A 110,712-nucleotide genomic window follows, 5' to 3' on the forward strand; every position below is an offset into this window, starting at 1 on the left:
GAGCCCCAACTCCGGGTAGGTACCCGAGAGTTGGGGCTTTTTCGCGTTCACGGCACTGGCACAGGTCGGTCATGTGCACGACACTGCAACGCCATCGTGTCGTTCATGCTGCGTGCCAGCGTCGTGGCACATGGTCCTCAGACGCAGAAATCGACGTCGAGCTGTCACTGTGCTGGCCGGTACCGCCGTGCTCGTCACCGGCGCCGCTGTCGCTCTCGCGGCCGCCGGCGGGCAAGGCACCGCAGGACCCAAGGGCGACGGGACCGCCGTGACCCCCGTCGGCTACAAGGTCACCCCGGCCGGCCACCAGGTCCAGCTGGGCAATCTTCCCCTCAACGCCGTGCTCTCACCGGACCGGAGCATGCTCCTGGTGAGCAACGCCGGCCAGGGCACCCAGTCCCTCCAGGTGGTCGACCCGGCCGACTCGGAGGTCGTCCAGACCCTGTCGTACCCGAGCCCCCAGGCCGTCTTCACGGGGCTCGCCTTCAGCCCCGACGGGAAGCGCGCCTACGCCAGCGGTGGCGGACGCGAGATCATCCACACCTACGACGTGAGCGGTGGCCGCCTCACGGAGACCGCGCCGGTCAAGCTGCCGACGAAGAACCCCGACGGCAAAGCCGTGAACATGTACCCGGCCGGGATCGCGGTGACGCCCGACGGGAAGCGGCTGGTCGTCGCCGACCGGCTCGCGGACGCCGCCACCGTGGTGACACTCGCCGACGGATCCACGCAGACCGTGGCCGTGGGGCACGCGCCGTACGCCGTCGCCCTCGCCGAGAACGGGAGGACCGCCTTCGTCACCAACCAGGGCGGTGACACGGTCAGTGTCCTCGACATCGGCGGGGACAAGCCCGAGGTGCGGTCCGCCGTCAAGGTCGGCACGCACCCCAACGCCGTGGTCGCCGGCCCCGGCCAGGACACGCTGTACGTGGCCGACGGTGACAGCGACGAGGTGAGCGTCATCGACGTGCCCACCCGGAAGGTCACACGGACCCTCTCACTCGCGCCGTACCGGAACGCGCCCGTCGGCAGCAACCCTGACGCACTGGCCCTGTCCGAGGACGGGCGGCAGCTGTACGTCGCCAACGCCGGGAACAACGACATCGCCGTCATCGACCTGAAGCGCGGCCGGACGGCCGGGCTTATCCCCACCGCCTGGTACCCGACCGCCGTCGTACCGCTCGACGGCAAGCTGTACGTCACCAACGCCAAGGGGCTCGGCGCCGGGCCGAACAACGGGCCGGGCCACCCCGACCCCACCTCCACCGCGCCCCAGTCCCCGGACCAGTACTCGGGCTCGATGATGAAGGGCACCCTGTCGGCCATTCCACTGGACGGCGGGGACAGGCAGCTGCGGCGGTGGACACGGACCGTCGTCGCCAACAACGGGTTCGACGAAGGGAACAGCCCGCGGGCCGTCGGGGCCGTCGTACCCCGGCGGGTCGGGGAGCGGACCCCGATCAAGCACGTGATCTACGTCGTCAAGGAGAACCGGACCTACGACCAGGAGTTCGGCTCGCTGAAGAAGGGCAACGGGGACGCCTCCCTGAACCTGTTCGGGGACGAATCGGCGCCCAACGCCCGCGCGCTGCAGCGGCGGTTCGTCACGCTCGACAACTTCTACGCCGACGCCGAGGTCAGTGCGCAGGGCTGGAACTGGACCGTGGCCGCCAACTCCAACCCGTACAGCGAGCAGGGCTGGCCCGCGAACTACTCCGGCCGCAACCACAGCTACCCGTCCGAGAACGGGGACCCGGCGATCGCGCCCAACAGGGACCCCGACCACGCCTACCTCTGGCAGCGGCTCGACGACAAGGGCGTCTCCTTCCGTAACTACGGGTTCTACGTCAACGCCGACGCCAGTGGGCAGGCCGTCGCCGAGGACCCCGTGCTGAACGCCGGTACCGACCACGGCTTCGGGCCCTACAACCTCAGCTGTCCGGACTCGGCCGGTACCTTCCCGGCGCGGTCCAAGACGTGCGGGAGCCCGCGGATCGAGGAGTGGAAGAAGGAGTTCACCCAGTACGAGAAGGACGGGAACCTGCCCGCCTTCGAGATGGTGCGGCTGCCCAACGACCACACCTCCGGGACCAGGGCCGGCATGCCCACCCCGCAGGCCTACGTCGCCGACAACGACTGGGCGCTCGGACAGCTCGTGGACGCCGTCTCCCACTCACCGTTCTGGAAGTCGACCGCGATCTTCGTGACCGAGGACGACGCTCAGAACGGCCCGGACCACGTGGATGCGCACCGGACGATCTCGCAGGTCATCAGCCCGTACACGCAGACCGGCCGGGTGGACTCCACCTTCTACTCCACCGCCTCCATGGTGCGCACGATCGAGCTGCTGCTGGGCCTGCGGCCCATGACGCAGTTCGACGCGTACGCCACGCCCATGGTGAACTCCTTCACGGCGCGGCCCGACGACACCCCGTACGACGCGGTGAAACCGACGACCGATCTCACGGCTGTGAACACGGTCAACTCGCCGATGGCGGGTGTGTCGGCGCGACAGGACCTCACCAAGGAGGACCAGATCGACGAGCGGACCTTCAACGAGGCGATCTGGAAGAGTGTGCGCGGGGCGAAGAGCGTGATGCCGGCGCCCCGGCACGATCTGTACGGTGCCGTCCCCGACGACCAGGCCGCGGAACTGGAGGACGACGACTGACGGGAGCCGTCAGAACGTCACGTCGGCCGTGACCACCGTCCCGCCCCGGCGGCCGGGTGCCTTCTGCCACTGCCAGTACAGGTTGGTGTGGGCGATCACCTGCTCCGGGGCGGGCGCGCCGTACGCGCTCAGGTCCTCCGTGGTGTGGGCGTCGGCGACCAGCGTCGCGTCGTAGCCCCGCACGATCGCGCCGTGCAGCGTGGAGCGTATGCACGCGTCCGTCTGGGCGCCCGACACCACGAGCCGGCCCACCTTGTGCGCGGCCAGGACGGCTTCCAGTTCGGTGTCCTCGAAGGAGTCGCCGTACTGCTTGTGGACGAGGGGCTCGCCGTCGGTGCGGACCAGCTCGGGCACGTACTCCCAGGTGGCGCTGCCGAAGGGCAGCTCCTCGCTGGAGTGCTGCACCCAGATCACGGGGGCGCCGGCCGAGCGGGCTGCACCGAGCAGGGTGTTGATGTTGGCGATGACGCCGTCGCGGTGGTGCGCGGCGGCCATCACGCCGTTCTGGACGTCGATGATGACCAGCGCCGTCTTCGGGCGGTCGGGCAGTGTCGTCATGGCTCCAAATTAGGCGGTGGCACTGACAACGGGTGGTCTACGGTGGCCATATGACCAGCCTGACCAGCAACGACTACCTCGTCCGCGCCATACGTCCCGACGAGTGGGCGGCCGTGAAGGAGCTACGGCTCGACGCCCTCCGGGATCCCGTGGCGGACCTCGCCTTCCTGGAGACCTACGAGGACGCCGTGGCCAGGCCCGATTCCTTCTGGCAGGACCGGGCCGCCGACTCCGGCGCGGGGTCGCGGACGGCCCTGCAGTTCATCGCCGAGGCGCCGGACGGCACCTGGGCCGGCAGCGTCACGGTGCTGATGGAGGAGGCCGGGACGGAGGACTGGGCCGGCTCTCCGGTCGAGCGGCGGCAGGGGCACGTCGTCGGGGTGTTCGTCCGGCCGGAGCACCGCGGGAACGGGCTGATCGAGGCACTGTTCGAGGCCGGTGTGGAGTGGGCCTGGCAGCAGGGTGCCGAGCGCGTGCGGCTGGTCGTGCACGAGGACAACGTGCGGGCGCAGGGGGCCTACCGGAAGGTGGGGTTCGTGCCCAGCGGGGTCGTCGTGGCGTTCTCGAAGGACGATGCGGAGAAGGAGTTGGAGTTCGTCCTGGAGAGGTGAGGAAGCACGGGGGAGGCGCTGGGGAGGCGCTGAGGGAGCGGTGGGCGGGCCCGTCAGACCGGTAGCTCCTGGTGCGGCCAGCGGGAGCGGGCCTGTTCCCGGGAGCGGAGCAGGGCGAGCGTCGGCAGGCCCCGCTCCGCTCCGGTGGCCAGCAGGGACGGCAGCTCGGGGAACGGGGCGACGGCCGCGATGTCGTCCAGGACCAGGGTGAGTGGTGGGTCGAGCCGACCGGAGGATGACCGTTCGGCCATGCGCCGGCCGCGCTCGACCACGCTGGAGACGAGGGCCGTCAGGAGCGGCATCGCGCCCGGGTTGCTCCTGGGATCCTCGATGGATTCACCGACCACATAAAGCGTGCCCCCTTCGTGGACGAAGGAATCCAGGGTCAGCGCATCTGTTCGGTTTGGATTGCAGGCCTCGCGGACGTTGACGGTGAAGAGGGCGGAGAGTGCACGGCTCGTCAGCTCCTGCGCTATGTCGCGGCGTTCGGGGTGCGCGGTGAGCGCCGCCTCGAGTTCGCCGGCGGCGCCGGGCGCGGCCTTGGGGTGGGTGCGGAGGGTGCGTACGGCGTCCTGGATCTGGGTGCCCTGTGCCCAGCGGTGGACATGGCGGACCGTGCGGTTCTCCAGGGCGGCGGCGTGCAGGTAGCTGCGCAGGAGGGTGGTCGCCGTGTCGGCCACCGCCTGGTCGATCTTGGCGGTGGGCTGTACGGGGGTGAGGAGGGCCGTGGCCCGGTGCAGTGCCGTCTGTTTGTCCTCGCAGCCGCTGGTGGGGGACCAGTGGAGGCGGGCCGGGGTGTCGCAGAGGTGGCCGGGGTCGTAGAGGAGGGTGGGTCCCAGTTTGGCCCGGGTGTCCTTGGTCTCCGCCCAGAGGGCGGGGTTCGAGGTGACGAGGAGGAGGGGGCCTTCTGCGTCGCGTACGGCCTGGGTGGCGGCCGTTCGGCGGCTTTCCCTGGGGGCGACGAGGATCCTTTCCCACTCGCCCACCCGCTCACCGTCAGCGGGGAGAGTGCTCGCAGGGGTCTGTGCCGCCGGTTCCCGGAAGTGCTCCGTCGGCCGTGGTTCCCGTTCACCGCCGGCTGCGAGGGCGCCCGAAGGGGACTGCGCCGACGGCTGCGGCTGCGGCTGGGGCTGGGGCTGGGGTTCGCGGCGGGGGGCCGGGACCTCGTGCACCGGTGCGGGAGGTGCCGTCTGCGGGGCGGGGCCCGGCATTGGCTTCCCTGCGGTGCGGTCCGCTCTCAGCCGGTCCTTGCCCGCTCGCCAGCGGGCCACGACTCCCAGCAGGAACACGGCGAGCACGATCAGGATCATCAGCTGGCCGATGAGCAGGCCCCAGAACAGGCCCCAGCCGGACAGCTGGGCCGGCGGGGTGTCGGGCCAGGCGCCGGTGAGGTCGTGCGGTGCGCCGGCCAGGTGGCGCATGGCCAGGGGGGTACGGGTGAAGGTGACGCCCTCGGGCCAGGAGCCCTTGGAGAAGACGCCCGCCAGACCCGCGGCCGTCCACACCAGCAGGGTCATGCCGAGGAGGAAGGCGAGTATGCCGATCAGCAGGCCGTCGGGGATGCCGCCCTGGCCCTCCCGGCGGGCCTCACGGTGATCGCGTGCGTCCGGTCTCACCCGTTCCTCCCCTTACGCCACCGTCGACTCGGAGTCGCCCAGGTGCTGTTCCACGAACGCCGCCGCCCGCTGCTCCGCCTCCAGCTCGGCCGCGTGCAGGGCGTCCTCGGCCGCCAGGTCGCTGGAGGACTCGGTCATCGCGCGGTCGGTGAAGACCAGTGGCCGTTCCGTCTCCGTGACCAGGTGCTTGACCACCTGGACGTTGCCGTTGACGTCCCACACCGCGATGCCGGGCGTCAGCGTGGGGATGATCTCCACCGCCCACCTCGGCAGGCCCAGCACCCGTCCGGTCGCCCGTGCCTCGTCGGCCTTCTGGGCGTAGATCGTCCTGGTCGACGCCATCTTCAGGATGGCCGCCGCCTCCTTGGCCGCGGCTCCGTCGACCACGTCGGACAGATGGTGGACGACGGCGACGAAGGACAGACCGAGCCGTCGGCCGAACTTCAGCAGTCGCTGGAACAGCTGGGCCACGAAGGGGCTGTTGATGATGTGCCAGGCCTCCTCGACCAGGAAGATGCGCTTCTTCCGGTCGGGGCGGATCCAGGTGTGCTCCAGCCACACGCCGACGATCGCCATGAGGATGGGCATGGCGATGGAGTTGCGGTCGATGTGGGACAGGTCGAAGACGATGAGGGGCGCGTCGAGGTCGATGCCGACCGTGGTCGGGCCGTCGAACATGCCGCGCAGGTCACCGTCGACCAGCCGGTCGAGGACCAGGGCGACGTCCAGGCCCCAGGCGCGTACGTCGTCTATGGCGACGTTCATCGCCTCCGCCGACTCGGGCTCGGGATGCCGCAGTTGTTCCACGATGTCGGTGAGGACCGGCTGGCGGTCGACGATGGTCTCGTTGACGTACGAGTGGGCGACCTTCAGGGCGAAGCCGGACCGTTCGTCCAGGCCGTGTCCCATCGCGACCTCGATGATGGTCCGGAGCAGCGCGAGCTGGCCGGTGGTCGTGATCGCCGGGTCCAGGGGGTTGAGCCGGATCCCGTGGTCCAGGGCTGCCGTCGGGTCGAGCCGGATGGGCGTTATCCCCAGCTCCTGTGCGATGAGGTTCCATTCGCCGACCCCGTCCTCGCCCTGGGCGTCCAGGACGACGACCTGGCGGTCCTTGAAGCGCAGCTGGCGCAGGACGTACGTCTTCTCCAGCGCCGACTTCCCGTTGCCGGACTCGCCGAGGACCAGCCAGTGCGGTGCCGGAAGCTGCTGGCCGTACAGCTGGAACGGGTCGTAGATGTAGCCCTTCCCGGAGTACACCTCGCGGCCGATGATGACGCCGGAGTCGCCGAGGCCGGGCGCGGCCGTGGGCAGGTAGACGGCCTGGGCCTGGCCCGTGGAGGTGCGCACCGGCAGCCGGGTGGTCTCGACCTTCCCGAACAGGAAGGAGGTGAAGGCGTCGGTCAGGACGGACAGCGGATCCCGCATCGGTGAATCAGCCCCTACCTTCGGATGCCGGTGGCGAAGGGAAGTGTGTTCACGAAGGCGCGGTGGTGCTCTCGGTCGCACCACTCCAGCTTGAGGTACGACTTGCCGGCGGAGGCTCTTATCGTCCGCTTGTCGCGGGCGAGGGACTCTGGGGAACGGGAGGAGACGGTGATGTAGCCGACGAGGTTGACGCCCGCCGCGCCGCTGGCGAGGTCCTCGCCGCGCTGGTCGAGGCGGTTGTGGGCGGCGATGTCCCGGGGGTCGACGGTCCGGTTCATCTTGGCGGCGCGGGAGGCCTCGGCCTCGTCGTTGGTCTTCTCGGTCAGCATGCGTTCGATGGCTACCTCGGTGGGCTCGAGATCCATCGTCACGGCGACCGTTCGGATGACGTCCGGGGTGTGGACGAGGAGGGGCGCGAGGAAGTTCACGCCCACCGGGGTCATGGGCCACTCCTTCACCCATGCCGTCGCGTGGCACCAGGGGGCACGGGTGCCGGACTCCCGGGTCTTGGCCTGGAGGTAGGTGGGCTCCATGGCGTCCAGCTCGGCCGGCCAGGCGTTGCGCCGGGTCATCGCCTGGATGTGGTCGATCGGGTGGTCGGGGTCGTACATGGAGTGGATGAGGGACGCCAGCCGTCCTTGCCCCAGCGGCTGCCGTACGCGGATGTCGGCTTCCTGGAGCCGCGAGCAGATGTCGGTCAGCTCGCGGGCCATGACGACGGCGAGGCCCGCGTCCCGGTCGACCTTGCTGCCGTGGGCGCGGACGGCCCGGGCCATGGCGTGTGCCTCGGCGGCCAGTTCGCGGGTGTAGTGCATGCAGGCGACGAGGTAGGCGCGGTGCTGCTCGCTGCTGGTGGACACCATGGACTGCAGCTGGTCGTACGACTGCTGGAGCCAGTCCGGGGACCGCTCGTCGCCGCGCAGGGTGACGTCCTTGGCGTGCGCGTCCGGGTCGGCGGGGAGGGTACGGGCGAGCATCTGCAGCCGCGTCACGAAGCCGTCGCCGTTGGCGACGTGCTTGAGCAGCGTGCCGAAGCGGTCGACCAGCGCCTCCTGGTCCTCGGAGTCGCGCAGGCCGACGCCGGGGCCCTCGATCTCGATGGCGGCGGTCACCGTCTTGCGGTCGGCGTGCAGCAGTACGGCGATCTCGTCGGGCCCGAAGGGTGCGGCGAGCCAGGTGAGCCGTCCGATGCCGGGCGGTGGTCCGATCTCGATCTCGCGGCCGTCGAGGCGGGTCCCGGCCTCCATGGCACCGGAGCGGTAGACGGCCCCGTGCTTGAGGGTGCGCTTGTACGAGCGGTTGATCTCGAACCACCGGTAGAAGGTGCGGCGCTTGTACGGCACGTAGACCGCGGCCAGCGCGAGCAGCGGGAAGCCGGTGAGCAGCACGATCCGCAGGGACAGGACCGGGACGAGGAGGCCGCACATCATGCCGAGGAACGCGCCGGCGACGATCAGCGCGATCTCGCCGGACTCGCGGTTCCGGCCGATGATCGCGTTCGGCCGGGCGCGGCCGATCAGATACGTACGGCGGGGCGTGACCGGATGGGACAGGTGGGACTCGGTCGTCAACGCCCTTCACCTCCTGGGCGTGGGTTACGGGTGTTGCCGGCGTGCGGGGTGTTGACGGGGCTGGACGCCCGGGGCGCGGGCGTGGCGGAGGGGACGGCTCCGCCGGTGCCCCCGGTGGGGGTACGGCTGCTGTGGGCGGCGACGCCGCCGGTGACGGGGTTGGCCGGGCGCGGGGCGCTGCCGCCCTGCCCGCCCGCTCCCGCGCTGTCGGCGCGGGTGCTGTGGGTCTTGATGCCCTGGGCGACGAGGGTGGCGGGGGAGCTGATGACGGCGGCGGCCTTGCTCTCGGCGCCCTGCATGATGCGGTTGCTGCGGGAGCCGGCGATCTCGTCCCCGAAGCCGGGGACGAAGCGGTAGATCATCGCGCTGGCGAAGATGGCGAGCAGGATGATGGCGAGGCCGGAGACGACGGCGGAGAACGCGTCGGGGCCGTTGTCGCCGGACAGGGCTCCCGCGAGCCCGAGGACGATGACGATGACCGGCTTGACGAGGATGACGGCGATCATGATCCCCGCCCAGCGCCGGACGTGTCCCCACAGGTTCTTGTCGACCAGGCCGGCGTAGACGACGGTGCCGAGGAGGGCGCCGACGTAGAGCAGGGCGGCGCGGATGACCAGCTCCAGCCAGAGGATGCCGGCGGCGAGGATGCTGACCAGGGAGACGACGATCAGCATGATGGGGCCGCCGCCGATGTCGTTGCCCTTGCCCAGGGCGCCGGAGAAGGTGCCGAAGAAGGTGTCGGCCTGGTCGCCGGTGGCCTTGGCGAGGACGTCCGTGACGCCGTCCGTCGCCGACACGACCGTGTACAGGATCAGCGGGGTGAAGGCGGAGGCCAGCACGGTGAGCCAGAGGAAGCCGACGGCTTCCGAGATGGCGGTGGTGAGGGGGACGCCGCGGACGGCCCGCTTGGCGACGGCCAGGAGCCACAGCAGGAGCGTGAGGATCGTGGAGGCGGCGAAGACGATGGCGTACTGCTTGAGAAACGCCTGATTGGTGAAGTCGACACTGGCGGTCTCCTTCACGGCGTCACTGAGCTTCCCGATGGTCCACGACGCAGCGTCCGCACAGCCCTTGGCGAGGGAGGAGAGGGGGTCGAGGGTATCGGTGAGGGGGGTACGGGGGGCGACCCCGGAGGAACCGCCGGATCCGTTGCCGTCTTTTTCGCAGTACTGCTTTGCCGGACCGACGATGAGATCGCACTTGTCGGAAGAGGGCGAAGGAGTGGGTGCGGCGACAGCTCGTGCAGCCAGCAGGAAGAGGGCAGTCTGGAGAGCGCCGACAGTGGCGGTGACCTTGAGTACGCGGTGCGGGCTACCGTGCATAAGTGAAGCCTCCGTACTCCTCGACGGCCTTGGCCATCTGGTCGGCGCTGGATGCCTTGTCGTCACCGGGAACGGGCGCGGGACCGTCCTTCTGGGAGAAACTGTTGACCTTCCAGTCATCATTCGACCAACTCAACTGGAGGGTCATGGTGAACCAGTCGCTGGTGACGGGATTAGTCGAGTTGTCGCCGGCGGTGCCGAACACGCCGGTGCACCAGACCTCGACCGTGGCGGCGGTGTCCGAGTAACTGGTCGTCTTGGTACCGATCGGCGCAGTCCGCGAGACATAGGTGTGCCCGGGAGCCGCATTACCGTTGGCATCCAGGCCCAAGTTGCCGAGGAACTGCTTGTTGTAGGCCTTATTGAACTTCTCTGCCAACGCGGCTTGCTGGTGCGGTGCGAACACCTGGGCGACGATCTCGCTGCGCTGAGCCGGTTTGAGGATGTCGGCTGAGACCAGCACTACCGCGTAGTTCGCGGCAGCGCTCTGTGCCCCCTGTTCCGTGTGGGCGAAGCCCGACGGGATGCCTCCGGTCTTCGTCTCCACCGGGCGCGTCCCCGAGGCCGCCGTGGAGGACGTGTTCGGGCCGGAGTCCTTGGTGGTGGTGCTGTCGGCAGACGAATCGTCCCCCCGGTTCGCGAAGGCGATCGCGGCGATCAGGAGGACCACCACGCCCACCACGGTGACCAGGCTCCTGGACGAGGAGCGGTGGGGACGGCGGGGGGCGCCGCCGTAGGGGTCGGTGTCGGGCAGGCGGGTCCGGGTGTGCCCCGTGTCGCCGTAGTCGTCGTAGCCCTGCTCGTCTCCGGGACTCATGCCGCGTACGCCCCCTCCACCTCGTAGACATACGACGGTAGCCGTGCTGGTTCCCGCGCGGGCGCGGTGTGGTGACTCGACATCAGGGAAACGCAACCTCAGCCGGTGGGCACGACGGGTGGGTGGGGTGGAGGGGACAGCCGCAGCCGGGCGTGCCCGGGAGGGGGGTGGCTAGACCGCCATGCCGTACACGATGGTGAACAGGGTGCCGAGGGAGCCGATGATGAAGACTCCCGTGAGGCCGGCGATGATCAGGCCCTTGCCCTGTTCCGCGCTGAATGTGTCCCGCAGGGCCGTGGCGCCGATGCGCTGTTTGGCCGCGCCCCACACCGCGATGCCGAGACAGAGGAGGATGGCCACGGCCATGACCACCTCGATCATCACCTTGGCCTCGTTGCCCAGGCTGCCGAAGGGGCCCCAGTCCGGAGCGATCCCGCCGATGATGGTGTTGATGTCTCCCTTGTCGGCCGCAAAGAGCATGTAAGTCACCGCCCCTGGTGGGTAGTTCCGCGAGCGCCCCTGCGGTGTGCAGAGGTCAGGCCTCATTGTCGCCGACAACGTCGCCAACGTATGTCGACTTGACGTCATTGACTGGCGGGTTTCGTACGAATAGCTCGTACGGTGACTCTGTGTATCACGGCAGGTCACGCCGGGCAACGAGGTCAGACCGGAACCTGGCGTGTGGTTCTGTCGTTGGGCCTCTTTACGGCCGGGCACGGTTTCTGACGGCCGGTCGGGTGAGGCGTCGCGTCGATGTTCTCATGTGCGGGGGTGGGAAAGCGGACAAGGTCCTCGCCGCGCAGGCCGGCTGCGGCGTGGGGAAGTTGACGGGGGAGCGCCCGTGAGGGGCGGTCAGCGTGGACGCAGGCCGTGCAGGAGCAGGTGGACGTGTTCGTCCAGGCCGGCCAGGGCCTCCTCCGCGTCGAGCGCGCAGCCGGCGATGAGGGCGGCCAGGCCGTGCAGGCTCGCCGCGGCGACGGTGGTGATGCGCTCGGGGTCGCCCGGGACGATCTCGCCGCGCTCCTGGGCCTGCGTGATCATGCCCGTGAAGGAGCCGAGGGAGCGGTCGACGGCGGAGGCGAGCTGGGCGGAGCTGTCGGGGTCGTGCTTGCGCGCGAACATCAGCTCCAGCAGCTCGGGGTTCTCGACGGCGAAGCCGAGGTAGGCGCGGGCGAGGGCGGTCATCCGCTCCTCGAAGGTCCGGCCGGGCTCCCGGGTGGCGGCGGTCAGGGCCTGGTTCAGCCGCTCGTACCCGTCCAGTGCCAGCGCGTCGAGCAGTGCCTGCTTGTCCTTGAAGTGCCGGCCGGGTGCGGCGTGGCTGACGCCGGCGGCGCGGGCCAGTTCGCGCAGGGACAGCGCGCCCACGCCCTTCTCGCGCAGGGTGCGCTCGGCGCTCTTGAGGAGGGCGGTGCGCAGATCGCCGTGGTGGTACGGGCGGTTCGGGGACGGCTGGGCGGTCGAGGGCGACGGGGACGGGGACGGGCGCGGCATAGGAACCATGGTATCTGCATGTTGACGCCGTCAGCTTTGTTGTCATTGACAGCATTGTTGGCGATGTCTACATTCGGGGCATGACCGAGACGAGCGAAGCGCGCGGCAAGCGCGGCAAGTGGAATCCGACCGACCTCCCCGAGCTGACCGGACGTACGGTCGTGATCACCGGGGCCAACAGCGGCATCGGCTTCACCGCCGCCCAGGCGCTGGCCCGGGCCGGGGCGCACGTGGTGTTCGCCGTGCGCGACCTCGCGCGGGGCGGCGCAGCCGCGGCGAGGGCGGGCGGCAGCACCGAGGTGCGCCGGCTGGACCTGGCCGACCTGGACTCGGTGCGCGAGTTCGCCGCCGGCTGGGACCGCCCGCTGGACGTGCTGATCAACAACGCGGGCGTGATGATGCTGCCGGAGCAGCGGACGCGGCAGGGCTTCGAGATGCAGTTCGGCACGAACCATCTCGGGCACTTCGCCCTGACCAACCTGCTGTTGCCGCACATCGCGGACCGGGTGGTCACGGTCGCCTCCGGGCTGCACCGGGGCGGCGACGGAGTGATCCGGTTCGACGACGTGAACCTGCGCGGGCGCTACTCGCCGACCCGGGCCTACGCCCAGTCCAAGCTGGCCAACCTCCTGTTCACCCTGGAACTCCAGCGGCGGCTGACCGAGGCCGGCTCGTCCGTGCGCGCCCTGGCGGCCCACCCCGGCTACGCGGCCACCAACCTGCAGAGTCACGCCGGGAACCCGCTGGCCAGGGCGTTCATGGCCGTCGGCAACAAGCTCTTCGCCCAGGACGACAAGGCAGGCGCCCTGCCCACCCTCTACGCGGCGAGCCAGGACCTGCCCGGCGCGGCCTACGTCGGCCCCGACGGCCTCGGCGAGATGCGCGGCGCCCCGACCCTGGTCGGCCGCAGCGCAGCAGCGAGCGACCCGACGGCGGCCCGGCGCCTGTGGGCCCTCTCGGAAGAGCTGACGGGCGTGCAGTGGCCGCTCGCAGCGGGCGTCCGGTGACCGGAACGGCCGTGTCCGGCGGCCGAGGTTTCCCGGCGGGCTGATGCCGGCGTTCTGACGGCGGCGGGGGTTACCGGAGGGCTCACGGGTGTGCGGCCGGGCCGGCGGGGCACCGGGGATTCACAGGAGAATCTCAGTGAAGCCGGCCCGCGTTTCTCATCTTCGTGGGGCAGGGTGAGGCCTGATGAAGGGCTGGACGCGTATGTCGGTCACCTCGCGGCCCGCGTTGCTCGGTGGTGTGGTGCTGCTCGCGCTGACCTCCGCCTCCGTGGCCGCCGCCGACGACGGGCGGGGGCCGCTCGGGGTCACCGCGGACACCGTCGCCGGGCGGCGGAGCGTGCGCGTGGGTGCGCTGTTCGGCGCGGACCGGGCGGACCGGCCGGCCGGCGGGCACTTCTGCACCGCCTCCGTGGTGCACAGTTCCCGGGGCGATCTCATCGTCACCGCCGCGCACTGTGTGGACGGTGACGACGGCGATCTGGTGTTCGTGCCGGGCTACCGGGACGGGCGGGCGCCGTACGGGGTGTGGAAGGTGACGCGGCGGTTCCTGCCCGACGAGTGGACCGAGAGGCGGGACGAGGGCGGCGACCTCGCCTTCGCCGCCGTGGCCGAACGGGACGGCGAACGGCTGGAGGACGCCGTCGGGGCCAACCGGTTCGCGACCGGCGTGGCCACCGGCGCCACCGCGGTCACCGTCACCGGCTACCCCGACTCCCGAGAGGTGCCCATCAGCTGCACCGACAAGCCCACCCCGTACAGCCGTACCCAGCAGCGCATCGACTGCCCCGGCTTCACCGGCGGCACCAGCGGCAGCCCCTGGGTCAACGGCGACGGCCAGGTCGTCGGCGTCCTCGGCGGCCACGAACAGGGCGGTGCGACGGCCGACGTCTCCTACAGCGTGGTGCTGGGCGACGGGGCGGCGGAGCTGTACGAGCGTGCCGACGGGGAGACCTGACGGCTCGGTGGAGTGGCATCACATCCGTACTCCGGGTGACTATCGCGGCGTCATGTACTCCGGTTTCACCGTGAAATGACGCCACATCACCGAAAAGGCGTCTTGAACCGGTCCGGCATGGGGGAAAGTTGAACCGTGCGGAAGGTATGGGTGATCGGTGGGGCGGCCGTCGCGCTCGGGACGGGCTTCGTCATGCTGCTCGTCGTCGGGGTGTACATCGTGGCCGGGAACCTGGTCAACGGGGTGACCCAGGGCAGCCGGGGGCTCGCCAAGGGGGCCGTGCCGGCGGCCTACAAGCAGGTGGTGCAGCAGTGGGGCAACCTGTGCCCGGCGCTCAGCCCGGCCCTGCTCGCCGCCCAGCTCTACCAGGAGAGCGGCTGGAACCCGACCGTCGTCAGCCCGGCCGACGCCCGCGGGATCGCGCAGTTCATCCCGAGCACCTGGGCGACCCACGGCATCGACGGCAACGGGGACGGCAAGCGGGACATCTGGGATCCGGACGACGCGATCCCGTCGGCCGCTTCCTACGACTGCGAACTCGCCAAGTACGTCAAGGACGTTCCCGGCGACGTCTCCGACAACATGCTCGCCGCCTACAACGCCGGTGCCTACCGGGTCATCCGGTCGGGCGGTGTGCCCGCGATCAGCGAGACGCAGAACTACGTGCAGCGGATCCGCAGCCTGGAGAAGAGCTTCGCCGCTCCGGTCTCCCGGCTCGACCCCACCCGGCAGGCCGCCGGCGCCATCGCCTTCGCGCAGAGCAAGCTCGGCACCCCCTACCTGTGGGGCGGCGACGGCACCGCCGACCAGGGCGGACGCTTCGACTGCTCGGGTCTGACCAAGGCGGCGTACGAGAAGGTCGGGATCGGCCTGCCGCGCGTGGCCAACGATCAGTACAACGCCGGTCCGCACCCCTCGCGGGACCAGCTGCTCCCCGGTGACCTGGTGTTCTTCTCGGACGACCTGACGGACTCGCGGGCCATCCGGCACGTCGGGATCTACGTCGGCGGCGGGTACATGATCGACGCGCCGCGGAGCGGGGCCGTGATCCGGTTCGACCCCGTCGACACCCCGGACTACTTCGGCGCCACCCGGGTCACCGAAGATGGCGCAAAAGCGCTCCCCACCAAGGTCTGAACCATGCGTGAACCCCGGCCCTGAGCTGCGGTGATGAGTCTCTCTTCGATAACGTCTGCGTGATCATTCAGTGGAGAGTGGAACGTATTGAGGGTGGCTGTGCGTTCCTGTTGACGTAGCCGAGCGGACGTCAGTGCGGCAGTGCAGCGGAAGCGGATCTACGAACCACGGGGGGCAGGAGCGACGCACGACCGGTGCGTCCGGACCGACGACGAAGGGGCCGCAGCACCATGGCTGTACTCGCCGAATCCGGATCGAACCCCGACGTCGACCTGCTCTACGACATCAACGGCCTCGCCAAGGACGCCCCCGGCTGGTTCGACCGCGTCATGGAGTTCGTCGGTGAGTACGGCCTGCTGCTCGCGATGGTGCTGCTGATCCTGTGGTGCTGGTGGTCCGTGCGGCGCCGGGGCGGCGAGGACGCGGCGCCCTCGGTGGCCGCGCTGGTGTGGGCCCCGCTCGCGGCCGGCCTCGCGGTGCTGGTGAACGTGCCGATCCGCGGCTTCGTGCAGCGCCCCCGTCCCTTCGTGGATCACCAGGGCCTGGACGTCCTCGTCTCCGGCAAGACCGACTTCTCCTTCGTCAGTGACCACGCGACGATCACCATGGCCCTCGGTGTCGGGCTCTTCGTCGCCCACCGGAGGTTCGGCCTCGCCGGTATCGGCCTGGCCCTGCTGGAGGGCTTCTGCCGGGTCTACATGGGCGTGCACTACCCGACGGACGTGGTCGGCGGCTTCGCCCTCGGTACCGCGGTCGTACTGCTGCTGTCCCCGATGGCCATGGCGCTGCTCACCCCGCTGATGCGGGCCGTGGAGCGCTCGCCCCGGGCGGGCCGGATCGTCCGGCGCAGGGCGTCGGCGGACAGTGGCCGCGACGCCCGGCTGCCCAGCGCCCGCACCCCCGTGGAAGCCGAGGAGCGGGACCTGGCGGCGTAGCCCCGGCTACAGGCCCTGCCCGTAGGAGAAGAAGCGCTGCGGGTCGTACTGCTTCTTCACCTTGGCCAGCCGGGTCACCGCGTCCCCGAAGTACGCCTTCTTCCAGTCCTTCAGCGTCGGGTCCGTGTAGTTCTGGTACGCGGCACCGGAGGCGTACGGCTTCATCGCGTCGTGCGCCGAGGTCAGCCAGGACTGCGCGGTGCCGCCGGAGGACCCGGCGCCCCAGGAGGCGATGTACTGGGCCAGCATCCGCGAGCGGCGGTGGACGAACGCGGTCGCGGTCGGCGAGACCCGGTTGACCGCGCCGCCGAGCGCGGTGAACGCGATACTGCCCCCGCCGCCGCGCACCGCGGCGATCTGCTTCAGCACGGTCTGGATGCCGGCCGCGGACAGCGAGCGGTCGAAGAAGTCGGAGCGGGCCGCGTACGTCTCGCGGCCGAGCTTGCCCTGCGGGGAGCGGCCCGGGGTGGAGCCGGGCAGATGGCACTGGGCGTCGGTGGAGAAGGACGAGCAGCCGGCGTAGATCTCCATCGCCTGCTCGTAGCCCCGGCGGCGCAGGGTGACGGAGGCGGCGTTCGCGCCGGCCAGGTGGGCCAGGCGGTCCACGGCGTTCTGCAGCTCGCCGTAGGTGCCGAGGGAGAAGCAGGAGACGGAGACGGACGGGGTGCGGCCCGGGGAGCAGGACAGGTGCAGCGAGGACCAGATCTCGTCGGGCTGGCTCGGTCCCCACTCCTGCCAGGCCTTGAGCACCTTGGCGGCCTTGGACCACGGCCACGTCATGTAGGCGGTGGCGGCCTGGGGCGCGGCATGGGTCTTGAAGTGCAGTTCGGTGACGACACCGAAGTTGCCGTTGCCGGCGCCGCGCAGCGCCCAGAAGAGATCGGGGTGGTGGCTCGCGTCGGCGGTGACCTGGGTGCCGTCCGCCGTGATCAGCGTGGCCTGGGTGAGGCTGTCGCAGGTCAGGCCGTAGGCGCGGGAGACGACGCCGTGGCCGCCGCCGAGTACCAGGCCGGAGACGCCGACGGTGGGGCAGGAGCCCGCGGGTATGGTCACGCCCTTCGCGGCCAGCGCGCGGTAGACGTCGATCAGCTTGGAGCCGGCGCCGACGACCGCCTGCCCGCCGCTCACCCTGATCCGGTTCAGCTTGGACACGTCGACGATCAGGCGGTTGTCGCCCGAGGAGTAGCCCGCGTAGGAGTGGCCGCCGTTGCGTATGGACACCTTGATCCGGTGGGCGCGGGCGTACGCCAGGGTCGTGCGGATGTCGGCGGCGTGCGCGACGTAGGCCACCGCGGCGGGCTTCAGACCGTCGAAGCGGGTGTTGTACAGCTGGTGGGCGGTCTTCCAGGAGGCGTCGCCGGGCCGTACCAGCGTGCCGTCGAGATCGCGGTCGAGGGCCGCCCAGTTCGCGGCGGCGGCCGCGCTGGTGGTCTTCAGCGACGTAAGGGAGGATGAGCCCGTCGGCGTGCCGGAGTGCGCCGCCGCAGGGGAGGCAGAGCCCCCGCCCGCACCGCACGCGGTCAGTGCGGTCGTCGCCAGGGCGGCCGCGCCGCCCGAGATGAACGTACGCCGTTCCATGTCCGTCGCCTTTCCTCGGCTCTCCTGGAACGAGACGACGGCCCGCATCCGGGGGTTCCCCCGTTCGGGTGACAAACACTGAATACGAGCTTCTGTGACCCGCTTGTCGGAATCTCCACGTGCCCTCCCCGTAAGCATTCCGTGACCTCACCGGGCTGACGGCAGGGGTTCACCCCCCGTTCACTTCCGACCATCGGCGGCTTCACCTGTTCTGCCTAATTTCGGCCGTACACGGTGCGGAGTGCGGTCACGGATGCGCTCGCGCCGCCACTTACCTCGCACGCCGCCGACAGCGGCGGCTCCTGGAAGGAACTCCCGAAAGTGAAGCTTCAGCGCAAGAACCGGCTGCGCGCCCTCTCTCTCGGTGCTGTCGCCGTCTCCGGCGCCCTGGCCCTGACGGCGTGCGGCTCGGACGACAACGGCAGCGGCAACGCCACGGGCAAGCCCTCGAACGGAGCCAGCGCAGGCTCGATCAAGTGTGACGACGCCAAGGGTCAGCTGCTCGCCGACGGTTCCTCCGCGCAGAAGAACGCGATCGACGCCTGGGTCAAGGCCTTCTCCCAGGCCTGTGGCGTCCAGATCAACTACAAGGGTGGCGGCTCCGGCGCCGGTGTCACCGCGTTCACGCAGGGCCAGGTGGCCTTCGCCGGTTCCGACTCGGCGCTGAAGCCCGAAGAGGTCAAGGCCTCCCAGAAGGTCTGCAACGGCGGCCAGGGCATCGACCTCCCGATGGTCGGCGGCCCGATCGCCCTCGGTTACAACGTCCCGGGTGTCGACAACCTGGTCCTGGACGCCAAGACCATCGCCAAGATCTTCGACAGCAAGATCACCAAGTGGAACGACCCGGCGATCGCCGCGCTGAACAAGGGCGTGAAGCTCCCCGACCTGAAGATCCAGGCGTTCCACCGCTCGGACGAGTCCGGCACCACGGACAACTTCACCAAGTACCTGATCGCCACCACCCCGGACAACTGGAAGTACTCCGGCGGCAAGGCCTGGCAGGCCAAGGGCGGCCAGTCCGCTCCGCAGTCCGCGGGTGTGGCCCAGCAGGTCAAGCAGACCTCCGGCGCCATCGGTTACTTCGAGGTGTCCTACGTCAAGGACGGCATGAAGGCCGTCTCCATCGACACGGGTGCCAGCAAGCCGGTCGCCCCCAGCTCCGAGAGCGCCACCGCCGACATCGCCGCCGCGAAGGTCGTCGGCACCGGCAAGGACCTGTCCCTCCAGCTGGACTACAAGACCAAGGCCGAGGGTGCGTACCCGATCACCCTGGTCACCTACGAGATCGTGTGCGACAAGGGCAACAAGGCGGACACCCTGCCCGCCACCAAGGCCTTCCTTCGCTACATCGCCAGCGAGGACGGCCAGAAGGCCCTCCCGAGCATCGGCTACGCGCCCGTGCCCAACGAGATCATCGCCAAGGTCCGCACGACCATCGAGGGCCTGAGCTGACCTGATCCGTAAGTGCGGCCCGGTTCTCCGTGACACCGGGCCGCACCGTCCGGTGCACCGCCGCCACGAGCCCGGCCCCCTACGCGAGGGGCCACGGCTCCGCAGACCGGAGATCCCGATGGACATATCGACGACAACAGACGTTCCTCCCCCCACGCCACAGCCCACGGTCGCCCAGCGGAAGCGCAACGCCCGCGGTGCGACCCGTCCCGGTGACCGCATCTTCCTGGGTCTGACCCGCGGCTCCGGCATCCTGCTGCTGGTGATCATGGCCGCGATCGCGGCCTTCCTCACCTACCGTGCCATCCTCGCCATCAACAAGGACCACGGGAACTTCCTCACCACCTTCGAGTGGAACACCAACATCCTGCCGCCGACCTTCGGCATCGCGGTACTGGCCTTCGGCACGATCGTCTCCTCGGTCATCGCCATGGTCATCGCGGTCCCGATCGCCGTCGCGATCGCGCTGTTCATCACGCACTACGCACCGCGCCGCATGTCCGGCCCGGTCGCCTACGTGATCGACCTGCTCGCCGCCGTGCCGTCCATCGTGTACGGCCTGTGGGGCGCCCTCGTTCTCGTACCGCACATGAACGGCCTGTTCGGCTGGCTCAACGACTTCTTCGGCTGGACCGGGCTCTTCTCCTGGGACGAGGGCGCGCCGCGCTCGATGCTGACCGTCGGAATCCTGCTCGCGATCATGATCCTGCCGATCATCACCAACGTGAGCCGCGAGGTCTTCCGCCAGGTCCCGCAGATGCACGAGGAGGCGGCCCTGGCCCTCGGCGCCACGCGCTGGGAGGTCATCCGCATGTCGGTGCTGCCCTTCGGCCGCTCCGGCGTGATCTCCGCCTCCATGCTCGGCCTCGGCCGTGCGCTCGGCGAGACGATGGCCGTGGCCACCGTCCTCTCCCCGTCCTTCGACATCCAGGCCAGCCTGCTCAACCCGGGCGGCGGCACCTTCGCCCAGAACATCGCCAGCAAGTTCAGCGAGGCGAACGAGTTCGGCCGTGACGCGCTGATCGCCTCCGGTCTGATCCTGTTCGTCATCACGCTGCTGGTCAACGGCGCGGCCCGGCTGATCATCGCCCGCCGCGCGGAGTACTCGGGGGCCAACGCATGAGCACCGCAGCCGTGACCGACAAGCGCCCCAGCACCCTGCGTGCGGCCAGCCTGCCCAAGTGGACGCCGTGGGCGATCGCCGCGGGCTCCGTCGCCCTGGGCATCGGCATCAGCGCGGCCGCCGGCCTGAGCAGCAAGATCCAGTGGGGTCTGATCGCCGCGGTCCTGTTCGTCCTCGGTACGTACGGCATCGCCGCGCGCGTCGAGGGCCGCCGGCAGGCCAAGGACCGCGTCGCGACCAGCTTCGTCTGGGTCGCCTTCGTGGTCGCCGTGATCCCGCTGGTCTCCCTGATCTGGGTGACCATCGCACGCGGTGTGAAGGTCCTCGACGTCTACTTCCTGACCCACTCGATGGGCGTCGTCGCGGACACCGAGCCCGGCGGCGGCATCTACCACGCGATCATCGGCAGCCTGGAGCAGGTCGGCCTCGCCACCGCCATCGGCGCCCCGATCGGTGTGCTCACCGCGATCTACCTGGTCGAGTACGGCCGCGGCCGGCTCGCCAAGGCCGTCACGTTCTTCGTCGACGTCATGACGGGCATCCCCTCGATCGTCGCGGGCCTGTTCATCCTCAGCCTGATGCTCATCTTCGAGATGCAGCCGTTCGGCTTCGCCGGGTCGCTGGCCCTGGCCATCCTGATGATGCCGGTCGTCGTCCGCTCCACCGAGGAGATGCTCAAGCTCGTCCCGAACGAGCTGCGCGAGGCGTCCCTGGCGCTCGGTGTGCCGAAGTGGCGGACCATCCTGAAGGTGGTCCTGCCGACCTCCATCGGCGGTATCACGACGGGCATCATGCTGGCGGTCGCGCGTATCGCCGGTGAGACCGCGCCGGTGCTGCTGCTGGTGTTCGGCAACCCGTTCATCAACAACAACCCCTTCGAGGGCGCGCAGGCCTCGCTGCCGCTGTACATCTACCAGCAGTTCGCCAACAGCGCGGGCTCCGGTGCGGCGTACGACCGTGCATGGGCGGCGTCCCTCACGCTGATCGCCTTCGTGATGATCCTCAACCTCGTGGCCCGCGGCATCGCCCGCTGGAAGGCCCCGAAGACCGGTCGCTGAGGCGACTATTTCCGGCTCCGCCGGGCGGGGCCCCACAGCGACCGAGCTTGAATTTCTGGAAGTGAAGTAGACATGGCCAAGCGAATCGACGTAAGCGGTCTCACCGCCTACTACGGCTCCCACAAGGCGATCGAGGACATCTCGATGACCGTCGAGCCGCGCTCGGTGACGGCGTTCATCGGCCCCTCCGGCTGCGGCAAGTCGACGTTCCTGCGTACGCTGAACCGCATGCACGAGGTCACCCCGGGTGGCCGCGTCGAGGGCAAGGTGCTGCTGGACGACGAGGACCTGTACGGCGCCGGGGTCGACCCGGTCTCCGTCCGCCGCGAGGTGGGCATGGTCTTCCAGCGCCCGAACCCGTTCCCCACGATGTCGATCTTCGACAACGTGGCGGCGGGCCTGCGCCTGAACGGCAACTACCGCAAGAGCGAGCTGAACGACATCGTCGAGAAGTCGCTCAAGGGCGCGAACCTCTGGAACGAGGTCAAGGACCGTCTGAGCAAGCCGGGCTCCGGCCTCTCCGGTGGTCAGCAGCAGCGTCTGTGCATCGCCCGCGCGATCGCGGTCGAGCCGAAGGTGCTGCTCATGGACGAGCCCTGCTCCGCCCTGGACCCGATCTCCACCCTCGCCATCGAGGACCTGATCGGTGAGCTGAAGGAGCGCTTCACGATCGTCATCGTGACGCACAACATGCAGCAGGCGGCGCGTGTCTCGGACCGTACGGCCTTCTTCAACCTGGCCGCCGTCGGGCAGCCGGGCCGGCTGATCGAGATCGACGACACCGAGCGGATCTTCTCCAACCCGTCGGTCCAGGCCACGGAGGACTACATCTCGGGCCGCTTCGGCTGACGGACGCTGCCGCTTCGGCTGAGCCGACGTCGGTTTCAGCTGAGGTCGGTTGCATAGGACCCCTCGCGGTGCTGCATGGCGGTGCCACCGCGAGGATGCAAGAGGGCCCGCCCCTGGCTTCCGGGGGCGGGCCCATTGCGTTCTGCACCCACGTCGCCATGCCTTGCCCCACCCACCCGACTCGGTCGGCCGAGAGGCGCCCCCGGGGACCGGCCGTCCGGCACCGCCGGCCACCGCCGTCGCGGCCGAGCGCCGCCGCGGCGGAGAAAGGGGCGGGGCGGGTGGGGGGCCGGTGGAGGAAGGGCCGGCGGAGAGAGGCCCTTGGGGAGCGGGCCGCGGGTAGGGCCCGTGGGAGGGGGCGGGTGGGGATGTGGGTGTGCCCACCCTCTCGTCGGGGAGGGTGGGCGGGTGGGGGTGGTCAGAGGGCTACCAGTTTGATCACGGCGAAGGCTACGGCGGCGACCAGCGCTGCGGCCGGCATCGTGATGAACCAGCCGAGGACGATGTTCTTGGCGACGCCCCAGCGGACGGCGTTGAGCCGCTTGGTCGCGCCCACACCCATGATCGCCGAGGTGATGACGTGGGTCGTGGAGATCGGCGCCTTGAAGATGAACGCGGTCGTGAACATGATCGACGCACCGGTCGCCTCCGCGGCGAAGCCCTGCGGCGGGTCCAGCTCGATGATCTTGCGGCCCAGGGTGCGCATGATCCGCCAGCCACCGGCGTACGTGCCCAGCGACAGCATCACCGCACAGGCGATCTTGACCCAGACCGGGATCGGGTCGCCGAAGGTCTCATGGCCGGAGATGACCAGGGCCAGCACCACGACACCCATCGTCTTCTGGGCGTCCTGGAGACCGTGGCCGAGCGCCATGCCGGCCGCCGAGACGGTCTGGGCGATGCGGAAACCGCGCTTGGCCTTGTGCGGGTTGGACCGGCGGAACAGCCACATGATCGCCGTCATGACCAGGTAGCCGACGATCAGGCCCACGAACGGGGACACGAACATCGGGATGATGATCTTGTCGATGACCCCGTTCCAGAGCACGTCCGTGCCGCCCGCCAGCGCCGCACCCACCATGCCGCCGAACAAGGCGTGGGAGGAGGAGGACGGCAGGCCGAAGTACCAGGTGATCAGGTTCCAGACGATCGCGCCGACCAGCGCCGCGAACAGGATGCCCATGCCCGTGGAGCCCTTGGGCGTCTCGATCAGACCCTCACTGACCGTCTTGGCGACCCCGGAGCCGAGGAAGGCACCGGCCAGGTTCATGACCGCGGCCATGGCGAGGGCCGCCCGCGGGGTCAGCGCCCGCGTCGACACCGACGTCGCGATGGCGTTCGCCGAGTCGTGGAAACCGTTCGTGTACGTGAAGAAGAGCGCGACCGCGATGGTCACGACCAGGGCGAAGGTGTCCATCGACGCCTCAGGACTCCTTGACGGCGATGGTCTCCACCGTGTTCGCCACGTGCTCGAACGCGTCCGCCGCCTCTTCCAGGACGTCCACGATCTGCTTGAGCTTGAGCACCTCGATCGCGTCGTACTTGCCGTTGAAGAGGTGGGCCAGCAGCTTGCGGTGGATCTGGTCGGCCTGGTTCTCCAGGCGGTTGACCTCGATCCAGTACTCGGTGAGGTTGTCCAGGGTGCGCAGGTGGGGCATGGCCTCCGCGGTCAGCTCGGCCGCCCGTGCCAGCACCTCGATCTGCTGCTCGACGCCCTTCGGCAGCTCCTCGATGTTGTAGAGGACGACCAGGTCGACGGCCTCCTCCATGAAGTCCATGATGTCGTCGAGGGAGCTGGCGAGGGAGTAGATGTCCTCGCGGTCGAACGGCGTGATGAACGAGGAGTTCAGCTGGTGGAAGATCGCGTGCGTGGCGTCGTCACCTGCGTGTTCCGCGGCCCGCATACGCTCTGCGATCTCGGCCCGGGCAGACGCGTCCGCCCCGAGCAGTTCCATCAGGAGTTTCGAGCCCGTGACGATGTTGTCCGCGGATGCGGCGAACATGTCGTAGAAGCTCGTCTCCCTGGGGGTCAGACGAAAGCGCACGTGGGGTCCTCGGGGTGCTTCGGTTTCGGTCAGGCTGATGCTAGGCGCATCATCCGGCCACGGCTAATGGGCCGTCCCCCAGTGTCGCCCATCGGGCAGAGTGATCAGCACGGGGGCGTACCAAGGGCTCCTTACCCCGCAAAGTTGGTTACCATATACCCAGTAGGGGTATGTATCCCGGATTGTGTCCACAGCTCGTCCCGAGACGGAGGGCCGCGATGACGACGACCGAGGCCGGCGCCACGCACGGCTACCACAAGCAGAAGGACGAGCACCTCAAGCGGCTGCGCCGGATCGAGGGGCAGATCCGCGGGCTGCAGCGGATGGTCGAGGAAGACACCTACTGCATCGACATACTCACCCAGGTCTCCGCCTCCACCAAGGCCCTGCAGTCGTTCGCGCTGCAGCTGCTCGAGGAGCACCTGCGGCACTGCGTCGCGGACGCGGCGCTCAAGGGCGGGGACGAGATCGAGGCGAAGGTGGACGAGGCGACGAAGGCGATCGGCCGCCTGCTCCGCACCTGAGCCGGTCAGGCCGGATCCCGCTCCTCGGCCACCCGCAGCACCTCGTCGATGCTCTCCATGCTGAGCCGGTCCTCGGCCGCCGAGGCCGCGATGATCAGCTCCCCGCACAGCTCGATCTCGGCGAGGGCCACGTGGTCCTGTACCGCCGTCCCGCCGACCGGAGCCACCTGCCTCACCTCTTCTCTGCCGTCACCCACTTCCTAGAGTAGGGAGCGGCTACACACCGCGCATGGCACGGACGGGCTACTTACGGGGTGGCGTCCCGGACTAGTGCTCCGGCCGGTTTCCGGCGCCGCCGGCGCTGTCGTCGCCGGCGATCCGGCCCGCGTAGATGTCCCCGGGAGCCGGCAGCCGCACGTCGGCGGGGATGCCGAAGTCGTACAGCAGCATGGTCGAGGCGACCGCCACGGTGGCCTTCTGGTGGCCGTTGACGAAGCTGAAGCGCTGCCGGAGCTTGCGGAGGCGGCCCTCGTCGTCCAGGTAGGCGTCGAACGGGACCCGGGCCGTGGCGAACCCTTTCGCTGCCGCGGCCAGGGACTCCCTGGTGCCGGGGGCGGCGTACCGGGCCGCACGGGTCAGGTCGGCCGTGCCCCGGTAGTGCCGTACGGCCGTCCCGCCGACCTCGGTGCGGCCCACGAAGGTCGCCTCCCGCGTGCCGCGCAGCACCTCGGCCGCCGCGTACGGGTCGGTCGCGCCGCCGGTGACCAGATTGCCGTCGGACAGCGTCGCGGTGTCCACCCGTACCCACTTGTCGGCGGGCACGCCCGCGCCCCGGTTCTTCAGGTAGAGGGCGCCGGGAGCGAGGAGTTCGGTGATGGGCCGGTGCTCGGAGGTGCCGGCCGGGTCCTCGGGCAGTACCACGGTGAGCCGTCCGAGGCGGTGTCTGTAGTCGTAGACGCCCCTGCCGCGGATGGTGACGCGGGTGCCGCCCGTGGCCATCTCCATCGAGGTGCCGGCCTTGGACGTGCCGGCCTCGCGCAGCGCGTCCGCGGCCCGGTGCAGGGTACTCACGGGGTCGCCCCCGCCCTTCACGTCCTCGGCGGCGGCGCCGCTGCTCGAACAGCCCGTGGCACCCGTGCCGAGGCCGAGGAGGATGCCCATCGCGGCGACCGTTCCGCCTGCGCGCCTCTGCTGCCGCCGATCCATCGCCTGCCTACCCCCAGCCGGTGTGTCCGTCACGGGCCCTCGTCGTCCGGTTAAACGACGGGTGGGGGGTGCCGTCACGCGCCGCCGGGGTGGGCGGGAGCCGGCGGAACGCTTCGGCAGGGAGGTCGGTAACGTTGTCGGGGTGGCAGTCACCGCGGCACAGCAGGACGGGCCGGAGCCCGGCAGGGCGGGACAGGAGCCTGGCAGGGCCGGGCAGGAACACGGCGGGGGCGGGCAGCAGCCCGGCAGGGCCGGACAGGGACATCTGACGACGACAGACGAGCAGGGCCGCTTCTGCGTGGCCCGGTGCAGCTGCGGCTGGCGTGGCCCCGCCCGGCGGGCCCGCAGTCAGGCCCGCACGGACGCGGAGGGACACGGTGTGGCCCCGTGAGGGGCTCGGCCCTGCCGTTCAGTGCCGCCGCTCCATGCGGCCGGAGGGCCGGCCGAGGGCGTCCACCAGCTCCCGGTCGCGGAGCTGGGTGAGACGGGTGCGGGCCGCTGAGGGGGAGAGCCACAGGATGCGGTCCACTTCGGCGTTCGGCGTGAAGTGGCCGGAAACCGCCTGCGCCGCCCAGTACCGCACCTGCTTCGGGCGGCCATTGGCCGAATAGCGCACCGTCGGCAGTTCGCCGCCGGGCTCGGCCGTGTAGCCGGTCTCCTCGGCGACCTCGCGCAGCGCGCCGGCGAGCGCGTCCTCACCCCGTTTGAGCTTCCCCTTGGGGTGGGACCAGTCGTCGTACTTCGGCCGGTGGACCAGGCAGATCTCCAGTTCACCGGCGACCGGGGAGCGGCGCCACAGCACGCAGCCGGCCGCTTGGACCACGGTGTCGTCCACACCGCCTCCTCGTGGGTTCAGGGCGCGTTGACGATCTGCTTCTGCCAGGTCTGCTGGAACGCGAACCTGGCCGCCTCCACCTCGTGCCGCTGGTCGGCGTGGAGCACGCCGAGCGCGTACGCCGTCGCCGGGGCGATCCGGGGGGTGCGGGCCGCCTGCGCCGCGGCCGCTGCCGCCTCCGAGGCGTCCCGGTGCCGGTTCAGCGCCTGTCCCGCCGTCAGCAGCCGTACGTCCACGGGTGCATCGCCGTGCAGCACCTCCCGGGCGTACCGGTGCAGGCGCAGCAGCAGGCGGACCTGGTGCCAGGGGCCGTCCTGGGGGTGCGGGGCCGGGTCCGGGGACAGGCCGTGGACCAGCGCCTCCGCGTTGTAGGGGTGGCCGGCGACGACCAGGGGGAGCGCGGCGACGGCGTCCGTGAGGCGTTCCTCGGCCGCGGCGGCGAGCGGGCGCAGGGCGGTGGTGGGGGCGGCGGGGGTGAGCGGCACCTCGCTGGCGAGTACGGCCACCTTGTCGGCCACGGCGTGGAAGCGGGAGGAGCCGAGGGCCTGCAGTGCCGTGGAGTGGGCGCGGGTCCGGGCCAGCGTCAGCTGGCGTTCGAGCAGGGCGCCGGCCTTGGCCGCGCCCACGGTGAGGTTGCCGCGTTCCGGTGCCGCCGCGGGGTGGGACGGGCCGCCGGGGCTGTCGGCTGCCGTCTTCGCCGCGCCGGCCGCCGTTGCGCCGGCGCGGCTGCCCGCGGCCACGGCATCGACCGTCTGGGCCGGGAGCACCGCGGCGCCCGACAGCCGGTACAGCGCGAGGAGCAGTCGTTCCAGCCGGCCCTCGTACGAGTGCTCCAGGCCCAGGGTGCCGGACAGCCAGGCCAGTTCGGGCCGCATCTCCTCGGACCAGTCGGGGTCGAGGAGGGGCCGGAACGTGTGCAGGCTGCCGCTGATGCGGCGGGCCGAGCGGCGCAGGGCGCGGGCCGCGTCGACGGACTCCGCCGCGCCGTTGTCGCCCGCGCCGCCCGCGTAACCGCGTGCGGCGGCACCCCCGCCGTTGCCGCCGGTCTCCCGGTGCAGGCGCAGGGCGCGCAGGAACTCCGTCGCCTGGGCGCGCAGGTAGCGGGCGAGAGCGTCCCCGGTCACCTCCTCGGCCGTGGGGTCCGTCGGGTCAAGGTGTTGCTGTGCCACGCCGGCGCCTCCGGGCGTCTATGAGCATCTCCTGGACGTTGCGCAGGGGCTGGCCGTCCGCGTCGGTCGCGTGTCGTGTCCACTCGCCGTCGGGGCCGAGGTGCCAGGAGGAGGTGGTGTCGGACATACCGGTGTCCAGCAGCCGGTTGAGGGCTGCGCGGTGGCCGGGGTCGACGACCCGGACCAGGGCTTCTATCCGGCGGTCGAGGTTGCGGTGCATCATGTCGGCGCTGCCGATCCACACCTCGGGCTCGCCGCCGTTGCCGAAGGCGAAGACCCGGGAGTGCTCCAGGAAGCGGCCGAGTATCGAGCGGACCCGGATGTTCTCCGACAGACCCGCGACGCCCGGGCGGACGGCGCAGATGCCGCGCACCCAGATGTCGACCGGCACGCCGGCCTGGGAGGCCCGGTAGAGCGCGTCGATGACCGCCTCGTCCACCATCGAGTTGACCTTGATGCGGACGAACGCCGGGCGGCCCGCACGGTGGTGCTGGGCCTCCTTGTTGATCCGCGCGATCAGGCCGTCCCGCAGGGACTTGGGGGCGACGAGCAGCCTGCGGTACGTCTCGCGGCGCGAGTAGCCGGACAGGCGGTTGAACAGGTCGGACAGGTCCGCGCCGACCTGGGGGTCGGCGGTGAGCAGGCCGAGGTCCTCGTACAGGCGGGCCGTCTTCGGGTGGTAGTTGCCGGTGCCGACGTGGCTGTAGCGGCGCAGGGTCTCGCCCTCCTGGCGGACCACCAGGGACAGCTTGCAGTGCGTCTTCAGGCCGACCAGGCCGTAGACGACGTGGCAGCCGGCCTCCTCCAGCTTGCGCGCCCACTTGATGTTGGCGTGCTCGTCGAAGCGGGCCTTGATCTCGACCAGGACGAGGACCTGCTTGCCGGACTCGGCGGCGTCGATGAGCGCGTCGACTATCGGGGAGTCGCCGGAGGTCCGGTACAGGGTCTGCTTGATCGCGAGGACGTCCGGGTCGGCCGCCGCCTGCTCCAGGAACGCCTGCACGGAGGTGGAGAAGCTGTCGTACGGGTGGTGCAGCAGCACGTCCCGGGCGCGCAGGGCGGCGAAGATGTCGGGCGCGGAGGCCGACTCGACCTCGGCGAGGTCACGGTGGGTGCCGGCGATGAACTTCGGGTACTTCAGCTCCGGCCGGTCGAGGCTGTGGATGCGGAAGAGGCCGGTGAGGTCGAGCGGGCCGGGCAGCGGGTACACCTCGGCCTCGGAGATCTTCAGCTCGCGGACCAGCAGGTCCAGCACCTCACGGTCGATGGACTCCTCGACCTCCAGGCGTACCGGCGGGCCGAAGCGGCGCCGCATGAGTTCCTTCTCCAGGGCCTGCAGGAGGTTCTCGGCGTCGTCCTCCTCGACCTCCAGGTCCTCGTTGCGGGTGAGCCGGAAGGCGTGGTGCTCGAGCACCTCCATGCCCGGGAACAGCTCTTCCAGGTGCGCGGCGATGACGTCCTCGACGGGGACGTAGCGGCCGGGGCTGCTCTCCAGGAAGCGGGACAGCAGCGGGGGCACCTTCACGCGCGCGAAGTGCTTGTGGCCGCTGACCGGGTTGCGTACGACGACGGCCAGGTTCAGGGACAGGCCGGAGATGTACGGGAAGGGGTGCGCCGGGTCGACGGCCAGCGGGGTGAGGACCGGGAAGATCTGGTGCCGGAAGAGCGTGAAGAGCCGTGCCTGCTCCTTCTCGGTCAGCTCGTTCCAGCGGACCAGGTGGATGCCCTCCTCCGCGAGTGCGGGGGCGACGTCCTCGTGGTAGCAGGCGGCGTGCCTGGCCATCAGCTCGCGGGAGCGGGCCCAGATCATCTCCAGGACCTCGCGCGGCTGCAGGCCGGAGGCGGAGCGGGTGGCGACGCCGGTGGCGATGCGCCGCTTCAGACCGGCCACCCGGACCATGAAGAACTCGTCCAGGTTGCTGGCGAAGATCGCCAGGAAGTTGGCGCGCTCCAGCAGGGGCGTATCGGGGTCCTCGGCCAGCTCGAGCACGCGCTCGTTGAAGGCGAGCCAGCTGCGCTCCCGGTCGAGGAAGCGGCCCTGGGGCAGGAGGGTGCCGTCGGCCTGGGACTCCTCGTACGCGTCGAGGTCCGCGTCGATGTCGGGTTCCAGATCGGAGACGGCGGCGGCCACGGTGTGCGGACGGTGCGCGGCTATGGAGCCCACGGAGGGCTGCGGGTGCTGGACCTCGGCCTGGGTGTCTTGCTGACTCATGAACCCATTCTTCCGCGCCACGGGCGACACGGGCGCGTCGGAACGTGCGGGCGGGAGCGTCACGGCCCCGTTCCCCGCTGGCCCCTCGGGGGGTGGCGAAGGCTCTGGCACGGCGGGCTTCATTGGGCGAGCGTCGCAAGTCCGGCTGAATCAATGGTTACGGCGACATGACGTATGGGATAGCGGGGAGCGGCCCGAAAGGTTTGCGGAGGCGCGAACGCGCGGCGCGTACGGGAGCCAGGGGGCGGTCCGGCGCCCGTACGCGGCGTTCCGGAGCGAGGAGAGCGGGCCGGCGCCCGTACGCGGCGTTCCGGAGCAAGGAGGGCGGGTCGGCACCCCGTGCGCGGCGTCCCGGAGCCACGGGGGCGGTCCGGGCGTCCGTGCGCGGCGTCCGGTGACTCTGAGTGCCGGGTGCGGCGGCGGAAGAGGGGCGGCCGCCGAGGCGGCCCCCCTCGCGTGCGCGGAGGTCAGGTTTCGGTGCGGTACATCAGGTCCGTCTCGTGGACCGTGAAGCCCAGCCGCTCGTACACCGACACCGCGGCGCTGTTGTCCGCGTCGACGTAGAGCATCGCGGTCGGCAGCTGCTGGGCGGCCAGGTGGCGCAGCCCGACGGTGGTGAGCGCCTTGCCGAGCCCGCCGCCCTGCTCGCCGGGCCGCACCCCGAGGACGTACACCTCGCCGATCCCCTCCGCGGCGTGCACCTTGGTCCAGTGGAAGCCGATCAGCTCCCCGCGCCGCTCGGCCAGGAAGAACCCGGCCGGGTCGAACCACGGCTGGGCCTTGCGGTCGTCCAGGTCCCGCTGGGTCAGCGAGCCCTGCTCGGGGTGGTGGGCGAAGGCGGCGGCGTTCACCGCGAGCCAGGCCGCGTCGTCCTTGCCGGGCACGAAGGTGCGCACGGTCACCCCCTCCGCGAGCACCGGCTCGGGCAGCTCCAGGCCGGCCAACGGGCGGCGCATCTGGCGCAGTTCGCGGAACAGGGTCAGGCCGAGCACCTGGGCGAGGTGCCGGGCCGCGGGGTGTCCGCCGTGCGCCCACACCCGCAGCCGCTTGCCGGAGGCGGCCAGCAGGGCCGAGCCGAGCGCCCGGCCGTGCCCGTGCCCGCGGTGCGCGGGATGCACGACGAGTTCGGCGGCCGGCGCCTCCACCGGGTCGGTGTCCTCCAGCTGGGCGTAGCCGACGAGTTCGTCGTCGGCGGTCAGCAGCAGGTGCGAGACGCCCTCGCGGCTGCCCCCGCGCAGCTGGAGCCGGCCCTGCTCGGACACCGGCTGCTGCCCGTCGACCAGAGCGGCCTCGCCGAGCAGGCCCAGCACGGCCTCGGCCCGGTCCGGGGTGAGCGCGGAATGGGTCTCGATGGAGCGGGCGGGGAAGCCCCGTACGGTGTCGTCGCTGCTCATGCGTATGAGGGTACGGGTCGGCCGGGGTGAAGTCCCGGCACACCGGCCGCAAAGGAATCGGCAAAGGGAAACCAGGATGTAACCCTGAACCCCCTGTCGCGCTACGCGCGTTGACCCTAGGCTGCGCCGAGCCACCACAGCCGACCCACAGGGGGGTTCCCATGCCAGCCGCGCCCCGGCGCACCAGACGCCGTACCTACGGCCTCCTCTCCGCCGCCGCCGGTCTCGCCACCGCGGCGGCGCTGGCCAGCGCGCTCCCGGCGGACGCGCACGAGAGCCACCACCATCACCGTCCGGGCCGGTACCAGGACGTCCAGCTCCTCTCCTTCAACGACCTGCACGGCAACCTCGAGCCCCCGTCGGGTTCCTCCGGCCGGGTCACCGAACTCCAGCCGGACGGCACGACGAAGACGATCGACGCGGGCGGTGTCGAGTACCTCGCCACCCACCTGCGCCAGGCCCGCCAGGGCCACCCGTACTCCGTCACCGCGGCCGGCGGCGACATGGTCGGCGCCTCCCCGCTGCTGTCGGGCCTGTTCCACGACGAGCCCACCATCGAGGCGCTCAACAAGCTCGACCTCGACGTCACCTCGGTCGGCAACCACGAGTTCGACGAGGGCGCGCGGGAACTGGGCCGCCTGCAGAACGGCGGCTGCCACCCGAAGGACGGCTGCTACACGGACAAGAAGTTCAAGGGCGCCGACTTCCCGTACCTGGCGGCGAACGTCCTGGACGAGAAGACCGGCAGGCCGATCCTGAAGCCGTACTGGGTCTGGCAGAAGAAGGACGTCAAGATCGGTTTCATCGGCGTCACACTGGAGGGCACCCCGGGCGTCGTCTCCGCCGACGGCGTCAAGGGCCTGCAGTTCAAGGACGAGGTCGAGACGATCAACAAGTACGCCAAGGTGCTCCAGCGCCAGGGCGTGCGGTCGATCGTGGCCCTGATCCACGAGGGCGGCTTCCCGGCCTCCGGCGCCTACAACTACGACTGCGACTCCGCGGGCGCCGGCTCCGGCGTCTCAGGACCGATCGTGGACATCGCCAAGAACGTCACGCCGGCCGTCGACGCCCTCGTCACCGGCCACACCCACAGCGCGTACGTCTGCGACATCCCGGACCCGTCCGGCCGCCCCCGCATGGTCACCTCGGCCGCCTCCTTCGGCCGCCTCTACACCGACACCACGCTGACCTACGACCGCTACACCGGCGACATCGCCCGTACGGCCGTGAAGTCCGCGAACCGTGTGGTCACCCGGGACGTGCCCAAGGCGCAGGACATGACCGACCTGATCGGCCGGTGGAACACCCTGGCCGCCCCGATCGGCAACCGCCCCATCGGCTACATCTCCGCCGACGTCGGCAACACCGGCACCGAGTCCCCGATGGGCGACCTGATCGCCGACGCGCAGCTCGCCCACGGCCGTGAGCTGGACCCGCGGACCAGCCTGGCCCTGATGAACCCGGGCGGGGTCCGGGCCGGTCTCACCTACGCGGCCAAGGGCGCCGAGGGCGACGGCGTGGTCACCTACGCCGAGGGCTTCACGGTCCAGCCGTTCGCGAACACCGTGAACCTCCAGGACTTCACCGGTGCCCAGCTGATCCAGGTGCTCAAGGAGCAGGTGAGCGGTGCCAACGCGGCGGCCCCGAAGATCCTCCAGCCGTCCGCGAACCTCACCTACACCCTGGACCTCACCAAGTCCGGCGCGGACCGTGTGGTCACCGACTCCATCCGGCTGAACGGCGCCCCGGTCGACCCGGCGGCCACCTACCGCGTCGCCACCAACAGCTTCCTCGCGGGCGGCGGCGACGGCTTCCCGACCCTCGCGCAGGGCACGGGCGACCTGGTGGGCGCGGACGACCTGAGCGCCCTGGAGAAGTACCTGACGGCGAACTCGTCGGCCGCCTCTCCCCTCACCCCGCCGACGGCGAACCGGATCACGATCGTGCAGTAGAACCCGTGTGCCTGGGTGAAGGGCACCGTGACACCGGAACCGCCCCGGGAGCTTCTCCCGGGGCGGTTTCGTCGGTGACGGCTCAGCGGGAACTCCCGCGGACCGTGAACCGGTGCCCCGGTACCGGCTGCTGAGCGGATGTCAGCCGTGGGCGGCGGGGGTGCCGGGTTCGGTGTGCCCGGTCAGCAGGGTGGGCCAGTCCTGCTGGACGGACCACTCGCTGAAGGTGTGCCAGCCGACCTCGGGGTAGGACCGGCGCAGGCCGGCCACGTCGACGTCGAGACCGATGCCGGAGAAGTAGGCGAACATCGCCGCCAGGTCGGTGGAGTGCTTGCGGACGTACTCGAGGGGGACCTCCTGGTGGGTGACCGGGCGGCCGAGGGCGGCGGTGAGGACGGTCGCCTGCTGTGCGGGGGTGCACTCGTCGGACGCGATGTCGATGCGGAGGCCGGTGAACTCGTCCGGGCGCTGCAGGGCCAGCACGGCGAAGGCGCCGATGTCGGTGGCGGGGATGAGCGTGAGCGGGCAGTGGGCCGGCACGGGCCAGGCGAAGGTGCCCTCGCGCAGTCCGTCGAGGCTCCAGCCGGTGGCGAAGTTGTCCATGAAGGCCGCCGGGGCGATCACCGTCCATGGCAGGCCGGACGCGTACAGGTGCTGCTCGACCACCCACTTGCTCTCGTAGTGCGGGATGCCGGTGCCGCGGTCGGCGTGGGCGGCGGAGGTGAACACGACGTGGCTGAGGCGGGCGGCGGCCGCCGCGTCGAGGAGGGTCTTGCCCTGCCGGACCTCGGTGTCGGTGTCGGTGCCGAAGGGGGTGGTGACCGCGAAGAGGGCGTCGGCCCCGGCGAGGGCGGTGTCGAGCGAGGTGCGGTCGTCGAAGTCGGCGTGGCGGACCTCGGCGCCCAGGGCGCGCAGGGCGTCGGCGGCGGGCGAGGCGGGGTGGCGGGTGAGGGCGCGGACGTGGAGTCCGGCGGCCAGTGCGGCTCGGGCGGTGGCTCCGCCCTGGGCGCCGGTGGCGCCGGTGACGGCGATGGTGAGCATGGGAATCCCCCGGGTCGGTAGAATTGCTGTGCGATGCATTTGCTGCGTCGCACAGCAGAATAGGCCATAGTTCGCTGCGTCGCGCAGCAATTTTTGGAAGGGGAGCCCGTGACCGAGACCGACCGGGCCCGGCTGTACGAGGAGCTGGGCGTCGTATCCCGGCGTCACCTGGCCGCATACGTGCTGTTCAACCAGGCCGTCGCCGACCATCTGGGCCTGCATCCGACGGACGTGCAGTGCCTGAGCCTGATGACCGCCGAGCCGGAACCGCTCACCGTCAAGCAGATCGCGGACATGACCGGGCTCACCACGGGCTCGGCCACCCGGCTCGTGGACCGGCTGGAGCGCGGCGGCTACGTCACCCGTACGCCCGACCGGCAGGACCGCCGCCGGGTGCTCGTCACCCCGGTCCCGGAACGGGTCGCCCGGGTCGGCGCGGTGTGGGACGAGCTGGGACACGGCTGGCAGGCCATCCTGGAGGACCACACGGACGCCGAACTGAGGACGATCATCCAGCACATGCGCCGGGCGAGCGCCCTCAGCCACACCCAGATCGAGCGCCTGCGCACCATGCCCAGGCCCGACTGAGCGCCGGGGTCAGCCGGTGGGCGTCTCCGGCGGAGGTGTCGGGGCCCCCGGCAGGCGTACCGTCACCACCGTGCCGCCGCCCTCCGCCGGCGCCAGGGTGACCTCCCCGCCCGCCTGCTGGACCGTACGGGCCACGATCGACAGACCGAGACCCGAGCCGGGCAGGGCGCGCGCGCCGGGCGAGCGCCAGAAGCGGTCGAAGACGTGCGGGAGTTCGTCCGCGGGGATGCCGGGGCCGTGGTCGCGGACCGTCAGCACGCCCGCGGTCAGCTGTACCTCGACCGTGCCGCCCTCGGGACTGAACTTCACCGCGTTGTCCAGGATGTTGACGACCGCCCGCTCCAGTGCGGAGGGCTCCGCCCGGACGAACCAGGGCTCGAGGTCCGCGGTGATGGTCAGCTCCGGCCCGCGCAGGCGCGCCCGGCGCAGTGCCGCCTCGGCGGTGTCGTGGAACGCCACCACCTGTACCCGCTCGCCGCGCTGCCCCTCCGAGCGGGACAGCTCCTGCAGGTCACCGATCAGTGAGGACAGTTCCGACATCTGCGCCTTGACCGAGTCCAGCAGCGCCTTGCGGTCCGCCGGGGGCAGTGGCCGGCCCGTCTCCTCGCTGCGGGTGAGGAGTTCGATGTTGGTGCGCAGGGAGGTGAGGGGGGTACGCAGTTCGTGGCCCGCGTCCGCGATCAGTTGCTGCTGCAGCTCGCGGGAGCCGGCGAGTGCGGTGGTCATCGAGTTGAAGGACCGTGAGAGACGGGCCACCTCGTCCTCGCTGTCCTCCTCGACGGGGATGCGGATGCCCAGGTCCTCGGTCCGCGCCACGTGCTCGACGGCCTCCGTGAGCTTGTCGACCGGACGCAGTCCCGCACGGGCCACCGCGAGCCCCGCCGCTCCGGCGCCGACCACCCCGATGCCGGACACCAGGAGCAGGACCAGGGCGAGGTCCTTGAGGGTGTCGTGGGTGGCCTTCAGCGGTATGGCGACCTGCAGGGCCGTGTCGGGATAGAGCTGGGGCCGCACGCCGGGGCCCTGGGTGATCGTCAGGGGCTGGGTCAGCACCCGCACGCTGTTGCCCTCGGAGTCGACACCGTCGCGCAGGATGCCGTCGAACACCAGCTCGTCGCTCGTGTTCGCCCGGGTGATGACCGCGATGTCGGAGGGGGTGGTCTTCACCCGGCCCGCGGAGTCGGCCGACACACAGGCGGAGCCGTCCAGTCTCACCAGCTGGAGGTAGTAGTAGGTGCCGTGGGCGTGCAGGCCGCCGAGAACGGCGTTGTTGGGCTGCTGCGGGCAGCTGGCGAGCGCGGACGACACGTTCGCCTCCCGCTGCGGCTGCGTCGTCTTCTCCAGGTCCTTGTCGACCTGGTCGTACAGCTTGCGCTCCACGATGAACCAGCAGGTGACCGACACCGCCGCCACGGCGAAGGCCACCGCGGCCGCCACCAGCATCGCCAGCCGCGCCCTGATCGGCAGCGCCCGGTACCGGCGCGCCAGCCTCCTCACTCCACGCCGCCCTGGCGCAGGACGTACCCGACGCCCCGCACCGTGTGCACCAGGCGCGGCTCACCGCCGGCCTCGGTCTTGCGGCGCAGGTACATGACGTAGACGTCCAGCGAGTTGGAGGAGGGCTCGAAGTCGAAGCCCCACACCGCCTTCAGGATCTGTTCGCGGGTGAGCACCTGGCGCGGGTGTGCCATGAACATCTCCAGCAGGGTGAACTCCGTGCGGGTCAGCTCCACCTGCCGGCCGCCGCGGGTGACCTCCCGGGTGGCGAGGTCCATGCGCAGGTCGGCGAAGGTGAGCGCCTCGTCCTCCTGGGCCGCGGCGGACACGGCCGCCGCGTAGGAGCTGCGGCGCAGCAGCGCACGGATACGGGCGAAGAGTTCGTCGAGTTCGAAGGGCTTGACGAGGTAGTCGTCGGCGCCCGCGTCCAGGCCGGTGACCCGGTCGCCGACGGTGTCGCGGGCGGTGAGCATGAGGATCGGGATGGTGTCGCCGGTCCCCCGGATGCGGCGGGCCGCCGTCAGGCCGTCCATGCGCGGCATCTGGATGTCCAGCACCACCAGGTCCGGCCGGTAGACGGTGGCCTTCTCCAGCGCATCCGCCCCGTCGACGGCGACCTCGGTGTCGTACCCCTCGAAGGCGAGGCTGCGCTGCAGTGCCTCGCGTACGGCCGGCTCGTCGTCGACGATCAGGATGCGCTGGGTGTCGCGGTCACCTTCGGCGGGACTCATCGCTCGCGATTCCTCGGGGTGCGGGGTCGGTCGGGGTGTCTCTCAGCGTGCCACGTCCTGCGGGCCGGGAGGGGCACGCGGCCCGGTCAGGCCAGGACCGTGTTCAGGCGGTGCAGCGGCACCTTGCGGCGGTGCGGGCGGGCGGCGGAGGTGCGCAGCCCCATCAGCTGAGGGACCGGCGTCACGGCCGGCCGCGGGGCACGGGGTGCCGGGACGGGCACGTGCAGCTCGGAGACGATGGACAGGGCCAGGGTGATGCCGGCCGGACCGCGCTCGGTCATGCGGTGGGGGATGTGCTTGATCATGACCTGCTCCTTGCTGTCTGTACTGCGTGTGCTTGATGGGCTTGCTGTGCTTGGTGTGGCGCTTGGTGTGCTCGGGGTGCTTGGTGTGCTCGGGATGCTTGGTGTGGCGCTTGGTGTGCTCGGGGTGCTTGGTGTGGCGCTTGGTGTGCTCGCTGTGCTTGGCGTGCTCGGGGTGCTCGCCGTGCCGGACGCGCTGGACGTGCCGTCAGCTGCCGGAGCCCGCCCGGAGCTTGGCCAGGTCGGCCTTGACGGTGTCGACGGGGATGGCGAAGCCGAGGCCGATGCTGCCCGCCTCGGAGGACGAGGAGGACCGTGAACCCGACGAGTACATCGCGGAGTTGATGCCGATGACGCGACCGCCGGAGTCGATCAGGGCGCCGCCGGAGTTGCCCGGGTTCAGGGACGCGTCGGTCTGTATGGCCTTGTACGTGGTCGTGGACGAGCCGGTGTCGCCGTTGAACTCACGGCCGCCGAACTGGAACGGCCACTCCCCGTCGCCGCCCCGCCCCTGCCCCTGGCCCTCGTCGGTGGAGACGGTGACGTCCCGGTCCAGGGCGGAGACGATGCCGCTGGTGACGGTGCCGGTCAGGCCCTCGGGCGAGCCGATCGCGACGACCGTGTCCCCGACCTGGACGCTGCCGGAGTCACCGAGCGCCGCCGCCTTGAGACCCAAGGCGCCCTTGAGCCTGATCAGCGCGAGGTCCTTGGAGCTGTCGGTGCCGACCACCTCGGCGGTGTAGCTCTTGCCGTCACTGGTGCGCACCTTGATCGAGTCGGCGCCGGAGACTACGTGGTTGTTGGTGACGATCTCGCCGCCGGACGTGATGATCACTCCGGAGCCGGTGGAGGAGCCGTTCGCGAGCGTCGCGTTGACCTCCACCACGCTCGGGGCGACCGCGGCGGCGATCGCGGCGACGTCGCCCTTCTTGCTGGACGGCACCACCGGGGTGCTGCTGCCGGCGCTCGCGACGGTGTCCTTGCCGGCCAGCTCCTGGAAGGCGTAGGCCGTGCCGCCGCCGACCGCCGCCGCGACGATCGCGACCGCCGCGAGCAGGGCGACCGGACCCCGGGTGCGCTTCCGCTTGTGCGCGGCGGGCTCCATGGCCGGCTGGTACGGCGGCGGGGGCGGCCACTCGGGGTTCACGGGGGCTGAGTAGGAGTGCGGCTGCTCGTATGTGCCCTGGCTCTCGGTCATGACAAGAAGAGTTCCCCGCGACCATGAGAGCTTCCTGAGGGCTCCCTGAGAAGCCCGGCAGAACCTCGTTTGCCCGATATAAAGAGCCCTGCCGGGTCGGTCAGCCCACGCAGCCGCAGCTCGTGCGCAGCACCAGCCGGGACGGGAACGTCTTCAGCCGCTCGCGCCGGGACCCGGCGATCCGCAGCCCGTCGTCCAGCACCAGGTCGACCGCCGCCCGGGCCATCGCCGAGCGGTCGGAGGCGACCGTGGTCAGCGGCGGGTCGGCGAGCGCGGCTTCCTTGATGTCGTCGAACCCGGCCACCGCCAGCTGCCCGGGCACGTCGATGCGCAGCTCGCGCGCGGCCCGCAGCAGGCCGATCGCCTGGTCGTCGGTGGAGCAGAAGATCGCGGGCGGCCGGTTCGGGCCGGACAGGACGTCCAGGGCCACACGGTAGGCGTCGTAGCGGTTGTACGGCGCCTCGAACAGCCGGCCCTCGGTGGTCAGGCCCGCCTCGGCCATGGCCCGCTTCCAGCCCTCGACGTGGTCGGAGACCGGGTCGCCGACGGCCGGCGTGTCCGCCGTGCCGCCCATACAGGCGACGTAGTCGTAGCCGTGCTCCAGCAGGTGGCGCACCGCGAGCTGGGCGCCGCCCAGGTCGTCCGTCACCACGGCCACGTCGTCGATGGCCTCCGGGCGCTCGTGCAGCAGCACCACCCGGGCGTCCCAGGCGTCGATCTCGGCGGCGGCCAGGTCGTTCAGGGCGTGCGAGACGAGGATCAGGCCGGAAACCCGCATACCGAGGAAGGCGCGCAGATAGTGGACCTCGCGTTCACCGATGTAATCGGTGTTGCCGACGAGGACCATCTTTCCGCGCTCGGAGGCGGCCTGCTCGACCGCGTGCGCCATCTCGCCGAAGAAGGGCTGGCGGGCGTCCGGGATGATGAGGCCTATGAGGTCGGTGCGCCGCGAGGCCATCGCCTGGGCGACCCGGTCGGGCCGGTACCCCAGTTCCTTGATCGCGGCGAGGACACGCTCGCGCGTGGCCGGGGCGACCGGCCGGGGTCCGTTGTTGATGACATAACTGACGACGGCGGTGGAGGTCCCCGCCAGTCGTGCCACGTCATCCCGAGTCACCTTGGCCACGCGCGGAGTCTACGCGGATTGACCCTCTCCGGGCAGGGCGTATCACATCCCGGCTGTGCAACAGCAATGCCCTGGACGAGCGCCCCTCGTGCTCCGGCTACGCCTCGGCGTGCACTTCGGTGCCGGCCCGGACGGCTGTTGCGTCCGCATCTTCCGGCTTTGCCCGGCCCGCCTTGGCCTTGGCGTCCTCACCGGCCCGGTCACCCTTCTCGGGCGTAACGAATCGATAACCGACGTTCCGGACGGTCCCGATCAGCGACTCGTGCTCCGGTCCGAGCTTGGCCCGCAGCCGCCGTACGTGCACGTCGACCGTCCGGGTGCCGCCGAAGTAGTCGTAGCCCCACACCTCCTGCAGCAGCTGGGCCCGGGTGAAGACCCGGCCCGGGTGCTGAGCGAGGTATTTGAGCAGCTCGAACTCCTTGAAGGTCAGGTCCAGGACCCGGCCCTTGAGCTTGGCGGAGTAGGTGGCCTCGTCGACCGACAGATCGCCGTTGCGGATCTCCATCGGCGAGTCGTCCGCCACGATCTGCTGCCGGCCCATGGCGAGCCGCAGCCGGGCCTCGACCTCCGCGGGACCGGCGGTGTCGAGGAGGACGTCGTCGATGCCCCAGTCGGCGGTGACGGCGGCGAGGCCGCCCTCGGTGACGACGAGGATCAGCGGACAGCCGGGGCCGGTGGAGCGGAGCAGCTGGCACAGGCTGCGCACCTGGGGCAGGTCGCGGCGGCCGTCGACCAGGATGACGTCGGCACCCGGGGTGTCGACCAGGGCGGGTCCTTCCGCCGGGGCCACCCGCACGTTGTGCAGGAGCAGGCCGAGTGCGGGCAGCACCTCCGTGGAGGGCTGGAGGGCGTTGGTCAGGAGCAGCAGAGAACTCATACGTCTGGTTCCTCCTCGGTCCCTGCGAGGACGTGTGCGGTGCGGCACTGCTCTGCGATCCCGAAGGCCCCGTACACCCGCGGTCACCTGAGGTTTCCCGCTGTGTATACAACGCTTCCGAAAGCACAAAAGGACCCGGGGGCTACGTTGCCCGAGTCCTCTACCCAGCAGAATAGCCCACATGAGCAATCGTCCGGCGGGTCATGGGGCAGGTTCCACCGTTCGTCCGAATTCCGAGACAGGCAGACGGGGCTCTATCCGGACGTTCCTGCGCACTGCCGACGGAATTCCGGTCGATTCCGTATACGATCCGGGCCCCGCCGTATACGAAACCTTCCCGGACGCCTCTTCTTCCCCCTCACGTGACCTGGTGTTCGTGATCGCGCACGGCTTCACCGGGGACGTGGACCGGCCGCACGTACGACGGGTGAGCGCCGCCCTGCGCGGTCACGGCGCCGTCGTCACCTTCTCCTTCCGCGGCCACGGACGTTCCGGCGGCCGGTCCACGGTCGGTGACAAGGAGGTGCTGGACCTCGCCGCCGCCGTGGAGTGGGCCCGCGGCCTCGGGCACGCGCGCGTGGTGACCGTCGGCTTCTCGATGGGCGGCTCGGTGGTCCTGCGGCACGCGGCGCTGCACCCCGGCACGGTCGACGCGGTGGTCTCGGTCAGCGCCCCGGCCCGCTGGTACTACCGGGGCACGGCACCCATGCGCCGCCTGCACTGGCTGGTCACCCGCCCCGCGGGCCGCCTGGTCGGCCGCTACGGCCTGCGCACCCGCATCCACCACCGTGACTGGGACCCGGTCCCGCTCTCCCCGGCGGAAGCGGTCCCGAAGATCGCGCCCACCCCGTTGCTGATCGTGCACGGCGACCGTGACGGCTACTTCCCGCTCGACCACCCCCGGATGCTCGTCGCGGCGGCCGGTGACCACGCCGAACTCTGGGTCGAACCGGGCATGGGCCACGCGGAGAACGCGGCGGAGGACGCGCTGGTGGCCCGGATCGGGGACTGGGCCGTGTCGGCGGCGGGCTAGCCTGCCTCACACTGTCTTTAGTCTTTTCTTGTTTCTTGCCGTCGATTGAGGATTCAGATGCCCAAGGTCACGGTGCGCTACTGGGCCGCCGCCAAGGCCGCGGCCCGGGTCGCCGAGGAACCGTACGAGGCGGACACGCTGGCCGACGCGCTGGCCGCCGTGCGCGTGCGACACCCCGGCGAACTCACACGCGTACTGCTGCGATGCTCCTTCCTCGTCGACGGTGAACCCGTCGGGACCCGCGCGCATGAGACGGTACGGCTGGCCGAGGGCGGCACGGTCGAGGTGCTCCCGCCGTTCGCAGGAGGGTGAGCGATGACCGATCAGCCGTACCAGGGCGGCCCCTACGAGGGCTACGACCCGTACCAGCAGCAGTGGCCCGGGCAGGATCCGCAGTACGGGCAGCAGCCCGGCCAGGACCCGCACCTCACCCAGCAGTGGCAGGGCCAGACCTGGGAGACGCAGACGCACGCTCCGGTGCAGGCGGCGGAGACGGCGTATCTGCCCCGGCAGGAGCAGCCGTACCAGCAACAGCCGCACCAGCAACAGCAGCCGCACCAGCAACAGCAGCCGTACGGGCAGGAGCAGCCGTACGGCCAGCAGCCGTATCAGCAGCCGGATGGCCGGCAGCAGCCGTACGGGGAGCGGCCGTACGGGCAGCAGCAGCCGTATCAGCAGCCGGCGCACCAGGAGTCCGGGCACCAGCAGCCGGCGGCGTACCAGGGGGCAGCGGCGTACCAGCAGTCCCAGCAGTTCGCGGACCCGTACACGCCCGCACCGCAGGCGGAGCCGCACCACGAACCGCATCCCGCACCCGCACCGGCGGCGGCTGAACCGGCACCGGCGCCGGCACGGGCATCGTCGGCGGCTGAAGCAGGCGCAGGCGCCGCCGAGGGTGACGAGGATGGCCCCGCCTACGGCCCCGCCACCCTCGCCGGCAACGCGCGCATCACCGACGCCCAGCGGGCCCGCCTGGAAGGCCGCTCGCCGATCATCGAGCCCGGCATGCAGCCGGCGGCGCTCACCGCCCTGCTGGGCCTGCTCCTGGCCGCGGCGGCACCCGTCGCCTCGTACGCCCTAGCCGTTCCGCTGGTGCTGCTCCAGGCCGTGACGGCCGCGGGCTGGTTCCGGCTGAACGGCATGTGGCCCGCCCGTCAGGGCATCGCGCTGGCCTTCGCGGGCGCGCTGACCGCCGACGTTGCGGTCCTGGCGGCCGGGCGCGACCACGCCCTGGTGGCCATCCTCGGCGCGCTCGGCATCTGGGTGCTGCTCTCCCTCGTCCTCCAGCTGCGCTCGCACGCCTCGCCGGACGAGCGGATGTACGGCCTGATGGCGACCGTGGCCTCGGCGGCACTCGCGGTGCTGGCGACCGGGTACCTGGCCGCCGACCCGCACGCGGTCTCCGTCGGCGCGGCGGCGGTCGCGGTGGCGGTCCTGGCGCGCGCCCTGCCCCTGCCGACCCCGGCGTCGGTGGTGGTCGCCCTGCTGGCGGCGGCGGGCGCGGGCATCGCCGTGGGCGGGATGACCGGCTTCGGCTCGAAGGGGGCGCTGCTGGGCGGAGCCGCCGGGGTGTGCGCCCTGATCGGCCACCGGACGGCGAGCTACGACTACCCGTCCCGCTTCGTCCACTTCACAGCGGGCGTGGCCCTGCCCCTGTCGGCGGCGGCACCGGTGGTGTGGGCACTGGGCCGGGCGCTGGGCTGAGGCGCCGTCGGAGGGGGCCGTGAGCGCGGATGCCCTGCCTGCGCACGGCCACGGACGGCACCCTGGCTGTCTGCACGGGGCTGTGGATAGCGCACTGGCCGTCCGTACGGGCTGCGGGGCGCACTGGCTGTCCGTACGGGCCGTGGACGGCTCACCCCGGCTGCGGCTCCGTGCCTACGGCCCGGCCCGGGGGCTCACCTCGGGGGTGCAGTGGGCATGTGTTCGGTCTATCGGATCTGGTACTCCTCGTGCGGCGTCGCGCGCTCCCACACGGCATCGAACGCCGACGCGCACAACTTGGCCACTTCAGCACGCTCATCCAGCTCGGGGCCGGCCGAACCGCCCTCACCGGTGAAGTGATTCCACATGATCACGCGCCCGTCGAAGAGCCAGAAGTCGTTCCCCGGCAGCGCAATGTCCGACGCCTTGTGACGAGGGAGCCGGCGGACCAGCTCCCCGGCTGCCAGGTTCTGATACGTACAGGCGTGCTCGTAGCGGATGTACGGGCTCACCGGCTCCGACACGATGCGGGCACGGCGGAACACCACTCCTCGAGCCGTCGCGTCACGGACCCAGGTGTGGAAGTCGCTCCACCACGTGGCCGGGTCCGGGTCGGGCCGCCAGCCGGAACGCCACCGTTCGAACTCGGCAGCCTCTTCTCCGATGCCGTAGGAGTCGCGCATCTCCAGACGGACGGCTGTGTGGTGGGTAACGCCAAGTCGGTCTGCGACATCACACGCCTCCCTCAGCACGGGCACCATCCGGATGGGCAGCCGTACAACTGCTTCCGTCTCCGGGATCGGACATGTCTTCCGGCACTGCGTCCCGTTCGTGTTCGGTTCTTTCGCGATGAACGGTGGTGCCATGACTGTCTCCGACCTCCCGCCGGTGCCATGACGTTCCACGACGTTCCCCCGGCAGGCAGGGACGGTCAAGGGTGCATAGGAGTGGCAAGTCGGTGACGGTAGCCGCTCTCTCATGAGCCGAGCGGCCCCTCGCGCTTGACCCCGGTCACGAAGGCCGCCCAGGCGTCGGCGCGGAAGACGAGGGCTCCGCGGGTGGGGACCTTGCTGTCGCGGACGGGGACGAGGGCGGGGATGTTGTCGGCGACTTCGACGCAGTTGCCGCCGTCCGGGTTGCTATGGCTGCTCTTGCGCCAGTTCACGGTGCTCAGGTCGATGACTCGCACGGCACTGCCTCCTACAGCGGAAAGCCCAACGACGTCCGGGCCGGCACTCATCGCGGGGCCGCACCGGCCCGAGTCACGGCGGCACGCAGCTCGCGTACGCCGCTCACGCGCGGGTGCCGTTCGGCCAGTTCGTCGACGATGCCGCGGATCGCAGGCCGGTCGCGGACTTCGCCGGGGCTGGAACGGTAAGCGACCAGCAGGGCTTGCGCGGTCTGCTCGGGCCGCTGCCAGGCCCACCAGGCGCGCGCCATGTCGGTACTCATACGGGCTCTGCGCTCGGCTGTCGGGAACTGCTCCGGCCGAAGGTTCTTGCCTGCCTCCAGAGCGGCGCCTGCGTCGCCGAGTGCCCAGTGCACGCCGACCGCGTAAAGGTCGACGGTGGCCGGGGTGACGGCGAACAGGCGGCCGGGCGGCGCGGCGTGCGGTAGCTGACGGGCGGCGCGGCGGGCTTCTTCGGTCATGGCCAGGGCCTCGGCGCGCCGGCCGCCTCGGGCGGCGGTGTAGGCGAGGGTGCAGAGCAACTGGGCGTAGGCGGCAGTCACGGCGTCAGTGCGCAGACCGGTGGCTTCGAGGTCCGTCGTGGCCGCGGACATGAGGCGTTGGGCGGCGTCGTTCCGATCCTGGTGACGCAGGACGATGGCCAGCTCTCGGGTTGCCGCCGCGGCGACGAGCGGAGAGCCGGACACCTCGGCCCAGGTGCGCGCGCGGTCGGCGGTGAGCCGTGCGCGGTCGTAGGAACCGAGCTTGATCAAAACCGAGGAGGCGAGGCTGTACACGGTGGAGAGCCGGGCCTGGCCGAGGGTGTGGTGGGCGCGGGCGGCGGAGTGCGCGTCCGCGATGAGCCCGGGAAGTTCGGCGAGGAGCCGACCGTGAGCGCCCCGATCGTAGAGAGTGCGGGCAGCGGCCAAGCGGCCGTCCAACGGGCCGGCGCCGGCCGGGACGGGGGTGTAGGCAAGGGCCTCGTCCAGGCCCGCCAGCAAAGCGACCGGTCCGGCGGCCACCGTGGCGGTGAGCAGCGTACGGCGGCGCATGGGGTCCTCCTCGGCGTCACACGGACTGGCCGTCACTCTAGTGGCCATCGGGGCCGACGGGGCCGGTGGCGCCAGGGAAGTCACAAGGATGTGTCGCGGCATGCCGACTTCCAGGGCGGCGCGGTGCACCAGGGCCAGGTCGACGATGCGGATGCGCCGCTCCATCCGTGAGACGGTGGCAGGTGAGCAGCCGAGGCGGTCCCCGAGCGCGGCCAGTGTCCAGGAGTGGTGCCGGCGTCCGAGGCGGATGAGGGCGCCGGGACGCCGCTGGGCGGCTAACTCAAGCGCCTGCTTGCTGTTCCAGAGCGGGTCAACGGGCACCATGTCCCTCCCACACCGCACAACAGGGAACCTCAACGGTATGTGGATCGGGCGGACCGCGTCGAGACCGCTTGCACAACGTGCAAACACTCTTCGCGCAGAGCAAGTTGACCACTGATCGGTCGGCCGGGGCGGTGTGGTGGGTGCATCGCCCCGAACCGCGGGGCACCGTCCATCGGAGGCACCATGGCACCTACCGCCGTTCCACCTCTGCCTGCCACGGAGCCGGCAACCGGCCCCGTCCGCTCCGTGCGGGAGGTCGTACCGGCCGACCTGTGGGACAAGCAGGTCCGACTGCTCATGCGGGACTACCCGTACGACTCGCTCATGGCGGCCCGCGTGCTCGGCCAGGGATACGCCTACCTGCTGACCGCGATGAAACACCGGGGGGAGAAGCTGGGGCTGGCGCCCAGCACGCTCGTCGACATCGGTGTCCACACGATCATCCTGGACACAGTGACGTACGCCGAGCTGTGCCAACGCTACAACCAAGGCAAGTTCCTGCACCACGTGCCTGAGGTCGACTTCAAGAACGACGGCTCTGTGATGAAAACGGCGCACGTCGTCGCGGCCGACGGCTGGGAGGTCGACCTGCCGCTGTGGGCGGACGCGGCATCGTGCGGGCCCTGCCATCCTGGCAACGACTCGCACTGACCGGTCAATACGCTCCTGTGCGGGGGCACGAGCCGCTCGGTCGGGCCTCCGCACACGGTCGGATGAGATCTCCCTAATGCGGCACCGCCGCCGGGTCGTGCCCGCCAGGATGTGCGGGTGACCGCGATCCGAGACCTCTGGTACCACTATGGCCGCAGCCGCGCCGCCACGGACCGCGCTGTTCCCGAGGCGTTCTACTGGATCTGGACCCAGGACAGCGGCCCTGGGGCGGAGCTGCTGGGCGAGTTGTCCGGCCGGTGCGTGGGGGATCTCGGAGCCGGGGCGGCCCGGCACGCGGCGTATCTGGCCACCCGTCACCAGCCTGCCCAGGTCGTTGCCGTCGACGGATCGCCCGCTCAGTACGCGATGGCCACCGACTTGTACGGCCACCTCGCGCCGCGCCTGCGCATCGTCGCGTCCGATGCCGTTACCCACCTTCGAGCGATGGCCGCGACGTACGACGTCCTCTACAGCGTCTTCGGCGCGGTGGACTTCACCGACCCGCGCACCCTGTTGCCGGCGGCGGCGGCCGCACTGCGGCCCGGAGGGCGGCTGGTGTTCTCCACCCTTGCCCACTATCTCAACGGCATGCCTGCCGAGCCGGACGCAGTCGCCGCTCGCATTCCCACAAAGACACCGGATGGTCAGGCAGCCACGATGAACCGTTGGGTGCTCCAGGAACATGTGTGGACGAAGCTGCTCGATGAGGCCGGGTTCACGCGGATCACCGTGGACGTGCTGAACGCCACCACCGACGGGCCGCGCACAGCCGACACGCTGCTGCTGAGGGCGTACCGCGCTTAACCGAGCGGGCCCTCGCCCTTGACCCCGGTCACGAAGGCCGCCCAGGCGTCGGCGCGGAAGACGAGGGCTCCGCGGGTGGGGGCCTTGCTGTCGCGGACGGGGACGAGGGCGGGGATGTTGTCGGCGACTTCGACGCAGTTGCCGCCGTCCGAATTGCTGTAGCTGCTCTTGCGCCACTTCGCGGTGCTCAAGCCGATGGCTCGCACGGGACTTCCTCCAACATCCGCAGGATGAACTTCTGCGACTCGGCCGGGGGAAGGGCCAGGTCGCGCACCGCATCATATGTGCGGTGGAAACGCTCAACCTTGCTTGGTTCGTCGATCAGTTCACCGTGTACGTCGTTCTCCGCGTAAGCCACGGTACGGCCATCCAGCAGCCTGAGGAACATGACGTCGGTGCTGTCCAGGCCGTGCAACCCCGAGCCGAACGGCAGGACGTGCACAGTGATGTTCGGCTGCGCCGCAGCTTCCGCCAAGCGTTCCAGTTGCCCCCACCACTCCCGGTGATCGCGCAGCGAGTTCCGTAGAACCGCTTCGGACAGGAGGACACGGAACGGTGGTGGGTCATCCCCCTCCAGTACCTTCCGCCGTCCGGTGCGTGCTTCGACCTGCTGGTCCAGCTCTTCACCCTTGAGGCCGCCTGCAGCGAGCGCCTCGCGCGCATACCCGGCGGTCTGAAGAAGCCCTGGCGGCCTGCTCACGGAGTACTGCCACAGGCTGGTCGCCTCGGCTTCCAGCACCATGTATCGCCGGTACTGTTCCTTGAACTGCGTGGGGTCCGCCACCGCCAGCTCCCACAGCGTCACCAGCAACCCCGGCGTTCCGTAGAACTGATCCAGTGCCTGTACGACCTCGGGCCCGCCCAGTGTCTGCCCGCTCTCCAGCTTGCTGAACTGCGATGAGTCCCAGCCGACTTCCTTCGCCAGGTCCCGCAGGCTCAGTCCGCGTTCGCTCCTGAGACGCCGTAACTCCTCGGTGAACCGCGCCCTCGGCTCCTGACTCCGTCCCGTGATCACCAACCGCTGTGGCATTCCGCTCCCTGTTGAATTTGTTGAATTTGTTGAATTTGGCAGGCCTAGCGTTGAATTTGGGCCCCTCACCAGCCCAAACGCTCTTTCCGTGCGCCATGCTCGTAAGCGTACGAACACGCAGCGTAGTGCCACGTTCGCACTGTGTTCAGGTGTTCTTGGAAAGGAGCTGGCCCACGATGGCGACGACGTCGGAGTCCTATGAGCCCGGACGCCTTCTCTACGACCCCGCCACCGGCAAGGTCGGTGAGTACCGGGACCGGGCCGGGCCCTATGTGATGCTCCGGCCCGTCGGTGGGGGAGTGGAGTGGGAGGCCGACCCGGACGCGGTGCGTCCGGCGACGGACCGGGAGCGGATCGGTGCGACCGTACGGGCCGTCAATCACCGTGCCCGAGCGCTGCCGTCGTCGCCCCCGCCCCTGGACGACGTCGGCCGGCCGCCGCGTCCGGTGCCCGGATGCGCCGCCTGCCTGGAACTGGGGGAGCGGCGGGAGGCCGCGCGGGTGGCGTACGACCGCAGCGCCGAGACCGATGCGAACGTGCTGCTGCGGCAGCATCAGCGGAAGGAGCACCGCGCATGACGGCCATCGACGGTCTGCCGTACGAGGAGTGCAGGCGGAGGCAGGCGGAGCGCGATGTGCCACGGGGGCCGGCGGCAGAGCGTGATGCGCCACGGTGGCCGACGACTCCCTGGCCGGCCTACGCGCTTCCGCCGTTCCGGCACGGAGTACGAGGCGGGAGCGACGACGCCTCCGTGCCCGTCCCTCGCCCGGCGCCCACCGATCGTCCCGCCCGTCCGTCCGGGCGTCGTTCCTCCGGGCGTCGTTCCTCCGGGTGGCGAGGCGCAGGCGGTGTCGCCGTCAGCGGTGTACTCGCCGCCCTGTGTGTCGCCGCGCTGCTGGCGGCGGTCGTCGTGGCGGCCATTCGGACGCGTTGCTGACCGGCACCGCCGAGCGGCGCGGGCGATCGGCATTGCCTACCGGCACCGCCGGCCGGTACCGCCGAGCGGAGTGGGCGGCCGGCACCGGGGACAGCTGAAGGGCCGCATCCCCGATGGCGTCCAACCCAGGGGATACGGCCCTTCAGCTCGTCACTGAGCCCACTCGGCCCACTCGGCCCGTCGGGTCCGCCCGGCCCACTCGCCGGCTCGGACCACTCGGGGTGTCAGACCGCGATGGCGACCTCGGCCAGACCGCCCTGCTGGGCGACGACCGTGCGGTCGGCCGTGGCCCCGGGCACCAGGGCCCGGACGGTCCACGTGCCCTCGGCCGCGTAGAAGCGGAACTGGCCGGTCGCGGAGGTGGGGACCTCCGCCGTGAACTCACCGGTCGAGTCGAGGAGACGGACGTAGCCCGTCACCGGCTCGCCGTCGCGGGTCACCTGGCCCTGGATCGTGGTCTCACCGGGCTTGATCGTCGAGGCGTCCGGGCCGCCGGCCTTCGCTCCGCACATGCTGTTTCTCCAGAGGGGTCTGACCGGAAGGCCGGTCGGGATGGGTACCTGAGGGCTTACTTGTTGGCGCCGAGCTCGATCGGCACGCCGACGAGGGAGCCGTACTCGGTCCAGGAGCCGTCGTAGTTCTTGACGTTCTCCACGCCGAGCAGCTCGTGCAGCACGAACCAGGTCAGGGCCGAGCGCTCACCGATGCGGCAGTAGGCGATCGTGTCCTTGGCGAGGTCGACGCTCTCCTCGGCGTAGAGGGCCTTCAGCTCCTCGTCCGACTTGAACGTGCCGTCGTCGTTGGCGTTCTTCGACCACGGGATGTTGCGGGCGGTCGGGACGTGACCCGGGCGCTGCGACTGCTCCTGCGGCAGGTGGGCCGGGGCGAGCAGCTTGCCGGAGAACTCGTCGGGCGAGCGGACGTCGACCAGGTTCTGCGCGCCGATCGCGGCGACGACGTCGTCGCGGAAGGCGCGGATGGAGGTGTCCTGCGCCTTGGCCTTGTAGTCGGTCGTGGCGCGCTCGGGCACCTCGGTGCCGTCGACCAGCTCGCGGGCGTCCAGCTCCCACTTCTTGCGGCCGCCGTCGAGGAGCTTGACGTTCTCGTGGCCGTACAGCTTGAAGTACCAGTAGGCGTACGACGCGAACCAGTTGTTGTTGCCGCCGTAGAGGATCACCAGCGTGTCGTTGGCGATGCCCTTCTTCGACAGGAGCTTCTCGAAGCCCTCCTGGTCGATGAAGTCACGGCGGACCGGGTCCTGCAGGTCCTTGGTCCAGTCGATGCGGATCGCGTTCTTGATGTGGTTCTTCTCGTAGGCGGACGTGTCCTCGTCCACCTCGACGATCGCGATGGTCGGGTCGTCCAGGTGCTCCTGGAGCCAGTCGGCGTCGACCAGGACGTCGCTGCGGCTCATGCTCTTTCCTCCGGGGCAGTCGCGGCGGGGCGTGCGAGTAGAGAGGGGTGCGCGCTCGACAGCCGAGGGCGCACGGGTGCCCTTCCAGCAGGGCGGGGGTGAGACGCGGAAGTCGGGGACTTTCGCTCAGAAGGGGCGACAGAGCATGGCGGCAACGCGGCACAGGTCCACTGCCCGCCGCTTCGTGAGATCCGCCTGTCGCTTCATGGTGCCGATCGTAGGGACGTCCGGGCGAGCGTGTCACCGGCGTGTCATATGGCGAGATGCGATCGTCCGCATACCGGGATACGACAAGCGCCCGGGTGGCCGCCGTACGGCCTCCGGGCGCTTGTGCAGGTCAGCGAGTCTCCACTACGGACTCCATCGTCTCGCCTGTCGGACGTCCGGTGTCCAACGGCGGGCCGGCGACCCTCGCTATCCGGCCAGCTTGACGTCCGAACCCTTCACGGAGATCTCCACGCCGTCCGGGGCGGCCTGCACCTTGTCCAGCTTGATGCCGCCGGGCAGCTGGTCGATGGCCTGCTGGAAGTCGGTGATCTCCCGGATGCGGTTCTCGGCGATGGCGGTGGCACCCAGCTTGGGCAGCGAGTCCGCGTGCACCTCCACCTTGTCGTTCACCACGGCCACCGAACTGAGCACGGACACCGTCTGCTTGATCCCGAGGGAGGAGACGGTGCCCTCCACCTTCACCTTGATCTTGCCGTTGCCGCCGTCGGAGAGGCCGACGACCCGGGCGGTGATCCCCGGGGCCACCTCGGTCGGCTCGGACTTGGCGGTCTTCAGCAGCTCGGCGTAGGAGACCGTCGCGGTGCCGGTCGCGGTGGCCGCGGTGGCGGAGCTGTAATCGCCGGAAAACTCGACGCCCTTCATGTCGGCCTTCAGGTGGTCGACCCGGATGGTCTGGCCGGGCTTGCCGGTGGCCGCCTGGTAGTCCTCGATGCCGACCTCGACGTCGTCCAGGGAGCCGCCCGCGACCTGGGTGAGGAAGGGGAAGCCCTTGATGTCCACGTCCGGGGTGGCGGCCAGGTTCTCCGTGGCCTTCAGCTTGTCCGCGGCCTCGCCCTCCGCGAAGTGCACGGCGACCCGGTCCACGATCACGAAGAGCGCGCCCAGGATCACGACGACGATCAGGAGTATTCGCAGGGCGCGCATGTGGTGGTTCCCCCGGGTCTGTGGCGGTGTTCGGAATGCGGTGCGTCTACGCCACGGTAACTCTGCCCGCGCCGGGCGGCGGTGGATTGTGGATCAGTTGTGACAGGGCGCGCCCGTCCTACCCTTGACGTATGTACGCCCGGCGACGGCACGTCTACTTCGCCATGATGGGGGTCTGCATCGGCCTCTTCGTCCTGGCCTGGGGAGTGGTGCGCCTGTGGTCCGTGCCGGCGGCCGTCGGCATGTGCGTCGTGGCCATGGTCATCCCGCCGGTCGCGGCGATGATCGCCAATCGCCGGGGCCCGGACGACCGCTGGTGGGACGACCCCTCCGGGGACCCGCAGTCGGACGAGTGGTGGGACGAACTGGACGGCAAGAAGCGCCCCCGGCCGTAGGGCCGGGAGACGGCGGGGGCGGCCGGCCGGTGGCGGGGGTGGCCGGTGGCGGGGGCGGGGCGGCCGGTGGCTCAGTAGACGAGCGCCTGGGTGCCGTCCGCCAGGGCCTCCTGCACGAAGACCTGCGCGCCGGCGATCCGCACGCCCTCGATGACGTCCTTCTCGGTGATCTCGCGGCGGGCCGCGCACTGGGTGCACAGCGTGATCCGGCCCGCGGCGAGGACCGACTCGAGGAGGTCCGGCAGAGGGGCCGCATGGGGCAGTTCGAACTCGGCCGCCCGTCCCGGCAGCGCGAACCAGGACGACTCCCCGGTGAGCCAGAGGGAGACCTCCACCCCGCTGGCCACGGCCACCGCCGCCACCGTGAACGCCTGCGAGCAGCGCTCGGGGGCGTCCGCCCCGGCCGTCACCTTGATCACGAGCTTCTTCGCCATGACCGAATCGTAATCCGCTTGCCTACAACTCCATGCACATGCCATGAGTCTTCTGTGGAAGCGCGGATGAGGAAGCCGCGGTTCCTCTTCTCCTGGAGGGAGACCCTTGGAAGCGTCCGAGAGAACCGGGCCGGAGCCGGAGACGGCCGAGCCGGCGTCGGAGACGGCCGGGCCGGAGCAGGAGGCGTCGGGGCCGGAGCAGGAGGCGTCGGGGCCCGGGTCGGACACGGCCGAGCCCGAGTCGGAGACGGCCGAGCCCGGGTCGGAGACGGCCTCGCCCGGGCACGAGACGGCCTCGCCCGGGCACGAGACGGCCTCGCCCGGGCACGAGACGTCCAGGCCGGTGCGGCGGCGCCGTACGCCCCTGCTCCTGGCCGGTGCCGCCGTGCTCGGCCTGCTCTCCGGTACCTGCGCCGGCTACCTCGTGCAGGCCGGCCGTGAGCCCACCGCGCTGCCCCCGCTCTCTCAGCCGCGGCTCGCCCAGGCCGGGGGCGGGGCACCGGAGCACCTGTCCGCCGCACAGGACCGCAAGGTCAAGTTCGACGGCGACCTGCGCAGGCTCCTGCTGAAGAAGCCGAGTGACGCGCGCGAGGCACCGACCCGGTCCGGCGAGGACGGCTGGATAAGCCTGGCCCGGGTGGCGGAGGGCTACAACGACCCGGCAGGCGGTTACGCCTGGCAGCTCGGTTCCGAGTTCCGCCGCTCCGCCGCCGTCGGCTGGCGCGAGGGCGGCACCCGCACGGTCGGGATCCAGCTGCTCCAGTACCGGCAGGAGGAGGTGCTCGGCGCCCGGCACGTGGCCGAGGACGGCTACTTCTACGCCGCGGACGACGGCGACACCGACAGCTGGGCGATCCCCGGGACGGGCGATGGCACGGCGTACGTGCACCGCACGCCCGAGACCGCCTACGGCATGACCATGTACACGGCGGAGGCGTACGCGTGGCGCGGGGACGTGGCCATGGAGATATGGGTGACCGACACCGGGCCGATCCGCAAGAAGACGATCCTGGACCTGGCGAAGCGGCAGATGGAGCGGCTGTGACGACCGAGAGAACCGAGCACCCGGAAGCCCAGGCCCGTCCCCGCCGATCGCGCCGCCGTCCCGCCCTCGTGGCCGGCGGTGTGGCGCTGCTGCTCGCCGTCGGCGCGGGCGCCGGCTGGACCGCGGTCACCGTGCACGGCGCCGACCGCGACCCGGGCGCCGCCACCTGGCGGCTGGCGAAGCCCTCGGCGGGCAAGCCGGCCAAGGGCGGAGACGGGCTGAGCGCCATGCTGCTGCCCTACGGGGACGAATACGGGCGCGGCCCGGACCTGGACGAGTTCGGCTCCGACGCCGAGCTGTCCGGCCGGCAGGCCACGGCTCTGCGCCGGCGGTCGATGGCGGATCTGCCCCGCTCCCAGCGGCGGCTGCTGGAGCGCCGGCTCGACCGGAACCCGGTCAAGGGCATGGCGATGCGCAGCTATCTCAGTTCCGCGCAGTTCACCGAGGACGAGGCGGCCTCCGGCGAGGTGTTCGCCCTGGAGATCGTGCTGACGCGGATGGACCAGCGGTCCGTGCGCTCCATGACGGCCTACCAGCACGAGTTCGCCGAGGCCATGAAGATCTTCCGCAAGGGCCCGGCCGTCGAGGGGCACGAGAACACGGCCTGCTTCCTGCCGCCGACCGACTCGGGCGAGAAGCTCGACATGATGGTGTGCTCCGGGTACGTCGGGGACGTCCTGGTCAGCGCCACCGCCACCGCGGCCAAGCCGCTGGACAAGAAGGGCGTGGCGCAGATGGTCGCCGCCCAGCTCGACCGCATCAAGGACCCGGGGAAGGCCGTATGACCGAGCAGACACAGGCAGAGCGGCCGGTCCCGGAGCCGGCGGCGCCCGCGCTCCCGCCGCGGCCCGCGGGCCCCCCGCCCGCCCCGGACGCCGCGACTACGGCCGTCCCCGCCCCCGCCGTCGCCGCCGCGGCCGTCCCCGTCCCGGACACCGTCGCCGCGGCCGTCCCCGCCGCGGACACCGTCGCCGCGGCCGTCCCCGTCACGGAGAAGGACCGCAGGGCGTTGCGGACCGTCCTGCGGTGGACGGCCGCCGTGGCCGTCTTCGCCGTCGTCGGAGCGGGGACGGCGTACGGGATCACCGAGATGGACCGGACCGACCTGCCCGGTCTCGCCACCGCGTCCGACGGGCGCTGGGACTACCCCGAGCTGGTCAGGCCGCCGGTGCCGGCCGGCAGCCCGGGGCCGCTCGCGGCCGGGAACGGGGCCGGGGCGCACTACGCGGACCTGCGGGCCCTGCTGCTGCCCGCCCCCGAGGGCGCCACGGCGGACCCGGCGATGCGCGGCACCGACGGCTGGCTCGCCACGAAGGACTTCCTCGCCCAGTACACGGACGCGGACGACCGCCGCGAGCTGGGCCAGAAACTCACCGACTACGGTCTGCGGCACATCGCGGCCCGCGGCTGGACCACCGCCGACGGCACCCGCACCCGGATCCAGCTGCTCCAGTTCGGTACCGCCGCCGTCGCCGACGAGGTGCTCGACAACAACCTCATCAACGCCTCCGCCCCCAGGTACCCGGTGCGCGGTGCCGACTACTACGAGCTGGACGAGACGTTTCCGGTCAAGGCCCGGGCCGAGGACGTCACCCTCGTCCCGTACGCGGAGACCAAGCCGTACGGCGCCGGGCAGATCCGCCAGGCGTACTTCGCGGCCGGGGACACCGTCGCGGTGATCACCCTGTCCCGCAAGGGCGGGGTGAACGCCGTGCCGTTCCGGCAGACCGTCACCCTGCAGACCGAGCTGCTCAGCTGAGCCGACCTCGTCAGGAGGGCCGGGCCCGGGCCGCGTAAGCTGGGCTCCGGCTCTGTCGTCCGCCCCCTAGCTCTTCGAGCGGGGGGACCCCGACCCTCGCTCAAGGAGCACTCGTGGAGACCTTCTTCGAAATCCTGCTGGTCCTGGTCTGCGTCGGCGTCCTCGCCTTCGCCGGTCTGACCGTGAAGAAGCTGTACCAGGGCCAGCGCTGATCCACACCTAGGAAGTTCCGCAATGATCGAGATCCCGTCCGACCTGCACAAGGACCTCGTCCCGCTCGCCTTTCTGCTCGGCAAGTGGGCCGGCGCCGGCGTGCACGACTTCCCCGGCTCGGAGAAGTGCAACTTCGGGCAGGAGGTCACCTTCAGCCACGACGGCCGGGACTTCCTGGAGTACCACTCCCACACGTGGGTGCTGGACCAGGACGGCAACAAGGTCCGCCCGCTGGAGACGGAGTCCGGCTTCTGGCGGATCGACGCCGAGCGCAAGGTCGAGGCCACGATGACCCGCGACGACGGTGTCATCGAGATCTGGTACGGCCAGATGGCCGACAAGAAGCCGCAGATCGACCTGGTCACGGACGCCGTCGCCCGCACGCCCGCCTCGCCCCCGTACAGCGGCGGCAAGCGGCTGTACGGGTACGTGAAGAGCGACCTGATGTGGGTCGGCGAGAAGCAGACCGCCGAGGTCCCGCTGCGGCCCTACATGTCGGCCCAGCTGAAGAAGGTCGTCACCCCGGAGGACGTCGAGCGCTGGGCCAAGGCCCTGCCGGACGACATGCCGGACGACGGCATCGCCTTCTTCAAGTAGTTCTAGACTCGTCGGTGTGGTGAGCACCGACTGGAAGAGCGACCTCAGGCAGCGCGGCTACCGGCTGACGCCGCAGCGGCAGCTTGTCCTCGAAGCCGTGGACACCCTTGAGCACGCGACCCCCGACGACATCCTCGTGGAAGTGAGGAAGACGGCGTCGGGGGTCAACATTTCCACCGTCTACCGGACGCTGGAACTGCTGGAGGAGCTGGGCCTGGTCAGTCATGCCCACCTCGGCCACGGTGCACCGACCTACCACCTCGCCGACCGCCACCACCATCTGCACCTGGTGTGCCGGGACTGCCAGAACGTCATCGAGGCGGACGTGGAGGTGGCGGCCGACTTCACGGCGAAGCTGCGGCAGCAGTTCGGGTTCGACACCGACATGAAGCACTTCGCGATCTTCGGCCGCTGCCGGGACTGTTCGCTGAAGGGTTCAACTACCACGTCGTAGGCTTGCCGTATGAAGAGCCCACTGCTGTCCCTGCCCGGCGCCGTCCCCGGCGAGGGCGTGGACGAAGGTGTCGCCGCCCACTACGGCGACCTGTTCCGCGAGCAGCGCGCACTCGCCGACGGCACCGGTTTCGTCGACCTCTCGCACCGCGGTGTCGTCACCGTCACCGGCGAGGACCGGCTGAGCTGGCTGCACCTGCTGCTCACCCAGCACGTCAGCGACCTGCCCGCCGGCGAGGCCACCGAGGCCCTGATCCTCTCCGCGCACGGGCACATCGAGCACGCGCTGTACCTGGTGGACGACGGTACGACCGTCTGGGCACACGTGGAGCCCGGCACGCAGGACGCGCTGATCGCGTACCTGGAGTCGATGAAGTTCTTCTACCGGGTGGAGGTCGCCGACCGCACCGGCGACACCGCCGTGGTGCACCTGCCGGCCGGTTCGATCGCCGCCGTGCCCGAGGGCGTCGTCGTCCGCGAGACGGCGTACGGGCGCGATCTGTTCCTGCCGCGCGCCGGGTTGGAGGAGTTCGCCGCCGGGCACGGGCCCGCCGTCGGGCTCCTCGCCCACGAGGCGCTGCGGGTCGAGCACCACCGGCCGCGGCTCGGCTTCGAGACCGACCACCGGACCATCCCGCACGAGCTGGGCTGGATCGGCACGGCGGTGCACCTGCAGAAGGGCTGCTACCGGGGCCAGGAGACCGTGGCCCGGGTGCAGAACCTGGGCAAGCCGCCCCGTCGGCTGGTCTTCCTGCACCTGGACGGCAGCGAGGTCCACCTGCCGGCGGCCGGCACGGACGTCCGCCTCGCGGACGAGGGCCCGGAGGGCCGCAGGATCGGCTTCGTGACGACGTCCGTACGCCACCACGAGCTGGGCCCGGTCGCCCTCGCGCTGGTCAAGCGGAACGTACCCACCGACGCTCGCCTGGTGGCCGGGGAGACGGCCGCCGCTCAGGAAGTGGTCGTGGAGCCGTAGCCGTGGAGCCGTAGCGCCGTGGAAGGACGGGGGCGGGCGGCGGGCCTGCGGCGGCCGCGGGTCCGTCATGGCCGCCCGCGCGATTCCCCCGTCCGGCGCGGTTCCCCCGTCCGGCGGGGTTCCCCGTGTCCCTCACGGGGTGCCGGCGCGCCCTAGATCTCCAGCAGCACCGTGAACGGGCCGTCGTTCGTCAGGGACACCCGCATCTGTGCGCCGAAGCGGCCCGTCGCGACCGTCGCCCCCAGGCCCCTCAGCTGAGCCACCACCTCATCGACCAGCGGCTCCGCCACCGCACCCGGTGCCGCCGCATTCCAGGTCGGCCTGCGGCCCTTGCGCGCGTCGCCGTACAGCGTGAACTGGCTGATCACGAGGAGCGGGGCGGCGATGTCGCTGCACGACTTCTCGTCGTGCAGCATCCGGATCGACCACAGCTTGCGGGCCAGCTGGGCCGCCTTCTCCTTGGTGTCCTCGTGGGTCACCCCGACGAGGACGCACAGCCCCTCGCCCTCGATCGCGCCGACCGTCTCGCCGTCCACGACGACGCTCGCGCCGTCCACCCTCTGCACCACCGCACGCATGCGGACCATCATGCCGGGTGCCCGGCGCGCCGCCGCGGGGGGTCCATTATGGATCTCTTAACGCCCATCTGGGGCTGTTCGGGGGCACTCGGTCACATAGCGGCCGGTTGGGGTGGCACGATGCTCCCACACGCCGGTCGAGGGGACGGTCAGAAGCAGATGAGCACACCGAGTACCAGCGGGCGGCTGGGGACGCCGCAGACGTGCCGGCCGCCCGCGCAGCGCGCCGACGGCACGGCCGACCCCGCGCTGCCCGTCGAGCCTCCCGAGCCCGACCTGGCCCGGCTGAGCCTGCCCGAACTGCGTGTCCTGCGCCGTGACGCCCAGCGCGACGAGGCGGACCTCAGCTATGTGCGGCGGCTGCTGCAGGGCCGGATCGACATCCTGCGCGCGGAGCTGGGACGGCGCGGCCGGGCGTCGGTGCCGGCCCCGGCGGACGGCTCGGTGGTCGACCGGCTCCCGGAGATCCTCAAGGACGCCCCGGCCCGGCAGCGTTCCTCGGCCCGCCACGTCACCCTCGGCACCCCGCACAACGAGGAGTACGGTCAACTGGCCGCCGAGATGCTCGCCGAGGTCGAACTGTCCGACCTGAAGGCGCGCACGGACCCCGAACTGACCGCCGCCATGGGCCGGCTGGTCCGCTACGAACAGCAGGTCTCCCGATGCCGCCAGCGGCTGCAGCGCACGGCCGACGACTGCAGCGGGGAGATCGCGCGCCGGTACCGGGAGGGCGAGGCCCAGGTGGACGACCTGCTGCTGTGAGCGGCGGCCGGGGGCCCGGAAAATTGGACGACACGCAGGGTCCGTCCGCCTACCGTGGGCCTCATGACCGACGTCCGGATCCCCACCCATGACGAGTTCGAGGACTGGCAGCGCGCCCTCAACACCGGGTTCCTGAGACCGCCGGTCACCCAGCCGGAGCAGATCGAGGCCCGGCGCCGGCTGCCCGGCCGACGGCTGGGCGCCTTCGACGGTGGCCGGTGCGTGGCCACTCTGCGCTCCTTCGACCAGGAGCTGACCGCGGTCGGCGGCACCGCCGTGCCCGCGAACGCGATCTCCAACGTCACCGTGAGCCCGACGCACCGGCGCCGGGGCCTGCTGACCCGGATGATGGGCCAGGACCTCGCGGCGGCGAAGGAACGCGGCGACGTGGTGGCCACGCTGATCGCGGCCGAGTACCCGATCTACGGGCGGTACGGCTTCGGCCCGGCGACCTCGACCACCGAGTGGACGATCGACGTGCCCCGGGCCGGCCTGGACCCGCGCTGGTCCGGCCCCGGCGACGGCGGCCGGATCGACCTGGTGGACCCCGAGGACGTGCGCAAGTTCGGTCCCGAGCTGCACGAGCGGCTCCGTCGCGCGCAGCCGGGCGCGGTCAGCCGGGGCGAGCACTGGTGGCAGGCCAACACCGGAGCCCTCCGCCTGGGCGACTGGACCGAGCCGTTCTACGCCGTGTACCGGTCGGCCGGCGGCGAGGTCGAGGGCCTGGTGTCGTACGAGGCCGACGACAACTGGCAGGGCAAGCAGCCGCAGAACACCGCCGACGTCAACTGGCTGATCGGCACCACCCCGGCCGCCGAGCGCGCCCTGTGGTGGTACCTGTGCTCCATCGACTGGATCACGAAGGTCAAGTCCGGCTGGCGCGGCCCGTCCGACCTGCTGCCCCATCTGCTGCCCGACCCGCGCGCGGCCCGGGTCACCGAGCAGGCCGACTGGCTGTGGGTGCGGATCCTGGACGTCGTACGGGCCCTGGAGGCGCGGACGTACGACGGGGAAGGGACGCTGGTGCTCCAGGTCGTCGACGAGGGCGGTCTCACCGGGGGCCGGTTCCGGCTGGTGGCCTCGCCCGAGGGCGCGTCCTGCACCCCGGCCGGTGCCGCGGACGCCGATCTGACGCTGGAGGTGGGCGAGCTGGCCCGGCTGTGGCTCGGGGACGAGTCCGCGCTGCGGCTGGCCGCGCTCGGCCGGGTCCGGGAAGAACGAGAGGGCGCCGCCCGGAAGGCCGACGCCCTGTTCCGCTCGCCCGGGCGCCCGTGGTGCCCGGACCTCTTCTGAGGCTCCCTTCTCCCGTCGGGAGGCCGACTGTTCATCCGTAGCGAGCTGTTCAGTTGTGGCTGTGCGGTGTCGGTGTTCAGTTGTGGCTGTACCGGATGTTCAGTTGTGTCTGTGCGCTCCGGTGGCCGCCCCCAGCCCGGGCTCCCGGCTCCCCTCCGGAAGGGAACCCGGTCGGCCAACCACTGGAAAGCTCGACCATGTCAGGCAAGTTGGCTGCCAACTTCACTGTACTTATCTCCGCCGGGAAGCGTCTCATAACCAGCTGTCGGCGAACTGCCCTAAGTTGGCGGGAAGTTGTACGGTTCGACTGTGGACCCCGAGCACGTCTCCGCCAGTGGGCGGACGAGGCCCCAGCGGCACCGCTCGTCCCACCGTGAGATCGCCGACGAACTGCGCAGCCGGATCAGGTCCGGCGAGCTGCGGCCGGGACAGCGCATGCCCACGCAGGCCAAGCTGGCAGACGAGTTCGGGGTCGAACGCGCGGCCGTCCGCCAGGCCTTGCGCATCCTGCAGTCCGAGCGCCTGCTCACCGGCGTCTCCAAGGGCAGCCCCGCCACCGTGGCGGCGGAGCCGGGACGCCCCAGTCCGGCCGCCGGGCCCGCGGCACCGCCGCAGCCCACCATGGTGGGCCTGGCGCCGCGCATCGCGGCCGCCTTCGCCGCCCCGCACGTGCGGGTGGACGCGCTCTGCCTCACCTCCGTCTCGCTCACACTGGCGATGGGCGAGCCGCTCCGGCAGATCCACGCGGGACAGCTGGAACCGGCCAAGATCGAGGTCCGGGTGCTGCTGCCCAGCCGGAACATCGACCTCGCCTTCCCGGCGCCGGTGGACGCCGACGACGGGGGGCTGCTGCACCGGCGCTGGCTGGCCCAGCGCAACGCCCAGGGCCAGGTGCTGCGGCAGAACCTGCTGGCCCTGCGCACCACCCACGGCATCCACGTCCGGGTCTCCTTCCGGGCGCTGCCGTTCACCCCGCCGGTGAAGCTGTACCTGCTCAACGGGGCCGAGGCGCTGTTCGCGTACTACACGCTGGGCCGCCGGGAGCGGGAGATCGAGCACGAGCACGTCCAGCTGTACGACGCGGACGGCACCCGGTCCATGCTGTTCGCCTTCGAACAACGGGCCGGGCACCGGGACGAGGTGTTCGTGGAGCAGTCGCGCCTGTGGTTCGACGCGCTGTGGGAGACGATCAGTTCGGAGCTGGTGCTGACGCTATAGCGCGGGCCCGGCGAGCAGTACCGCCAGCAGGATCGCGCCGGCGGAGCTGACCGTGGGGTTCTTGGCCTTGACGCCGACGGTGAGCAGCAGCAGACCGACGATGCCGACGGCGCCGAAGCGCCACTGGACGAGCTGCTCGAAGCCGACGACGACGAGGGCGGAGAGGAGCGCGAGGACGGGCACGGACGTTCCCCCTTCGGTCTGCCAACTTGACCAAGTTGGCAACCAACTATGTTTAAGTTGTCCCCACTTGGCCATCGCTTACAAACAACTTTCGAACAACTCACGGTAGATGGACGAGGGTTGTAGCGTTTGGTCGTGACCCAGGAGAACGTGGCAGTGAACGGCAGCAGAAGGCTCAGCCCCCAGGAGATCGCCGACACCCTGCGCGGTCGCATCCGCAGCGGTGCCCTGAGGCCGGGGGAGCGCCTGCCCACCCAGGCCGAGCTGGCCGAGGAGTTCGGGGTGGAGCGCGGTGCCGTACGCCAGGCCCTGCGGGCACTCGCACAGGACGGACTGCTCAGCGGCGTCAGCAAGGGCAGCCCGCCGCGGATCGCCGAGCCGGCCTCCCCCGCGCACGACGAGCCCCAGCCGACGATGGTGGGCCTCGCACCCCGGCTGACCGAGGCGTTCTCCGCGGCGCACGTGCGTGTCGACGCGGCCTGCCTGACCGCGCAGTCCCTGATCCCCGCCCTCGGAGAGCCGCTCCGCCTCATCCACGAGGGCCGGATCCGCCCCGAGCGGATCGACGTACGGATCCTGCTGCCGTCCCGGGACATCAACCTGGCCTTCCCGGTCTCCGTGGACGCCCACGGCGACGACGACGCCGTGCACCAGCGCTGGCTGGCGATGCGCAACGCCCAGGGGCAGGTGCTCCAGTACAACCTCCAGGCCCTGCGCTCCACCCACGACATCGACGTGCACGTCACGTTCCGGGCGCTGCCGTTCACCCCGCCGGCGAAGCTGTACCTGCTCAACGGCGCGGAGGCGCTGTTCGCGTACTACATGGTCGCGCGCCGCGAGGAACCGACGGACAGCGGAACGCTCGAGATGTACGACACCCTCGGCTCCGAGTCCCTGCTGTTCTCCTTCGAGAAGCGGGCCGGGCGGCGCGACGCCGCGTTCGTGGAGCAGTCCCAGATGTGGTTCGACGCCCTCTGGGAAACCATCACCACGGACCTGACACTCTCCTAGTGACCTCAGAGACGACGACTGACACGACGACCGGTACGGCCGCACAGCTACGGGAACCGCTGCGCCGCGCCCGGGTGGTCCTCTGGGACTTCGACGGGCCCATCTGCCGGCTGTTCGCCCGGCACACGGCGGAACGGGTGGCGGCGGGGCTGGTGGAGTGGCTGGCCGGACGCGGGCTGCCCGGACTGCTCGACGACACCGAGCGCGAAGCGGTGGACCCGCACGTGGTGCTGCGTGCCGTGGACCGCCGGCACCCCGGCAGCGACCTCGTCGTCGAGCTGGAGGAACGTCTCACCAAGGAGGAACTGCGGGCCGCCGCCTCCGCGCTGCCCACCGCCTGGGCCGACCCGCTGATCCGCACCTGGACGGCCGTCGGCTCCCGCCTGGCCATCACCACCAACAACTCCCCCCGGGTGGTCCGCGCCTACCTCGACACCCGCGGCCTCACCTCCTGCTTCACCCCCCACATCTACGGCCGCACCACGGACCTGCACCTCCTCAAGCCCGACCCGTACTGCCTCAACCGGGCCCTCAGCGCGATGGGCACGGCACCCTCGGCCGCCTTGATGATCGGCGACTCCCCCTCCGACCTGGCCGCCGCACGCGAGGCCCGCGTGCCGTTCCTCGGCTACGCGCGTAACGAACGGAAGGCGAAGCTGCTGCGGGAGGCCGGAGCCGAACAGGTGGTCACCTCCCTGGAACCCCTGCTCCTGTCCCTCCGCCACCGCTGACGCCGCCCCCGCTGATCGCCGAGGTGTCCGAGCGCAGCGAGGTGACGCCGGACATCTGCACGCTGACCTCGCAGAGCGTGGACACCCGCGTCCACGCGCAGGCCGAACGCATCATGAAGGCCCTGCTGCGCGTCATCACCGAACGGCACACCGCCTCCCTGCGCAGCCGCGTCGTGTCGTGTCGTGGCGGTCTGGCACGGAGCCCGTCCGAAGAGGAGTACCGTGCTCCCACTTCTGCCTCCTTCGGCAGGGGCATGGTGAGAGAAACAGGAAATGCCACCCGAACCAGCTTCCCTTGCCCGACTGCACGCGGTCGAGGCGAGTGGTGACGAGAGTGCGGTCGAGGGACCGCTCCACGGCTACCACCACGAGACCTACGTGTTTCCGCTGTCCGACGCCATGGAGGACGAGCGGTCGGGGCGATGGAAATGCCGGGAACCGCGGGCCGACCTGCTCTGGTTCGACCGCCGCTGCTTCGCGTCCGAGGAGCAGCTGCTGCAGGCCCTCAGTGGGCTGATCCAGGGGATTCCCGACATCATCCAGGTGGGTGGAATCGGTCTGCAGCGCTTCATCGAAGGACATACGCTCGGCTACTTCCACCGATCGGGTGCCACCGTCCCCGATGTCTATCTCGGCCAGATCATGACTCTGTTCCGGCAGTTGGTCTCGGTCCGGCCCGACGCACTCGCGGCGGATCGGCGCTGCGAGCCGGACGACCGTCCCGAGGACGGCGACACCGACGGCTTCCTGGAGCGTCTCGTCCATTTCACCGAGCAGCGCGTCTATCTCGCGAACCAGCAGAGGTTCGCCGGACTGTTCGAGGACCTCGGGCTGGGAGCGGAGTCGTTCAGGTACCTGCGAAAGAACGTTTCCGGCCTCAGGGAACGGCCGTTCTGCCTGCTGCACGCCGATCTGCACCGCGAGAACTTCATCGTCGACGCCATGCGGCGTCTGTGGACGATCGACTGGGAGCTGGCGATGTTCGGCGACCCGCTGTACGACCTGGCGACCCACCTCCATCTGATGCGCTACCCCGCACGGCAGGTGCGTGCCGTCGTCCGGCACTGGTGCGAGACCGTCGAAGGGGTCAGGGCCGGCAGCGCCGGCGGCTGGGAGGGCGATCTGGGACGTCTGCTCGCCTACAAGAGGGCGCAGTCCGTCTTCACCGACGTGATCCGGACGGCCCTGCACCTGGACGCCGGTCCGGAGGTGGGCCGGCGGCAGATCGCCCCGGCCGCGTTCACGCTGCGCGGGATCCTGGCGGACGCCGCGCTGCCGCTCGGGCTCGACCCGGTGCCGGGAACCCGCAGGATCGCTTCGGCGCTGGTGCGCTGGTGCCGTGAGCAAGGGTCCGCGGCGGCGAGGCCCGCCGTGATTCCGACGGGGCCGAGCGGCGCCGGAGTCCGGTTCGGACGGGGGCGCTGACGTCCGTCGCGCACCGCCGCGGTGCGTAGGCTCGGCGCCATGGGTGAGATGGGGCTGCGCGAGCGCAAGAAGCAGCGGATGTACCAGGACGTGTCGGACATCGCCGTACGGATGTTCCTGGAGCGCGGCTTCGACGCGGTGTCGGTGGCGGAGGTCGCCGCCGCGGCCGGGATCTCCAAGCCGACCCTCTTCCGGTACTTCCCGGCCAAGGAGGACCTGGTCCTGCACCGGATCGCGGACCACGAGACGGAGGCCGCCCGGGTGGTCGCCGGGACGGCCGATCCGGTGGACGCGCTGCGCCGGAACTTCCTGGCCGGTCTGGAGCGGCGCGACCCGGTCACCGGCCTGAACGACCATCCCGACGTGCTCGCCTTCCACGCCCTGCTCTACGACACCCCCGCCCTGGTCGCACGGGCCCACGGGCATCTGGAGCGGCAGGAGGCCGCGCTCGCCGAGGCGCTCGGCGGGGGACTGGACGCGCGGCTGGCGGCCGGGCAGATCATCGCCGTGCAGCGCATCCTCGCCCTGGAGAACTGGCGGCGGATCGCGGCGGGGGAGCCGGTCGAGCGGGTCGCCCCGGACGCGGTGCGGTGGGCCGAGCGGGCGTTCCGGCAGCTGGCGGCGGGCCTGCCGGGGCTGGCGCCCCGGGGGCATGAGTGAAACTCGGTTAAAAACTTAACTCGGTCACATTATTGCCGTAGGCTTGCGGCATGACGTCACCCCACCCCGCCCTCACGGACACCCTCCACTCCGAGCGCGCCCACCACGACACCTGCCGTGCCGCCCTCGCCGCCATGGTCGAGGGTGCCGCCGAACAGGTCGTCATCGGCGAGGACGTCTCCGCCTCCGGCGCCGATGCCGAGGTCCTCGGACACCGGCTGCGCAGCCGGGCCAAGGCCATGCGCGAACTCCCGCCGGGCCCGCTGTTCTTCGGCCGCCTCGACTTCGGCGACGAGGAGCCCGGACACGGCGGGCAGCACTATCACGTCGGCCGGCTGCGGATCACCGAGGACCCGGCCGCCCCGCCCCTCGTGGTCGACTGGCGGGCCCCCGTCTCCCGCGCCTTCTACCAGGCGAGCGCCCTCGACCCGCAGGGCGTCGAGGTCCGGCGCCGGTTCGGCTGGGCGCCCGGCAGCCGGGGCGACTCCGCCGACCTCACCGGCCTGGAGGACGAGCACCTCGGCCGGGGCGAGTCACGGACCAGCGACATCGTGGCCCGCGAGATCGAGCGGCCGCGCGTCGGGCCCATGCGGGACATCGCCGCCACCATCCAGCCCGAGCAGGACGACCTCGTGCGCGCCGCCCTCACCGCGTCCGTGTGCGTGCAGGGCGCCCCCGGCACCGGCAAGACCGCCGTCGGCCTGCACCGCGCCGCGTACCTGCTCTACACCCACCCCAAGCGGCTCCAGCGCTCCGGCCTGCTCATCCTCGGCCCCAACCGCACCTTCCTGACCTACATCGCCGAGGTGCTGCCCGCCCTCGGCGAGACGGGCGTGCGCCAGTCCACCCTGCTGGAGGAGATCGCCCGCCACCCGGCCGCCGGCACCGACCCCGCCGCCACCGCCGCCGTCAAGCACGACCCGCGGATGGCCGAGGTGCTGCGCCGGGCGCTGTACGCGCGCGTGACCGTGGCCGGCGTGACCGATCTCGCCGTGCCCGACGGCTCCTACCGCTGGCGGGTGCCCGCCCGTGAACTAGCCGCCCTCGTCGAGGAGGTGCGCGCCGAGGAACCGCCGTACGCCGTCGGGCGGGAGCGCGTGCGCACCCGGGTGGTGCGGCTGCTGCGGGACCGGGCCGAGCGGCGCTCCGGGGTCCTGCCGGCCTCCTGGACGCGCCGGATCGAGCGGTGCCGGCCGCTGACCGAACAGCTCGACGCCGTCTGGCCCAGGGTCCGTCCCGAGGAGGTCCTCGCCGAACTCCTCACCGACCGCGCGGTGCTGGCCCGTGCGGCGGACGGGCTGCTGGACCCCGAGGAGGAGACCGCCCTGCCGTGGGCCCGCCCGCCGCGCTCGTACAAGTCGGCCCGCTGGTCGGCCGCCGACCTGGTCCTGCTCGACGAACTGGCCGGACTGATCGAACACCCCGAGGGTCACGGCCACATCGTCGTGGACGAGGCGCAGGACCTCTCCCCGATGGAGTGCCGGGCCATCGCCCGCCGGGCCGCGTTCGGCTCGCTGACCGTCCTCGGCGACCTCGCCCAGGGCACCACCCCGTGGGCCGCCCGCGACTGGTCCGTCCAGCTGCGCCACCTGGGCCGGCCGGACGCGGCCGTGGTGCCGCTCACCACCGGGTTCCGGGTGCCGGCGGCCGTCGTGGAGCTGGCCAACCGGCTGCTGGCCCGGCTCGACGTCGCCGTACCCGCCGCCACCTCCCTGCGTACGGACGGGGAGCTGACCCTGCGGCCGACCGAGGACGTGCCCGGCACCACCGTGGCCGCCGTACGGGACGCACTCGCCCGGGAGGGGTCGGTCGGCGTGATCGCGGCCGACGCGGACACGGACCGGGTGCGTGAGGCGCTCACCGCGGCCGGCATCGAGACGGCCGGGGCCGACGCGCTCGGCGCCCGGGTGACCGTCGTTCCCGCGAGCATGGTCAAGGGCCTGGAGTACGACCACGTCGTCGCCGTCGAACCGGCCGCCGTGGCCGAGGCGGAGGAACGGGGCGCCCACCGGCTGTACGTGGTGCTGACCCGGGCGGTGTCCCGGCTGGACGTGGTGCACTCCCGGCCGTTGCCGTTCTGACGGCGGCCCGCGCCGGGGAGATAGCGTGCGCACCATGACCACGACGAGCCGCCACCCGGCGCCGGGCACGGCTTCGCGGACCTCCCCACCACCGCGCTCGCCGATCTGCTCGGCCGGGAGCAGGTCATGGACATCGGGATACGGCCGTTGTGGGGGCCGGTGCCGCGCGTGGCGGGCCGGCGTTCACGGTGAGCTGCCCGCCCGGCGACAACCTCATGCTGCACGCCGCCGTCCACCGCGCCGAGCCCGGGCGGGCGGCCCGGGCCAGGCTGGCCGAGGAGGCCGCCGGGACCCTGGACGACTGGAGAAGGCGCACCGGGCGCGGATCGACGAGATCCTGCGGGCGGGCGGCTTCGAGGACAGACCGGCGCCGTCCAAGGAGGCCGGCTCCCACCCCCGCCGCCGACCTCGGCCCGTCCGCGGCCCGGGCGGGGGCGGACTCGCCGGCCTGCGGTCCACTGGCCCGCAGTCCCACGGGGGCCCGCGGTCCGCGGACGCGTAGTCCCAACCGGCTCGCGGTCCGCAGGACCCGTGGGGTCAACGGCGCTGTGCGGGGCTTCCGGACGGGGACAGGACGTACTCCGCCAGGTGTTCGCCGGTGAGCGTGGACCGGGCTTCGACCAGTTCGGCCGGCGTGCCCTCGAAGACGACGCGGCCGCCGTCGTGGCCCGCGCCGGGACCCAGGTCGATGATCCAGTCCGCGTGCGCCATGACCGCCTGGTGGTGCTCGATGACGATCACCGACTTGCCGGAGTCGACCAGCCGGTCGAGCAGGCCGAGCAGCTGCTCGACGTCGGCGAGGTGCAGACCGGTGGTCGGCTCGTCCAGGACGTAGACCCCGCCCTTGTCGGACATGTGCGTGGCCAGCTTCAGCCGCTGCCGCTCACCGCCGGACAGCGTGGTCAGCGGCTGGCCGAGCGTCAGGTAGCCGAGGCCGACGTCGGCCATGTTCCGCAGGATGCGGTGCGCGGCCGGGGTGCGCGCCTCGCCGCTGCCGAAGAACTCCTCCGCCTGGGTCACCGGCATCGCCAGCACCTCGCTGATGTCCCGGCCGCCGAGGTGGTACTCCAGCACCGAGGCGTCGAACCGCTTGCCCTCGCACTCCTCGCAGGTGGTGGCCACCCCGGCCATCATCGCCAGGTCGGTGTAGACGACCCCGGCGCCGTTGCAGGCGGGGCAGGCACCCTCGGAGTTGGCACTGAACAGGGCCGGCTTCACGCCGTTGGCCTTGGCGAACGCCTTGCGGATGGGCTCCAGCAGCCCGGTGTACGTCGCCGGGTTGCTGCGCCGCGAGCCGCGGATCGGCGCCTGGTCGACCGACACGACGCCCTCGCGGGCCGGGACCGAGCCGTGCACCAGCGAACTCTTGCCGGAGCCGGCGACACCGGTGACGACGACCAGCACGCCGAGCGGCACGTCCACGTCGACGCCCTGCAGGTTGTGGGCGGTCGCGCCGCGGATCTCCAGGGCTCCGGTCGGCTTGCGGACCGTCTCCTTCAGCGCGGCCCGGTCGTCCAGGTGGCGGCCGGTGAGCGTGTCGGCGGCGCGCAGCCCGGCGACGGTTCCCTCGAAGCAGACGGTGCCGCCCGCCGTACCGGCGCCGGGGCCGAGGTCCACCACGTGGTCGGCGATCGCGATGACCTCCGGCTTGTGCTCCACCACGAGCACCGTGTTGCCCTTGTCCCGCAGGCGGAGCAGCAGGTCGTTCATGCGCTGGATGTCGTGCGGGTGCAGACCGGTGGTCGGCTCGTCGAAGACGTAGGTGACGTCGGTGAGCGAGGAACCGAGGTGGCGGATCATCTTGGTGCGCTGGGCCTCGCCGCCGGAGAGGGTGCCGGCCGGCCGGTCCAGCGAGAGGTAGCCGAGGCCGATCTCCACGAAGGAGTCGAGGGTGTCGCCCAGCGAGGTGAGCAGCGGCGCCACCGACGGCTCGTCCAGGCCGCGCACCCACTCGGCGAGATCGCTGATCTGCATGGCGCAGGCGTCGGCGATGCTGATCCCCTCGATCTTCGAGGACCGGGCCGCGGCGCTGAGCCGGGTGCCGAGGCAGTCGGGGCAGGTCGTGAAGGTGACCGCGCGGTCCACGAACTCCCGGATGTGCGGCTGCATCGCCTCCCGGTCCTTGGCGAGCATCGACTTCTGGATCCGCGGGATCAGGCCCTCGTAGGTCATGTTGATGCCCGCGATCTTCATCCGGGTCGGCTCGCGGTACAGGAAGTCGTCCAGCTGCCGCTTGGTGAAGGTGCGGATCGGCTTGTCCGGGTCGAAGAGACCGGACTCGGTGTAGAGGCGGTAGTTCCAGCCGCCGGGCTTGTAGCCGGGGATGGTGAGCGCGCCCTCGGCGAGCGACCTGTCCTCGTCGTAGAGCTGCGTGAGGTCGATGTCGGTGACGGAGCCGCGGCCCTCGCAGCGCGGGCACATGCCGCCGGTGATGCTGAACTCGCGCCGTTCCTTCACGGCCTTCCCGGCGCGCTCCACGGTGACCGCGCCGGCCCCGCTGATCGAGGCGACGTTGAAGGAGAACGCCTTGGGCGAGCCGATGTGCGGGGTGCCGAGCCGGCTGAAGAGGATGCGCAGCATCGCGTTGGCGTCGGTGGCGGTACCGACCGTGGAGCGCGGGTCGGCGCCCATGCGCTGCTGGTCGACGATGATCGCGGTGGTCAGTCCGTCCAGCACGTCGACGTCGGGCCGTGCCAGCGTGGGCATGAAGCCCTGGACGAACGCGCTGTACGTCTCGTTGATCAGCCGCTGCGACTCCGCGGCGATGGTGTCGAACACCAGGGAGCTCTTGCCGGAACCGGAGACACCCGTGAACACCGTCAGCCGGCGCTTGGGGATCTCGACGCTGACGTTCCTGAGGTTGTTCTCGCGCGCCCCGTGCACGCGGATCAGCTCGTGGCTGTCGGCGGCGTGCGCAGCGCCCGCCGTCGCGTCCGTCCTCGTGGTGATGCTCATCGTCACTCCCGTCCGTGGAATCGCCCCCGCCACGCTAGCGGCGCCCACGGGGCCACCGCTTCTCGATTCCTGACCGGGCGCACGGCGGCGTTCAGTGCGGGATCACCCAGTCCGGCGCCCAGGTTCCGGCGGCGTCCTGGCCGGACACCGCGGCGCCGAGGTAGGCGCGGAGGGTGGCCAGCGCCGGGTGGGGGCTGTCGCGGCGCCAGAGGAGGGAGTGCGGGTAGACGGGCGTCGGGCCGGTCACCGGGATGCGGCGCAGGCCGTGACCGGCGGGCCAGCCGCCGGGGGCGCCTCCGGGCGGTATCCGGGGAAGCGTGTGCCCGCCCATGAAGGTGGCCAGGGACGGGGTGTCGGCGACGGTGTCGAGGAGTGCGTCGGAGCCGAAGTTGGGACCGGTCGCCTCGATGGTGAGGCCGAACTCGGCGACGAGGTCGTCGTAGTAGGCCGCCCACTCGGTGCCGGGGACGATGCCCGGCATCCAGATCCGGTGACCGACGAGGTCGGCGAGGCTCACCGACCGGGCGTCCGCCAGCGCGTGCGCGGGGCCGGTGAGAAGATCCAGCGGCTCGTCGAGCACCCGGGCGGCCACGATGTCCTCGGGGAAGGGCCGGCCCGGCGCGGCGACGGCCCGGAAGGTCGCGTCGATCTCGCCGGACCGGAGGGCGGCGACGGCAGTCTCGATGCCGAACAGCATCACCACGTCGAGTTCGATCTCGGGGTGCGCGCGGTGGAAACCGCGCATCAGGCCCGAGGCCGCACCGCGCGAGGCGATGATGTCGACGCGCAGCGGCCGGCGGCCGGGGCGGACGGAGGCGACCGCACGCTCGCTCACGCGCAGCAGCTCGCGCGCGTGGGGCAGGAAGGCCTGCCCGTCGATGGTCAGTTCGGCGCCGCGCGGGGTACGGGTGAACAGCCGCACGCCGAGGGTGCGCTCGAGCGTGGCGATGCGCTTGGAGACGGCCTGCTGGGTGACCGCCAGCTCGGCGGCGGCCTCCTGGAACTGTCCCGCGTCGGCTGCGGTGACGAAGGTCCGGACGGTGTCGAGGTCCATGACCCCCACGCTACGAGCCGCCCGGGCGGCGACCCGCGGACACACTTTTGCAAGCAGGGTGCTTGCAATTGTTAGCGCGGGTGGGGCAAGGTGGAGGCATGGCATCGCTGAACGTCGGCAATCTCGGTGAGTACCTGCGCGAGCAGCGGCGAAACGCCCAGCTGTCGCTGCGGCAGCTCGCCGACGCCGCCGGGGTGTCCAACCCGTACCTGAGCCAGATCGAGCGCGGGCTGCGCAAGCCCAGCGCGGAGGTGCTCCAGCAGGTCGCCAAGGCCCTGCGCATCTCCGCCGAGACGCTGTACGTCCGCGCCGGCATCCTCGACGCCGAGCGGGACATGGACGAGGTGGAGACCCGGGCGGTCATCCTCGCCGACCCGTCCCTCAACGAGCGGCAGAAGCAGGTGCTGCTGCAGATCTACGAGTCCTTCCGCAAGGAGAACGGATTCGGGGCCGGGGAGCCGGCCGGGTACGAGCAGGACGGGGTCGTGGGCCGGGAGACCGGCGACGGCAGCCGTACGGCCGGCGGAGGCGATGCCGCCGGAAGCGAAAGAGACGCCGGTCCACGGCGGACGGCCGGATAACGCCGGACCAGGGCTCCGGCCACCCACCGCGGACCACACCATCCCAGCCGAACGCGAATCCGATCCGGGAGGAACCCTCACCATGGCCATCACCGACGACCTGCGCAAGACTCTCAGCGACCCCACCCCGCTCTACTTCGCCGCCGGCACCGCCGACCTGGCGCTTCAGCAGGCCAAGAAGGTGCCGGCCCTGGTCGAGCAGCTGCGTGCCGAGGCCCCGGCCCGCATCGAGGCCGTGCGCAACACCGACCCGAAGGCCGTCCAGGAAAAGGCCGCCGCCCGCGCCAAGGAGGCGCAGGAGACGCTCCAGACCAAGGTCAACGAGTTCATCGGCGCCCTCGACGTCGACCTCAAGAAGCTCGGCGAGTCCGCCCAGGACCTCGCCCTGCGCGGTGTCGGCGTCGCCGCCGAGTACGCGGTCAAGGCCCGCGAGACCTACGAGAAGGTGGCCGAGCACGGCGAGCAGACCGTGAAGACCTGGCGCGGCGAGGCCGCCGAGGAGATCGAGGAACTGGCGATCGCCGTCGAGGGCAAGCCCGAGCCGGTCGAGGTCAGGGACGACGAGCAGAAGCCGGCCACGGCGAAGGCCGAGCCGGAGGCGGACAAGAAGCCCGCGGCGAAGAAGGCCCCGGCGCCCCGCAAGAGCACCACCGCGAAGAAGACCACCCCGCCGGCCAAGTGACGGTGACGGGCGAGACGCATCCGGGCCGGGCACCTTTGGGGTGTCCGGCCCGTTCTATGGGTACGGTGGCGGCGTATCCGGGATCGGTTTTCAACGGGCGGTGGGCAGCATGCTGATGTTGGGCTTCACGGGGTTCATGGGCATCTTGAAGATCGTTCTGATGGCCCTGGCCGCGTTCGGGCTGTTCGACGCAGCGTTCCGCCGCGAGGACGCCTTCCGCGCCGCCGACAAGCAGAACAAGGTCTTCTGGCTGATCATCCTCGGCATCGCGCTCGTGGTCAGCTGGCTGTTCTCGATCCTGTCCATCCTGCCGATCGCCGGCGCGGTCGCGAGCATCGTCTACATCGTGGACGTCCGCCCCGCGCTCCAGCAGGTCGGCGGCGGCCGCGGCTGGGGCCGCCGCCGCGGAAGCAGCAGCGACGGTCCGTACGGGCCGTACAAGGGGGGCCGCTAGCGGCAACCCGCCGTGGGGTGGTCGCGCCGGCGACGGCGGGACGCCCTACGGCGAGACGCCCTACGCCGTCCGGTCCAGCAGTACGACCGCCACGTCGTCCGTCAGCTCGCCCCCGTTGAGATCGCGGACCTCGCTCACCGCCGCCCGCAGCAGGTCCTCGCCCCGCAGCCCCTCCGAGAGCTGCCGGCGGATCATCTCCACCATGCCGTCCTGGCCGAGCCGGTCACCGCCCACGCCGACGCGGCCCTCGATCAGGCCGTCGGTGTAGAGCATCAGGCTCCACTCGGAGCCCAGCTCCACCTGCATCCGCGGCCAGCGGGCGCCGGGCAGCAGGCCCAGGGCGGGCCCGTTGTTGTCGTACGGCAGCAGCCGGGCGGGACGGCCGGGGCGGGCGATCAGCGGGGCCGGGTGACCCGCCAGGCACAGGCCCGCACGGCGCCCGTCCGGCGCGATGTCCACCGTGCACAGCGTCGCGAAGATCTCCTCGTCGGAACGCTCGTGCTCCAGCACCTGCTGCAGCGTGTTCAGCAGCTCGTCCCCGCACAGCCCGGCCAGGGTCAGTGCCCGCCATGCGATGCGCAGCTCCACGCCGAGCGCGGCCTCGTCCGGGCCGTGTCCGCAGACGTCACCGATCATGGCGTGCACGGTGCCGTCGGGGGTGCGTACGGCGTCGTAGAAGTCGCCGCCGAGCAGGGCCCGGGAACGGCCCGGGCGGTACCGGGCGGCGAAACGCAGCGCGGAGCCCTCCAGCAGCGGGGTCGGCAGCAGGCCGCGCTCCAGCCGGCGGTTCTCCTGCGCACGCAGCTTGCCCTCGGCGAGCCTCCGCTCGGCCGTGTCGGACCGTTTCCGCTCCACCGCGTAGCGGATGGCACGGCTGAGCAGCCGGCCGTCCAGTTCGTCCCGGAAGAGGTAGTCCTGGGCGCCGACGCGCACGGCTTCGGTGCCGCGCTCGGCGTCGCCGGAGGCGGTCAGCGCGAGCACGGCATGCCGGGGTGCGAGCCGGAGGACGTGCTTGAGCACGGCCAGCTCGTCGTCGGTGCCGCTGCCACCCGGCGCCGGGAGCGCCAGGTCCAGCAGGATGCAGTGGACGTCGTCGGTGAGCAGCCGCTCGGCCTCGGTGAGGTTGCGGGCGGTGCGGACGCGGATCGGCTTGCCGGCCGGGTCCAGCAGATCGGGCACGATCGGCGAGCCGGCCGGATCGTCCTCGATCAGCAGCAGGGTGAGAGCGGCGCCGGCGCCGTTCACGGTCGTGGGGTCGCGGTGGGCCTCTTCCTTGAGGGGACCGCCGACTGCGCGGGCGGCCTGCGCCTGACCACTCTCCACGGCCGGGATCGCTCTCTGCCGCGGTACGGGTACGGGCATCGTGTTGGGTTCCTTCCCTCCCCCCGAGGGCACGGGTGGCGTCGAGGGGTCTCGACCCACCGACCGGGACCATAGCGGCTACGACCGCCCCGATGGAATGGTGTGAGCCGCGTCGCTACGGATGCCGCCGCTGTCATATGCCGCGTTCCGTACCGCAGTTGGACAGGCCGCCGGTCCGGAGGGGATGACGAAGCTCACGTCCTGCGTGGGTTTGGGCGGTGGTTGGCCGTGCGGTGGGTCACATGACGCACGTCACCGGGCACATGGGCGGGCGCCACGGCCGACGGCGTGCGGGCGCCAGGCCCTCGGCGTGCGGGCGCCACGGCCCTCGGCGTGCGGGCGCCACGGCCCTCGGCGTGCGGGGCACCACGGCCCTCGGCGTGACGGGCGATCGTGCTCAGGCGTCCGGGCGTACGACACCCAGGATCGGCATCGAACCGGCGCCCGCGATCGTCACCGACCGCCCGGGGCGCGGGGCGTGGATGATCGCGCCGTCCCCGACGTACATCGCGACATGGCTGGCGTCACCGAAGTAGATGATGAGGTCGCCGGGGCGCATGTCCTTGATGTCGACGTGCTTGAGCTGCTTCCACTGCTCCTGCGAGGTGCGCGGCACGGGACGGCCGGCCGACGCCCAGGCCTGCGAGGTCAGGCCGGAGCAGTCGAAGGAGTCCGGTCCCTCGGCGCCCCACACGTACGGCTTGCCGAGCTGGGCGGAGGCGTACTTCACGGCCTTCTTGCCGCGTGCGGAGGCCTTGGCGTCGATGTCGTCGAGTACGCCGGTGTCCAGCCAGGCGGTCTGCGCCTTCTCGGCGGCCTCCCGCTCCAGCTGGGCGAGCCGCTCCTTCTCCTTCTTCTCCAGCCGGGACTCGAGCTTCTCGGCCGCGTCGATCTGTTCCTCGATCTTCTTCTTGGCGGCGGCCTTGGCCTTGCGGTTGGTCTCCAGTTTCTTCCACTGGGCGGACGCGTCGTCGGCGTACTGCTGCAACTCCTTTTGAGTGCGCGCCACTTCGTCGATCAGCTTCTTCGCCGCCTGCTGGCCCTGGAGCACCCGGCCGGCGCCGTCCAGGAACCGGCCCGGGTCGTCGCTGAGCAGGAACTGGGCGGTGGAGGACAGGCCGCCGGTGCGGTACTGGTCGCGGGCCGCGGCGCCCGCCTGGTCCTTGAGCTTCGTCAGCCGCTTCTGTCCCTGGACGATCTTCTTCGCCAGCTCCACGATCTCGGCGGACTGCTTCTTGCTCTTCTCCTCGGCCGCGTTGTAGGCGTCGGTGGCCACGGCCGCGTCGTGGTAGAGCTTGTCGAGCTTCTCGCGGACCTGTTCAAGGTCCTTGCCCGGGCCGGGAGTCGGCGAGGGGCTCGGTGTGCCGCCGGCCGTCGGCGCGGGCGTGGGCGCGGGGGCCGCGAACGCCGTGCCCGGTGCCGAGAGAACGGTCACCGCGCAGACCACGGTCAGGGCGGCCGTGAGCAGGCCGCGCTTGCCCGAACCCATACCACTTCCCCCAAACTGATTTACCGTCAGTAACTTACGATCGCCTGAGGGATCGTGCCACGGTCGCGTGCAAAGCGACAGAGGCCGTCGGAAACCGGAATTCCCCCCGCCGATCGCCGGTACGACGATGTCCGTGCCGATGTGACGAGCGACGCACGGAGATCGTTCCCTCCGGCGGGAAAGTCCGCGCGGCGCCGGTGGGTACACGGGACGACGCGCGCACCGACACGGGATGACCCGACCCCGCACGGACGGCTCGCACGCCGGCACGGACGGGCTCGCGCACCGGTGGGCGGCGGTCGGTGCACCCGGTGGGCGGCGGTCGGTGCACCCGGTGCGGCCCGGTCAGTGCACCGGCGCCAAAGCCTCCCAGGCCACGGTCACTTCGCCCTGCCGCCAGCGGGCCGGGCCGTCCGTCACCGGCCAGTCCGCCGTCAGGTCCCGTACCGCACGGAGCCAGCGCTGCCGGGCGCCGTAGGAGGCGTAGGGCGCGGCGGCGGCCCAGGCGCGGTCGAAGTCGCGGAGGAAGGCGTGCACCGGCTCGCCCGGGACGTTGCGGTGGATCAGTGCCTTCGGTAGACGTTCGGCGAGGTCGGAGGGGCGTTCCAGGGAGACCAGCCGGGTGGCGAAGGTGACCGTGCGGGGGCCCTCGGGGCCGAGCGCCACCCACACGTGCCGGCGGCCGATCTCGTCGCAGGTGCCTTCGACCAGCAGTCCGCCGCGCGAGCCGCCGCCGGCCGGGGCGAGCCGCGCGCACAGCCGCTCCCACACCGCGGCGACCTCGCCCTCGTCGTACTGGCGCAGCACATTGGCGGCCCGGACGAGCATCGGGCGGCCGGGCACGGGGATCTCGAAGCCGCCGTGCCGGAAGGTCAGCCCCTCGCGCTCGTACGGCGTGGCCGCCGCCACCCGTTCCGGTTCGATCTCGACGCCGACCACGCGCGTGCGGGGAGCGACGGTGCGCAGCCGGCCCAGCAGTTCGACGGCGGTCCAGGGCGCGGCGCCGTACCCGAGGTCGATCGCCAGCGGATCCGTGGCGCGCCGCAGCTCGGCGCCGTGCACGGCCGCGATCCAGCGGTCCATGCGGCGCAGCCGGTTGGGGTTGGTCGTCCCGCGTGTCACCGTTCCCACGACGGGGCTCCCCCCGGCCGAGCGGGGCCGGGAGCGGGGGAGGGGCGTCACGTGGGCCGGCATGCCTACGAGGGTAGGCGCCCCGGGCGGGCGGCCGCCGCCGGCAGGTGGGCCCCAGGGGCGGGGTCATGGTGGGGTTCCTGCCGGGTACACGCCGGTGACGAGCGGTTGAGCCAAATAAGGTAATGATTCGGTAAAGCACGGCGCAGGGGAATTGAGTTCGCCCCCGCCGCTGTTGTCCACCCTTGGAGGGCGAGGTGAACCCTCCGGCAGGCATGCCCGCACCAAGGAGGAACGCCACGTGAGCCAGTACGTCAGCAGGCTCGGGCGACGCTCCCCGTCGGTGGCCCCGCGGCTCTGGCCGCACCGCAGGCCCCGCCGGGTCGCCATGCTCTCCGTACACACCTCACCGCTCCACCAGCCCGGCACCGGTGACGCCGGCGGCATGAACGTCTACATCGTGGAGCTGGCCCAGCGGCTCGCCGCGATCAACATCGAGGTCGAGATCTTCACCCGGGCCACGGCCGGCGGACTGCCCGCCTGCGTGGAGCTGGCCCCCGGGGTGCTCGTCCGGCACATCGACGCCGGCCCCTACGAGGGCCTCGCCAAGGAGGAGCTGCCGGCCCAGCTGTGCGCCTTCACGCACGGCGTGATGCAGGCGTGGGCCGGCCACCGCCCCGGCCACTACGACCTCGTCCACTCCCACTACTGGCTCTCCGGCCACGTCGGCTGGCTCGCCGCCCAGCGCTGGGGCGTCCCCCTGGTGCACGCCATGCACACCATGGCCAAGGTCAAGAACGCCAACCTGGCCGACGGCGACACTCCCGAGCCCGCCGCCCGCGTCATCGGCGAGACCCAGATCGTGGCGGCCGCGGACCGGCTCGTCGCCAACACCGCCGAGGAGGCGGACGAGCTGGTCCGGCACTACGCGGCCGATCCCGCGAAGGTCGCCGTCGTCCACCCCGGCGTGAACCTGGAGCGGTTCCGCCCCTTCCCCGCGGGCGGCCCCGAGAACGCCACCGCCGGGGAGGCCAGGGCCGCCGCCCGGGCCCGCCTGGGCCTGCCGCAGGATGCCCTGATCCCGCTCTTCGCCGGCCGCATACAGCCCCTGAAGGCGCCGGACGTGCTGCTGCGGGCGGTGGCCGTCCTGCTGGACGAGCGCCCCGAGCTGCGGTCCCGCATCCTCGTGCCGGTCGTCGGCGGCCCCAGCGGCAGCGGACTGGCCAAGCCGGAGGGGCTGCAGAAGCTCGCGGCCCGGCTGGGCATCGCGGACGTGGTGCGGTTCCGTCCGCCGGTCGGCCAGGAGCAGCTGGCGGACTGGTTCCGGGCCGCGTCCGTCCTCGTCATGCCGTCGTACAGCGAGTCGTTCGGGCTGGTCGCGATAGAGGCGCAGGCGGCCGGGACCCCGGTGCTCGGGGCGTCGGTCGGCGGGCTGCCGGTGGCCGTGCGCGACGGCGAGACCGGCTTCCTCGTCCAGGGGCACGATCCGGCCGACTACGCGCGCGTGCTGCGCCGGTTCGCCGACGAGCCGTCCCTCGCCGCGCGCATGGGCGAGGCCGCGGCGCTGCACGCCCGGTCCTTCGGCTGGGACACGGCTGCCGCCGCCACCGCCGACGTCTACACGGCCGCGACCCAGTCCCACCGCCGTCGCGTACGCTCCCACCATGGGTGACGTCGAGAAGGCCGGGCAGGTCCTGGAGGGTGTCTTCGAGGACACCGAACTGGAGTGGGAGAGCCCCGAGTCCGGGACCTACGTGGTCAAGCTGCCCGGTGCGCGCAAGCTGTCCACGACGGTCTCCTTCCTCGTCGGCCGGCACTCCCTCTCGCTCAACGCCTTCGTCATCCGCCACCCCGACGAGAACGAGTCCGGCGTCCACCGCTGGCTGCTGGAGCGCAACCTGAAGCTGTACGGCGTGAGTTACGCCGTCGACCGGCTCGGCGACGTCTACGTCACCGCGCGCCTGCCCCTCGCCTCCGTCACCCCGGACGAGATCGACCGCTTGCTCGGCCAGGTCCTGGAAGCGGCCGACGGCGCCTTCAACACCCTTCTGGAGCTGGGCTTCGCCTCTTCGATCCGCAAGGAGTACGCCTGGCGGGTGGCTCGCGGCGAGTCCACGCGGAACCTGGACGCGTTCATGCACCTGATCGAACGCCCCGCGGACTGACGCGCATTTCTCTCGCACGACCCCTTTCCCGTTCCAGGGCCGCAATGGCATGCTCACCGCCAACGCATTCCTGAACACCGTTCATGCACATGAAAATATGCATGAACGTGCGAATGCATCACCTCGATCCGCGTGCCGTGGATCCGCGTGAACCGAAGGGGCGGGTGGACATGAGCAACGCGCACCTCAGCAGACGGACCCTCCTGGCGGGGGCCACCGCGGTGGCCCTGGGCGCCGCGACCGGCCCCGCCCGTGCCGCCGAACCGCCCGCCCTCTGGCGGGAGTTCACCCGCACCCCCTTCACCCACCCGCAGCTCCCGTTCATCGGCCGGGCGGGACTGCGGGCCGGCACCACCCGCTTCCCCCGCCCCCGTACCGTCGCCGACGTCACCGCGTACGGCGCCGTGGCCGACGGCACCACGGACTGCGCCCCCGCGGTCAACCGTGCCATCGCCGCCGCCGGAAGGGCCGGCGGTGGCACGGTCGTCATCCCGCCCGGCACCTACCGCATCGACGACGTCATCCGCGTCGGCGACCCGAACGTCGTCCTGCGCGGCGCCGGCAGCGGCCGTACCACCCTGTACGCGACGAAGAACCTCACCGAACTGATCGGCGTGTACGGCTCTCGCTACGGCGGCGACAAGTCCGTTCGGCGCCCGCCGGATCGGGCGTCGAGGGCCTCACCCTGGAGGCGGTGCAGACCCCGCAGGCCCCGCACCTGCTCGACAAGGGCCACAACGGGGCCGTCCTGCAGTGCGCCTACGACTGCTGGGTGGACGACGTCACCGTCCGGCACGTCGACAACGGCTTCGGCCTGGTCGCCGCCTCCGCCTGCACCCTGCGCCGCACCAGGGTCGCCGGGCGCGGCTCACACCACCCGTACTTCTGCCGCGAGGGCTCCCACGACAACCTGATCGAGGACTTCACGATCGAACAGCGCACCGTCCCCGCGGCCGCCGGCACCCAACTGCACGGCATCAACGTCGAAGGCCTGTCCTCCTACAACGTCTGGTCGCGCGGCGAGATGCAGATGGGCACCTTCGACAGCCACCGCGGCCTGCCCTTCGCGAACGTGCGCACCGACATCACCGTGAACAACAACGGCCGGCACGGCGGCGACGCCAGCGCGGGACCGCTGTTCGGCGCCCGCTTCACCCACTGGAACATCCGGGTCACCAACGGCCGGGCCGGCCTGATGAAGATCGACGGACTGGCCCCGTACTCGGCGACCGTGGGCCTGAACACGGTGACGGAGTTCGACCAGACCGACGTCCCCGACTTCCCCGGCGACCCGCACTCCCGCCTGGAGCTGTACGGCACCACGGACACCGTGCGCCCGCGCAACCTGTACGAGGCTCAGCGGGACCTGTTCCGGTAGCGCCCCGGGGTGATGCCGACCAGCTTCTTGAAGTGCCGGGTGAGATGGGCCTGGTCGCAGAACCCGGTCGCCGCCGCCACCTCGCCCGGTGGCAGTCCGTCCAGCAGCAGCCGCCGGGCGCGTCCGACCCGGCGGGACGTCAGGTACTGGTGCGGGGCGATGCCGTACGCGCCGCTGAACGCCCGTACCAGATGGGCGGGATGGGCGTGCAGCAGCCGGCCGGCCTCCGCCAGCGAGACGCCGTCGACCACCCGGGCGTCGAGCAACTCCCGCAGCCTGCGGGCGAGTACGGGGTCGGGGCACCGGCGCGGTGGTTCCGTGCGTCTCCGCAGATGGCCGTGGAGCCGCTCGGTGACGAGGGTCAGCCTGCTCTCCGCCTCCAGCTCGTCACCTGGCCGGGCGAGAGCGGAGTGCAGCTGTCCTACGCGCAGCCGGAGCACCGGATCCCGGAGATCGGGCGAGTCCACGGCCGGCCCGATGAACTCCTCGCCGAGCCGGCTGCCGTCCAGATAGACGACCCGCTTGCGGAAACCGCCCGGGGCGGCCGGGGAGCCGTTGTGCGGGACGTGCGGCGGCAGCAGCGACACGGTGTCCCGCGGGGTGCCGTGCTCCTGCCGGTCCAGGTCGTACCGCACCGCCCCGGCGTCCACGATCAGCAGGGTCCAGGCGTCGTGGACGTGCATCGGGTAGGCGTACTCCGTGAACCGGGCGTGGAAGACCTCCGTGACGCCCGGGATCCGCGGGCGCCACGCGCTGACTTCCCGACCGGCGGCCATGCGAAGAACGTACAAGACGCGGCCGGGCGCCGGTCGGCAGTCTCACCGCATGAACGAGTCCACGAGCCCCGAGCCCATCCGCTTCGACACGAAGATCGCCGTCCTGCTGCGCGAGGACCTGGAGCCCTGGCAGCGTCTGAACGTCACCGCGTTCCTGGTCAGCGGCCTGGGCGCACGGCTCCCCGAGGTGACCGGCGAGCCCTACGAGGATGCGGACGGGGTGGGCTACCTCCCGATGTTCCGGCAGCCGGTGCTGGTCTTCGAGGGCACCAAGGAGACCCTGAAGGCGGCCCACGGCAGGGCACTGAGCCGTGCCCTGCCGTGCGCGGTGTTCACCGCGGACCTGTTCGCCACGGGCAACGACCGCGACAACCGCGCGGCGGTCCGGGCCGTCCCGACGGCCGAGCTGGACCTGGTGGGGCTGGCGGTGTACGGCCCGCGGAACGGCGTGGACAAGGTCCTCAAGGGTGCCCGGATGCACCCGTGAGACCGTCTGACCGGGTGTCCGCGGCTCAGCCGAACATGCCGGGCACGTAGTCGCCGGCGGGCTGCTGCACGATGACGTTCGCGCGGTTGTAGGCGTTGATCAGCGCGATGAGGGCGATCAGGGCGGCGAGCTGCTCCTCGTCGTAGTGCTTGGCGGCGTTCGCCCACGCCTCGTCGGTGACCCCGCCGGCCGCGTCGGCGATCCGGGTGCCCTGCTCGGCCAGCTCCAGGGCGGCCCGCTCGGCCTCGGTGAACACCGTGGCCTCGCGCCAGGCCGCGACCAGGTGCAGTCGCGTGACGCTCTCGCCGGCCGCCGTGGCGTCCTTGGTGTGCATGTCGGTGCAGAACGCGCACCCGTTGATCTGGCTGGCGCGGATCTTCACCAGCTCCTGCGTGGCGGCCGGCAGGGTGGAGTCCGCGATCACCTTGCCGGCGGCGTTGAAGTGCTTGAAGAGCTTGCCGGTGAGGGGGTTGGTGAGGAGGTTCATCCGAGCGTCCATGGTTCCGGCTCCTGTCTGGTTGCCGCTGCTTCCACCTCATTGACGGCCGGGCCCGCCGATATGTGACACGGCTGGATGTGAGCCGCGTCACTGCGTCCGGTGGGCGCCGGCACCGCCTGACGGGACCGCCTCTGGCCGCCCGTGCTCCGATCCGACCGGACCTCCTCAGGCTACTCGCGCACCTGCCCCCTGGTTCCCGGTGCCGGCCTCGGCGCCCGCTGGGGCCGCTGCGGCTGCGACTGCGGACGGTGCCGGTGCCGGCGCTGATGTGGTCGCCGGCGCCGGTGCGGGGCTCTCCTGGGGCAGGTGCCGCATGAGCACCAGGTAGCCGGCCCCGGCGACCGTGCCCACCGCCGCGCACATGCCCCACAGCCACTCCGCGCCGAACCGGTCGATGACCGCGCCGGACATCAGCGGGGCGATCAGCGCGGCGACGGACCAGGAGAGGCTGTGCATGCCCTGGTAGCGCCCGCGGCCGTGGACCGGGGAGAGACGGACGACGAGGCCGGCCTGGGTGGGGGCGTTGACGATCTCGGCCAGGGTCCACACGCACACGGTGACCATGAAGACGCCGACGGAGCCGGCGAAGGCGGTGAGCCCGAACCCGTACCCGGCGACCAGCGAGGAGACGACCATCAGGGTGCGCGGGTCGCGGTGCTCGACGAACCGTGTGACAGGGATCTGCAGGGCCACGATCAGGACGCCGTTGACGGCGATGATCAGGCCGTAGTCGGCGGGCGAGAAACCGGCCCGGCCCATGGCCACCGGCAGTCCGACCGAGCCCTGCTGGAAGATCAGGGCGACGAGGAAGGAGAGCCCGACGACGGCCATGTAGCGGCCGTCGCGCAGCACGGTGACGAGGCTGACGTCGGCCTCCGTCTGCTTGGCCGGGGCCGTGGGACGGGACTCGGGCAGCTTGGCGAAGACGACGATCGCGCAGGCCAGGGTCATCCCCGCCTCGATCAGGAAGCCGGCGCGGTAGCTGACCTCGGCGATGAAACCGGCGGCCGTGGAGGAGACCGCGAAGCCGAGGTTGATGGCCCAGTAGTTGAGCGAGAAGGCGCGTACCCGGTCCTCAGGGCGGACGATGTCGGCCATCATCGCCTGCACCGCCGGCCGGGAGGCGTTGGAGGCCATGCCGACGAGGAAGGCGACGGCGGCGATGGCGACCGGGTCGGTCATGAAGCCGAGCAGGGCGACGGAGGCGGCCGTGGCGGTCTGGGCGAGGAGCAGGGTCGGCCGCCTGCCGAACCGGTCGGCCATCACCCCGCCGGCCAGCGCGGAGACGACCCCGCCGAGCCCGTGCACGGAGGCGACGAGACCGGCGTACGAGGCGGAGTAACCGCGGTCGAGCGTGAGGTAGAGGGCCATGAACGTGGCCACGAAGGCGCCGAGCCGGTTGACCAGCGTGCTGGTCCACAGCCACCAGAACTCGCGGGGGAGACCGGAGACGGACTCCCGGACGGCGCGTCTCACACCGGCTGACGACATCGAGAATCCCCCGCGACTGTAAGTGGCCCTAATGGAGGGCACAACTTACCGAGGTGGTGTCCGACGCCGCCACTGGATTAACAGGACACGTCAAGTGAACGGCTGTGGGTGGGTGCGGCTGTCCCACGACCCGAGCGCCCGGCACGGCCCCGTAGGCCCTTAGGTAGGCTCGAAGCCATGGCCGACGCACCGTACAAGCTGATCCTCCTCCGCCACGGCGAGAGCGAGTGGAACGCGAAGAACCTGTTCACCGGCTGGGTGGACGTGAACCTGAACGAGAAGGGCGAGAAGGAGGCAGTCCGCGGTGGCGAGCTTCTGAAGGACGCCGATCTCCTTCCCGACGTGGTCCACACGTCCCTCCAGAAGCGTGCGATCCGCACCGCCCAGCTCGCGCTGGAGTCCGCGGACCGCCACTGGATCCCGGTCCACCGCTCCTGGCGCCTGAACGAGCGCCACTACGGTGCCCTGCAGGGCAAGGACAAGGCGGCGACGCTCGCGGAGTTCGGCGAGGAGCAGTTCATGCTCTGGCGCCGCTCGTACGACACCCCGCCGCCCCCGCTGTCGGACGACTCGGAGTTCTCGCAGGCCCACGACGCGCGCTACGCGACGATCCCGCCGGAGCTGCGCCCGAAGACGGAGTGCCTGAAGGACGTCGTCTTCCGCATGCTCCCGTACTGGTACGACGCCATCGTCCCCGACCTCCTGACCGGCCGCACGGTCCTGGTCGCAGCCCACGGCAACAGCCTGCGTGCCCTGGTCAAGCACCTCGACGGCATCTCCGACGCGGACATCGCGGGCCTGAACATCCCGACGGGCATCCCGCTCTACTACGAGCTGGACGCCGACTTCAAGCCGGTCACCCCCGGCGGCAAGTACCTCGACCCCGAGGCGGCCGCAGCGGCGATCGAGGCGGTCAAGAACCAGGGCAAGAAGAAGTAGCCTTCGTGATCATGCCCCTGATCTGTGCTTTCGGTCCGGATCGGGGGCATTTTCACGGCCTGGGACCTCGTTCGGGAGCGCCCCGCGGCGCGTCGCCGCGGGGCGCCTTGTGGGTTTTAGTCGACCTGCTCCCCGTCGTACGTGCCGCCCTTGCAGTAGTTGCCCGACTCGTTGATCGCGGGCGTTCCGCCGCCCTGCTTGCACTGGGACGGGGTGACGTAGGACGGGGCGCCCTGTGCGGTGGCGGAGGCGGTGGCGGCGCCTGTGAGGCCGAGTCCGGCGAGGGCTGCCGTGGTGATGACGGCGGCGAGGGTTCGTCGAATGCGCATGTGGTTCCCCTTTCACGGATTGCCTCGGTGGGGGCACTAGCCAGCCTGATCTTCACCCATGTGGGTGGCACGTCAGGTTGCGCCATTCGGGTGAAAAATTGCCGTCGGTCACGAGGCGGGACCGAGGCCTGCCCGAGGCCTGCCTGCAGCCGTCGGCGGTCGGGCCGGCCGACGGCGTCCGCGTCGGTCAGCCGGTGTGGAGAGTGCCGGTGTAGACGTCCGTACGGTTCTGGGGTGTGCCGGAGTTGGTCTCGGTGAGCACCGCCCGTACTCCCTTGCCGTCTGCCACCAGGCCCTGGTAATCGCCGAGGAAGTAGCCCCCGGCGAACGGTGCCTGCAGCCAGTCGAAGACCCGCGAGATCCGTCGTTCGGTCCGGAGCTTCGGGTTTCCGTGCCGCAGCGTGGCCAGCTGGTAGGCGGTGGGCAGGGTGGTGGTGTTGCCGGGCTCGAGGAAGCGCAGGTCGTAGTACGTGAGCGCGACCGTGCCCCGCTCGGTGACCGCGATCGACGGTGAGAAGGCCGGAACGCCCTTGGGGCTGATCAGCTCCGGGGGTCCCCAGGTGCGTCCGCCGTCGGTGGACCGCACGAGCTGGACGGAGTCGAACTTTCCACCGGAGAAGTCCGAGCCCTCGTAGGCCATGTACAGCGTGCCTGTCTCGGGGTCGACGGCCGGGCTCGGCAGTGTGGTCCCGTCGCGCAGCAGTTTGGTGGGATCGTTCGGGTCGACCTCCGGTACGGAGGTGTCCCGGGCCACCGTGACCGGGGCGCTCCAGGTCTCTCCGGCGTCGGTCGAGGTGACCACTTCGTAGCGGGCTTCGGTGACGGTGCTCAGGTCGTCGGCGTAGGTGATCCGGTCGAAGAAGTCGTACAGGGTGCCGGTGCACCGGTCGACGACGATCAGATGGCCGATCGTCTGGGTGTTGGGCACGGCGCTGGTCTCGACGAACGGGCGGGCCTTGCTCCAGGTGCGTCCGCCGTCGCGGGTGAGGGAGATGTAGCCGGGGCCGTCGAGGGAGCCGGGGCCGGGCGGGTCGTTGTCGAGGCGGTTCCAGACCTGGTAGGCGGTTCCCTTGCGGATCGGGTCGGCGGTGAGTGTGGGCTTGTCGTTGAAGAACGGCTGCTCGTCGACGTGCGTGGTGGTGAGGTTCTGCCAAGTGCGGCCGCCGTCGCGGGACGTGACTGCGAGGAGGGCGCTGCGCGTGCTCTTCGTGAAGTCGATGCCCTCCCCGCCGGCGTAGACCGTGCCGTCCGGTCCGGTGCTGACCCAGGGGTCGGAGGCCCGTTCGTAGTCCGCGCCGCCGGGGGCGCACAGGCTGAACGGCAGCGTGCTCCGGTGGAAGGTGCGGCCGTCCGTGGTCCAGCCGGCCGCCAGGCCCCGGGCACCGCCGTCGTTCCAGCGGTCCTGCTGGAACACGGTGACCACGCGCTTGGGGTCGCGCGGATCGACGGACAGGTACGGCTCGACCTCGGTGGCCGGGTAGACGACGCTGTCGGGGGACCTCGCTCCGATGGTGCAGTTCGCGTACGGGTCGCCGTGGGACACCTTGACCAGTGGTGTGCCCTCGGGGTCCCGTACGGCCGCGGCGGGAGTCGTGCCGGTGACCGTGACGAGCAGGAGCGCGGCGGTGGTGACGGCGGTCAGGGGCAGGAAGACGCGCATGCGGGATCTCCTCCGGGCCTGTCGGCCGGGGTACGGGACCGCCGTCTCGGGGCGGCCTGGGGCGCGGAGGCATACCGGAACGCGAGGGGTGGGGCGACTCCGCTTGGTCCTTTTCGGCGTTGCAGCCGGTGCCCTTGATGGGCCGAACGACGGAGTCGTCTGATGGGCCGAGCGGCGGAGTCGTCTGATGGGCCGAGCGGCGGAGTCGTCCGACGGCCGAAGGACGGAGTCGTCCGATGGCCGAAGGACGGAGTCACCCCGGGGCCGTCGAGGAGCACGGCGGAGCCGGCCGGCGGGTGCAACGTGCCGGTCGGCTCCTTGGTCGTGCTGTTATGGCGCCGTCTGGTAGGTCCCCGGAGAGGGCCGTGGACCGCGTGCCGGCCGGCGGTGCCGGCCTTGGCTCAGCCGGGCTGGAGCGGGATCGCGATCAAGCGCAGCCGGGAGATCCGAGTCAATACAGCCGGGAGATGCGAACGACCTCGCCGGTCACTGTGTGACGACATGGCCGAGGCCGTTCAGGACGGCGGCGAGCGTGGTGTTCAGGACGGCACGCAGTCTCGAAGCGGTGAGGGCCTCGGCTTCGAGACGGACCGCGGGTCGGCGTCCACCGTCGAGAGGGCCGCGGGTCGGCGTCCACCGTCGAGAGGGCCGCGGGGGCGAGAGGGCCGCGGAGGCGAGAGGGTCCACCGCGTCGGGTGCACCGGCCGGACCGGCTGCCCAGCCGTGCACGGACCGGTCAGGTGATCGCCTGCGAGGTCCCGTCCGGCAGCGCGCAGGTTTCGCCGGCGTAGGGGCGTGCAACGATCTGTCCGCCGGCGGCCGTGCAGTCGTCTCTGGAGATGTTCGGAGACGAGGCGGCCCCGGCGCTGACAGTGCCGACGGCGCTCACGCCGGCCAGGGTTGCCGCGGCCAGGGCGAGGCCCAGGATTCTTCGCATGCGCATGACTTCCTCCTCCTCTCAGGCGCCTTCGTTCGGCCTTCGGGAAGGACAAGTCTCAGGACGACGGCGCCCTCTTACTCAGCATGGGCGTTGCGCATGAGGCTCGCGAGGCGAGGCGAGGCGAGGCTGGGCGCCGTGCCGGGCGACTGCCCGGGCGCGGTCCTCTAACGCGGTTCGCCGGCCGCCGCCCGGCAGGCACCGGTCGCGGCACCGCCCGCCACTCCGGCCCCGGTCAGCCCGGTCACACAACCCTGCAGGTCCCCGACCACGCCACGGCTGCAGGCCGCTGTGACGGCGTCGGAAGCGGTGGCACCGGCCAGTTCGGCCATCTTCGTGCAGGCGGGGATGTCCGCCCGGGCCGTGGGAGCGGCGATGACCGCACCGCTGAGGGTGAGGGTCAGGCCGGTGAGGGCACCGGCGATACGGGTCGACGTGCGCATGGGAGCACCTGCCTTCCGGATCGGTCGCGCGGTCCTGGTCCCGGTGGGCCGGTGCCACGCCGTAAGAGGGCCCCGGACCGGATGAGACGCACTCGGACCTCCACTCGCGGGCCCCTCACTCCAGCGTCGCATCCTCTCCCCGGCCCGTCCTGGGCGGGCCCGTCACGCCTGGATACGGCGGACCCTCACGCGGACCGAGACCAGGAAGGCCGGCGGGAGGACGGTGAGCAGGTCGGCGCCCACGCGCATGGCGAGCGTCGCCCCTGCGATGCCGATGATTCCGAGGTGCAATTCACGTGGGACGAGGTCGATCCGCAGCCCGGGGCGTGGCACCATGGCTTTCTCCGTTGGTTGCATGTGTCCTCCTGTAAGAGCGGAAGAATGTGTGCCGACGGGGTGAGGGGTCGCCCATGCCAGTGAGCGGCCCTTCTTGCTTTCGCATGACGGCATGACGGACCTTAGCCGCCCAATGCATGCACCACAAATGTGCAGTTGAACGCCCCGGCGAGATCACAATGCACACCGAAAAGGGATTACGCAACGCCGTAGGACTCCCGGGGGCGGGTGGTTGCGGAGCCCTTCGGAAGCCGTGCCCGCCAAGTCACCAGGTATCCCAGCAGGTTGCGACTTCGGTTCCCAACTCTTTTCCTACCCGGCTTACAACGTCCGTTAGGGACGTCCGTTAGGAACGTCCGTTAGGAGTTCCAGTTAAGAACTTCGGGTTAAGAGCTTCGGGTTAAGAGCTTCGGGTTAGGAACATCGGTTTAGGAGCATCGGGTTAGAGACTTCGGTTAGTAGCGTCCGTTAGGGGCCTCGGTTTGAGGCCTCGGAGAATTGCTGGTCAAAGTCCGCGCGGGACCCCGTCAGCCTCCGGGGCGGACAGCAACTGCCGCGATTCTGGCATCCACCGCTGACAGCCCCGCCCACAGCCAGGGCGCTCGCTGACAACCACACCGGGGTCGGATTTCCGGGAGCGGTCGGGGGTCAATTGCAGTGGGCGTTGACACTCGCTACCAGATCCACATCCCGCCGCGGACGGAAGTCCGGCCGCTCTCGTCGACGCCGACCAGGTGGGCCGATTCGGGGCCCCCGCTTGAAGCGGAGTCCAGCGGGACGACGAAGCGGTGCTCCTCGAAGTGCAGCGCGAGAGTCCGATTCGGGACCAGTTCATGGCCGTCGACGGTCTTGCCGATGTAGCAGCGCATGAACTCCAGCGACCCCGGTGCGGGAAAGCGCCACGCGCGGCCCCCGTACACCCCCAAGGGGTCGCTCAAAGCCCGCAGAACCGGTCCGTCGAAGTGCAGCTCGACGTAGTCGCGCACGAAGGACACGGCGCTGACCTCCAAGCCCATGAGCAGCTGGAGCGGGTCCTCGGAGTCATGCGCGATGTTCACAGATCCATGCTGCCAGAAGCCTCCGGCCGCCCCATCGGTCCGGCCGACCCGCGATGCACGTCCGGCACTCAGGGGATCCCCCCTCCTGGTCCGGGGTTTTCCCCATCGTGGGCCGGACTGTGGCTGCGTATGGTCGAAGTGACTGATCGTCGCTCCAACTCGCTCCACCAGGGGGAACCCCATGCAGCGCCCGCGGACGCGCGTCCTTGCGACAGTGGTGGTGACGGGTCCCGTGAAGCTACGCACGTCCAACGGTGACGTCACCGTCGAGGACGCCCGAGGCGGCGCCATCGACGCCCGGACCTCGAACGGGGAGATGACGATCGACACGGCCGCCCCGCAGAACATCAAGGCCCGCACGACCAACGGCAACCTCACGGTGACGGCCCCGCCCGCGACTGACCGCATCTCAGCGGACGACTCCCAAGGCGACAAGGAAGTGGCCTTCAAGGACGACCCGTCGGGCAAGTACCGCCTGGACCTGTCGACGACGAACGGCGACCTGACCGTCGGACCGGGGGACTGAGCGCTCCCCCTTCGAAGGGGGGCACTGCCGTGACGAGCGACGCCTTCGGTGCCGACCTCAGTTCTTGCTCAGGACATCCGCGGAAGCGTCGCCTCCGGCGCGGCCCCGCCCTACGGTCACCGTGTCCGACCGTCCCCGTAGTGAGCCTGAGGAAGATGTCACCGGAGCCGATTCCTGCCGAGCAAGGTCACCCCTACCGCCGAGGAACCGGCCCCAACGGCGTGGGTCGGCATGTCAGGGCCGCTGCGACGCTCATGGCTGTCGCCGCGTTCACCGCGCTCGCCGCCGGCTGCGGCGGTCAAGGCAGCCACAGCAGCCACAGCAGCCACGACAGACACGGGAGCCACAACAGCCACAGCAGTCACGGCAGTCACAGCGAGTACACCACCGGTTCAGGGCACGCCGACCGCACGTCGTCCTCCTCCTCACCGTCATCCTCCTCCTCACCGTCAGCCGCATCCTCACCGTCATCCCCCTCCTCGTCGGTGGCCCCTCACGCAGCGCACATCTCCGGTGACTCCATGGCCGCCGCTCCGGCCCTGCCAGGCGGAAAGGTCGTCGCCGAGGCGGTGAACGTCGGCGGAAATCGGGAGATGGACATCGAGGGCGGGCTGAAGGCCGGGGCGTTGTCGGTTCTGGTGGACTGCCGGGGTGCGGGAAAGCTGACGGTCCGGGTCGAGCCCGTCGGGCTGAACTTCCCGATGACCTGCGCCGCCGGGGAGGTCAGCAGCGTCCATAACCAGGTGGAGGTGGGGCACCCCCGGCCCCGAGGAACGGTGAGCGTGACGGCGTCCTCCGGTGTGCGCTGGGCCATCACCGTCGGACAGTGATGCTCCGAGAACGCTCCGGGACCATCGGTCGAAAAGACAAGACCGAAGTACGCCGGTGACCGAGCCACCTCCCGAGCCGTCAGCGATCGAGTCCCCGACGCCGGTGACCTGGTGCGCGAGGGCGATGAGCGAGTCCGCAACCGCGTTGGTGAGCCCGCCCGGCCGGCCGGCGGCGGAGTCGTGAGGGCGGCGGGGCAACCGTTCGTTTCGGTCGCGTACTTTCCCCGCACGGGGAACTCGGTAGGCGGAACGGGGCTGTGCTGTCCGGGCGGGCCGGGGGCCGGCGGGACACTGGTGGACCAAGTCGGATGAGCGTGTGCCGCGGGGGTGGTGCGGATGCGACCCGAGGAGTTCGGGGCGTCGGCCGGCCGTGGCGGGTCGCCGGACGCCGAGACGCGTCTGCGGGCCACCGAGGCGCTCGCCTCCGCCGCCCGCGGTGCCGAGGGTCCGCGAGCGGTCCCCGGTGCGCTGTGCCAGGCATGCGTGCGGCTGCTGCCGGTCGCCGGCTCCTCGGTCTCCATCTCCGGCGGCAAGGGCGTCCGGGTCATCTGGTGCGCCAGCGACCGGGTGGCCGCGAGACTCGCGGAGCTGCAGTACACCGTGGGTGACGGCCCCTGCCAGACCGCTCTCGACCACGGCGCCCCCGTCATCGCGGCCGACCTCACCCGCGGCCCCGACGCCCGCCGCTGGCCGATCTTCGCGCACGAGGCGGTGGGGCTCGGTGTCCGCGCCGTGTTCTCGTTGCCGCTCGGCGTCAACGGCGCCGCGATCGGCACCCTCGACCTGTACAGCGAAGAGGTGGGCGGGCTGGCCGAGCCGGACCTGCGGACCGCGCAGTGGGTGCGGGACGCGATCACCTGCTCGCTGATGGAACTCCAGGCCGCCGAGCACGGGCGTACCGATGAGGACGCGGAGAACGAGGTGGCGTTCTGGGTGGCGGCTTCCGAGGCCGACCACACCGAGGTCTACCAGGCGGTCGGCATGGTGATGGTGCAGCTGGACGTGGATCCCGAGCAGGCCCTGGACCGGCTCCGGGCCCGGGCGTACTCGCACGGCCGGACCGTCAGCCAGGTGGCCCGGGAGGTCCTCGCCCGCCGGCTGAGCTTCCGCCCGGAGGGGCACGGCGGTGATCCGGGCGTCCTCCCCGACGGAGCCTAGGAAGCTCCGTCGGGGGAGGAGGGGCGGGAGACCGGTGAGGCACACGGCCCGCGGCGAGGCCGCCCGCAAGCGCGTTCGGGTCGTCGTAGACGGCGTCGTCACCGCGCCGTTCTTCGACGGGACGACCACGATGCACAGCGCGCCGGCGAAACTGCGCCGTTCTTCGACGGGACGACCACGATGCACAGCGCGCCGGCGAAACCGCGCCGTTCTTCGACGGGACGACCACGATGCACAGCGCGCCGGCGAAACTGCACCGGCGCGCACGGGCGCCCAGAGGGGCGCGCTGTGCCGGCGGGCGCAGGCGTCCAGGGGAGAGCGCAGTGGCGCGCGGGCGTCCGGAGCCGGTGCGCTCAGGCCTCCAGCGTCACCTGGTGCACCTCGTCGGCGCGGTGTCCCGCGCGTTCGTGGATGCGCTGGACGGCGTCTGCCGAGGGGGCCTCGGAGAGGCAGTAGACGATGCCGGACTCGGGATCGGCCCACGCGTGCTCGAAGTGCACGTTCTCGTCCTTCTCGATGGCGAGGTCGGCCCGGTGCGCCTCCATCAGCTGATCGGCCGTGAGGCCCTTCATCCCGCGGTGTACGTCCATGAACTTCGGCATGGCCTCAACACCTCCTTCCCCTTCCCACTGCACACGTCCATGCTGCGCCCGCCACCCGGGACAGGCATCCGGTGCGCGTCGGTGCGCCACCCGGGACAGGCATCCGGTGCGCGTCGGTGCGCCACCCGTTACGGCATCGGGTAGGGCCCCCGGTACGGAACCGGGTACGCCCGGGTACGGCGAAGGGCCGGTGCGGAACTCTTCCGCACCGGCCCCCGGTCGTCGATCAGCCGCACTGGCAGGGGTTGCCCGACTGGCACCCGCAGCTGCATCCCGAGCCGCAGCCACAGGCGCCGAACAGCGGAAGGCTCCTGGTCTCGGCGGGCTGCTCGGTGTCGCGCTCCTGCGTGGGGTCGGGCGTGGTGCCGGGGGATTCGGCCATGGTCCCTCCTAGACGCTGGGCAGGGCTGCCCTCGCCCATTTCATGCCCGTTCTGCCGGGCGCATCAACGGCGCACGGAGGCGCCCGGCCGAAAGCCCCTGGCTCCCCCGGACGGGTTACGCGCCCTCGACCCCGGTCACCGGCTGGATGTCCTGCTGCAGCTCGTCCGCGTGCTCACCGGTGACCAGGTAGACCACGCGCTTGGCGACGGCCACGGCGTGGTCGGCGTACCGCTCGTAGTACCGGCCCAGCAGGGTGACGTCCACGGCCGTCTCGATGCCGTGCTTCCAGCGCTCGTCGATCAGGTGCTGGAAGAGGGTGCGGTGCAGCTGGTCCATCTCGTCGTCGTCCTGCTCCAGCTGGAGCGCGAGGTCGACGTCCTTCGTGATGATCACCTCGGCGGCCTTCGCCATCAGGCGCTGGGCGAGCTGGCCCATCTCCAGGATGGTGGCGTGCAGGTCCTGCGGGACCGCGCGCGCCGGGAAGCGCAGCCGGGCCAGCTTCGCCACGTGCTGGGCGAGGTCGCCGGAGCGCTCCAGGTCGGCGGACATGCGCAGCGAGGTGACGACTATCCGCAGATCCGTCGCCACCGGCTGCTGGCGGGCCAGCAGGGCTATCGCCCGGGCCTCCAGGTCGTGCTGGAGTTCGTCGACCTTCTGGTCGGCCTCGATCACGCTCTCGGCCAGCTTCAGGTCGGAGTCGAGGATGGCGGTCGTGGCGCGCCCGATCGCCGACCCGACCAGCCGGGCCATCTCCACCAGTCCGTCGCCGATCGAGTCCAGTTCCTCGTGGTACGCGTCCCGCATCAGGTTTCCCTCTCGTGCGTCATCGTTCGGGGGGTTCCGGGGGCCGTCATCTCACGCGTGCGCCCCGTGGCGAAACCGGCGGTACGAACCCCACGCTTCCAACGTGTGCCCCGTACGCGTCTGTTTCCGCCACCCCAAATGAACCAGTACTGGCTCCAAGGTGAACTCTGGGCGACGAGTGTTCGAGGTCGCACCTCGACGGCTGTGGTCATGTCGTACCGCATGCCTAACCTGGATGCATGGACGTGAACGCGGCGGTCGCCGCAGCGGCAGCGATCGCCGGGGTGCTCACCGGTGTCATCGCCATGCTGGCGTTCCGCTGGAGCGAACGCGACCAGAAGCGACCCACCAGGACTTCCTTGCACACCGATCCCGTACTCCCGCCCGGCGTGGACACCGTGCTGTCGGTGCTGCGCTCCTCCGCTGTCGTCCTCGACGAGGCCGACGCCGTGGTGAAGGCCAGCTCCGCCGCCTATGCCCTCGGGCTGGTCCGCGGCGGCAAGCTCGCCGTCGAGCCGATGCTCCAGATGGCCCGCGACACCCGCAGAGACGGGGAGATACGCCAGGTCGAGCTGGATCTGCCGCGGCGCGGCACCGGGCGGGGCGAGGCGCTCGCCGTCTCCGCCCGCGTGGCCCCGCTCGGCTCCCGTCTGGTCCTGCTGCTGGTCGAGGACCTGACGGAGGCCCGCCGGATCGAGGCGGTCCGACGCGACTTCGTCGCGAACGTGAGCCACGAGCTGAAGACCCCGGTCGGCGCACTCTCCCTGCTCTCGGAGGCCGTCATGGACGCCTCAGACGATCCCGAGGCCGTACAGCGCTTCGCGGGCCGGATGCAGATCGAGGCGACCCGGCTGACCAACCTGGTCCAGGAACTGATCGATCTTTCGCGGGTGCAGAACGACGACCCGCTGGAGGACGCCGAGCCCGTCCGCGTGGACGAGCTGGTCGCCGAGGCCATCGACCGCTGCCGCCACCAGGCGGGCGCGAAGCAGATCACGATGGCCGCGGGCGGCACCGCGGACCTGCACGTCTGGGGCAACCGCGGGCAGCTGGCCGCAGCCCTCGGCAACCTGGTCGAGAACGCCGTCAACTACTCCCCGGCCCGCACCCGTGTCGGCATAGCCGCCCGCCGGGTGTCCGCGTCCGGCGGCGACATGATCGAGCTGGCCGTGACGGACCAGGGCATCGGCATCTCGGAGAAGGACAAGGAGCGCATCTTCGAGCGCTTCTACCGCGTCGACCCGGCCCGCTCCCGGGCCACCGGTGGCACCGGTCTGGGCCTCGCGATCGTCAAGCACGTGGTCGCCTCGCACGGCGGGGAGGTCACGGTCTGGAGTGCCGAAGGCCAGGGCTCCACCTTCACCCTCCGGCTGCCGGAGGCGGGCGCGGCCCGCGACCGCGCCGGGCAGCACCCCGGCCTCGACGAGGCCGGCCCCATCGAGTCATCCCCGTACGAACCGCTTCCCGCCCCGGAGGTCCTTCCGTGACCCGAGTGCTCGTCGTCGAGGACGAGGAGTCCTTCTCCGACGCCCTGTCGTACATGCTCCGCAAGGAGGGCTTCGAAGTCGCCGTGGCGGCGACCGGCCCCGACGGCCTGGACGAGTTCGAGCGCAACGGCGCCGACCTGGTCCTCCTCGACCTCATGCTGCCCGGCCTGCCCGGCACCGAGGTCTGCCGCCAGCTGCGCGGCCGCTCCAACGTCCCCGTGATCATGGTGACCGCGAAGGACAGCGAGATCGACAAGGTCGTCGGTCTCGAAATAGGAGCCGATGACTACGTCACCAAGCCGTTCTCCTCGCGCGAGCTGGTCGCCCGCATCCGCGCGGTGCTGCGCCGCCGCGGCGAGCCGGAAGAGGTCACCCCGGCCGCCCTGGAGGCCGGTCCGGTCCGCATGGACGTCGACCGCCACGTGGTCACGGTCGCCGGCTCCAAGGTCGACCTGCCCCTCAAGGAGTTCGACCTCCTGGAGATGCTCCTGCGCAACGCGGGCCGCGTCCTGACCCGCATGCAGCTCATCGACCGCGTCTGGGGCGCCGACTACGTGGGCGACACCAAGACCCTCGACGTCCACGTCAAGCGGCTGCGCGCCAAGATCGAGCCGGACCCGGGCGCGCCGCGGTACCTGGTGACGGTGCGCGGCCTGGGCTACAAGTTCGAGCCGTAAACCGCGGTCCGTCGTACGGCGAAGGGCGGCACCCCGTGCGGGGTGCCGCCCTTCGTGCGTGTGACCGGGTCAGTGGCCGGCGGCCGACTGGGAGGCCGAGTCGCCGGGGGTGACGGCCGAGCCGCTGGGGGAGCCGGACGGGCTGTTCTTGCCGCCCTTCTCCGGCTTGCCGCTGCTCGAGGCGGTGGCGCTGCCGGAGGCCGTGGCGCCCGGGGCGCCGGAGGCCGGCGCGGACGGGATCTGCGACGGGCCCCACTCGTCGAAGTAGCTCGTGGCCGGGACCACGAAGGCGAGCAGGCTCACCTTGCCGGTCTTGCTCAAGGTGAAGGTGACCTTCTGGGCGTTGCCGTCCTGCACGGCCTCACGGCCGCTGGGCAGCACCGCGGAGGCGTTGCCCTTGCCGCCGATGACGAGCGAGCCGCCCGCCGGGACGGTCAGGCTCTGTCCCTTGGCGGCCTTCAGCTCGGCGGCGGTACCGCTGCCGTCCAGGGTGACCGACTGGAGGGTCTGCTCGGTGCGGCCGCTGTTGAACAGGGTCGCGGAGACCACCGCGGGACCCGTCGACTTCAGGTCGGGCTGGGTGATGACCACGGCGTTCTGGACCTTGATGTCACCGACGCTGGTCGCCGCGTTGTCCGGCTTGATCTCCAGGGTCTGTGCATTGTTGCCGGCGCCACAGGCGGCGAGCGAGGCGATCGAGAAGACGATGGCGGAGGCGGCGAGGGCGCCGCGTCGAAGGCTGCTGCTCACGGCGGCGGCAACTCCTTGAACGCGCGGGCGGCTCCCCTTATAAAGCCACCCTAAGTGTCTGTCAGCGGCCTTAGGTTACCGAGCCGTTCCGACGCCACTGCACCCGACCCTCCCCCAGGGCCCGGCCTTCCCTCCAGGTGGGGGTACCCCACGGGGCCTCAAGTGACTCCACGGTCACATTGCGGGTCCGCTCGTCCGTCATTCACATAACGCGACGGTGAGCCCCTCTCGACGGCACTCGCAAAATTTCCGTGAAGGAATGCGTGAACAGCCGGATATTGATCACCGGACCACCCTCCCGGCCGCCGTTGATCAATTCCGGATTCGTCTCGCATCCGTCCCGAGTCACCGAACGGAGTAGCGGAAGTCGTACGCTTGGAACCGGACAAATCGGGACGTTCGGCCGCTCGAGGTGGCCTTCCGGGGCCTGTGACGTACGTGTTTCGTCGCGCCCGGACAGCCCCTCCGACCTGCGAATACCCGCTTCCGCAGGCTCGCCGCAGCACGTTCCGGTTGCTGTTGTCAAGCCCCGAGATATGCCCTGACCTGCGAAAACGCCATTCAGAAGACGCCGTATCCGTGTTACCCTGGATAGCCACGGAAGGGGTACCTGTCACATGACGTTCAAGGTTGGCGACACCGTGGTCTATCCCCATCACGGGGCCGCGCTGATCGAGGCCATCGAAACTCGCCAGATCAAAGGCGTGGACAAGACCTACTTGGTGCTGAAGGTCGCCCAGGGTGACCTGACGGTACGTGTGCCAGCGGACAATGCGGAGTTCGTCGGCGTGCGTGATGTGGTCGGTCAGGACGGGCTGGACCGGGTCTTCGAGGTGCTGCGCGCGCCGTACGCCGAGGAGCCCACGAACTGGTCGCGTCGTTACAAGGCAAACCTGGAGAAGCTCGCCTCCGGCGATGTCATCAAGGTCGCGGAAGTCGTGCGTGACCTGTGGCGTCGTGAGCGCGAGCGCGGTCTCTCCGCGGGCGAGAAGCGCATGCTCGCCAAGGCCCGCCAGATCCTGGTGAGCGAGCTGGCTCTCGCCGAGAACACCAACGAGGACAAGGCCGAGGCCCTGCTCGACGAGGTGCTCGCCTCCTGACGCGCAGCGGCAGCGAACCTTCGCTTCCGGCACGCTCAGCACAGTAAATGCCGTGGTGCCCGATGACAGACATTGTCGCCGGGCGCTGCGGCATGTTCGTCCCCGCATGCTCGTCCCGGCATGTTCGACCGGGGCGTGTTCGTCCCGGGGAAATCCCCGCGCCGGCACGGGACGCCGGAAAGCCCCCCGTACCCCTTCGAGGAAACCCCCCGATACTTGATGTGCCGGGCCCGGGCTGATGGCTCGACCAGGGTCACGGAAAGGGTCCGGTCAAGGCGTCGCGCCCGGCACTCCTCCAGGCCATACCCACGTAGGTCGAGCACACAAACCTGACAGGAACCGATGTCTGACGAATCGCGCCCCCAGCCCGCGCAGACCCCCGTCGCCGCCGTGATTCCCGCCGCCGGACGGGGCGTGCGTCTCGGCCCGGGCGCCCCCAAGGCGCTCCGCACGCTGAACGGCACTCCCATGCTGATCCACGCGGTCCGGGCCCTCGCCGCATCCCGCCACGTCTCCCTGGTGGTCGTCGTGGCCCCGCCGGACGGCGCCGCCGAGGTCAAGTCCCTGCTCGACGCGCACGCGCTGCCCGACCGCACGGACTTCCTGGTCGTCCCCGGCGGGGAGACCCGGCAGGAGTCGGTCAGGCTCGGCCTGGACGCGCTGCCGCCCGAACACGGGATCGTCCTGGTCCACGACGCGGCCCGGCCGCTCGTCCCGGTCGACACCGTCGACGCGGTCATCGAGGCCGTACGCGACGGCGCCCCCGCCGTCGTGCCCGCGCTGCCGCTCGCGGACACCGTCAAGGAGGTCGAGCCCGCAGCCGTGACCGGCGAGCCCGAGCCGGTCGTCGCCACACCCGAGCGGGCCCGGCTGCGCGCCGTGCAGACCCCGCAGGGCTTCGACCGCGCGACCCTGGTCCGCGCCCACGAGACCGTCACCGGCGACGTCACCGACGACGCGAGCATGGTGGAGCGGCTGGGACAGGCGGTCGTGGCCGTCCCCGGTCACGAGGAGGCCTTCAAGGTCACCCGTCCGCTCGACCTGGTACTCGCCGAGGCGGTCCTGGCCCGCAGGAGGCTCAACGATGGCTTCTGAGTTCCCCTACCCGCTGCCCCGGGTCGGCATCGGCACCGACATCCACGCCTTCGAGGAGGGCCGCGAGCTGTGGTGCGCGGGCCTGAAGTGGGACGGTGAGGGCCCCGGCCTGGCCGGCCACTCCGATGCGGACGTCGTCGCCCACGCGGCCTGCAACGCGCTGTTCTCCGCCGCGGGCCTCGGTGATCTCGGACAGCACTTCGGTACCGGCCGCCCCGAGTGGTCCGGTGCCTCCGGGGTCACCCTGCTCACCGAGGCCGCCCGGATCGTGCGCGAGGCCGGCTTCACCGTCGGCAACATCGCCGTCCAGGTGGTCGGGCCCCGCCCGAAGATCGGCAAGCGCCGCGACGAGGCCCAGAAGATCCTCTCGGAGGCGGCCGGCGCGCCCGTCTCGGTCTCCGGTGCGACGACCGACGGCCTCGGCTTCCCGGGCCGCGACGAGGGCTTGATGGCGATCGCGACGGCACTGGTGGTGCGGTCTGCGGGCTGAGGGGCGGCATTTCGCGGTTCGGATGCGGATACACCAGGAGCGTGCGAGGGTACGCGGAGAGTGATCGCTGGTCCCGCTCTCCGGAGGTATTCCATGTCCGCGGCCCTGTCCGACGACCTCAAGTCCCTGCTCGACACCCCGGTGTTCATCATCGTCGGCACCGTCCAGCCCGACGGCAGCCCGCAGCTGTCCCCGGTCTGGGTGAAGCGGGACGGCGACGACATCCTCTTCTCCACGACGGTCGGCCGGCAAAAGGAGAAGAACCTGCGCCGCGATCCCCGCGTGACGGTCCTCGTCCAGCCCGCCGACGCGCCCTACACGTACGCCGAGATCCGCGGCACCGCCGAGGTGACGACCGAGGGCGGCCAGGACCTCATCGACGAGCTGAGCCTGAAGTACACGGGCAAGAAGTACGCGGACTTCAACCCGGCGTCGAAGGACGACGCCGAGCGGGTCGTCGTACGGATCTCGGCGCGCAAGGTGGTCGGCTCGCTCTGAGGCGGGCAACCTTGCCGGTGGGCGCATGGCACTGCCCGGCGCCCACTACCCTGGAGTGGTGACTATTCGCCTGTACGACACCAGCGCCCGGCAGATCCGTGACTTCACCCCGCTCAAGCCGGGTTGCGTCTCGATCTACCTCTGTGGCGCCACCGTGCAGGCCGCGCCCCACATCGGCCACATCCGCTCGGGCCTCAACTTCGACATCATGCGCCGCTGGTTCGAGTACCGCGGCTATCAGGTGACGTTCGTCCGCAACGTCACCGACATCGACGACAAGATCATCGCCAAGAGCCACGAGCAGAACCGCCCGTGGTGGTCGATCGGGTACGAGAACGAGCGCGCCTTCAACGACGGCTACACCGCCCTCGGCTGCCTCCCGCCCACGTACGAGCCCCGCGCCACCGGCCACATCACCGAGATGGTCGAGATGATGCAGGGCCTCATCGAGCGCGGGCACGCCTACGCGGCCGACGGCAACGTCTACTTCGACGTGCGCTCCTTCCCGCAGTACCTGGAGCTGTCGCGGCAGGAGCTGGACAACCTGCGCCAGCCGTCCGGCGAGGGCGAGACCGGCAAGCGGGACGCACGCGACTTCGCCATGTGGAAGTCCGCCAAGCCCGGCGAGCCCACCTGGCCCACCCCATGGGGCCCCGGCCGCCCCGGCTGGCACCTTGAGTGCTCGGCGATGGCCCACAAGTACCTGGGCTCCGCCTTCGACATCCACGGCGGCGGCCTCGACCTGATCTTCCCGCACCACGAGAACGAGATCGCCCAGGCCAAGGCCTACGGCGACGACTTCGCCCGGTACTGGGTGCACAACGCCTGGGTCACCATGGCCGGCGACAAGATGTCCAAGTCGCTCGGCAACAGCGTCCTGGTCACCGACATGGTCAAACGGTGGCGGCCGATCGTGCTCCGGTACTACCTGGGCACACCGCACTACCGCTCGATGATCGAGTACAGCGAGGAGTCGCTGCGCGAGGCCGAGTCCGCGTTCGCGCGGATCGAGGGCTTCGTGCAGCGCGTCACCGAGCTGGTCGGGGAGACCGTCGAGCCGGCCGCCGACGTCCCGCCCGCCTTCGCCGAGGCGATGGACGACGACCTGGGCGTCCCGGGGGCCCTCGCCGTCGTGCACACCACCGTCCGGCAGGGCAACAGCGCCCTCGCCGCCGACGACAAGGAAGCCGCCGTCGCCCGGCTCGCCGAGGTCCGGGCCATGCTCGGTGTCCTCGGCCTCGACCCGCTCGACCCGCACTGGGCCGGCGAGACCGACCGCGGCGAGGACCTCCACGGCGTGGTCGACAGCCTGGTCCGGCTCGTCCTCGAGCAGCGCGAGTCCGCCCGCGCCCGCAAGGACTGGGGCACCGCCGACGCCATCCGCGACCAGCTGGCCCAGGCCGGCCTGGTCATCGAGGACAGCCCGCAGGGACCGCGCTGGAGCCTCGGCTCACGCTGAGACCGTCGTCGGTCCGGTGATCGATTGTGCCGCCCGGACCTCCGGGCGGCACACTGCATAGACGTACACATCCGAACGCATCACAGAGACAGGTAGGTCATGGCCGCGAACAACCGTCGCATGTCCGGCAAGAAGGGCGCGCAGGTCGGCAGTGGCGGCCAGCGGCGCAAGGGCCTGGAGGGCAAGGGCCCGACCCCGCCCGCCGAGATGCGCAAGGGACACAAGAAGAACCGCATCGCCACCGCCAAGGCGAAGCAGGCCGTGCGCCGCCCGGCGGTCCGCGGCCGGGGCGGCAAGTCCGCCTCCGAGCTGGTCGTCGGCCGCAACCCGGTCGTCGAGGCGCTCCGCGAGGGCGTTCCCGCCTCGACCCTCTACGTCCAGCAGTTCATCGACAACGACGAGCGCGTCCGCGAGGCCCTCCAGCTCGCCGGTGAGCGCGGCGGCATCAACCTGATGGAGGCCCCGCGCCCCGAACTGGACCGCATGACGAACGGCCTCAACCACCAGGGCCTGGTCCTGCAGGTCCCGCCGTACGAGTACGCCCACCCCGAGGACCTGCTCGACGGGGCCGCCGACGAGGGCGAGGACCCGCTGGTCGTCGCCCTGGACGGGGTCACCGACCCGCGCAACCTCGGCGCGGTCGTCCGCTCGGTCTCGGCCTTCGGCGGCCACGGCGTGGTCGTCCCCGAGCGCCGCTCGGCCGGCATGACCGCCGGCGCCTGGAAGACCTCCGCCGGTACGGCCGCCCGCACCCCGGTGGCCCGCGCCACCAACCTCACCCGGATGCTGGAGTCCTACAAGAAGGCCGGCGTCACGGTGGTCGGCCTGGCTGCGGACGGCGAGGTCGAACTCGGCGACCTGGAGGCACTGGCAGGGCCGGTCGTCATCGTGGTCGGCAGCGAGGGCAAGGGACTGTCCCGGCTGGTCGGCGAGACCTGCGACTTCCGGGTCCGGATCCCGATGCCCGGCGGCGCGGAATCGCTGAACGCGGGCGTCGCGGCAGGCATCGTCCTCTACGAGGCAGCCCGCAGGCGGAGCTGAACAGGACCCGGGCAGGCCTGAACACCTGTCTGGAAGTGCACCCTTGCGGGTTAATTCAGGCGTCCGTATGGCGCTCCGGGCGGCTTTGACGGGGTCCGGACACATCCGCCCGGTCAAAGCAGTGTCCTAACGCCACATCACTCGGTTAGATGAGTGTGGACACCAGAACACCCCGCACACCCACGGGGGACCGCTCGTCGGGATTCGACGACGCTCCCGCGCTGAGCATGGTGAAGGTGCCGAGCGATCCGGCGCAGGTCATCGTCAATCACGCCAGCTTCCGCGTGCAACTGGGCACGTCGGCGAAGCGCACCCAATCCCCGCGGATCGCCCGGCATCTGAGCGTCGGCCAGGAGACCGCCCGGATGCCCGTCGTGGGCACGGCGGGCCGGGCGGGCACCACCGGCCGCCGCCGCCCCGTCGTGTGGAGCGGCAAGTCCGCCCCCGACGACACCGGAGCGCACCGGCTCCTCCAGGCCGTGCGGGGCAGCAGCGTGCGCCACGCCGACGAGGCCGAGGCCGGCGCCACCCAGGTCATCCCACGCGTCCATACGGGCTACGCCGACACCTACGACGAACTCGACCAGACCGTCGAGACCCCCGTCGTCGGCCACCAGCGCACCGCCCCCGACGCCGACGGCACCCGCCTCCTGCCGCACATGCGCACGGCGACCGGCGCCTACGACGCACCGGTCTACCCGGACGCCGGCCACGAGCCGTACGACGGCTACCCGGACCCGGCCGACACCGACGAGGACGGCCCGCGCCCCGCCAGACGCCACGGAGACGACCCGGCCCGGCACGCGTACTACCCCGGTCGCCGGCTGAACCTCGGCGTCGTCCTCCTCCCGCTGCGCATCTTCCTCGGCTTCATCTCCATCTACGCCGGCATGGGCAAGCTCTGCGACCCCGTCTACTTCGACGGCGGCAAGCGCGGCTCGATGGTCACCTGGCTCAACACGCTCCACCCCTGGGACGTCGCCGAGCCACTGCGCCAGTTCGCCCTCCAGCACCCCGTCGGCTCCGGCCTGGTCATCGCCTTCCTCCAGGTGGTCGTCGGCGTCCTGACCATCCTCGGCTGCTGGCAGCGCGTGGCCGCGGTCATCGGCGTCCTGCTCTCCGCCGCCCTGATCGTCACCGTCAGCTGGAAGACCGTCCCCGCCTACGACGCCCCCGACATCATCTATCTCGCCGCCTGGTCCCCGCTGATCATCGCCGGCGCCCCCGTCTACTCCATCGACGGCCGCCTCGCGGGCAGCGCCTGGCGCAGGCTCGGACCCCGCTCCGACATCTGGGAACTGCGCCGCTTCGTTCTGCGCCGCGGCGCCCTGATCACGGCGATCACCGTCGGCCTGACCCTCCTCATCGGCTCGCTGCTGGGCGGCGCGGTGCGCGACTCCAGCCGCGTGGTCGTCCCCGGCCCCGGCGAGGCCCCGCGCAACCAGCTCCCCGGCTCCCCGTTCCCCCAGGAACCGGGCAAGCGGCACAAGAAGGCCCCGGCGGCCTCCGCCTCCCCGACGGACGGCGCCACGGCCGGCGCGGTGCCCTCGGGGGCTGCGACGACACCGGGTGCCGGCCAGAGCACCGGCGCCGCAGTCTCGACGCCCAGCCAGACCCAGGGCACTACGGGCCAGGTCCCGCCCCGCCAGACCTCCCCCACCACGGGCGGCGCCCCCAGCACGACCGCGGGACCGACCAGCACGGGCGGCACCAGCACCTCCGGCGGCTCCACGTCGACCGGCGGCACCGGCACCTCCGGCGGCACGTCCTCCACAGGCCAGCCGGGCCTGGTAGGCGGCCTCCTGGGCTGACCCCCAGACACACAAGGCCCCGCACCTCCCCAGGTGCGGGGCCTCTACCCGGACGCGACCGCCCCCACAGGCCGTCAGCCGGACGAGCGCCGTAACCACCGGACGCCGCCGACTCCCCCGTCACCGGCCGAGCGCCGCCAACTCCTTCGCCGCCTCGGTCAGATCCTTCGCCGTGTCGATGGCCCGCCAGTACGCCCCCTGCGGAATGGGGAACCCGGCCAGCTTCTTCTCCCGTGCCAGCCGCGGGAACGTCGTCCGCTCGTGGTCCCCCCGCTCGGGCAGCATGCCGGCGAACTCGGGCGAGAACACGTACACACCCGCGTTGATCTCGAACGTCGACGGCGGAGCCTCGATGAAGTCGGTGATGTGCCCGAACCCGTCGGTCTTCACCGCACCCCAGGGGATTCGCGGACGAGCCAGCGCCAGAGTCGCGACGGCATCCCGCTCCGCGTGGAAGTCGGCCATGTCCCGCAGGGAGAACCGCGTCCAGATGTCCCCGTTCGTGGCGTACCACGGCCGGTCCGGATGGGGCAGACGCGCCGCGGCGTACCGCAGACCGCCGCCGCGGCCGAGCGGCTCGGACTCCACGACGGTGGTGACCGAGACCGGAAGGTCGGCCGAGTCCAGCCACTTCTGCAGGACCTCGGCGAGGTGGCCGCAGGAGACCACCACGTCCGTCACACCTTCCTCGGCGAGCCAGGTCAGCTGATGGCCGATGATCGGAGTCCCCGTCCCGGGGATCTCGACCATCGGCTTGGGCCGGTCATCGGTGTACGGACGCAGCCGGGAGCCCTGGCCACCGGCCAGGACCACGGCTTGAGTGGGGCGCGACGCGGCGTTCGGATGGGTCATGACCGCACTGTACGTGGCGCCCCGGAGCCGCGTGCGGGTGGCCGTGGGCTCCTCGGACGGCTGTCACCCGCTTCCCACCGGAAGCGGGCTCCGGCGCGATCAGGTGTGCGCCGCGAGGACACCCGAGGCGAAGGCCGTGTCACACACCGGGCGGGCGTACGACTGGGCCCGTGAGGCGCCGTAGATGCGCACCGCCGCCTTGCCGAGGGCGCGGGCGAGGGAGCCGCAGTGCCGGGCCAGCGAAGGGTGACCGTTGACGGCCTGCTGGAGGTGGGTGAGGACGACCCCCGGGTTCTTGTGCTGGAGTTCGGTCATCAGCTGGTCGCGGAGCACGTCCTGCGGAGCCTGGGCGGCCGGCTCGGCAGGAGCCTCCGCCGCGGAGACGTCGGAGGCGGCCAGCACCGAGCCGGACGGGCTTCCCGTCCAGTTGACCCGGGTGACCGCCAGGGTCCCGGAGAGCACCAGGACGACGGGCAGGACGAGGGCGAGAGTGCGGCCGATCCGGCGGGCAGGGCCGCCCCGGTGGCCGCGGCGCGTCTGTGGGGTGGTGGAGTGCTTCACGCGTGTGAGGGTAGCGTGCAGTAATGATTTGGAGACATTGAGTCACCCTATTGGGGGATGAACTAGCGCCACTTTCTGGGTAGTGCGTTGACGACCTCCGCCCGGAACGATCGCTCTGCCGGGGTGTCCGCGCCCATGCGAAAGGCCCCGCGGACCGGCCGCGGGGCCCATGCGCCGAGCGTTCTCGGTGCGAGCGTCAGTCGGACAGCCGCTCGCCCGTGGAGGTGGAGAACACGTGGGTCTCGCCGGGCCGCGGCACGACGTGCAGCGTGGAGCCCTTCTCCGGGACCTGGCGGCCGTTGACCCGGACGACCAGGTCCTTGACCTCGCCGCCGACCTCGGCGGTGCCGTACACGTAGCCGTCGGCGCCCAGCTCCTCCACGACGTTCACGGAGACGGCGAGACCGGCCGGTGCGTCCGCGGTGTCCTTCGACAGGGACGCGGCGACGTCGCCGCCCAGCTCCACCACGTCGAAGTGCTCGGGACGGACGCCGACGGTGACGGTGCGGTCACCCTTGTCGGCGGCGGCCGTCAGCGCCTCGCGGTTGACGGGCACCACGCTGTTGCCGAACTTCACGCCGCCGTCGGTGATCGGCACCTCGACCAGGTTCATGGCGGGGGAGCCGATGAAGCCGGCGACGAAGAGGTTCGCGGGCTTGTCGTACATGTTCCGCGGCGAGTCGACCTGCTGGAGCAGACCGTCCTTGAGAACCGCGACGCGGTCGCCCATCGTCATGGCCTCGACCTGGTCGTGGGTGACGTAGACGGTGGTGATGCCGAGGCGGCGCTGCAGGGACGCGATCTGGGTACGCGTCGACACGCGGAGCTTGGCGTCCAGGTTGGACAGCGGCTCGTCCATGAGGAAGACCTGCGGCTCACGCACGATCGCGCGGCCCATGGCGACACGCTGGCGCTGGCCGCCGGAGAGCGCCTTCGGCTTGCGGTCCAGGTACTCCGTGAGGTCGAGGATCTTCGCGGCCTCCTCGACCTTCTGCCGGATCTCCGCCTTGTTGACACCGGCGATCTTGAGCGCGAAGCCCATGTTGTCGGCGACCGTCATGTGCGGGTACAGGGCGTAGTTCTGGAACACCATGGCGATGTCCCGGTCCTTGGGCGGCAGGTGCGTGACGTCGCGGTCACCGATGCGGATGGCGCCGCCGTTGACGTCCTCCAGACCCGCGAGCATCCGCAGGGAGGTGGACTTGCCGCAGCCCGACGGGCCGACCAGGACGAGGAACTCGCCGTCCTCGATCGCGATGTCGAGCTGGTCGACGGCGGGCTTGGTGGAACCCGGGTAGATCCGGGTCGCCTTGTCGAACGTGACAGTGGCCATGGTGAATGGGCCCCCTTCTACCGGCAGGAACGTGCCGGACGATCCGTTGTAGGAAGGTGGTTGGTGTAGTCCACCGGAGTGAACCGGGTCAGGACGCTACCTGCCGTCCACCTGCCCTGTCAGCACCCGCACCGCTGTGAACTTCACGAAAATTCCCGGCGGGGCCACACCGGTGTGCTCCGTGCCTCGCCGCCGGGGAACTTCGTGGCCCGGGGAGACAAGCTCTGTGTACAGTGGAGCCGCTTTCTCGCACGGCCTCGAGACGTGCACCTGCCTCCTTAGCTCAGCTGGTCAGAGCGCCGCTCTTGTAAAGCGAAGGTCGTCGGTTCGAATCCGACAGGGGGCTCCAGACCCAGGTGGGATCCGTTCCCGCCTGGGCTTTTTCATGTCGGGGATGTCGATCACGAGCCGGGCGGTAGTGGCGTGCGTGAATCGGCTCATGCGAATTCAGCGGCGCCTGGGCGGGTTGTGGGCGTATGTCCGCAGTGCTCCCGGTACGTACGTGTGGCTGGGGATCCTGTTCGTGACGACGGTCGCCCTGCACCGCATGTCGCCGGAGTTCGAGCAGCACTTCCTGCGGCACCGGTCGACGAACATCCATGAGCTGTCGCGCAGTCCGGTGCGGGTGCTGGTGACGAGCGCGATGTGGATCGAAGGCGGGCACTGGGTGCCGTACGCCTTCCTCTACACGGTGTTCCACGCGCCGGCGGAGCGCTGGCTGGGTACGGCTCGCTGGCTGGCGGTGTGCGTGGTGGCGCACGTGCTGGCCTCGCTGATCAGCGAGGGGGTGCTGCTGAAGGCGATCCAGGACGGCATGGCTCCGCACGCGGCGGTGGACACGCTGGACATCGGGGTGAGCTACGCGCTGGCCGGGGTGATCGCCGTGCTCGCCTACCGGATCGCGGTGCCCTGGCGGTACGGGTATCTGGCGGCGGTGCTGGTCGCCTTCGGGCTGCCGCTGACCGAGGGGCCGGCCTTCACCGACTTCGGGCATTTCGTCGCCGCGTTGCTCGGGCTTGCCTGTTATCCGCTGGTCAGGGGCCGGGGAAAAGCATGGAATCCGAAGGAGACACTGGCGGGGCTCAGGGGTTAACGTCCCGGCCATGAGCAGCTCGGCAAGCAGTGTCGTCAACGGTGGCGTGTCGTTCTGGTACGCGGATGACGGTCTTCCGGTGGTCCGGGAGCCGCTGTCCGGGGACGCGTCGGCCGATGTGGTCATCGTCGGTGGCGGGTACACGGGTCTGTGGACGGCGTACTACCTGAAGAAGGCGGCGCCTTTCCTGCGGATCACCGTGCTGGAGCAGAAGTTCTGCGGTTACGGCGCCTCGGGCCGCAACGGCGGGTGGCTCTACAACGGGATCGCCGGCCGGGACCGGTACGCGAAGCTGCACGGTCATGAGGCCGCCGTCCGGCTGCAGAAGGCGATGAACGACACGGTGGCCGAGGTGATCACGGTCGCCGGGGCGGAGGGCATCGACGCCGATGTGCACCAGGGCGGCGTGCTTGAGGTGGCGACGACACCCGCGCAGTTGGCGCGGCTGAGGGCGTTCCACGAGCACGAGCTGGCGTACGGCGAGAAGGACCGGGAGCTGTACGGGGCCCGGGAGACGGCCGAGCGGATCCGTGTCGCGGACGCGGTCGGCTCGGCGTGGACGCCGCACGGGGCGCGATTGCATCCGGTGAAGCTGGTGAAGGGGCTCGCGGCCGTCGTGGAGGCGCTCGGGGTGACGGTCCACGAGTCGACGCCGGTGACGGAGATCCGTCCCAAGCACGCGGTGACCCCGTACGGCACCGTTCGTGCCCCATACGTCCTGCGCTGCACGGAGGGCTTCACGGCGTCCTTGAAGGGACAGAAGCGGACGTGGCTGCCGATGAACTCCTCGATGCTCGTCACCGAGCCGCTCACCGAGGAGCAGTGGGCGGCGATCGGCTGGGCGGGCCGGGAGACGCTCGGCGACATGGCGCACGCGTACATGTACGCGCAGCGCACGGCCGACGGCCGGATCGCATTGGGCGGGCGGGGCGTGCCGTACCGCTTCGGTTCGCGCACGGACAACGACGGTCGTACGCAGCCGGCGACCGTCGAGGCGTTGCGGGAGATCCTGACCCGGTTCTTCCCCTCGCTGGCGGGTGTCGCGGTCGAACACGCGTGGTCGGGGGTCCTCGGTGTGCCGCGCGACTGGTGCGCGACCGTCACGCTGGATCGTTCCACCGGTCTCGGCTGGGCCGGCGGCTATGTCGGTTCCGGTGTGGCCACGGCCAATCTGGCTGCGCGTACCCTGCGGGACCTGGTCCAACAGGACTCCGGTCAGGGCGGTCGGACGGGGCTGACGGACCTGCCGTGGGTGAACCACAAGGTCCGCAAGTGGGAGCCGGAGCCGTTCCGCTGGCTGGGCGTGCACGGGATGTACGCGACCTACCGGGCCGCCGACGAGCGTGAGCGGCTGCATCCGGGCACGCAGTCGTCGCGCCTGGCGAGGGTGGCGGACCGGGTGGCCGGACGGCACTGAGGGCCCGGGCCCGCCCGGTGGCCGACGGGTGCGGAAACCGGGTGACGGGGGGTGGGGGGCCGCGGTTACCCTCCCCTCATGATCCGTGCCGCGACCCCTGCCGATGTCCCTGTCATCCATTCCCTGATCCGTGAGCTGGCCGAGTACGAGAAGGCGGCGGAGGAGGCGCGGGCCACCGAGGAGCAGTTGGCCGAGGCGCTGTTCGGGGAGCGCCCGGCCGCCTTCGCGCACCTGGCGGTGGACGAGGACAGCGGTGAGGCGGTCGGGTTCGCGCTGTGGTTCCTGAACTTCTCCACCTGGCGGGGGGTGCACGGGATCTATCTGGAGGACCTGTACGTCCGCCCGGGCGCGCGTGGTGGCGGGCACGGGCGGGCGTTGCTGACCGCACTGGCGCGGATCTGCGCGGAGCGCGGGTACGAAAGGCTGGAGTGGTCGGTGCTGAACTGGAACGAGCCCGCGATCGGTTTCTACGAGGCGCTGGGTGCCCGGCCGCAGGACGAGTGGACGGTGTACCGGCTCACGGACGGGGCGCTGGCCGGGCTCGCGCGGACGGGCCGCTGACCCGCCGGCCGGCCTCAGGGGCGTGCGGCAGGGGCCCCACCCGTTCCGGCGGAAGGCCTACTGGTTCCGGCGGAGGGCCCAC

General features: G+C 71.1%; 113 protein-coding genes, 1 tRNA gene and 2 pseudogenes. 59 read left to right on the top strand and 57 right to left on the bottom strand.

The window, feature by feature from the left end; all coding sequences use genetic code 11:
* Positions 1–169: 169 nt before the first annotated feature.
* On the top strand, positions 170–2,671 hold the full coding sequence (locus JK359_RS06940) for a bifunctional YncE family protein/alkaline phosphatase family protein (RefSeq protein WP_201832849.1): 2,502 nt from the start codon (positions 170–172) through the stop codon (positions 2,669–2,671).
* Positions 2,672–2,680: 9 nt separating this feature from the next.
* Here JK359_RS06940 and JK359_RS06945 read toward each other — a convergent pair whose 3' ends face one another.
* Positions 2,681–3,229, bottom strand: a complete 549-nt coding sequence (locus JK359_RS06945; protein ID WP_201832851.1) for a cysteine hydrolase family protein — start codon at positions 3,227–3,229, stop codon at positions 2,681–2,683.
* A 50-nt stretch (positions 3,230–3,279) separates the two neighbouring features.
* Between JK359_RS06945 and JK359_RS06950 the strand changes: the two genes are divergently transcribed.
* Positions 3,280–3,840 carry a GNAT family N-acetyltransferase gene (locus JK359_RS06950; protein ID WP_201832853.1) on the top strand — a complete coding sequence of 187 codons (561 nt, stop codon included), beginning with the start codon at positions 3,280–3,282 and terminating at the stop codon, positions 3,838–3,840.
* Positions 3,841–3,893: 53 nt separating this feature from the next.
* On the opposite strand, the gene JK359_RS06955 is transcribed toward JK359_RS06950, so the two are convergent.
* The 7 genes from JK359_RS06955 to JK359_RS06985 all read right to left on the bottom strand — a co-directional run bounded on the left by JK359_RS06955 (position 3,894) and on the right by JK359_RS06985 (position 12,082).
* Positions 3,894–5,456, bottom strand: coding sequence for a type IV secretory system conjugative DNA transfer family protein (locus tag JK359_RS06955; protein WP_201832855.1), 1,563 nt, complete (start codon positions 5,454–5,456; stop codon positions 3,894–3,896).
* Positions 5,457–5,468: 12 nt separating this feature from the next.
* A complete protein-coding gene (locus tag JK359_RS06960; protein WP_201832857.1) occupies positions 5,469–6,881 on the bottom strand; it encodes an ATP-binding protein in 1,413 nt (470 codons plus the stop codon).
* Between the two features lie 14 nt (positions 6,882–6,895).
* Positions 6,896–8,452, bottom strand: coding sequence for an SCO6880 family protein (locus tag JK359_RS06965; RefSeq protein WP_201832859.1), 1,557 nt, complete (start codon positions 8,450–8,452; stop codon positions 6,896–6,898).
* A complete protein-coding gene (locus tag JK359_RS06970; RefSeq protein ID WP_201832861.1) occupies positions 8,449–9,774 on the bottom strand; it encodes a hypothetical protein in 1,326 nt (441 codons plus the stop codon). The genes JK359_RS06965 and JK359_RS06970 overlap by 4 nt, the downstream gene beginning before the upstream one ends.
* Entirely contained in the window at positions 9,764–10,591 is an 828-nt protein-coding gene (locus JK359_RS06975) for a DUF8175 domain-containg protein (RefSeq protein WP_201832863.1), read from the bottom strand. The genes JK359_RS06970 and JK359_RS06975 overlap by 11 nt, the downstream gene beginning before the upstream one ends.
* Before the next feature lie 171 nt (positions 10,592–10,762).
* Positions 10,763–11,071: a DUF8827 family protein gene (locus JK359_RS06980; protein ID WP_014673544.1), complete on the bottom strand. Its 309-nt coding sequence runs from the start codon at positions 11,069–11,071 to the stop codon at positions 10,763–10,765.
* Positions 11,072–11,443: 372 nt separating this feature from the next.
* On the bottom strand, positions 11,444–12,082 hold the full coding sequence (locus JK359_RS06985) for a TetR/AcrR family transcriptional regulator (protein WP_201832864.1): 639 nt from the start codon (positions 12,080–12,082) through the stop codon (positions 11,444–11,446).
* A gap of 80 nt (positions 12,083–12,162) precedes the next feature.
* On the opposite strand from JK359_RS06985, the gene JK359_RS06990 reads away from it, so the two are divergent.
* The 4 genes from JK359_RS06990 to JK359_RS07005 all read left to right on the top strand — a co-directional run bounded on the left by JK359_RS06990 (position 12,163) and on the right by JK359_RS07005 (position 16,116).
* On the top strand, positions 12,163–13,089 hold the full coding sequence (locus JK359_RS06990; protein ID WP_201832872.1) for an oxidoreductase: 927 nt from the start codon (positions 12,163–12,165) through the stop codon (positions 13,087–13,089).
* Between the two features lie 184 nt (positions 13,090–13,273).
* Positions 13,274–14,044, top strand: a complete 771-nt coding sequence (locus JK359_RS06995; RefSeq protein WP_201832874.1) for a trypsin-like serine peptidase — start codon at positions 13,274–13,276, stop codon at positions 14,042–14,044.
* A 135-nt stretch (positions 14,045–14,179) separates the two neighbouring features.
* On the top strand, positions 14,180–15,181 hold the full coding sequence (locus JK359_RS07000; protein WP_201832876.1) for a C40 family peptidase: 1,002 nt from the start codon (positions 14,180–14,182) through the stop codon (positions 15,179–15,181).
* A 230-nt stretch (positions 15,182–15,411) separates the two neighbouring features.
* Complete coding sequence (locus JK359_RS07005) at positions 15,412–16,116, top strand: phosphatase PAP2 family protein (RefSeq protein WP_201832885.1); 705 nt, start codon at positions 15,412–15,414, stop codon at positions 16,114–16,116.
* A gap of 6 nt (positions 16,117–16,122) precedes the next feature.
* Here JK359_RS07005 and JK359_RS07010 read toward each other — a convergent pair whose 3' ends face one another.
* The gene (locus JK359_RS07010; protein WP_201832887.1) at positions 16,123–17,694 is read right to left on the bottom strand and encodes an FAD-binding oxidoreductase; all 1,572 of its coding nucleotides are present in this window, start codon (positions 17,692–17,694) and stop codon (positions 16,123–16,125) included.
* Between the two features lie 321 nt (positions 17,695–18,015).
* Here JK359_RS07010 and pstS point away from each other — a divergent pair, with 321 nt between their 5' ends.
* The 4 genes from pstS (at position 18,016) to pstB (ending at position 22,176) form a co-directional block, all read left to right on the top strand.
* The gene (gene pstS / locus JK359_RS07015; protein WP_201832889.1) at positions 18,016–19,146 is read left to right on the top strand and encodes a phosphate ABC transporter substrate-binding protein PstS; all 1,131 of its coding nucleotides are present in this window, start codon (positions 18,016–18,018) and stop codon (positions 19,144–19,146) included.
* Between the two features lie 118 nt (positions 19,147–19,264).
* Positions 19,265–20,269 carry a phosphate ABC transporter permease subunit PstC gene (gene pstC, locus JK359_RS07020; protein ID WP_201832891.1) on the top strand — a complete coding sequence of 335 codons (1,005 nt, stop codon included), beginning with the start codon at positions 19,265–19,267 and terminating at the stop codon, positions 20,267–20,269.
* Positions 20,266–21,327, top strand: coding sequence for a phosphate ABC transporter permease PstA (gene pstA, locus JK359_RS07025; RefSeq protein WP_201832893.1), 1,062 nt, complete (start codon positions 20,266–20,268; stop codon positions 21,325–21,327). The genes pstC and pstA overlap by 4 nt, the downstream gene beginning before the upstream one ends.
* Before the next feature lie 72 nt (positions 21,328–21,399).
* On the top strand, positions 21,400–22,176 hold the full coding sequence (gene pstB / locus JK359_RS07030) for a phosphate ABC transporter ATP-binding protein PstB (protein WP_201832894.1): 777 nt from the start codon (positions 21,400–21,402) through the stop codon (positions 22,174–22,176).
* 418 nt (positions 22,177–22,594) lie between these two features.
* On the opposite strand, the gene JK359_RS07035 is transcribed toward pstB, so the two are convergent.
* A complete protein-coding gene (locus JK359_RS07035; RefSeq protein WP_201832896.1) occupies positions 22,595–23,593 on the bottom strand; it encodes an inorganic phosphate transporter in 999 nt (332 codons plus the stop codon).
* A gap of 7 nt (positions 23,594–23,600) precedes the next feature.
* On the bottom strand, positions 23,601–24,221 hold the full coding sequence (locus JK359_RS07040; protein ID WP_171110497.1) for a DUF47 domain-containing protein: 621 nt from the start codon (positions 24,219–24,221) through the stop codon (positions 23,601–23,603).
* A 218-nt stretch (positions 24,222–24,439) separates the two neighbouring features.
* Here JK359_RS07040 and JK359_RS07045 point away from each other — a divergent pair, with 218 nt between their 5' ends.
* The gene (locus tag JK359_RS07045; RefSeq protein WP_201832899.1) at positions 24,440–24,745 is read left to right on the top strand and encodes a metal-sensitive transcriptional regulator; all 306 of its coding nucleotides are present in this window, start codon (positions 24,440–24,442) and stop codon (positions 24,743–24,745) included.
* A gap of 5 nt (positions 24,746–24,750) precedes the next feature.
* Here the strand turns inward: JK359_RS07045 and JK359_RS07050 are convergent, their stop codons facing one another.
* From JK359_RS07050 to mshD, 6 genes are all read right to left on the bottom strand, one after another.
* Positions 24,751–24,912: a hypothetical protein gene (locus tag JK359_RS07050; RefSeq protein WP_201834008.1), complete on the bottom strand. Its 162-nt coding sequence runs from the start codon at positions 24,910–24,912 to the stop codon at positions 24,751–24,753.
* A gap of 100 nt (positions 24,913–25,012) precedes the next feature.
* The gene (locus JK359_RS07055; RefSeq protein ID WP_201832900.1) at positions 25,013–25,891 is read right to left on the bottom strand and encodes an SCO4651 family lipoprotein; all 879 of its coding nucleotides are present in this window, start codon (positions 25,889–25,891) and stop codon (positions 25,013–25,015) included.
* A 409-nt stretch (positions 25,892–26,300) separates the two neighbouring features.
* Positions 26,301–26,726 (bottom strand): NUDIX hydrolase, encoded by a 426-nt coding sequence (locus JK359_RS07060; RefSeq protein WP_201832902.1) that lies wholly within the window; start codon positions 26,724–26,726, stop codon positions 26,301–26,303.
* Between the two features lie 17 nt (positions 26,727–26,743).
* Positions 26,744–27,895, bottom strand: coding sequence for a CHAD domain-containing protein (locus tag JK359_RS07065; RefSeq protein ID WP_201832904.1), 1,152 nt, complete (start codon positions 27,893–27,895; stop codon positions 26,744–26,746).
* On the bottom strand, positions 27,876–30,230 hold the full coding sequence (locus tag JK359_RS07070) for an RNA degradosome polyphosphate kinase (RefSeq protein WP_201832905.1): 2,355 nt from the start codon (positions 30,228–30,230) through the stop codon (positions 27,876–27,878). The genes JK359_RS07065 and JK359_RS07070 overlap by 20 nt, the downstream gene beginning before the upstream one ends.
* Before the next feature lie 344 nt (positions 30,231–30,574).
* A complete protein-coding gene (gene mshD, locus JK359_RS07075; RefSeq protein WP_201832906.1) occupies positions 30,575–31,501 on the bottom strand; it encodes a mycothiol synthase in 927 nt (308 codons plus the stop codon).
* Positions 31,502–31,662: 161 nt separating this feature from the next.
* Here mshD and JK359_RS07080 point away from each other — a divergent pair, with 161 nt between their 5' ends.
* Complete coding sequence (locus tag JK359_RS07080) at positions 31,663–33,453, top strand: bifunctional metallophosphatase/5'-nucleotidase (RefSeq protein ID WP_201832907.1); 1,791 nt, start codon at positions 31,663–31,665, stop codon at positions 33,451–33,453.
* A gap of 141 nt (positions 33,454–33,594) precedes the next feature.
* On the opposite strand, the gene JK359_RS07085 is transcribed toward JK359_RS07080, so the two are convergent.
* Positions 33,595–34,494 carry an NmrA/HSCARG family protein gene (locus tag JK359_RS07085; RefSeq protein WP_201832908.1) on the bottom strand — a complete coding sequence of 300 codons (900 nt, stop codon included), beginning with the start codon at positions 34,492–34,494 and terminating at the stop codon, positions 33,595–33,597.
* 108 nt (positions 34,495–34,602) lie between these two features.
* Between JK359_RS07085 and JK359_RS07090 the strand changes: the two genes are divergently transcribed.
* On the top strand, positions 34,603–35,082 hold the full coding sequence (locus JK359_RS07090; RefSeq protein ID WP_201832913.1) for a MarR family winged helix-turn-helix transcriptional regulator: 480 nt from the start codon (positions 34,603–34,605) through the stop codon (positions 35,080–35,082).
* Between the two features lie 9 nt (positions 35,083–35,091).
* Here JK359_RS07090 and JK359_RS07095 read toward each other — a convergent pair whose 3' ends face one another.
* The 6 genes from JK359_RS07095 to JK359_RS07120 form a co-directional block, all read right to left on the bottom strand.
* Positions 35,092–36,579 (bottom strand): sensor histidine kinase, encoded by a 1,488-nt coding sequence (locus JK359_RS07095; RefSeq protein ID WP_201832915.1) that lies wholly within the window; start codon positions 36,577–36,579, stop codon positions 35,092–35,094.
* Positions 36,576–37,310 (bottom strand): response regulator transcription factor, encoded by a 735-nt coding sequence (locus JK359_RS07100; RefSeq protein ID WP_201832922.1) that lies wholly within the window; start codon positions 37,308–37,310, stop codon positions 36,576–36,578. The genes JK359_RS07095 and JK359_RS07100 overlap by 4 nt, the downstream gene beginning before the upstream one ends.
* Before the next feature lie 86 nt (positions 37,311–37,396).
* Positions 37,397–37,615 carry a hypothetical protein gene (locus JK359_RS07105; protein WP_201832924.1) on the bottom strand — a complete coding sequence of 73 codons (219 nt, stop codon included), beginning with the start codon at positions 37,613–37,615 and terminating at the stop codon, positions 37,397–37,399.
* Positions 37,616–37,820: 205 nt separating this feature from the next.
* Entirely contained in the window at positions 37,821–38,810 is a 990-nt protein-coding gene (locus JK359_RS07110) for a S1C family serine protease (protein WP_201832926.1), read from the bottom strand.
* Between the two features lie 100 nt (positions 38,811–38,910).
* A complete protein-coding gene (locus tag JK359_RS07115; RefSeq protein ID WP_201832928.1) occupies positions 38,911–39,936 on the bottom strand; it encodes a LacI family DNA-binding transcriptional regulator in 1,026 nt (341 codons plus the stop codon).
* A 97-nt stretch (positions 39,937–40,033) separates the two neighbouring features.
* A complete protein-coding gene (locus JK359_RS07120) occupies positions 40,034–40,813 on the bottom strand; it encodes a response regulator transcription factor (protein ID WP_201832930.1) in 780 nt (259 codons plus the stop codon).
* Between the two features lie 181 nt (positions 40,814–40,994).
* Here JK359_RS07120 and JK359_RS07125 point away from each other — a divergent pair, with 181 nt between their 5' ends.
* Genes JK359_RS07125 through JK359_RS07135 form a run of 3 tightly spaced genes read left to right on the top strand, consistent with a single transcriptional unit; the run spans position 40,995 to position 43,550 of the window.
* Positions 40,995–41,846 (top strand): alpha/beta hydrolase family protein, encoded by an 852-nt coding sequence (locus JK359_RS07125; protein ID WP_201832937.1) that lies wholly within the window; start codon positions 40,995–40,997, stop codon positions 41,844–41,846.
* A 57-nt stretch (positions 41,847–41,903) separates the two neighbouring features.
* A complete protein-coding gene (locus JK359_RS07130; RefSeq protein WP_201832939.1) occupies positions 41,904–42,158 on the top strand; it encodes a MoaD/ThiS family protein in 255 nt (84 codons plus the stop codon).
* Between the two features lie 3 nt (positions 42,159–42,161).
* Positions 42,162–43,550 (top strand): hypothetical protein, encoded by a 1,389-nt coding sequence (locus JK359_RS07135; RefSeq protein ID WP_201832941.1) that lies wholly within the window; start codon positions 42,162–42,164, stop codon positions 43,548–43,550.
* Positions 43,551–43,777: 227 nt separating this feature from the next.
* Here the strand turns inward: JK359_RS07135 and JK359_RS07140 are convergent, their stop codons facing one another.
* From JK359_RS07140 to JK359_RS07150, 3 genes are all read right to left on the bottom strand, one after another.
* Positions 43,778–44,311: a DUF6879 family protein gene (locus JK359_RS07140; RefSeq protein WP_201832943.1), complete on the bottom strand. Its 534-nt coding sequence runs from the start codon at positions 44,309–44,311 to the stop codon at positions 43,778–43,780.
* 215 nt (positions 44,312–44,526) lie between these two features.
* Positions 44,527–44,739, bottom strand: coding sequence for a DUF397 domain-containing protein (locus tag JK359_RS07145; protein WP_307788000.1), 213 nt, complete (start codon positions 44,737–44,739; stop codon positions 44,527–44,529).
* 47 nt (positions 44,740–44,786) lie between these two features.
* Positions 44,787–46,094, bottom strand: a complete 1,308-nt coding sequence (locus JK359_RS07150) for a helix-turn-helix domain-containing protein (RefSeq protein ID WP_201832946.1) — start codon at positions 46,092–46,094, stop codon at positions 44,787–44,789.
* Positions 46,095–46,340: 246 nt separating this feature from the next.
* Here JK359_RS07150 and JK359_RS07155 point away from each other — a divergent pair, with 246 nt between their 5' ends.
* The gene (locus JK359_RS07155; RefSeq protein WP_372445360.1) at positions 46,341–46,745 is read left to right on the top strand and encodes a glycine-rich domain-containing protein; all 405 of its coding nucleotides are present in this window, start codon (positions 46,341–46,343) and stop codon (positions 46,743–46,745) included.
* A gap of 117 nt (positions 46,746–46,862) precedes the next feature.
* On the top strand, positions 46,863–47,549 hold the full coding sequence (locus JK359_RS07160) for a class I SAM-dependent methyltransferase (RefSeq protein WP_201832950.1): 687 nt from the start codon (positions 46,863–46,865) through the stop codon (positions 47,547–47,549).
* Here the strand turns inward: JK359_RS07160 and JK359_RS07165 are convergent.
* Positions 47,546–47,755, bottom strand: coding sequence for a DUF397 domain-containing protein (locus tag JK359_RS07165; protein WP_201832952.1), 210 nt, complete (start codon positions 47,753–47,755; stop codon positions 47,546–47,548). The genes JK359_RS07160 and JK359_RS07165 overlap by 4 nt on opposite strands.
* The gene (locus JK359_RS07170) at positions 47,737–48,579 is read right to left on the bottom strand and encodes a helix-turn-helix domain-containing protein (RefSeq protein WP_201832954.1); all 843 of its coding nucleotides are present in this window, start codon (positions 48,577–48,579) and stop codon (positions 47,737–47,739) included. Before JK359_RS07170 ends, JK359_RS07165 begins: the two co-directional genes overlap by 19 nt.
* Positions 48,580–48,755: 176 nt before the next feature.
* Here JK359_RS07170 and JK359_RS07175 point away from each other — a divergent pair, with 176 nt between their 5' ends.
* Complete coding sequence (locus JK359_RS07175) at positions 48,756–49,157, top strand: hypothetical protein (protein ID WP_201832957.1); 402 nt, start codon at positions 48,756–48,758, stop codon at positions 49,155–49,157.
* Positions 49,158–49,740: 583 nt separating this feature from the next.
* Here JK359_RS07175 and JK359_RS07180 read toward each other — a convergent pair.
* From JK359_RS07180 to JK359_RS07190, 4 genes are all read right to left on the bottom strand, one after another.
* Positions 49,741–50,028, bottom strand: a complete 288-nt coding sequence (locus JK359_RS07180; RefSeq protein ID WP_010351646.1) for a DUF1416 domain-containing protein — start codon at positions 50,026–50,028, stop codon at positions 49,741–49,743.
* A gap of 56 nt (positions 50,029–50,084) precedes the next feature.
* Entirely contained in the window at positions 50,085–50,930 is an 846-nt protein-coding gene (locus tag JK359_RS07185; protein WP_201832959.1) for a sulfurtransferase, read from the bottom strand.
* A 126-nt stretch (positions 50,931–51,056) separates the two neighbouring features.
* Positions 51,057–51,137, bottom strand: a complete 81-nt coding sequence (locus JK359_RS40340; protein WP_350751515.1) for an Ms5788A family Cys-rich leader peptide — start codon at positions 51,135–51,137, stop codon at positions 51,057–51,059.
* A 207-nt stretch (positions 51,138–51,344) separates the two neighbouring features.
* Entirely contained in the window at positions 51,345–52,082 is a 738-nt protein-coding gene (locus tag JK359_RS07190) for an LmeA family phospholipid-binding protein (RefSeq protein ID WP_201832961.1), read from the bottom strand.
* Positions 52,083–52,213: 131 nt separating this feature from the next.
* On the opposite strand from JK359_RS07190, the gene JK359_RS07195 reads away from it, so the two are divergent.
* Positions 52,214–52,477, top strand: coding sequence for a DUF3099 domain-containing protein (locus JK359_RS07195; protein WP_201832963.1), 264 nt, complete (start codon positions 52,214–52,216; stop codon positions 52,475–52,477).
* Positions 52,478–52,548: 71 nt separating this feature from the next.
* On the opposite strand, the gene JK359_RS07200 is transcribed toward JK359_RS07195, so the two are convergent.
* Complete coding sequence (locus JK359_RS07200) at positions 52,549–52,911, bottom strand: DsrE family protein (protein WP_201832971.1); 363 nt, start codon at positions 52,909–52,911, stop codon at positions 52,549–52,551.
* A gap of 106 nt (positions 52,912–53,017) precedes the next feature.
* On the opposite strand from JK359_RS07200, the gene JK359_RS07205 reads away from it, so the two are divergent.
* The 6 genes from JK359_RS07205 to ygfZ all read left to right on the top strand — a co-directional run bounded on the left by JK359_RS07205 (position 53,018) and on the right by ygfZ (position 57,954).
* Positions 53,018–53,956: a hypothetical protein gene (locus tag JK359_RS07205; protein ID WP_236677454.1), complete on the top strand. Its 939-nt coding sequence runs from the start codon at positions 53,018–53,020 to the stop codon at positions 53,954–53,956.
* The gene (locus JK359_RS07210) at positions 53,953–54,741 is read left to right on the top strand and encodes a hypothetical protein (protein ID WP_201832973.1); all 789 of its coding nucleotides are present in this window, start codon (positions 53,953–53,955) and stop codon (positions 54,739–54,741) included. The genes JK359_RS07205 and JK359_RS07210 overlap by 4 nt, the downstream gene beginning before the upstream one ends.
* Positions 54,738–55,715: a hypothetical protein gene (locus JK359_RS07215; RefSeq protein ID WP_201832975.1), complete on the top strand. Its 978-nt coding sequence runs from the start codon at positions 54,738–54,740 to the stop codon at positions 55,713–55,715. The genes JK359_RS07210 and JK359_RS07215 overlap by 4 nt, the downstream gene beginning before the upstream one ends.
* Before the next feature lie 234 nt (positions 55,716–55,949).
* On the top strand, positions 55,950–56,525 hold the full coding sequence (locus JK359_RS07220; protein WP_201832977.1) for a heme-binding beta-barrel domain-containing protein: 576 nt from the start codon (positions 55,950–55,952) through the stop codon (positions 56,523–56,525).
* A gap of 16 nt (positions 56,526–56,541) precedes the next feature.
* Positions 56,542–56,979, top strand: coding sequence for a Fur family transcriptional regulator (locus tag JK359_RS07225; RefSeq protein WP_201832979.1), 438 nt, complete (start codon positions 56,542–56,544; stop codon positions 56,977–56,979).
* Positions 56,980–56,988: 9 nt separating this feature from the next.
* On the top strand, positions 56,989–57,954 hold the full coding sequence (gene ygfZ, locus JK359_RS07230) for a CAF17-like 4Fe-4S cluster assembly/insertion protein YgfZ (protein ID WP_201832981.1): 966 nt from the start codon (positions 56,989–56,991) through the stop codon (positions 57,952–57,954).
* Between the two features lie 152 nt (positions 57,955–58,106).
* On the opposite strand, the gene dtd is transcribed toward ygfZ, so the two are convergent.
* Positions 58,107–58,532: a D-aminoacyl-tRNA deacylase gene (gene dtd / locus JK359_RS07235; RefSeq protein WP_201832983.1), complete on the bottom strand. Its 426-nt coding sequence runs from the start codon at positions 58,530–58,532 to the stop codon at positions 58,107–58,109.
* 159 nt (positions 58,533–58,691) lie between these two features.
* Between dtd and JK359_RS07240 the strand changes: the two genes are divergently transcribed.
* The 3 genes from JK359_RS07240 to JK359_RS07250 all read left to right on the top strand — a co-directional run bounded on the left by JK359_RS07240 (position 58,692) and on the right by JK359_RS07250 (position 61,805).
* The gene (locus tag JK359_RS07240) at positions 58,692–59,294 is read left to right on the top strand and encodes an RsiG family protein (RefSeq protein ID WP_201832984.1); all 603 of its coding nucleotides are present in this window, start codon (positions 58,692–58,694) and stop codon (positions 59,292–59,294) included.
* Positions 59,295–59,357: 63 nt separating this feature from the next.
* A complete protein-coding gene (locus tag JK359_RS07245) occupies positions 59,358–60,587 on the top strand; it encodes a GNAT family N-acetyltransferase (RefSeq protein ID WP_201832987.1) in 1,230 nt (409 codons plus the stop codon).
* A gap of 309 nt (positions 60,588–60,896) precedes the next feature.
* A complete protein-coding gene (locus JK359_RS07250) occupies positions 60,897–61,805 on the top strand; it encodes a winged helix-turn-helix domain-containing protein (protein WP_307788001.1) in 909 nt (302 codons plus the stop codon).
* Here JK359_RS07250 and JK359_RS07255 read toward each other — a convergent pair.
* Positions 61,800–61,988 (bottom strand): hypothetical protein, encoded by a 189-nt coding sequence (locus tag JK359_RS07255; RefSeq protein WP_201832990.1) that lies wholly within the window; start codon positions 61,986–61,988, stop codon positions 61,800–61,802. The two genes, JK359_RS07250 and JK359_RS07255, sit on opposite strands and share 6 nt — an antisense overlap.
* Before the next feature lie 129 nt (positions 61,989–62,117).
* Here JK359_RS07255 and JK359_RS07260 point away from each other — a divergent pair, with 129 nt between their 5' ends.
* From JK359_RS07260 to JK359_RS38810, 6 genes and pseudogenes are all read left to right on the top strand, one after another.
* Positions 62,118–62,999, top strand: coding sequence for a winged helix-turn-helix domain-containing protein (locus JK359_RS07260; protein WP_201832992.1), 882 nt, complete (start codon positions 62,118–62,120; stop codon positions 62,997–62,999).
* Complete coding sequence (locus tag JK359_RS07265; protein WP_372445361.1) at positions 62,999–63,730, top strand: HAD family hydrolase; 732 nt, start codon at positions 62,999–63,001, stop codon at positions 63,728–63,730. The genes JK359_RS07260 and JK359_RS07265 overlap by 1 nt, the downstream gene beginning before the upstream one ends.
* Before the next feature lie 273 nt (positions 63,731–64,003).
* On the top strand, positions 64,004–65,155 hold the full coding sequence (locus JK359_RS07270) for an aminoglycoside phosphotransferase family protein (RefSeq protein WP_201832995.1): 1,152 nt from the start codon (positions 64,004–64,006) through the stop codon (positions 65,153–65,155).
* Between the two features lie 39 nt (positions 65,156–65,194).
* On the top strand, positions 65,195–65,815 hold the full coding sequence (locus JK359_RS07275) for a TetR family transcriptional regulator (RefSeq protein ID WP_201832997.1): 621 nt from the start codon (positions 65,195–65,197) through the stop codon (positions 65,813–65,815).
* A 50-nt stretch (positions 65,816–65,865) separates the two neighbouring features.
* A complete protein-coding gene (locus JK359_RS07280; RefSeq protein ID WP_201832999.1) occupies positions 65,866–67,896 on the top strand; it encodes a HelD family protein in 2,031 nt (676 codons plus the stop codon).
* Between the two features lie 105 nt (positions 67,897–68,001).
* A pseudogene (locus JK359_RS38810) lies at positions 68,002–68,147 on the top strand (RraA family protein); the annotation flags it as partial.
* Between the two features lie 286 nt (positions 68,148–68,433).
* Here JK359_RS38810 and JK359_RS07285 read toward each other — a convergent pair.
* Positions 68,434–70,851, bottom strand: coding sequence for an ATP-binding cassette domain-containing protein (locus JK359_RS07285; RefSeq protein WP_201833001.1), 2,418 nt, complete (start codon positions 70,849–70,851; stop codon positions 68,434–68,436).
* A 91-nt stretch (positions 70,852–70,942) separates the two neighbouring features.
* Positions 70,943–71,905 (bottom strand): LysR family transcriptional regulator, encoded by a 963-nt coding sequence (locus JK359_RS07290; RefSeq protein WP_201833002.1) that lies wholly within the window; start codon positions 71,903–71,905, stop codon positions 70,943–70,945.
* Positions 71,906–72,003: 98 nt separating this feature from the next.
* On the opposite strand from JK359_RS07290, the gene JK359_RS07295 reads away from it, so the two are divergent.
* From JK359_RS07295 to JK359_RS07305, 3 genes are all read left to right on the top strand, one after another.
* Entirely contained in the window at positions 72,004–72,486 is a 483-nt protein-coding gene (locus JK359_RS07295; RefSeq protein WP_201833004.1) for a helix-turn-helix domain-containing protein, read from the top strand.
* An 82-nt stretch (positions 72,487–72,568) separates the two neighbouring features.
* A complete protein-coding gene (locus JK359_RS07300; protein WP_201833006.1) occupies positions 72,569–73,168 on the top strand; it encodes a hypothetical protein in 600 nt (199 codons plus the stop codon).
* A 100-nt stretch (positions 73,169–73,268) separates the two neighbouring features.
* Entirely contained in the window at positions 73,269–73,622 is a 354-nt protein-coding gene (locus tag JK359_RS07305) for a DUF2516 family protein (protein WP_201833008.1), read from the top strand.
* 60 nt (positions 73,623–73,682) lie between these two features.
* Here the strand turns inward: JK359_RS07305 and JK359_RS07310 are convergent, their stop codons facing one another.
* From JK359_RS07310 to JK359_RS07320, 3 genes are all read right to left on the bottom strand, one after another.
* Positions 73,683–74,984 (bottom strand): PP2C family protein-serine/threonine phosphatase, encoded by a 1,302-nt coding sequence (locus JK359_RS07310; protein ID WP_201833010.1) that lies wholly within the window; start codon positions 74,982–74,984, stop codon positions 73,683–73,685.
* A 397-nt stretch (positions 74,985–75,381) separates the two neighbouring features.
* The gene (locus JK359_RS07315) at positions 75,382–76,473 is read right to left on the bottom strand and encodes a C40 family peptidase (RefSeq protein ID WP_201833011.1); all 1,092 of its coding nucleotides are present in this window, start codon (positions 76,471–76,473) and stop codon (positions 75,382–75,384) included.
* Between the two features lie 345 nt (positions 76,474–76,818).
* Positions 76,819–77,604 carry a class I SAM-dependent methyltransferase gene (locus JK359_RS07320; protein ID WP_201833013.1) on the bottom strand — a complete coding sequence of 262 codons (786 nt, stop codon included), beginning with the start codon at positions 77,602–77,604 and terminating at the stop codon, positions 76,819–76,821.
* 301 nt (positions 77,605–77,905) lie between these two features.
* Here JK359_RS07320 and mshA point away from each other — a divergent pair, with 301 nt between their 5' ends.
* From mshA to JK359_RS07335, 3 genes and pseudogenes are all read left to right on the top strand, one after another.
* Positions 77,906–79,276, top strand: a complete 1,371-nt coding sequence (gene mshA / locus JK359_RS07325) for a D-inositol-3-phosphate glycosyltransferase (protein ID WP_201833015.1) — start codon at positions 77,906–77,908, stop codon at positions 79,274–79,276.
* Positions 79,269–79,769, top strand: coding sequence for a type III secretion system chaperone family protein (locus JK359_RS07330; protein ID WP_201833016.1), 501 nt, complete (start codon positions 79,269–79,271; stop codon positions 79,767–79,769). Before mshA ends, JK359_RS07330 begins: the two co-directional genes overlap by 8 nt.
* A gap of 170 nt (positions 79,770–79,939) precedes the next feature.
* A pseudogene (locus JK359_RS07335) lies at positions 79,940–81,147 on the top strand (glycosyl hydrolase family 28-related protein).
* On the opposite strand, the gene JK359_RS07340 reads toward JK359_RS07335, so the two are convergent.
* Positions 81,126–81,923, bottom strand: coding sequence for a helix-turn-helix domain-containing protein (locus JK359_RS07340; RefSeq protein WP_201833018.1), 798 nt, complete (start codon positions 81,921–81,923; stop codon positions 81,126–81,128). The pseudogene JK359_RS07335 and the gene JK359_RS07340 overlap by 22 nt on opposite strands.
* A 49-nt stretch (positions 81,924–81,972) precedes the next feature.
* Here JK359_RS07340 and JK359_RS07345 point away from each other — a divergent pair, with 49 nt between their 5' ends.
* Entirely contained in the window at positions 81,973–82,410 is a 438-nt protein-coding gene (locus tag JK359_RS07345) for a DUF2000 domain-containing protein (RefSeq protein WP_236677458.1), read from the top strand.
* 25 nt (positions 82,411–82,435) lie between these two features.
* On the opposite strand, the gene JK359_RS07350 is transcribed toward JK359_RS07345, so the two are convergent.
* A complete protein-coding gene (locus JK359_RS07350) occupies positions 82,436–82,909 on the bottom strand; it encodes a carboxymuconolactone decarboxylase family protein (RefSeq protein ID WP_201833022.1) in 474 nt (157 codons plus the stop codon).
* Between the two features lie 165 nt (positions 82,910–83,074).
* The gene (locus JK359_RS07355; protein WP_201833024.1) at positions 83,075–84,400 is read right to left on the bottom strand and encodes an MDR family MFS transporter; all 1,326 of its coding nucleotides are present in this window, start codon (positions 84,398–84,400) and stop codon (positions 83,075–83,077) included.
* A gap of 177 nt (positions 84,401–84,577) precedes the next feature.
* Between JK359_RS07355 and JK359_RS07360 the strand changes: the two genes are divergently transcribed.
* The gene (locus JK359_RS07360) at positions 84,578–85,339 is read left to right on the top strand and encodes a phosphoglyceromutase (protein WP_201833026.1); all 762 of its coding nucleotides are present in this window, start codon (positions 84,578–84,580) and stop codon (positions 85,337–85,339) included.
* A gap of 116 nt (positions 85,340–85,455) precedes the next feature.
* On the opposite strand, the gene JK359_RS07365 is transcribed toward JK359_RS07360, so the two are convergent.
* From JK359_RS07365 to JK359_RS07390, 6 genes are all read right to left on the bottom strand, one after another.
* Positions 85,456–85,668 carry a hypothetical protein gene (locus tag JK359_RS07365; RefSeq protein ID WP_201833028.1) on the bottom strand — a complete coding sequence of 71 codons (213 nt, stop codon included), beginning with the start codon at positions 85,666–85,668 and terminating at the stop codon, positions 85,456–85,458.
* A gap of 187 nt (positions 85,669–85,855) precedes the next feature.
* On the bottom strand, positions 85,856–87,328 hold the full coding sequence (locus JK359_RS07370) for a sialidase family protein (protein WP_201833029.1): 1,473 nt from the start codon (positions 87,326–87,328) through the stop codon (positions 85,856–85,858).
* A gap of 736 nt (positions 87,329–88,064) precedes the next feature.
* Positions 88,065–88,271, bottom strand: coding sequence for a hypothetical protein (locus tag JK359_RS07375; RefSeq protein ID WP_201833031.1), 207 nt, complete (start codon positions 88,269–88,271; stop codon positions 88,065–88,067).
* Between the two features lie 161 nt (positions 88,272–88,432).
* The gene (locus JK359_RS07380; protein ID WP_201833033.1) at positions 88,433–88,708 is read right to left on the bottom strand and encodes a hypothetical protein; all 276 of its coding nucleotides are present in this window, start codon (positions 88,706–88,708) and stop codon (positions 88,433–88,435) included.
* Between the two features lie 162 nt (positions 88,709–88,870).
* Positions 88,871–89,065: a hypothetical protein gene (locus JK359_RS07385; RefSeq protein WP_201833035.1), complete on the bottom strand. Its 195-nt coding sequence runs from the start codon at positions 89,063–89,065 to the stop codon at positions 88,871–88,873.
* A gap of 653 nt (positions 89,066–89,718) precedes the next feature.
* The gene (locus JK359_RS07390) at positions 89,719–90,102 is read right to left on the bottom strand and encodes a hypothetical protein (RefSeq protein WP_201833037.1); all 384 of its coding nucleotides are present in this window, start codon (positions 90,100–90,102) and stop codon (positions 89,719–89,721) included.
* A gap of 181 nt (positions 90,103–90,283) precedes the next feature.
* Here JK359_RS07390 and JK359_RS07395 point away from each other — a divergent pair, with 181 nt between their 5' ends.
* From JK359_RS07395 to JK359_RS39800, 3 genes are all read left to right on the top strand, one after another.
* The gene (locus tag JK359_RS07395) at positions 90,284–90,628 is read left to right on the top strand and encodes a DUF4097 family beta strand repeat-containing protein (RefSeq protein ID WP_236677459.1); all 345 of its coding nucleotides are present in this window, start codon (positions 90,284–90,286) and stop codon (positions 90,626–90,628) included.
* Positions 90,629–91,149: 521 nt separating this feature from the next.
* Positions 91,150–91,458 carry a hypothetical protein gene (locus JK359_RS07400; protein WP_236677460.1) on the top strand — a complete coding sequence of 103 codons (309 nt, stop codon included), beginning with the start codon at positions 91,150–91,152 and terminating at the stop codon, positions 91,456–91,458.
* A 336-nt stretch (positions 91,459–91,794) separates the two neighbouring features.
* Positions 91,795–92,616: a GAF and ANTAR domain-containing protein gene (locus tag JK359_RS39800; RefSeq protein ID WP_201833040.1), complete on the top strand. Its 822-nt coding sequence runs from the start codon at positions 91,795–91,797 to the stop codon at positions 92,614–92,616.
* Positions 92,617–92,969: 353 nt separating this feature from the next.
* Here JK359_RS39800 and JK359_RS07410 read toward each other — a convergent pair whose 3' ends face one another.
* From JK359_RS07410 to phoU, 3 genes are all read right to left on the bottom strand, one after another.
* Complete coding sequence (locus tag JK359_RS07410; protein WP_201833049.1) at positions 92,970–93,218, bottom strand: SCO4226 family nickel-binding protein; 249 nt, start codon at positions 93,216–93,218, stop codon at positions 92,970–92,972.
* A 226-nt stretch (positions 93,219–93,444) separates the two neighbouring features.
* Positions 93,445–93,600 (bottom strand): hypothetical protein, encoded by a 156-nt coding sequence (locus tag JK359_RS07415; RefSeq protein ID WP_201833051.1) that lies wholly within the window; start codon positions 93,598–93,600, stop codon positions 93,445–93,447.
* A 115-nt stretch (positions 93,601–93,715) separates the two neighbouring features.
* Positions 93,716–94,405: a phosphate signaling complex protein PhoU gene (gene phoU / locus JK359_RS07420; RefSeq protein ID WP_201833053.1), complete on the bottom strand. Its 690-nt coding sequence runs from the start codon at positions 94,403–94,405 to the stop codon at positions 93,716–93,718.
* A gap of 239 nt (positions 94,406–94,644) precedes the next feature.
* On the opposite strand from phoU, the gene phoR reads away from it, so the two are divergent.
* Both phoR and phoP read left to right on the top strand, forming a co-directional pair.
* Complete coding sequence (gene phoR, locus JK359_RS07425; RefSeq protein ID WP_201833055.1) at positions 94,645–95,892, top strand: two-component system sensor histidine kinase PhoR; 1,248 nt, start codon at positions 94,645–94,647, stop codon at positions 95,890–95,892.
* 5 nt (positions 95,893–95,897) lie between these two features.
* Positions 95,898–96,569 carry a two-component system response regulator PhoP gene (phoP, locus tag JK359_RS07430; protein WP_466437636.1) on the top strand — a complete coding sequence of 224 codons (672 nt, stop codon included), beginning with the start codon at positions 95,898–95,900 and terminating at the stop codon, positions 96,567–96,569.
* 69 nt (positions 96,570–96,638) lie between these two features.
* Here phoP and JK359_RS07435 read toward each other — a convergent pair whose 3' ends face one another.
* The gene (locus JK359_RS07435; RefSeq protein ID WP_201833057.1) at positions 96,639–97,319 is read right to left on the bottom strand and encodes a copper chaperone PCu(A)C domain-containing protein; all 681 of its coding nucleotides are present in this window, start codon (positions 97,317–97,319) and stop codon (positions 96,639–96,641) included.
* A gap of 617 nt (positions 97,320–97,936) precedes the next feature.
* On the opposite strand from JK359_RS07435, the gene JK359_RS07440 reads away from it, so the two are divergent.
* From JK359_RS07440 to JK359_RS07470, 7 genes are all read left to right on the top strand, one after another.
* On the top strand, positions 97,937–98,419 hold the full coding sequence (locus JK359_RS07440) for a CarD family transcriptional regulator (protein ID WP_003953493.1): 483 nt from the start codon (positions 97,937–97,939) through the stop codon (positions 98,417–98,419).
* A gap of 342 nt (positions 98,420–98,761) precedes the next feature.
* Complete coding sequence (gene ispD, locus JK359_RS07445) at positions 98,762–99,514, top strand: 2-C-methyl-D-erythritol 4-phosphate cytidylyltransferase (protein ID WP_201833059.1); 753 nt, start codon at positions 98,762–98,764, stop codon at positions 99,512–99,514.
* The gene (ispF, locus tag JK359_RS07450) at positions 99,504–100,004 is read left to right on the top strand and encodes a 2-C-methyl-D-erythritol 2,4-cyclodiphosphate synthase (RefSeq protein WP_201833071.1); all 501 of its coding nucleotides are present in this window, start codon (positions 99,504–99,506) and stop codon (positions 100,002–100,004) included. The genes ispD and ispF overlap by 11 nt, the downstream gene beginning before the upstream one ends.
* A 93-nt stretch (positions 100,005–100,097) precedes the next feature.
* Positions 100,098–100,502, top strand: coding sequence for a PPOX class F420-dependent oxidoreductase (locus JK359_RS07455; RefSeq protein ID WP_201833073.1), 405 nt, complete (start codon positions 100,098–100,100; stop codon positions 100,500–100,502).
* A gap of 58 nt (positions 100,503–100,560) precedes the next feature.
* Positions 100,561–101,961 (top strand): cysteine--tRNA ligase, encoded by a 1,401-nt coding sequence (gene cysS / locus JK359_RS07460; protein WP_201833075.1) that lies wholly within the window; start codon positions 100,561–100,563, stop codon positions 101,959–101,961.
* A gap of 99 nt (positions 101,962–102,060) precedes the next feature.
* Positions 102,061–103,002 (top strand): 23S rRNA (guanosine(2251)-2'-O)-methyltransferase RlmB, encoded by a 942-nt coding sequence (gene rlmB, locus JK359_RS07465; RefSeq protein WP_201833077.1) that lies wholly within the window; start codon positions 102,061–102,063, stop codon positions 103,000–103,002.
* A 149-nt stretch (positions 103,003–103,151) separates the two neighbouring features.
* Positions 103,152–104,813 (top strand): DoxX family protein, encoded by a 1,662-nt coding sequence (locus JK359_RS07470; RefSeq protein WP_201833085.1) that lies wholly within the window; start codon positions 103,152–103,154, stop codon positions 104,811–104,813.
* Between the two features lie 120 nt (positions 104,814–104,933).
* Here the strand turns inward: JK359_RS07470 and JK359_RS07475 are convergent, their stop codons facing one another.
* The 3 genes from JK359_RS07475 to JK359_RS07485 all read right to left on the bottom strand — a co-directional run bounded on the left by JK359_RS07475 (position 104,934) and on the right by JK359_RS07485 (position 107,559).
* Positions 104,934–105,665, bottom strand: coding sequence for a nucleotidyltransferase family protein (locus JK359_RS07475; protein ID WP_201833087.1), 732 nt, complete (start codon positions 105,663–105,665; stop codon positions 104,934–104,936).
* Positions 105,666–105,764: 99 nt separating this feature from the next.
* A complete protein-coding gene (locus tag JK359_RS07480; RefSeq protein ID WP_201833089.1) occupies positions 105,765–106,226 on the bottom strand; it encodes a hypothetical protein in 462 nt (153 codons plus the stop codon).
* Positions 106,227–106,422: 196 nt separating this feature from the next.
* Positions 106,423–107,559, bottom strand: coding sequence for an ABC transporter ATP-binding protein (locus JK359_RS07485; protein WP_201833101.1), 1,137 nt, complete (start codon positions 107,557–107,559; stop codon positions 106,423–106,425).
* A 272-nt stretch (positions 107,560–107,831) separates the two neighbouring features.
* On the opposite strand from JK359_RS07485, the gene JK359_RS07490 reads away from it, so the two are divergent.
* The 4 genes from JK359_RS07490 (at position 107,832) to JK359_RS07505 (ending at position 110,630) form a co-directional block, all read left to right on the top strand.
* Positions 107,832–107,908, top strand: a tRNA-Thr gene (locus JK359_RS07490).
* Positions 107,909–107,998: 90 nt separating this feature from the next.
* Entirely contained in the window at positions 107,999–108,652 is a 654-nt protein-coding gene (locus JK359_RS07495) for a rhomboid-like protein (RefSeq protein ID WP_201833103.1), read from the top strand.
* Positions 108,653–108,662: 10 nt separating this feature from the next.
* Positions 108,663–110,069: an NAD(P)/FAD-dependent oxidoreductase gene (locus tag JK359_RS07500; protein WP_201833112.1), complete on the top strand. Its 1,407-nt coding sequence runs from the start codon at positions 108,663–108,665 to the stop codon at positions 110,067–110,069.
* 78 nt (positions 110,070–110,147) lie between these two features.
* Entirely contained in the window at positions 110,148–110,630 is a 483-nt protein-coding gene (locus JK359_RS07505) for a GNAT family N-acetyltransferase (RefSeq protein WP_201833114.1), read from the top strand.
* Positions 110,631–110,712: the final 82 nt, after the last annotated feature.

Source organism: Streptomyces actinomycinicus (genome assembly GCF_016741775.1).
GTDB classification, from domain to species: Bacteria; Actinomycetota; Actinomycetes; order Streptomycetales; family Streptomycetaceae; genus Streptomyces; species Streptomyces actinomycinicus.

What these genes read in the sequence shown, in the direction of transcription:
- JK359_RS06945 (WP_201832851.1), bottom strand. Translation starts at nt 3,229, where the DNA reads ATGACGACACTGCCCGACCGCCCGAAGACGGCGCTGGTCATCATCGAC.
- JK359_RS06950 (WP_201832853.1), top strand. Translation starts at nt 3,280, where the DNA reads ATGACCAGCCTGACCAGCAACGACTACCTCGTCCGCGCCATACGTCCC.
- JK359_RS06960 (WP_201832857.1), bottom strand. Translation starts at nt 6,881, where the DNA reads ATGCGGGATCCGCTGTCCGTCCTGACCGACGCCTTCACCTCCTTCCTG.
- JK359_RS06970 (WP_201832861.1), bottom strand. Translation starts at nt 9,774, where the DNA reads ATGCACGGTAGCCCGCACCGCGTACTCAAGGTCACCGCCACTGTCGGC.
- JK359_RS06975 (WP_201832863.1), bottom strand. Translation starts at nt 10,591, where the DNA reads ATGAGTCCCGGAGACGAGCAGGGCTACGACGACTACGGCGACACGGGG.
- JK359_RS06980 (WP_014673544.1), bottom strand. Translation starts at nt 11,071, where the DNA reads ATGCTCTTTGCGGCCGACAAGGGAGACATCAACACCATCATCGGCGGG.
- JK359_RS06985 (WP_201832864.1), bottom strand. Translation starts at nt 12,082, where the DNA reads ATGCCGCGCCCGTCCCCGTCCCCGTCGCCCTCGACCGCCCAGCCGTCC.
- JK359_RS06990 (WP_201832872.1), top strand. Translation starts at nt 12,163, where the DNA reads ATGACCGAGACGAGCGAAGCGCGCGGCAAGCGCGGCAAGTGGAATCCG.
- JK359_RS06995 (WP_201832874.1), top strand. Translation starts at nt 13,274, where the DNA reads ATGAAGGGCTGGACGCGTATGTCGGTCACCTCGCGGCCCGCGTTGCTC.
- JK359_RS07005 (WP_201832885.1), top strand. Translation starts at nt 15,412, where the DNA reads ATGGCTGTACTCGCCGAATCCGGATCGAACCCCGACGTCGACCTGCTC.
- JK359_RS07010 (WP_201832887.1), bottom strand. Translation starts at nt 17,694, where the DNA reads ATGGAACGGCGTACGTTCATCTCGGGCGGCGCGGCCGCCCTGGCGACG.
- pstC (WP_201832891.1), top strand. Translation starts at nt 19,265, where the DNA reads ATGGACATATCGACGACAACAGACGTTCCTCCCCCCACGCCACAGCCC.
- pstA (WP_201832893.1), top strand. Translation starts at nt 20,266, where the DNA reads ATGAGCACCGCAGCCGTGACCGACAAGCGCCCCAGCACCCTGCGTGCG.
- pstB (WP_201832894.1), top strand. Translation starts at nt 21,400, where the DNA reads ATGGCCAAGCGAATCGACGTAAGCGGTCTCACCGCCTACTACGGCTCC.
- JK359_RS07035 (WP_201832896.1), bottom strand. Translation starts at nt 23,593, where the DNA reads ATGGACACCTTCGCCCTGGTCGTGACCATCGCGGTCGCGCTCTTCTTC.
- JK359_RS07045 (WP_201832899.1), top strand. Translation starts at nt 24,440, where the DNA reads ATGACGACGACCGAGGCCGGCGCCACGCACGGCTACCACAAGCAGAAG.
- JK359_RS07055 (WP_201832900.1), bottom strand. Translation starts at nt 25,891, where the DNA reads ATGGATCGGCGGCAGCAGAGGCGCGCAGGCGGAACGGTCGCCGCGATG.
- JK359_RS07070 (WP_201832905.1), bottom strand. Translation starts at nt 30,230, where the DNA reads ATGAAGCCCGCCGTGCCAGAGCCTTCGCCACCCCCCGAGGGGCCAGCG.
- mshD (WP_201832906.1), bottom strand. Translation starts at nt 31,501, where the DNA reads ATGAGCAGCGACGACACCGTACGGGGCTTCCCCGCCCGCTCCATCGAG.
- JK359_RS07080 (WP_201832907.1), top strand. Translation starts at nt 31,663, where the DNA reads ATGCCAGCCGCGCCCCGGCGCACCAGACGCCGTACCTACGGCCTCCTC.
- JK359_RS07085 (WP_201832908.1), bottom strand. Translation starts at nt 34,494, where the DNA reads ATGCTCACCATCGCCGTCACCGGCGCCACCGGCGCCCAGGGCGGAGCC.
- JK359_RS07100 (WP_201832922.1), bottom strand. Translation starts at nt 37,310, where the DNA reads ATGAGTCCCGCCGAAGGTGACCGCGACACCCAGCGCATCCTGATCGTC.
- JK359_RS07105 (WP_201832924.1), bottom strand. Translation starts at nt 37,615, where the DNA reads ATGATCAAGCACATCCCCCACCGCATGACCGAGCGCGGTCCGGCCGGC.
- JK359_RS07110 (WP_201832926.1), bottom strand. Translation starts at nt 38,810, where the DNA reads ATGACCGAGAGCCAGGGCACATACGAGCAGCCGCACTCCTACTCAGCC.
- JK359_RS07120 (WP_201832930.1), bottom strand. Translation starts at nt 40,813, where the DNA reads ATGAGTTCTCTGCTGCTCCTGACCAACGCCCTCCAGCCCTCCACGGAG.
- JK359_RS07125 (WP_201832937.1), top strand. Translation starts at nt 40,995, where the DNA reads ATGAGCAATCGTCCGGCGGGTCATGGGGCAGGTTCCACCGTTCGTCCG.
- JK359_RS07130 (WP_201832939.1), top strand. Translation starts at nt 41,904, where the DNA reads ATGCCCAAGGTCACGGTGCGCTACTGGGCCGCCGCCAAGGCCGCGGCC.
- JK359_RS07135 (WP_201832941.1), top strand. Translation starts at nt 42,162, where the DNA reads ATGACCGATCAGCCGTACCAGGGCGGCCCCTACGAGGGCTACGACCCG.
- JK359_RS07140 (WP_201832943.1), bottom strand. Translation starts at nt 44,311, where the DNA reads ATGGTGCCCGTGCTGAGGGAGGCGTGTGATGTCGCAGACCGACTTGGC.
- JK359_RS07150 (WP_201832946.1), bottom strand. Translation starts at nt 46,094, where the DNA reads ATGGTGCCCGTTGACCCGCTCTGGAACAGCAAGCAGGCGCTTGAGTTA.
- JK359_RS07170 (WP_201832954.1), bottom strand. Translation starts at nt 48,579, where the DNA reads ATGCCACAGCGGTTGGTGATCACGGGACGGAGTCAGGAGCCGAGGGCG.
- JK359_RS07175 (WP_201832957.1), top strand. Translation starts at nt 48,756, where the DNA reads ATGGCGACGACGTCGGAGTCCTATGAGCCCGGACGCCTTCTCTACGAC.
- JK359_RS07180 (WP_010351646.1), bottom strand. Translation starts at nt 50,028, where the DNA reads ATGTGCGGAGCGAAGGCCGGCGGCCCGGACGCCTCGACGATCAAGCCC.
- JK359_RS07185 (WP_201832959.1), bottom strand. Translation starts at nt 50,930, where the DNA reads ATGAGCCGCAGCGACGTCCTGGTCGACGCCGACTGGCTCCAGGAGCAC.
- JK359_RS40340 (WP_350751515.1), bottom strand. Translation starts at nt 51,137, where the DNA reads ATGAAGCGACAGGCGGATCTCACGAAGCGGCGGGCAGTGGACCTGTGC.
- JK359_RS07190 (WP_201832961.1), bottom strand. Translation starts at nt 52,082, where the DNA reads ATGCGCGCCCTGCGAATACTCCTGATCGTCGTCGTGATCCTGGGCGCG.
- JK359_RS07195 (WP_201832963.1), top strand. Translation starts at nt 52,214, where the DNA reads ATGTACGCCCGGCGACGGCACGTCTACTTCGCCATGATGGGGGTCTGC.
- JK359_RS07200 (WP_201832971.1), bottom strand. Translation starts at nt 52,911, where the DNA reads ATGGCGAAGAAGCTCGTGATCAAGGTGACGGCCGGGGCGGACGCCCCC.
- JK359_RS07215 (WP_201832975.1), top strand. Translation starts at nt 54,738, where the DNA reads ATGACCGAGCAGACACAGGCAGAGCGGCCGGTCCCGGAGCCGGCGGCG.
- JK359_RS07220 (WP_201832977.1), top strand. Translation starts at nt 55,950, where the DNA reads ATGATCGAGATCCCGTCCGACCTGCACAAGGACCTCGTCCCGCTCGCC.
- ygfZ (WP_201832981.1), top strand. Translation starts at nt 56,989, where the DNA reads ATGAAGAGCCCACTGCTGTCCCTGCCCGGCGCCGTCCCCGGCGAGGGC.
- dtd (WP_201832983.1), bottom strand. Translation starts at nt 58,532, where the DNA reads ATGCGTGCGGTGGTGCAGAGGGTGGACGGCGCGAGCGTCGTCGTGGAC.
- JK359_RS07240 (WP_201832984.1), top strand. Translation starts at nt 58,692, where the DNA reads ATGAGCACACCGAGTACCAGCGGGCGGCTGGGGACGCCGCAGACGTGC.
- JK359_RS07245 (WP_201832987.1), top strand. Translation starts at nt 59,358, where the DNA reads ATGACCGACGTCCGGATCCCCACCCATGACGAGTTCGAGGACTGGCAG.
- JK359_RS07270 (WP_201832995.1), top strand. Translation starts at nt 64,004, where the DNA reads ATGCCACCCGAACCAGCTTCCCTTGCCCGACTGCACGCGGTCGAGGCG.
- JK359_RS07275 (WP_201832997.1), top strand. Translation starts at nt 65,195, where the DNA reads ATGGGTGAGATGGGGCTGCGCGAGCGCAAGAAGCAGCGGATGTACCAG.
- JK359_RS07280 (WP_201832999.1), top strand. Translation starts at nt 65,866, where the DNA reads ATGACGTCACCCCACCCCGCCCTCACGGACACCCTCCACTCCGAGCGC.
- JK359_RS07285 (WP_201833001.1), bottom strand. Translation starts at nt 70,851, where the DNA reads ATGAGCATCACCACGAGGACGGACGCGACGGCGGGCGCTGCGCACGCC.
- JK359_RS07290 (WP_201833002.1), bottom strand. Translation starts at nt 71,905, where the DNA reads ATGGACCTCGACACCGTCCGGACCTTCGTCACCGCAGCCGACGCGGGA.
- JK359_RS07295 (WP_201833004.1), top strand. Translation starts at nt 72,004, where the DNA reads ATGGCATCGCTGAACGTCGGCAATCTCGGTGAGTACCTGCGCGAGCAG.
- JK359_RS07300 (WP_201833006.1), top strand. Translation starts at nt 72,569, where the DNA reads ATGGCCATCACCGACGACCTGCGCAAGACTCTCAGCGACCCCACCCCG.
- JK359_RS07310 (WP_201833010.1), bottom strand. Translation starts at nt 74,984, where the DNA reads ATGCCCGTACCCGTACCGCGGCAGAGAGCGATCCCGGCCGTGGAGAGT.
- JK359_RS07315 (WP_201833011.1), bottom strand. Translation starts at nt 76,473, where the DNA reads ATGGGTTCGGGCAAGCGCGGCCTGCTCACGGCCGCCCTGACCGTGGTC.
- JK359_RS07330 (WP_201833016.1), top strand. Translation starts at nt 79,269, where the DNA reads ATGGGTGACGTCGAGAAGGCCGGGCAGGTCCTGGAGGGTGTCTTCGAG.
- JK359_RS07340 (WP_201833018.1), bottom strand. Translation starts at nt 81,923, where the DNA reads ATGGCCGCCGGTCGGGAAGTCAGCGCGTGGCGCCCGCGGATCCCGGGC.
- JK359_RS07345 (WP_236677458.1), top strand. Translation starts at nt 81,973, where the DNA reads ATGAACGAGTCCACGAGCCCCGAGCCCATCCGCTTCGACACGAAGATC.
- JK359_RS07350 (WP_201833022.1), bottom strand. Translation starts at nt 82,909, where the DNA reads ATGGACGCTCGGATGAACCTCCTCACCAACCCCCTCACCGGCAAGCTC.
- JK359_RS07355 (WP_201833024.1), bottom strand. Translation starts at nt 84,400, where the DNA reads ATGTCGTCAGCCGGTGTGAGACGCGCCGTCCGGGAGTCCGTCTCCGGT.
- JK359_RS07360 (WP_201833026.1), top strand. Translation starts at nt 84,578, where the DNA reads ATGGCCGACGCACCGTACAAGCTGATCCTCCTCCGCCACGGCGAGAGC.
- JK359_RS07365 (WP_201833028.1), bottom strand. Translation starts at nt 85,668, where the DNA reads ATGCGCATTCGACGAACCCTCGCCGCCGTCATCACCACGGCAGCCCTC.
- JK359_RS07370 (WP_201833029.1), bottom strand. Translation starts at nt 87,328, where the DNA reads ATGCGCGTCTTCCTGCCCCTGACCGCCGTCACCACCGCCGCGCTCCTG.
- JK359_RS07375 (WP_201833031.1), bottom strand. Translation starts at nt 88,271, where the DNA reads ATGCGCATGCGAAGAATCCTGGGCCTCGCCCTGGCCGCGGCAACCCTG.
- JK359_RS07380 (WP_201833033.1), bottom strand. Translation starts at nt 88,708, where the DNA reads ATGCGCACGTCGACCCGTATCGCCGGTGCCCTCACCGGCCTGACCCTC.
- JK359_RS07385 (WP_201833035.1), bottom strand. Translation starts at nt 89,065, where the DNA reads ATGCAACCAACGGAGAAAGCCATGGTGCCACGCCCCGGGCTGCGGATC.
- JK359_RS07395 (WP_236677459.1), top strand. Translation starts at nt 90,284, where the DNA reads ATGCAGCGCCCGCGGACGCGCGTCCTTGCGACAGTGGTGGTGACGGGT.
- JK359_RS07400 (WP_236677460.1), top strand. Translation starts at nt 91,150, where the DNA reads ATGGCCGCCGCTCCGGCCCTGCCAGGCGGAAAGGTCGTCGCCGAGGCG.
- JK359_RS39800 (WP_201833040.1), top strand. Translation starts at nt 91,795, where the DNA reads ATGCGACCCGAGGAGTTCGGGGCGTCGGCCGGCCGTGGCGGGTCGCCG.
- JK359_RS07410 (WP_201833049.1), bottom strand. Translation starts at nt 93,218, where the DNA reads ATGCCGAAGTTCATGGACGTACACCGCGGGATGAAGGGCCTCACGGCC.
- JK359_RS07415 (WP_201833051.1), bottom strand. Translation starts at nt 93,600, where the DNA reads ATGGCCGAATCCCCCGGCACCACGCCCGACCCCACGCAGGAGCGCGAC.
- phoU (WP_201833053.1), bottom strand. Translation starts at nt 94,405, where the DNA reads ATGCGGGACGCGTACCACGAGGAACTGGACTCGATCGGCGACGGACTG.
- phoR (WP_201833055.1), top strand. Translation starts at nt 94,645, where the DNA reads ATGGACGTGAACGCGGCGGTCGCCGCAGCGGCAGCGATCGCCGGGGTG.
- JK359_RS07440 (WP_003953493.1), top strand. Translation starts at nt 97,937, where the DNA reads ATGACGTTCAAGGTTGGCGACACCGTGGTCTATCCCCATCACGGGGCC.
- ispD (WP_201833059.1), top strand. Translation starts at nt 98,762, where the DNA reads ATGTCTGACGAATCGCGCCCCCAGCCCGCGCAGACCCCCGTCGCCGCC.
- ispF (WP_201833071.1), top strand. Translation starts at nt 99,504, where the DNA reads ATGGCTTCTGAGTTCCCCTACCCGCTGCCCCGGGTCGGCATCGGCACC.
- JK359_RS07455 (WP_201833073.1), top strand. Translation starts at nt 100,098, where the DNA reads ATGTCCGCGGCCCTGTCCGACGACCTCAAGTCCCTGCTCGACACCCCG.
- rlmB (WP_201833077.1), top strand. Translation starts at nt 102,061, where the DNA reads ATGGCCGCGAACAACCGTCGCATGTCCGGCAAGAAGGGCGCGCAGGTC.
- JK359_RS07470 (WP_201833085.1), top strand. Translation starts at nt 103,152, where the DNA reads ATGAGTGTGGACACCAGAACACCCCGCACACCCACGGGGGACCGCTCG.
- JK359_RS07475 (WP_201833087.1), bottom strand. Translation starts at nt 105,665, where the DNA reads ATGACCCATCCGAACGCCGCGTCGCGCCCCACTCAAGCCGTGGTCCTG.
- JK359_RS07485 (WP_201833101.1), bottom strand. Translation starts at nt 107,559, where the DNA reads ATGGCCACTGTCACGTTCGACAAGGCGACCCGGATCTACCCGGGTTCC.
- JK359_RS07495 (WP_201833103.1), top strand. Translation starts at nt 107,999, where the DNA reads ATGCGAATTCAGCGGCGCCTGGGCGGGTTGTGGGCGTATGTCCGCAGT.
- JK359_RS07500 (WP_201833112.1), top strand. Translation starts at nt 108,663, where the DNA reads ATGAGCAGCTCGGCAAGCAGTGTCGTCAACGGTGGCGTGTCGTTCTGG.
- JK359_RS07505 (WP_201833114.1), top strand. Translation starts at nt 110,148, where the DNA reads ATGATCCGTGCCGCGACCCCTGCCGATGTCCCTGTCATCCATTCCCTG.